This window comes from Empedobacter sp. UBA7252 (genome assembly GCF_002472765.1).
GTDB classification, from domain to species: domain Bacteria; phylum Bacteroidota; class Bacteroidia; order Flavobacteriales; family Weeksellaceae; genus Empedobacter; species Empedobacter falsenii_B.
On record NZ_DKSQ01000011.1, the window covers coordinates 1 to 108,247 of the forward strand.

Annotated in this window: 95 protein-coding genes, 9 tRNA genes and 1 riboswitch; of the genes, 53 read left to right on the forward strand and 51 right to left on the reverse strand. The window is 32.1% G+C overall.

Going from position 1 to position 108,247, the window contains the following annotated elements:
* Positions 1–53: 53 nt before the first annotated feature.
* A complete protein-coding gene (locus B2X73_RS02340) occupies positions 54–380 on the reverse strand; it encodes a Spy/CpxP family protein refolding chaperone (protein ID WP_038332782.1) in 327 nt (108 codons plus the stop codon).
* Positions 381–616: 236 nt separating this feature from the next.
* Here B2X73_RS02340 and B2X73_RS02345 point away from each other — a divergent pair, with 236 nt between their 5' ends.
* A complete protein-coding gene (locus B2X73_RS02345) occupies positions 617–3,145 on the forward strand; it encodes an outer membrane beta-barrel family protein (protein ID WP_291095631.1) in 2,529 nt (842 codons plus the stop codon).
* Between the two features lie 74 nt (positions 3,146–3,219).
* Here the strand turns inward: B2X73_RS02345 and mscL are convergent, their stop codons facing one another.
* From mscL to B2X73_RS02370, 5 genes are all read right to left on the reverse strand, one after another.
* Positions 3,220–3,603, reverse strand: coding sequence for a large conductance mechanosensitive channel protein MscL (mscL, locus tag B2X73_RS02350; protein ID WP_291060640.1), 384 nt, complete (start codon positions 3,601–3,603; stop codon positions 3,220–3,222).
* A gap of 34 nt (positions 3,604–3,637) precedes the next feature.
* On the reverse strand, positions 3,638–4,531 hold the full coding sequence (lgt, locus tag B2X73_RS02355; RefSeq protein WP_219034371.1) for a prolipoprotein diacylglyceryl transferase: 894 nt from the start codon (positions 4,529–4,531) through the stop codon (positions 3,638–3,640).
* Entirely contained in the window at positions 4,531–4,764 is a 234-nt protein-coding gene (gene yidD, locus B2X73_RS02360) for a membrane protein insertion efficiency factor YidD (RefSeq protein WP_125349653.1), read from the reverse strand. The genes lgt and yidD overlap by 1 nt, the downstream gene beginning before the upstream one ends.
* 98 nt (positions 4,765–4,862) lie before the next feature.
* Entirely contained in the window at positions 4,863–5,354 is a 492-nt protein-coding gene (locus tag B2X73_RS02365; protein ID WP_260392498.1) for a thioredoxin family protein, read from the reverse strand.
* Positions 5,355–5,427: 73 nt separating this feature from the next.
* Positions 5,428–5,832, reverse strand: coding sequence for a hypothetical protein (locus B2X73_RS02370; protein ID WP_115001760.1), 405 nt, complete (start codon positions 5,830–5,832; stop codon positions 5,428–5,430).
* Between the two features lie 113 nt (positions 5,833–5,945).
* Here B2X73_RS02370 and B2X73_RS02375 point away from each other — a divergent pair, with 113 nt between their 5' ends.
* From B2X73_RS02375 to B2X73_RS02385, 3 genes are all read left to right on the forward strand, one after another.
* Entirely contained in the window at positions 5,946–7,226 is a 1,281-nt protein-coding gene (locus B2X73_RS02375; protein ID WP_291095657.1) for a replication-associated recombination protein A, read from the forward strand.
* Positions 7,227–7,439: 213 nt separating this feature from the next.
* The gene (locus B2X73_RS02380) at positions 7,440–7,862 is read left to right on the forward strand and encodes a type II 3-dehydroquinate dehydratase (protein ID WP_115001756.1); all 423 of its coding nucleotides are present in this window, start codon (positions 7,440–7,442) and stop codon (positions 7,860–7,862) included.
* A 40-nt stretch (positions 7,863–7,902) separates the two neighbouring features.
* Positions 7,903–8,226: a hypothetical protein gene (locus B2X73_RS02385; RefSeq protein ID WP_286494797.1), complete on the forward strand. Its 324-nt coding sequence runs from the start codon at positions 7,903–7,905 to the stop codon at positions 8,224–8,226.
* A gap of 34 nt (positions 8,227–8,260) precedes the next feature.
* On the opposite strand, the gene yihA is transcribed toward B2X73_RS02385, so the two are convergent.
* Complete coding sequence (gene yihA, locus B2X73_RS02390) at positions 8,261–8,893, reverse strand: ribosome biogenesis GTP-binding protein YihA/YsxC (protein ID WP_084106860.1); 633 nt, start codon at positions 8,891–8,893, stop codon at positions 8,261–8,263.
* 2 nt (positions 8,894–8,895) lie between these two features.
* Entirely contained in the window at positions 8,896–9,678 is a 783-nt protein-coding gene (locus B2X73_RS02395; RefSeq protein WP_038332809.1) for an alpha/beta fold hydrolase, read from the reverse strand.
* A 262-nt stretch (positions 9,679–9,940) separates the two neighbouring features.
* Here B2X73_RS02395 and mraZ point away from each other — a divergent pair, with 262 nt between their 5' ends.
* From mraZ to B2X73_RS02470, 15 genes are all read left to right on the forward strand, one after another.
* On the forward strand, positions 9,941–10,402 hold the full coding sequence (gene mraZ, locus B2X73_RS02400; protein WP_038332815.1) for a division/cell wall cluster transcriptional repressor MraZ: 462 nt from the start codon (positions 9,941–9,943) through the stop codon (positions 10,400–10,402).
* Positions 10,395–11,300, forward strand: coding sequence for a 16S rRNA (cytosine(1402)-N(4))-methyltransferase RsmH (gene rsmH, locus B2X73_RS02405; RefSeq protein ID WP_125349647.1), 906 nt, complete (start codon positions 10,395–10,397; stop codon positions 11,298–11,300). Before mraZ ends, rsmH begins: the two co-directional genes overlap by 8 nt.
* Before the next feature lie 9 nt (positions 11,301–11,309).
* On the forward strand, positions 11,310–11,669 hold the full coding sequence (locus B2X73_RS02410; protein ID WP_052217625.1) for an FtsL-like putative cell division protein: 360 nt from the start codon (positions 11,310–11,312) through the stop codon (positions 11,667–11,669).
* Positions 11,647–13,629 (forward strand): penicillin-binding protein, encoded by a 1,983-nt coding sequence (locus B2X73_RS02415; RefSeq protein ID WP_221855357.1) that lies wholly within the window; start codon positions 11,647–11,649, stop codon positions 13,627–13,629. Before B2X73_RS02410 ends, B2X73_RS02415 begins: the two co-directional genes overlap by 23 nt.
* Positions 13,626–15,089: a UDP-N-acetylmuramoyl-L-alanyl-D-glutamate--2,6-diaminopimelate ligase gene (locus B2X73_RS02420; protein ID WP_286494794.1), complete on the forward strand. Its 1,464-nt coding sequence runs from the start codon at positions 13,626–13,628 to the stop codon at positions 15,087–15,089. The genes B2X73_RS02415 and B2X73_RS02420 overlap by 4 nt, the downstream gene beginning before the upstream one ends.
* A gap of 3 nt (positions 15,090–15,092) precedes the next feature.
* On the forward strand, positions 15,093–16,334 hold the full coding sequence (gene mraY, locus B2X73_RS02425; RefSeq protein WP_221855353.1) for a phospho-N-acetylmuramoyl-pentapeptide-transferase: 1,242 nt from the start codon (positions 15,093–15,095) through the stop codon (positions 16,332–16,334).
* A 3-nt stretch (positions 16,335–16,337) separates the two neighbouring features.
* The gene (gene murD / locus B2X73_RS02430) at positions 16,338–17,672 is read left to right on the forward strand and encodes a UDP-N-acetylmuramoyl-L-alanine--D-glutamate ligase (protein ID WP_286494791.1); all 1,335 of its coding nucleotides are present in this window, start codon (positions 16,338–16,340) and stop codon (positions 17,670–17,672) included.
* A gap of 15 nt (positions 17,673–17,687) precedes the next feature.
* Positions 17,688–18,887 (forward strand): FtsW/RodA/SpoVE family cell cycle protein, encoded by a 1,200-nt coding sequence (locus B2X73_RS02435; protein ID WP_180905153.1) that lies wholly within the window; start codon positions 17,688–17,690, stop codon positions 18,885–18,887.
* A complete protein-coding gene (gene murG, locus B2X73_RS02440; RefSeq protein ID WP_286494790.1) occupies positions 18,859–19,965 on the forward strand; it encodes an undecaprenyldiphospho-muramoylpentapeptide beta-N-acetylglucosaminyltransferase in 1,107 nt (368 codons plus the stop codon). The genes B2X73_RS02435 and murG overlap by 29 nt, the downstream gene beginning before the upstream one ends.
* Positions 19,965–21,305 (forward strand): UDP-N-acetylmuramate--L-alanine ligase, encoded by a 1,341-nt coding sequence (gene murC, locus B2X73_RS02445; protein ID WP_221855345.1) that lies wholly within the window; start codon positions 19,965–19,967, stop codon positions 21,303–21,305. The genes murG and murC overlap by 1 nt, the downstream gene beginning before the upstream one ends.
* A 1-nt stretch (position 21,306) precedes the next feature.
* Complete coding sequence (locus B2X73_RS02450; protein ID WP_236688178.1) at positions 21,307–22,038, forward strand: cell division protein FtsQ/DivIB; 732 nt, start codon at positions 21,307–21,309, stop codon at positions 22,036–22,038.
* Positions 22,025–23,476 (forward strand): cell division protein FtsA, encoded by a 1,452-nt coding sequence (ftsA, locus tag B2X73_RS02455; protein WP_291047152.1) that lies wholly within the window; start codon positions 22,025–22,027, stop codon positions 23,474–23,476. Before B2X73_RS02450 ends, ftsA begins: the two co-directional genes overlap by 14 nt.
* 55 nt (positions 23,477–23,531) lie before the next feature.
* Positions 23,532–25,376, forward strand: coding sequence for a cell division protein FtsZ (gene ftsZ / locus B2X73_RS02460; protein WP_286494801.1), 1,845 nt, complete (start codon positions 23,532–23,534; stop codon positions 25,374–25,376).
* A 101-nt stretch (positions 25,377–25,477) separates the two neighbouring features.
* On the forward strand, positions 25,478–25,930 hold the full coding sequence (locus B2X73_RS02465) for a GatB/YqeY domain-containing protein (RefSeq protein WP_125349638.1): 453 nt from the start codon (positions 25,478–25,480) through the stop codon (positions 25,928–25,930).
* 323 nt (positions 25,931–26,253) lie between these two features.
* Positions 26,254–26,784 (forward strand): septal ring lytic transglycosylase RlpA family protein, encoded by a 531-nt coding sequence (locus B2X73_RS02470; RefSeq protein ID WP_125349637.1) that lies wholly within the window; start codon positions 26,254–26,256, stop codon positions 26,782–26,784.
* Positions 26,785–26,912: 128 nt separating this feature from the next.
* On the opposite strand, the gene mqo is transcribed toward B2X73_RS02470, so the two are convergent.
* The 3 genes from mqo to B2X73_RS02485 form a co-directional block, all read right to left on the reverse strand.
* Entirely contained in the window at positions 26,913–28,388 is a 1,476-nt protein-coding gene (mqo, locus tag B2X73_RS02475) for a malate dehydrogenase (quinone) (protein WP_125349636.1), read from the reverse strand.
* A 135-nt stretch (positions 28,389–28,523) separates the two neighbouring features.
* Positions 28,524–29,024: an RDD family protein gene (locus tag B2X73_RS02480; RefSeq protein ID WP_038332867.1), complete on the reverse strand. Its 501-nt coding sequence runs from the start codon at positions 29,022–29,024 to the stop codon at positions 28,524–28,526.
* Between the two features lie 79 nt (positions 29,025–29,103).
* On the reverse strand, positions 29,104–30,585 hold the full coding sequence (locus B2X73_RS02485; RefSeq protein ID WP_038332873.1) for a hypothetical protein: 1,482 nt from the start codon (positions 30,583–30,585) through the stop codon (positions 29,104–29,106).
* A gap of 148 nt (positions 30,586–30,733) precedes the next feature.
* Between B2X73_RS02485 and B2X73_RS02490 the strand changes: the two genes are divergently transcribed.
* The 4 genes from B2X73_RS02490 to leuB are packed head-to-tail and all read left to right on the forward strand — an operon-like array spanning position 30,734 to position 35,017.
* Positions 30,734–31,909: a 2-isopropylmalate synthase gene (locus B2X73_RS02490; protein ID WP_221855341.1), complete on the forward strand. Its 1,176-nt coding sequence runs from the start codon at positions 30,734–30,736 to the stop codon at positions 31,907–31,909.
* Positions 31,906–33,291 carry a 3-isopropylmalate dehydratase large subunit gene (gene leuC / locus B2X73_RS02495; RefSeq protein ID WP_221855339.1) on the forward strand — a complete coding sequence of 462 codons (1,386 nt, stop codon included), beginning with the start codon at positions 31,906–31,908 and terminating at the stop codon, positions 33,289–33,291. Before B2X73_RS02490 ends, leuC begins: the two co-directional genes overlap by 4 nt.
* Positions 33,292–33,303: 12 nt before the next feature.
* Positions 33,304–33,906: a 3-isopropylmalate dehydratase small subunit gene (gene leuD / locus B2X73_RS02500; protein ID WP_219034380.1), complete on the forward strand. Its 603-nt coding sequence runs from the start codon at positions 33,304–33,306 to the stop codon at positions 33,904–33,906.
* Positions 33,893–35,017: a 3-isopropylmalate dehydrogenase gene (gene leuB / locus B2X73_RS02505; RefSeq protein ID WP_286494786.1), complete on the forward strand. Its 1,125-nt coding sequence runs from the start codon at positions 33,893–33,895 to the stop codon at positions 35,015–35,017. The genes leuD and leuB overlap by 14 nt, the downstream gene beginning before the upstream one ends.
* Positions 35,018–35,099: 82 nt before the next feature.
* On the opposite strand, the gene groL is transcribed toward leuB, so the two are convergent.
* The 9 genes from groL to miaB all read right to left on the reverse strand — a co-directional run bounded on the left by groL (position 35,100) and on the right by miaB (position 45,014).
* Positions 35,100–36,725 carry a chaperonin GroEL gene (gene groL / locus B2X73_RS02510; protein ID WP_125349630.1) on the reverse strand — a complete coding sequence of 542 codons (1,626 nt, stop codon included), beginning with the start codon at positions 36,723–36,725 and terminating at the stop codon, positions 35,100–35,102.
* Between the two features lie 103 nt (positions 36,726–36,828).
* On the reverse strand, positions 36,829–37,107 hold the full coding sequence (locus B2X73_RS02515) for a co-chaperone GroES (RefSeq protein ID WP_125349629.1): 279 nt from the start codon (positions 37,105–37,107) through the stop codon (positions 36,829–36,831).
* A 155-nt stretch (positions 37,108–37,262) separates the two neighbouring features.
* Positions 37,263–39,584, reverse strand: coding sequence for a zinc-dependent metalloprotease (locus tag B2X73_RS02520; RefSeq protein WP_125349628.1), 2,322 nt, complete (start codon positions 39,582–39,584; stop codon positions 37,263–37,265).
* A 2-nt stretch (positions 39,585–39,586) separates the two neighbouring features.
* Positions 39,587–40,012 carry a hypothetical protein gene (locus tag B2X73_RS02525; RefSeq protein ID WP_125349627.1) on the reverse strand — a complete coding sequence of 142 codons (426 nt, stop codon included), beginning with the start codon at positions 40,010–40,012 and terminating at the stop codon, positions 39,587–39,589.
* 91 nt (positions 40,013–40,103) lie between these two features.
* On the reverse strand, positions 40,104–40,454 hold the full coding sequence (gene secG, locus B2X73_RS02530; protein ID WP_038332909.1) for a preprotein translocase subunit SecG: 351 nt from the start codon (positions 40,452–40,454) through the stop codon (positions 40,104–40,106).
* 4 nt (positions 40,455–40,458) lie between these two features.
* Positions 40,459–41,661: a tetratricopeptide repeat protein gene (locus B2X73_RS02535; protein WP_291064631.1), complete on the reverse strand. Its 1,203-nt coding sequence runs from the start codon at positions 41,659–41,661 to the stop codon at positions 40,459–40,461.
* Between the two features lie 23 nt (positions 41,662–41,684).
* Complete coding sequence (locus B2X73_RS02540; protein ID WP_115001709.1) at positions 41,685–42,194, reverse strand: LptE family protein; 510 nt, start codon at positions 42,192–42,194, stop codon at positions 41,685–41,687.
* 1 nt (position 42,195) lies between these two features.
* The gene (locus tag B2X73_RS02545; RefSeq protein WP_125349624.1) at positions 42,196–43,467 is read right to left on the reverse strand and encodes a sigma-54 interaction domain-containing protein; all 1,272 of its coding nucleotides are present in this window, start codon (positions 43,465–43,467) and stop codon (positions 42,196–42,198) included.
* Between the two features lie 101 nt (positions 43,468–43,568).
* Entirely contained in the window at positions 43,569–45,014 is a 1,446-nt protein-coding gene (miaB, locus tag B2X73_RS02550; protein WP_291064629.1) for a tRNA (N6-isopentenyl adenosine(37)-C2)-methylthiotransferase MiaB, read from the reverse strand.
* Between the two features lie 122 nt (positions 45,015–45,136).
* On the opposite strand from miaB, the gene B2X73_RS02555 reads away from it, so the two are divergent.
* The 8 genes from B2X73_RS02555 (at position 45,137) to B2X73_RS02590 (ending at position 54,964) form a co-directional block, all read left to right on the forward strand.
* Entirely contained in the window at positions 45,137–45,931 is a 795-nt protein-coding gene (locus tag B2X73_RS02555; protein ID WP_125349622.1) for a hypothetical protein, read from the forward strand.
* Positions 45,932–46,016: 85 nt separating this feature from the next.
* Positions 46,017–48,551 carry a type I DNA topoisomerase gene (gene topA, locus B2X73_RS02560; protein WP_291095634.1) on the forward strand — a complete coding sequence of 845 codons (2,535 nt, stop codon included), beginning with the start codon at positions 46,017–46,019 and terminating at the stop codon, positions 48,549–48,551.
* Between the two features lie 2 nt (positions 48,552–48,553).
* Positions 48,554–49,705: an arginase family protein gene (locus B2X73_RS02565; protein WP_125349620.1), complete on the forward strand. Its 1,152-nt coding sequence runs from the start codon at positions 48,554–48,556 to the stop codon at positions 49,703–49,705.
* Between the two features lie 108 nt (positions 49,706–49,813).
* Positions 49,814–51,253, forward strand: a complete 1,440-nt coding sequence (gene gldK, locus B2X73_RS02570; RefSeq protein WP_409410973.1) for a gliding motility lipoprotein GldK — start codon at positions 49,814–49,816, stop codon at positions 51,251–51,253.
* 35 nt (positions 51,254–51,288) lie between these two features.
* Positions 51,289–51,960, forward strand: a complete 672-nt coding sequence (gene gldL / locus B2X73_RS02575) for a gliding motility protein GldL (protein WP_221856103.1) — start codon at positions 51,289–51,291, stop codon at positions 51,958–51,960.
* Between the two features lie 49 nt (positions 51,961–52,009).
* Complete coding sequence (locus B2X73_RS02580) at positions 52,010–53,578, forward strand: GldM family protein (protein ID WP_221856101.1); 1,569 nt, start codon at positions 52,010–52,012, stop codon at positions 53,576–53,578.
* 23 nt (positions 53,579–53,601) lie between these two features.
* Entirely contained in the window at positions 53,602–54,504 is a 903-nt protein-coding gene (gldN, locus tag B2X73_RS02585; RefSeq protein WP_286494777.1) for a gliding motility protein GldN, read from the forward strand.
* 76 nt (positions 54,505–54,580) lie between these two features.
* Complete coding sequence (locus B2X73_RS02590; protein ID WP_286494776.1) at positions 54,581–54,964, forward strand: hypothetical protein; 384 nt, start codon at positions 54,581–54,583, stop codon at positions 54,962–54,964.
* Between the two features lie 114 nt (positions 54,965–55,078).
* Here B2X73_RS02590 and B2X73_RS02595 read toward each other — a convergent pair whose 3' ends face one another.
* A complete protein-coding gene (locus B2X73_RS02595) occupies positions 55,079–56,131 on the reverse strand; it encodes an endonuclease/exonuclease/phosphatase family protein (protein ID WP_286494775.1) in 1,053 nt (350 codons plus the stop codon).
* A 73-nt stretch (positions 56,132–56,204) separates the two neighbouring features.
* On the opposite strand from B2X73_RS02595, the gene B2X73_RS02600 reads away from it, so the two are divergent.
* Together B2X73_RS02600 and B2X73_RS02605 are read left to right on the forward strand one after the other, a co-directional pair.
* A complete protein-coding gene (locus B2X73_RS02600) occupies positions 56,205–57,263 on the forward strand; it encodes an NAD(P)/FAD-dependent oxidoreductase (protein WP_291095638.1) in 1,059 nt (352 codons plus the stop codon).
* A gap of 11 nt (positions 57,264–57,274) precedes the next feature.
* Entirely contained in the window at positions 57,275–57,736 is a 462-nt protein-coding gene (locus B2X73_RS02605; RefSeq protein ID WP_115001691.1) for a hypothetical protein, read from the forward strand.
* A gap of 6 nt (positions 57,737–57,742) precedes the next feature.
* Here B2X73_RS02605 and B2X73_RS02610 read toward each other — a convergent pair whose 3' ends face one another.
* Positions 57,743–57,964, reverse strand: a complete 222-nt coding sequence (locus B2X73_RS02610) for a hypothetical protein (protein WP_115001689.1) — start codon at positions 57,962–57,964, stop codon at positions 57,743–57,745.
* Positions 57,965–57,982: 18 nt separating this feature from the next.
* Positions 57,983–58,303 carry a hypothetical protein gene (locus B2X73_RS02615; protein WP_115002126.1) on the reverse strand — a complete coding sequence of 107 codons (321 nt, stop codon included), beginning with the start codon at positions 58,301–58,303 and terminating at the stop codon, positions 57,983–57,985.
* Positions 58,304–58,410: 107 nt separating this feature from the next.
* Between B2X73_RS02615 and B2X73_RS02620 the strand changes: the two genes are divergently transcribed.
* From B2X73_RS02620 to B2X73_RS02635, 4 genes are all read left to right on the forward strand, one after another.
* Positions 58,411–60,327, forward strand: a complete 1,917-nt coding sequence (locus tag B2X73_RS02620; RefSeq protein WP_180905128.1) for an ABC-F family ATP-binding cassette domain-containing protein — start codon at positions 58,411–58,413, stop codon at positions 60,325–60,327.
* 74 nt (positions 60,328–60,401) lie between these two features.
* Positions 60,402–60,881 carry a DNA-deoxyinosine glycosylase gene (locus B2X73_RS02625; RefSeq protein WP_115001685.1) on the forward strand — a complete coding sequence of 160 codons (480 nt, stop codon included), beginning with the start codon at positions 60,402–60,404 and terminating at the stop codon, positions 60,879–60,881.
* Between the two features lie 169 nt (positions 60,882–61,050).
* Positions 61,051–61,123: transfer RNA gene (locus tag B2X73_RS02630), tRNA-Gly, on the forward strand.
* A 24-nt stretch (positions 61,124–61,147) separates the two neighbouring features.
* A tRNA-Leu gene (locus tag B2X73_RS02635) sits at positions 61,148–61,231 on the forward strand.
* Between the two features lie 123 nt (positions 61,232–61,354).
* Here B2X73_RS02635 and rho read toward each other — a convergent pair.
* Positions 61,355–62,992 carry a transcription termination factor Rho gene (gene rho, locus B2X73_RS02640; protein ID WP_115001683.1) on the reverse strand — a complete coding sequence of 546 codons (1,638 nt, stop codon included), beginning with the start codon at positions 62,990–62,992 and terminating at the stop codon, positions 61,355–61,357.
* Between the two features lie 175 nt (positions 62,993–63,167).
* Here rho and B2X73_RS02645 point away from each other — a divergent pair, with 175 nt between their 5' ends.
* The 4 genes from B2X73_RS02645 to B2X73_RS02660 all read left to right on the forward strand — a co-directional run bounded on the left by B2X73_RS02645 (position 63,168) and on the right by B2X73_RS02660 (position 68,152).
* The gene (locus tag B2X73_RS02645) at positions 63,168–63,581 is read left to right on the forward strand and encodes a DUF4293 domain-containing protein (protein WP_038332961.1); all 414 of its coding nucleotides are present in this window, start codon (positions 63,168–63,170) and stop codon (positions 63,579–63,581) included.
* Positions 63,582–63,843: 262 nt separating this feature from the next.
* A complete protein-coding gene (locus B2X73_RS02650) occupies positions 63,844–66,030 on the forward strand; it encodes a glutamine synthetase III (protein ID WP_291047146.1) in 2,187 nt (728 codons plus the stop codon).
* Between the two features lie 106 nt (positions 66,031–66,136).
* Entirely contained in the window at positions 66,137–67,228 is a 1,092-nt protein-coding gene (gene prfA, locus B2X73_RS02655) for a peptide chain release factor 1 (protein WP_115001678.1), read from the forward strand.
* Positions 67,229–67,498: 270 nt separating this feature from the next.
* Positions 67,499–68,152, forward strand: a complete 654-nt coding sequence (locus B2X73_RS02660) for a phosphoribosylanthranilate isomerase (protein WP_291064623.1) — start codon at positions 67,499–67,501, stop codon at positions 68,150–68,152.
* Between the two features lie 49 nt (positions 68,153–68,201).
* Here B2X73_RS02660 and B2X73_RS02665 read toward each other — a convergent pair whose 3' ends face one another.
* Both B2X73_RS02665 and B2X73_RS02670 read right to left on the reverse strand, forming a co-directional pair.
* The gene (locus B2X73_RS02665) at positions 68,202–68,612 is read right to left on the reverse strand and encodes a hypothetical protein (protein ID WP_286494769.1); all 411 of its coding nucleotides are present in this window, start codon (positions 68,610–68,612) and stop codon (positions 68,202–68,204) included.
* Between the two features lie 29 nt (positions 68,613–68,641).
* Positions 68,642–69,121, reverse strand: a complete 480-nt coding sequence (locus B2X73_RS02670) for a WapI family immunity protein (protein WP_286494768.1) — start codon at positions 69,119–69,121, stop codon at positions 68,642–68,644.
* Between the two features lie 352 nt (positions 69,122–69,473).
* Here B2X73_RS02670 and B2X73_RS02675 point away from each other — a divergent pair, with 352 nt between their 5' ends.
* Together B2X73_RS02675 and B2X73_RS02680 are read left to right on the forward strand one after the other, a co-directional pair.
* Positions 69,474–70,157: a DUF6261 family protein gene (locus B2X73_RS02675; RefSeq protein WP_286494767.1), complete on the forward strand. Its 684-nt coding sequence runs from the start codon at positions 69,474–69,476 to the stop codon at positions 70,155–70,157.
* 149 nt (positions 70,158–70,306) lie between these two features.
* Complete coding sequence (locus B2X73_RS02680) at positions 70,307–71,413, forward strand: TlpA disulfide reductase family protein (RefSeq protein WP_180905119.1); 1,107 nt, start codon at positions 70,307–70,309, stop codon at positions 71,411–71,413.
* A 74-nt stretch (positions 71,414–71,487) separates the two neighbouring features.
* Here B2X73_RS02680 and B2X73_RS02685 read toward each other — a convergent pair whose 3' ends face one another.
* From B2X73_RS02685 to B2X73_RS02700, 4 genes are read right to left on the reverse strand one after another with little or no spacing between them, the layout of a single operon-like run.
* The gene (locus B2X73_RS02685) at positions 71,488–73,059 is read right to left on the reverse strand and encodes a DHA2 family efflux MFS transporter permease subunit (RefSeq protein WP_291095641.1); all 1,572 of its coding nucleotides are present in this window, start codon (positions 73,057–73,059) and stop codon (positions 71,488–71,490) included.
* Positions 73,060–73,080: 21 nt separating this feature from the next.
* A complete protein-coding gene (locus B2X73_RS02690; RefSeq protein WP_038332984.1) occupies positions 73,081–74,274 on the reverse strand; it encodes an HlyD family secretion protein in 1,194 nt (397 codons plus the stop codon).
* An 11-nt stretch (positions 74,275–74,285) separates the two neighbouring features.
* Positions 74,286–75,581, reverse strand: coding sequence for a TolC family protein (locus B2X73_RS02695; RefSeq protein ID WP_286494765.1), 1,296 nt, complete (start codon positions 75,579–75,581; stop codon positions 74,286–74,288).
* Entirely contained in the window at positions 75,571–76,200 is a 630-nt protein-coding gene (locus B2X73_RS02700) for a TetR/AcrR family transcriptional regulator (RefSeq protein WP_280062831.1), read from the reverse strand. The genes B2X73_RS02695 and B2X73_RS02700 overlap by 11 nt, the downstream gene beginning before the upstream one ends.
* A gap of 105 nt (positions 76,201–76,305) precedes the next feature.
* Here B2X73_RS02700 and B2X73_RS02705 point away from each other — a divergent pair, with 105 nt between their 5' ends.
* The 3 genes from B2X73_RS02705 (at position 76,306) to B2X73_RS02715 (ending at position 79,132) form a co-directional block, all read left to right on the forward strand.
* On the forward strand, positions 76,306–77,577 hold the full coding sequence (locus B2X73_RS02705) for a DUF2851 family protein (protein ID WP_125349609.1): 1,272 nt from the start codon (positions 76,306–76,308) through the stop codon (positions 77,575–77,577).
* Complete coding sequence (locus B2X73_RS02710) at positions 77,578–77,799, forward strand: PspC family transcriptional regulator (RefSeq protein ID WP_125349608.1); 222 nt, start codon at positions 77,578–77,580, stop codon at positions 77,797–77,799.
* Between the two features lie 133 nt (positions 77,800–77,932).
* Positions 77,933–79,132, forward strand: a complete 1,200-nt coding sequence (locus B2X73_RS02715; protein WP_286494764.1) for a helix-hairpin-helix domain-containing protein — start codon at positions 77,933–77,935, stop codon at positions 79,130–79,132.
* An 85-nt stretch (positions 79,133–79,217) separates the two neighbouring features.
* On the opposite strand, the gene B2X73_RS02720 is transcribed toward B2X73_RS02715, so the two are convergent.
* The 6 genes from B2X73_RS02720 to B2X73_RS02745 all read right to left on the reverse strand — a co-directional run bounded on the left by B2X73_RS02720 (position 79,218) and on the right by B2X73_RS02745 (position 87,564).
* Positions 79,218–82,130 carry a M16 family metallopeptidase gene (locus B2X73_RS02720; RefSeq protein WP_291047143.1) on the reverse strand — a complete coding sequence of 971 codons (2,913 nt, stop codon included), beginning with the start codon at positions 82,128–82,130 and terminating at the stop codon, positions 79,218–79,220.
* A gap of 71 nt (positions 82,131–82,201) precedes the next feature.
* Positions 82,202–82,579 carry a fluoride efflux transporter CrcB gene (crcB, locus tag B2X73_RS02725; protein WP_125349605.1) on the reverse strand — a complete coding sequence of 126 codons (378 nt, stop codon included), beginning with the start codon at positions 82,577–82,579 and terminating at the stop codon, positions 82,202–82,204.
* A complete protein-coding gene (locus B2X73_RS02730) occupies positions 82,579–82,785 on the reverse strand; it encodes a hypothetical protein (protein ID WP_125349604.1) in 207 nt (68 codons plus the stop codon). The genes crcB and B2X73_RS02730 overlap by 1 nt, the downstream gene beginning before the upstream one ends.
* A gap of 70 nt (positions 82,786–82,855) precedes the next feature.
* The gene (locus tag B2X73_RS02735) at positions 82,856–84,424 is read right to left on the reverse strand and encodes an NAD(P)/FAD-dependent oxidoreductase (protein WP_219033725.1); all 1,569 of its coding nucleotides are present in this window, start codon (positions 84,422–84,424) and stop codon (positions 82,856–82,858) included.
* Positions 84,425–84,537: 113 nt separating this feature from the next.
* Positions 84,538–85,731: an aminopeptidase C gene (locus B2X73_RS02740; RefSeq protein ID WP_221854144.1), complete on the reverse strand. Its 1,194-nt coding sequence runs from the start codon at positions 85,729–85,731 to the stop codon at positions 84,538–84,540.
* A gap of 234 nt (positions 85,732–85,965) precedes the next feature.
* Complete coding sequence (locus B2X73_RS02745) at positions 85,966–87,564, reverse strand: hypothetical protein (protein WP_257467997.1); 1,599 nt, start codon at positions 87,562–87,564, stop codon at positions 85,966–85,968.
* Between the two features lie 138 nt (positions 87,565–87,702).
* On the opposite strand from B2X73_RS02745, the gene B2X73_RS02750 reads away from it, so the two are divergent.
* Positions 87,703–88,014, forward strand: a complete 312-nt coding sequence (locus tag B2X73_RS02750) for a DUF3817 domain-containing protein (RefSeq protein ID WP_219033722.1) — start codon at positions 87,703–87,705, stop codon at positions 88,012–88,014.
* A gap of 118 nt (positions 88,015–88,132) precedes the next feature.
* Here B2X73_RS02750 and B2X73_RS02755 read toward each other — a convergent pair.
* The 3 genes from B2X73_RS02755 to B2X73_RS02765 form a co-directional block, all read right to left on the reverse strand.
* A tRNA-Gly gene (locus B2X73_RS02755) sits at positions 88,133–88,205 on the reverse strand.
* A 26-nt stretch (positions 88,206–88,231) separates the two neighbouring features.
* Positions 88,232–88,315 (reverse strand) — tRNA-Leu (locus B2X73_RS02760).
* Between the two features lie 32 nt (positions 88,316–88,347).
* Positions 88,348–88,420 (reverse strand) — tRNA-Gly (locus B2X73_RS02765).
* A 142-nt stretch (positions 88,421–88,562) separates the two neighbouring features.
* On the opposite strand from B2X73_RS02765, the gene B2X73_RS02770 reads away from it, so the two are divergent.
* Positions 88,563–88,877, forward strand: a complete 315-nt coding sequence (locus tag B2X73_RS02770) for a hypothetical protein (RefSeq protein WP_291095643.1) — start codon at positions 88,563–88,565, stop codon at positions 88,875–88,877.
* A gap of 63 nt (positions 88,878–88,940) precedes the next feature.
* Complete coding sequence (locus B2X73_RS02775) at positions 88,941–89,657, forward strand: DUF2071 domain-containing protein (RefSeq protein WP_280036699.1); 717 nt, start codon at positions 88,941–88,943, stop codon at positions 89,655–89,657.
* A gap of 1 nt (position 89,658) precedes the next feature.
* Here the strand turns inward: B2X73_RS02775 and cobC are convergent, their stop codons facing one another.
* From cobC to B2X73_RS02795, 4 genes are all read right to left on the reverse strand, one after another.
* Positions 89,659–90,219 (reverse strand): alpha-ribazole phosphatase, encoded by a 561-nt coding sequence (cobC, locus tag B2X73_RS02780; RefSeq protein ID WP_221854147.1) that lies wholly within the window; start codon positions 90,217–90,219, stop codon positions 89,659–89,661.
* Positions 90,204–90,980 (reverse strand): adenosylcobinamide-GDP ribazoletransferase, encoded by a 777-nt coding sequence (locus B2X73_RS02785; RefSeq protein WP_221854148.1) that lies wholly within the window; start codon positions 90,978–90,980, stop codon positions 90,204–90,206. The genes cobC and B2X73_RS02785 overlap by 16 nt, the downstream gene beginning before the upstream one ends.
* A complete protein-coding gene (gene cobT, locus B2X73_RS02790; RefSeq protein WP_291047138.1) occupies positions 90,974–91,993 on the reverse strand; it encodes a nicotinate-nucleotide--dimethylbenzimidazole phosphoribosyltransferase in 1,020 nt (339 codons plus the stop codon). The genes B2X73_RS02785 and cobT overlap by 7 nt, the downstream gene beginning before the upstream one ends.
* A gap of 102 nt (positions 91,994–92,095) precedes the next feature.
* Positions 92,096–92,209: riboswitch (cobalamin riboswitch) on the reverse strand.
* Complete coding sequence (locus B2X73_RS02795; RefSeq protein WP_291052891.1) at positions 92,205–92,828, reverse strand: hypothetical protein; 624 nt, start codon at positions 92,826–92,828, stop codon at positions 92,205–92,207. (Overlaps the previous riboswitch by 5 nt.)
* Positions 92,829–92,974: 146 nt before the next feature.
* Between B2X73_RS02795 and B2X73_RS02800 the strand changes: the two genes are divergently transcribed.
* The 4 genes from B2X73_RS02800 to B2X73_RS02815 are packed head-to-tail and all read left to right on the forward strand — an operon-like array spanning position 92,975 to position 101,766.
* Positions 92,975–96,898, forward strand: coding sequence for a response regulator (locus B2X73_RS02800; RefSeq protein WP_291060581.1), 3,924 nt, complete (start codon positions 92,975–92,977; stop codon positions 96,896–96,898).
* Positions 96,899–96,909: 11 nt separating this feature from the next.
* On the forward strand, positions 96,910–97,266 hold the full coding sequence (locus B2X73_RS02805; RefSeq protein ID WP_221854151.1) for a response regulator transcription factor: 357 nt from the start codon (positions 96,910–96,912) through the stop codon (positions 97,264–97,266).
* 4 nt (positions 97,267–97,270) lie between these two features.
* Positions 97,271–98,335 carry a HEAT repeat domain-containing protein gene (locus B2X73_RS02810; RefSeq protein WP_291052899.1) on the forward strand — a complete coding sequence of 355 codons (1,065 nt, stop codon included), beginning with the start codon at positions 97,271–97,273 and terminating at the stop codon, positions 98,333–98,335.
* A 2-nt stretch (positions 98,336–98,337) separates the two neighbouring features.
* A complete protein-coding gene (locus B2X73_RS02815; protein ID WP_291095645.1) occupies positions 98,338–101,766 on the forward strand; it encodes a sulfatase-like hydrolase/transferase in 3,429 nt (1,142 codons plus the stop codon).
* Here B2X73_RS02815 and B2X73_RS02820 read toward each other — a convergent pair.
* From B2X73_RS02820 to B2X73_RS02855, 8 genes are all read right to left on the reverse strand, one after another.
* Positions 101,763–103,010: a YaiO family outer membrane beta-barrel protein gene (locus B2X73_RS02820; RefSeq protein ID WP_291052905.1), complete on the reverse strand. Its 1,248-nt coding sequence runs from the start codon at positions 103,008–103,010 to the stop codon at positions 101,763–101,765. The genes B2X73_RS02815 and B2X73_RS02820 overlap by 4 nt on opposite strands.
* A gap of 90 nt (positions 103,011–103,100) precedes the next feature.
* Positions 103,101–103,184: transfer RNA gene (locus B2X73_RS02825), tRNA-Leu, on the reverse strand.
* A gap of 23 nt (positions 103,185–103,207) precedes the next feature.
* Positions 103,208–103,280 (reverse strand) — tRNA-Gly (locus B2X73_RS02830).
* Positions 103,281–103,309: 29 nt separating this feature from the next.
* Positions 103,310–103,393, reverse strand: a tRNA-Leu gene (locus tag B2X73_RS02835).
* A gap of 35 nt (positions 103,394–103,428) precedes the next feature.
* Positions 103,429–103,501: transfer RNA gene (locus tag B2X73_RS02840), tRNA-Gly, on the reverse strand.
* An 88-nt stretch (positions 103,502–103,589) separates the two neighbouring features.
* The gene (gene accD, locus B2X73_RS02845; RefSeq protein WP_038333055.1) at positions 103,590–104,438 is read right to left on the reverse strand and encodes an acetyl-CoA carboxylase, carboxyltransferase subunit beta; all 849 of its coding nucleotides are present in this window, start codon (positions 104,436–104,438) and stop codon (positions 103,590–103,592) included.
* A gap of 43 nt (positions 104,439–104,481) precedes the next feature.
* A complete protein-coding gene (fbaA, locus tag B2X73_RS02850) occupies positions 104,482–105,549 on the reverse strand; it encodes a class II fructose-bisphosphate aldolase (protein ID WP_115001650.1) in 1,068 nt (355 codons plus the stop codon).
* 37 nt (positions 105,550–105,586) lie between these two features.
* Entirely contained in the window at positions 105,587–108,190 is a 2,604-nt protein-coding gene (locus B2X73_RS02855; RefSeq protein ID WP_286494748.1) for a BamA/TamA family outer membrane protein, read from the reverse strand.
* Between the last annotated feature and the right edge of the window lie 57 nt (positions 108,191–108,247).

Here is a 108,247-nt window from a genome sequence, read left to right on the forward strand (position 1 = left end):
ACAAAATTTTGGACAGTGTCTTGTAATAATTGTATTAAATAAAAAAGGAGCTATTAATTAGCTCCTTTTTTATTTTGATGTTTTTTGGCGTGCAATTCCTTCAATGTTGCTTTTTGTTCTGGCGTAAAAACAGCATTGATTTCATTAAACTCCTTTTGACGAACTTCTTTCATTTTCTTTTTCAATTCAATTTTTTCGTCTTTGTAGCTGTCCTCAATTTGTTTGATTTTGATGACTTGCGCATCTGTCAAGTTCAAATCTTTTTTTAATTGTTGTAATTTCTGCTCTCTCGATCCTTCATTTCTGTCTTGCGCTGAAGCAGTTGTTAAAGTGAAAGCAATTAATCCTAATCCTACATATTTATAAAATGCTGTTCTCATAATTATCAACTTTTTTTGTTTTATTTATTCTTAAGACTTCAAAAAATTAAAAAGGTTTAAAACGATAAATGTTAAAATTTTTCGGTTATGATGAAATCTTTTAAAAGATGTAACATTTGTGATGAATAATCGACCAATATTTTTTAAATTATTTTTGAAATCGATTAAACCTTTTCCAAAAAGGATTGTCAAACAAGTTGTAAAATTATAAAACTACAAAACGAAAAATTAAACAAATGAGGTTAAGAAGTTTATTTGCTTTGATTTTTATTTGTGTTTGTGCAGGATTGAATGCGCAAGAGCTTTTAAAAATTAAAGGGAAAGTCTTATCAAGTGAAAACAAACCTGTAGAATACACTACAATATCGCTTGAAAGCTCGGAAGATGGAGTTGTGGCAGAAGCGGCAACGGATGCAAAAGGAGAATTTACAGTAGAAGCAAAGGCTGGGCAATATGTTCTTGTGATTGAGCCATTGGGATACGATGTAATAGAAAAACAGATTAATTTAGAATCTGCATTAGATCTAGGTACTTTTACTGTAAAAACGACGCAAACAGTTTCGTTAGGAGCAGCAGTTGTAACAGCGGAAAAGCCAATTTATAAAGTAGAATTGGACAAAAAAGTGTATGATATGGCGAATGATCCAATGTCGCAAGGTCAAACATTGTCTGATGCTTTAGCAAATGTACCATCGGTTTCTGTTGATGCAGAAGGAAATGTTTCGTTGAGAGGAAATGATAATGTAAAATTCTTGATTGATGGAAAACCTTCGGGAATGTTGGGTGTTTCTGATGTAGCGGAAGCTTTAAAAAATATTCCAGCCGAAAATGTAGAACGTATTGAATTGGTAACAAACCCTTCTGCTCGTTACGAAGCTTCAGGTTCTGCGGGGATCATCAATATTGTATTGAAAAAAGGTTCTAATACAGGTTTTAATGGTTCTGTAACCTTGAATGGAGGAATTCCTAAAATGGTTGGAGGAAATGTAAACTTGAATTATAAAACAAAAAAATATAACATTTTTACAACTTTAGGTTCTCGTTATATGGATAGAGAAGGTGAAGGTTCTGCTTTTATGACAAGTTATAATGAAGGAACAGATGTTGTAAAACAATATAGATCTACAAACCGAGATAATAATAGAATTCGTAGAAATTACAACATTCGTTTGGGTGGAGAATATTATTTAGATGATAAAAATACAATGGGTTTATCTGCAGGTTATCGTTACAATAATGGAAATAACAATTCTTTAGTTGATTATAATTACTTTGATAATGCAATGACTTTCTTGAAGAATGAATATAATCTTCAGAATGAGAAAGAAATTGAAAATAACTTTGATTTAGATTTTAATTATAAACACGAGTTTGATAAAAAAGGTCATGAATTTGCATTCACAGGACGTTTTTCGTCTCAAAAAGAAGACGAAGATGGTTTTGTTAATGGTTTAACAAAAGTATTAGACAAAACTACAGGTAACTATGTAGATGAAATTACAAATCGTATTACTGATAATTTAGAAGATCAGAAAAATGTAGTGTTGACAGCAGATTATGTTCGTCCAATTGGAGAAAAAGGAAAATTTGAATTAGGTGCTCGTGCAGATTTTAGCGATACGAAAACTAATAACAGAACATTCTTTTTAACTGACGCTGGAGATTATGAAGAAGATAGTAGATTCTTTGCAAATGTAGATAATCAACAAAATGTATTTGCAGCTTATACACAATATGGAAACGCAATTGGAGAAAAATTTCAATACTTCGCAGGTTTACGTTTAGAGAGTTCTGATATGAAAATCAAAAACTACACAAGCGGAGAAAATATTTCAAAAAAATATACAGATTTATTCCCAACATTAACATTGAATTATAAGTTTACTGAGAAAAACGAATTACAATTAAGTTATTCTCGTCGTGTTCGTCGTCCAATGGGATTCATGTTAATGCCTTTCTTTTCTGCAACAGATGATAGAAATGTAAGAAATGGTAATCCAGATCTTAATCCTACTTATACAAATTCATACGAGTTAGCTTATATCACAACTGTAGGAAAGTTGATGGTAACGCCAAGTTTATTTTACCAAAGAACAACTGATATGATTAATCAGTTTCAACGTAAAAATTATAACGATAACGGAGATGAAGTATTTATTACAAAACCAATCAACATTGGTGATGAAGATCGTTATGGTTTAGATTTAACAGCGACTTACAAACCAGCTAAATGGTGGAGTTTGATGTTCAATGTAAATTTATTTGGATACAATAGAACAGGTTTCTACGAAGAAACAAACGTTGTAAAAGATCCTGTAACAGGAGTAGAAAGTACAAAAGTAGATACGCAAGATTTCTCTGGAGACGGATTTAGTTCTCGTGGACGTTTGTCTTCTAACTTTATATTACCTGCAGATTTCAAAATTCAGGTTGCTGGAAATTATATGGGAAGCATGAAAACCGCTCAACAAAAAATTGAAGATAATTTGTCAATGGATTTCTCTTTATCAAAAGATTTGTTCAAGAAACAAGCTACATTATCTTTAAATATTCGTGACGTGTTCAACTCAAGAAAAAGAGAGTCTACTACTTATGGAGCAGATTACACTAATTACGAAAGTATGCGTTGGATGAAACGTTCAATTAACTTATCGTTTACATATCGTTTTAAGAAAACAAACGAAAGAGAAAAGAATAAAGAACAACGCCCAGATGGAGAAGAAATGGGAGGTGGAGAAGAAATGCAAATGCAAGCAGCTTCTTAAGAGTTTGAAAATAATCGATAAAAAAATGGATCGCAATTGCGATCCATTTTTTTATCATTTTGAATGAAAACGAATTATTTGTTTTTTAACAAATCACGAATTTCAGCCAATAATTCTTCTTGTGTTGGTCCAGCAGGAGCAGCTTCTTCAGCAGGAGCTTCTTTTTTCAATTTGTTAATTCCTTTAATCATTACGAATAAAGCAAATGCAACAACTATAAAAGAAATAGCAGCAGCTAAAAAGCTACCATATTTAATGGCTGTTCCTGGAATTACTAATGCAGCTAAATTTTCAGCGTCAATAGCTTTCAAGGCTGGATTTAAAATGGCTGGCGTAATGATATCTTCAACTAAAGAAGTAACAATTTTACCAAAGGCACCACCGATAACTACACCGACAGCTAAATCTACTACGTTACCTTTTACTGCAAACTCTTTAAATTCTTTAAAAAATCCCATAAGTCTATAATTTATTTCTAAGTTTATAATAATTCTAAGGTTGATTGATATCTAATCTATTTTTAGAAGAGATAAATAAGTATAAACCGATTAACATAAAAGGAATACTTAAGATTTGACCATTGTTTAATCCTATATTCAACATTTGAGCAACTGCTTCTTCTCCTTGATTTTCTTTATAGAACTCAACAACAAATCGTATTAAAAATAATAAAAATAAGAATATGCCTAACAAAGCTCCCAAATATTTTGTCTTATCTGTTTTGTTGTACATATAAAGCATAATAATTCCTAAGATAACATATCCAATCGCTTCATAAATTTGAGCTGGATGACGAGGAATTACTTCTCCATATCCCAAACTTTGTTGATGAAATTTTACTGCCCAAGGTAATTCTGATGCTTTTCCTACAATTTCTGAGTTGTAAAAATTTCCAATTCGAACCGCAGCTCCACCAAAAGGAACAACAACAGCAATACGGTCTAACAACCACAATACATTACGATGCAAATATTTTCTACTAAATAAATAGGAAGTTAAAATTACACCTAATGCAGCTCCGTGACTTGCAAGTCCACTAAATCCTACAAATTCGTAATCTTGTAATAATCCAAAGAAAGCACTTTGTCCTGGTGAGTGTTGTACAGGTAAGAAAACTTCGATTGGTCGTTCAATAAACGCAGCAGGATCATAAAAAATATATTCTCCGAGTCTTGCACCTACAATTGCTCCAATAAATGTGTAAAGGAATAAAGGGTCAAGTAATTCTTTTTTCTGATTTTCTTTCTTGAAAATATTTGACATCAAATACCAGCCTACTACAAAGGCAACTATCCAACATAAACTGTAAATATGTACTTTGAATCCTGCTATTTCAAATAAATAAGGTTTTGGATTCCAATCGATAAACGAAATTAAGTTAATCATTAATTTTTCTTTTTAGGTACAGGGTCGTATCCATGTCCTCCCCAAGGATGACAGCGACCAATTCTTTTTGTTCCGAGCCACAAACCTTTTAGCAAACCATGTTCTTTTAGCGCCTCTATCATATAAGAAGAGCAAGTTGGTTGATATCTACAATTGCTTCCCATCCAAGGAGAAATCGCTAATTGATAAAATCTTACCAACAGAATAAATGGTGTAACCAAAATTTTGTTCATCTCACAAAGTTAATCAATAACCGAAATAAAAAAGAATCAATCTAAAAAGTTTATGCTTTTGCTGATTGATTCTCTATACGATACGTGCTTAACGCATATTATTTTTTAGTATAACTCGCTGGATCTAATGCTTTGTAAGACCAGTTTTGTAAAAACTCTAACACAACTTTCGGATCATGTCCTTTCACTTCTTTGCTTTCAAGATAAGCTGAGTTTTGTGTGTGAATTAAATTTCCTTTCTCATCTAAAATTACAAAAACAGGAAATCCAAAACGCTCTGGATGTTTCAATGCAGCTAATGTTTCTTCGTTTTTATTTTTTTGAGAATAATTTACATGAACCACTTCATAATTATTCGCAATATAATCTTTTACTTCTTGATTTTCTTTTATCAATTTATCAAACATCACACACCAAGCGCACCAATTACCACCAATTTGCAATAAAACGTGTTTCTTTTCTGCAGAAGCTTTTTGTACCGCATTCGCAATATCTACTTTCGGATTTGCTTCTTCGCTATAAATTTTTGGTTTTTCAGTTTGTTGACCAAATGCAAAACTTAATGATAAAATCATTAAGCTAAAAAACATAGTTAATTTTTTCATTTCAAATTCTAAATATTAAGTCGAATTTACAATAAAAAATTATGCCGAAAACGTTTTTCTACGAATTAATAATCGTGTAGTATAAATTTAGTTTTTCTTGAACAGAATTTATTTCATTATTTTTTTCGTTTTGATTAAATTGATTAATCATATTGATTGAGAATTTTGATTCAAATTCTAAACGGTCCAATTCTATTTCATAAAAATTAATTTGATGATGAATTTGTGTGAAATAATAATTCACCAATTCAACATACATCAATCTAAGTTCTTGATTTACTCTGATAAATTCTACAAATTCTTGCAATTCGACCAAAAACTCAATCATTTGTTTATTGATTTCTGATTGTTTATCTTTTAGTTCAATCTTTTTCAAATAATCAGTTGATAAAGCAATTTTATCACCCAAAAGTTGGTGCTTTCTTGTTAAAATTAAAGCACATTCTAACGCTTTCTTCATCATTTTAATTTTTATTCTAACACAAAGAAAATAAATCTAAATGCCAAAATATGTCGCCCAAAAAATCATTCATTTTGACAAAACATTCCCTAACTTTGAAATCTAAACAAGATTTTATGAATGCGCCTTTAGCTGAAAGAATGCGTCCAAAAACGCTTGAAGAATACATTAATCAAAAGCATTTGGTGGGCGAAAACGGACCAATAAAAATGATGTTGCAACATGATATGATTGCTTCGATGATTTTTTGGGGACCGCCAGGGACAGGAAAAACGACACTAGCTCAATTGATTTCCGAATTAACTGATCGACCATTTTATACGTTGAGCGCCATAAATTCTGGTGTGAAAGAAGTGCGTGAAGTAATTGAAAAAGCAAAGAATCAAAATTTGTTTTCGGGAACGAAAAATCCGATTTTATTTATAGATGAAATTCATCGTTTCAATAAATCGCAGCAAGATAGTTTGTTGGGTGCGGTAGAAACTGGTTTGGTCACGTTGATTGGAGCAACAACCGAAAATCCTAGTTTCGAAGTTGTTCCAGCTTTGCTTTCGCGTGCACAAGTTTATGTGTTAAAACATCTTGAAAAAGAAGATTTAGTTGATTTAATTGAACGAGCTATAAAAAAAGATGCAATTTTATCTAAATTAAATATTGAATTAGTTGAAACAAATGCATTATTAAGATATTCGGGCGGTGATGCAAGAAAATTATTGAATGGTTTGGAGTTGGTAATTAATAGTTTTTCTCCAACTGATAAAATCATCATCAACGATGAAATTGTGCATGAACGTATTCAGCAAAATTTAGCGCGTTATGATAAAACGGGTGAACAACATTATGATATTATTTCAGCTTTTATCAAATCGATTCGTGGTTCAGATCCAAATGGAGCGGTTTATTGGTTAGCTCGAATGATTGAAGGTGGTGAAGATTTGAAATTTATTGCGCGAAGAATGTTGATTTCAGCTTCCGAAGATGTGGGAAATGCAAATCCAACAGCGATGATTTTGGCGAATAATACATTTCAAGCTGTTTCGGTGATTGGTTATCCAGAATCTCGTATTTTATTGAGTCAATGTGCGGTTTATTTGGCGAATTCTCCAAAAAGTAATGCAACCTATTTAGCGATTGGTAAAGCGCAACAAGTTGTGAAACAAACAGGGGATTTACCTGTTCCGTTGCATTTACGAAATGCACCAACTAAGCTGATGAAAGATTTGGATTATGGAAAAGAGTATAAATATTCGCACGATTTTCCAGGGAATTTTACTGAACAAGAATTTCTGCCTGATGAAATTTCTGGAATTACATTTTATGAACCAGGAAATAATAAACGTGAGCAAGTAGATAAACAATCGCTTAATCAAAAGTGGAAAGGTAAGTATGGGTATTAAAAATAAAAATCTCAGTTAATCTTGATTAACTGAGATTTTAAGGTTTGGTTGATTTTTTTGGTTTAGATTGGTTTTATATGATAATAGGTTGGTGATTGTATATACACAAGGTTTGTGCCAAAACTTAATAAAAAGTAAAAAATTGATTAAAAAAAAGAAAAAATTAAGCTTTTTCGATCTAAAAAAGGAATTTATATTTATAAAATAAAGAGAATGAAACAAATACAAATTATAAACGGACCTAATTTAAATTTACTTGGTGTTCGCGAACCAGAGATTTATGGAACTCAAACTTTCGAAGATTTTTTTGAACATGAATTGAGAAAGCAATTTCCAGAAGTTTCGTTGCATTATTTTCAATCAAATCACGAAGGAGATATTATTGATAAATTGCACGAAATTGGTTTTAAATATGACGGAATTATCTTGAATGCTGGTGCGTATACGCATTATTCGTATGCGATTGCAGATGCGATAAAAGCGATTACGACTAAAGTGATAGAAGTTCATATTTCGGATATTTATGCGCGCGAAGATTTCAGAAAAAATAGTGTAACAGGTGAAAGTTGTCTAAAAATTATTTCAGGAAAAGGTTTACCAGGTTATGTTGAAGCTGTGAATAATTTTGTGAAATAATTAATAATCATTATCTTAACAAGATTAAAATCTATTACCTATGGATAAAATTATTTTAGGATTAATCTTTGGATTAACCATTATTAGCTGTAATTTGAAAGCTGATAAAAACAATACAGAGCAAAAAGCTCAGGCAATGACGGCTTGTGAACAAGCGGCAATAACACCAGGGATATCTGCGGCTAAAAAAGAGCTGATTACAAAATATTGTGACTGTTCGACAGATAAAATGATGGATGAATTTACATATACAGAAATGATGCAAATGAATAATCCAACACCTGAATTACAAGAACGATTAATGAAATTAATAGAACCTTGTATCAATGATTTGAAAACAAAATCTGCTGAATTAGGAGAGTAATAAACAAAAAAGTCGGAACTATGTTCCGACTTTTTTAATATTCTTTTTTGTATTGTTCTTTCTTAAACTCGTCTACAAGATGTTCGTTCAAACTATCAATGTAGCCTAAGATTTCTAATTTACCAATTTTACTCGAAGCCGAACTTGTAAATATTTTTGGTAATTCTTCCCAAGTTTTTAATAACTCGTTTTTGTAGTGATTCAAGTTTTTTTGCATTTGTGTACTCGTTAGTTTGTCTAATTTTGTAAACACAATCGCAAACGGAATTTGTTTGTTTCCTAACCATTCCATAAACTGTAAATCTATTTTTTGAGGCGTGTGTCGAGAATCAATCAATAAAAAAACATTGACCAAGTTTTTACGAAACTCAATGTAATCATAAATCATTTTATTGAAACCACCACGAACACCTTTTGGTGCTTTAGCAAAACCATAACCTGGTAAATCGGCTAAATACCAAGTATCGTCCATTTCGAATGTATTAATCAATTGAGTTTTACCTGGAGTTGCAGAAGTTTTAGCTAATGCTTTTTTATCTGCTAACATATTGATTAATGATGATTTTCCAACATTAGAACGCCCAATAAATGCGTATTCTGGTTTGAAAGGATCTGGACAATCTGTATATTTTTGCGAACTTTTTACGAATTCAGCTTTTTTAATCATAATTATGCTTTAGTGGCTGGATCTAATTGTTTTTCGATTAGCCATTTGTATAAAATTTCGTTGAATAATTCAGGGTGTTCCATCATTGGAGCGTGCCCACATTTATCAATCCAAAATAAAGAAGCGTCTGGTAATTCTTCTTCAAATTCTATTGCAACTTCTGGTGGAGTTACATTATCTTGTTTTCCCCAAATCAAACAAACAGGCATTTTGATGTCTTTTAAATCATCTTTCATGTTAGATTTGATCGCGTCTCTTGCGATATATAAAGTTTTGATAGCTTTATTTCTGTCATTTACAGTGTCAAAAACATCATCTACAATTTCTTTTGTCGCGATAGCAGGATCGTAAAAAACTTCGCGCGTTTTACGTTCTACATATTCGTAATTACCACGTTTTGGATAAGTTTCTCCAAAAGATTTTTCGTACAAACCAGAACTTCCTGTTAAACAAAGTGCTTTTACATATTCTGGATGTCTGTGACAAACCATCAAACCAATATGTCCTCCTAAAGAATTTCCAACTAAAATAGCTGGTTCTTTAACGACTTCTTCAATAAAATTTGCAACATGTTTTGCAATATTTTTGATATTAGTATTGATGACAGATAAAGAATATAATGGCAATTCTGGTGCGAAAACCTTATATCCTCTTTGTGCATAATAATTTGTAAGTGAGCTGAAATTGCTAAGTTCACCCATTAATCCATGAAGCAAAACAATTGGTTGTCCTTCTCCTTCTTCTATGTAAGAGAACTTATCTTTTTTCTTTAAGCTAAAAAACATTTACTCGATATTAAGTCGACAAATTTAATTAATTATATTTTTTTTTTCGTGGTTTATATGAAAAACTTTAACAATCCATATTAATCACTTATCAAAACAAGGTCTATATAAACATTATTTCTCATTTTATACATGGGGTTAGCGTTAGAAAAAACATAACTATCTGATACTAAATTTTAAATTGTTGATAACTATTTCAATAAAAGTGGTAAAAAATGGTAATTTGTGGTAATATTTTATTTATTTTTGGAAAAATTCTATCATGAATTCATTAATTGGAACATATGAGTGTAAGGTAGATACAAAGGGTAGGCTCCCAATACCAGCGGGTTTGAAGAAACAACTTGCTGAATGTTTGGAAGATGGCTTTGTGTTGAAAAGATCTGTGTTTCAAAATTGTTTAGAACTGCACCCTATGAAAGAATGGGAAAAAGTGATGAATGATTTGAATAAATTGAATCGATTTGTGAAGAAAAACAATGATTTTATTAGAATTTTTACGGCTGGATTAAAAATTGTCGAAGTTGATGCGAATGGAAGGCTACAGATTTCAAAAGATTTAGTGAAATTTGCAGAAATTAATAAAGAAGTAGTTCTTAATTCTTCTGTAAACATGATCGAGATTTGGGATAAAGACAAATATGAAGAGTCGATTAATGTAGATGATTTAGATTTTGCTTCTTTGGCAGAAGATGTAATGGGAAATTTAGGAGAAGATGAGTGAATATCATAATCCAGTATTATTAAAAGATAGTGTTGATGCGTTAATTATTAACGAATCAGGTATATATGTAGATTGTACGTTCGGGGGTGGAGGTCACTCACGTGAAATATTAAGTCGTTTGGATCAAAATGGAAAATTATTTTCATTTGATCAAGATGTGGATGCGGTTCGCAATAAAATTGATGATAATCGATTTGAGTTAGTTGAGCAAAATTTTAGATTCTTGAAAAATAATTTAAGATTTCGTGGAATAAAACAAGTGGATGGTGTTTTGGGTGATTTGGGAGTTTCTTCTCATCAGTTTGATACGCCAGAACGTGGTTTTTCAACTCGCTTTGATGGAGAATTGGATATGCGAATGAATCAGAATGCAAAACTTTCTGCCAAAACAATTATTAATGAATACGAAGAAGAAGATCTTGCTCGTGTTTTTTATGATTTTGGAGAATTGCAAGGTTCGTATCGTTTGGCGAGAGAAGTTGTGAAAGCAAGAGCAGATAAACAAATTAATACAATTGATGAGTTGAAGCAAATTTTTTCATTCATTCCAAAAATGAAAGAAAATAAATTTTTCGCTCAAATGTTTCAGGCATTACGAATCGAAGCAAATGATGAAATGGCTGCATTGAAAGAGATGTTAACGCAATGTGGAGAAGTGATAAAACCAGGTGGTCGTTTGGTGATTATTTCGTATCATTCGTTAGAAGATCGTTTAACAAAACGCTACATGAAAAACGGAATGTTTGAAGGTGAACCTGAACGTGATGTTTTTGGAAATTGGTCGGCACCTTTCAAACCTTTACAATCAAAGGTGATTGTGCCAACGCAAGAAGAAATTAATGAAAATCCAAGAGCGCGTAGTGCGAAAATGCGTATTGCGGTTCGTAATGAGGATTAAGAAATAGGAATGGCAAAAAAGAAAAAAATATTACCAGAGAAAAAAACTTTTACAGGTTTGTTGAGAGGTGAGTTTTTAATCAAAACTGGCTCAGAACAAAACTGGAAGTTCATGTTGTATCTGGTAGGTTTGGCTTTTTTGAGTATTTCGAGTTCGCATTTAGTTGATCGTAAAGTGGTTCGAATCGCTGAATTACAAGATAAAGTAGAAGATTTAAAATCTCAATATACAGATAAGCATCGCGATTTGATGCGTATGCAATTAGAAACGGAAATTTTGGAGCGTACAGCAGTGTATGGTTTGAAAATTCCAGATAAACAACCTTATTATATAGTAGACAAAGTTTATGACGAAGTCAGCGAAAAATAAAAACAATATTGTCATCAAAGGATGGGTATTTGCCGGCGCGCTAGCGATTTGGGCCATCTTTATTATTGTTTTTATGTTTCGAATTAATATTGTAGAAGGGGTTGAATTAGAGCGTTTTGCTGAAAAGAATAATTTTAGATTAGATACCGTTACGGCGGAGCGTGGTAATTTATATGCTTCTAATGGCGCATTAATGGCTACAACTGTTACAAAACACAATGTTTATGTGGATTTGACGGTGATCAAAGATGAATTATTTAAAACAGAAATGCACAATCTTGCCGATTCTTTAGGTAAGATGTTTACAAAATCACCTTCTTATTTTTACGACAAATTTTCGACAGAACGTAAAAAGAAGAATCGCTACATGATGTTAGTAAAAGATTTGGATTATGAGCAATATCAACGCATCAAAAAATTTCCAATCTTCAACAAAGGTCAAAACAAAGGTGGATTTATTCATGAAACTGAGTCAAAACGAGAATTAATTGTTCAAGACATTGGTGTTCGTACAATTGGTTACGATGATCAACGCGGAAAAGTTGGGTTAGAAGGAGCTTATTCTGACTTATTAAGCGGTATTGAAGGTCGTCGTTGGGAGCAATTTATGGGACGTGGAAAATGGAAACCAATGAAAAGTTGGGAGCAAGAGCCCCAAGCGGGTTCATCAGTTTACACAACAATAGATGCCGATTTACAAATGGTTGCTTACGATGCTTTGTACAAACAACTTTCTGAATTTGAGGCGCAACACGGAAGTGTAGTCGTGATGGAAGTTCAGACAGGGAAAGTTCGTGCAATTGTGAATTTATCTCGTAAAAAAGATGGAACATATATAGACGATTATAATTATGCGGTTGGTGAAGCTGCAGAACCAGGATCTACTTTCAAAACAGTTTCGTTGCTTGCAGCAATGGATGATGGTTTTATTAATAAAAACTCGACAGTAGAAACGGGAGGTGGAAGTTATAAATTCTATGGTCGTACGATTACAGATACACACGGATACGGAACATTGACTGTAGATGGCGTGATGAAAAAATCGTCTAACATTGGTACAGCTAAAATTATAAATAAATATTACGGAGAAAATCCAAAAGCTTTCTTCAAAAAAATGGATAAATGGCATATGACTTCGCCTCTTGGAGTTGATATTCTTGGAGAAGGAAGTCCAATTATGCACCGTCCAGATAGTAAATCTTGGAGTAATATTACGTTACCTGTAATGGGTTATGGATATGGTTTACAGTTAACTCCAATTCAAATTGTGACTTTCTACAACGCAGTGGCAAATAATGGTAAAATGTTGAAACCATTATTTATGGATAAAATCACACGTAAAGGTGAACCTGATAAAATTTTCGAACCAGTTGTTTTGGTTGATCAATTAACTTCTTTGGAAAATGTAAAACAAATGCAAGAAATGCTTCGAGGAGCAGTAGAACAAGGAACGGGACGTATTATTAGTAATAGTAATTACGATATTGCTGGTAAAACAGGTACTGCTCGTGTTGATTATTGGAAGCGAGACGGTAAAGGAATGCAATATCGTGCATCATTCGCAGGATATTTTCCAGCAGAAAAACCAAAGTATTCTTGTATTGTTGTTGTGCACAAGCCAAATACAGCCAAAGGGTTTTATGGAGGTAGTGTAACTGCTCCGGTTTTTAAGAAAATTGCCGATTGGGTATATTCAAAAACTCCCATACCTTTGCCACGCGATTTAGTAAAAAAGAACGCGGTGAAAGAGTTTAAAAAAGGAGATGATATTAATGTTAGTAATTCTAAAAATATAGTGCCAAATGTGACTGGTCATACAGGATCTAAAGCAATTCCGGTATTAGAAAATTTAGGGTTAGATGTACAATATTCAGGGTTTGGAAAAGTAACAAATCAATCCATTCCTGCGGGAACAAGATTTAAGAAGGGTGAGACAATTTATTTAATGTTGGAAGGATGAGAAATTTAGTTGATGTATTATATAAAGTTTCCATCTCAGAAACGATTGGTTCAACAAAAGTTGAAGTCAATAATATTCAATTTGATTCAAGAAAAGTATCAAACGATGATGTTTTTGTTGCTGTAAATGGAGTTACAGTTGACGGTCATCAGTATATAGAAAAAGCGATTGGTTTAGGTGCTAAAGCAATTGTTTGCGAAGTTTTGCCAGAAAATTTAGTTGATGGAATAACGTATGTGAAAGTTGAAAATTCAACGATTGCATTAGGAATTTTAGCTTCTAACTTTTATGGAAATCCAACAAAAGATTTAAAACTTGTTGGAGTTACAGGTACGAATGGAAAAACAACAACGACAACTTTGTTGTACGAATTGTTTACAAAATTAGGTTATGCTTGTGCATTAATTTCGACGATTAAAATTGTGATTGATGGTGAAGTGATTCCGTCTACCCATACAACGCCAGATATTTTGACATTGAACAAAATGTTTCGCGAAGCGGTAGATAGAGGATGCGAATTTGCTTTTATGGAAGTTTCTTCGCACGGAATTCATCAAAATAGAATTGCTGGTTTGCATTTTGAAGTGGCTGGATTTACGAATATCACACACGATCATTTAGATTATCACAAAACGTTTGCAAATTATCTTGCAGCAAAAAAGAAATTCTTCGACGATTTGCCAAAAACGTCTACGGCAATTTCGAATGCAGATGATAAAAACGGAAAAGTAATGCTTCAGAATACAGTTGCTACGAAAAAATTGTATGCGCTAAAAACTGATGCAGATTTTAAAGGAAAAATTATTGAACACCAATTTGATGGAATGCAATTAGAATTCAATGGAAAAGAATTCTGGACATCATTAATTGGTCAATTCAATGCATATAATTTATTATTAGTTTTTGGTGTAGCGTCAATTTTAGGACAAGATGAATTAGAAGTTCTAAAAGCGTTGAGCACACTTGGAAATGTTGATGGTCGTTTTCAAACATTCAAAACAGAATCAGGAATTATCGTAATCGTAGATTATGCACATACGCCTGATGCGTTAGAAAATGTATTGGATACAATAGAAGGAATTCGTACCAAAAATGAAAAATTAATAACAGTTGTAGGTTGCGGTGGAGATCGTGATAAAACAAAACGTCCTGAAATGGCGGATATCGCGAGCGAAAAATCTAATCTTGCCATTTTTACATCAGATAATCCAAGAACAGAAGATCCAGAAGAAATTCTTCGTGAGATGGAAGTTGGTGTAAAAGCACAATTTTATAATCGCACCTTGAAGATTACAGATCGAAAAGAAGCTATAAAAACAGCACTTAAAATGGCCGAACCAAAAGATATTATTTTAATAGCGGGAAAAGGTCACGAGACGTATCAAGAAATTAACGGAGTAAGAACACATTTTTCTGATGTAGAAGTTGCATCAGAATTGAGTAAAATATTGAACAAATAAAGAATGTTATACTATTTATTTGATTATTTAGAAGGTATCCATTTTCCAGGAGCGCGTATGTTTCAATACACGTCTTTCCGCGCGGGAATGGCAATTTTATTGGCAATGTTCATCAGTTTGTTTTACGGAAAACGAATCATCAGTTATTTACGTAAAGAACAAATGGGCGAAATTGTTCGTGATTTAGGTTTAAAAGGACAAATCGAAAAAGCAGGAACGCCAACAATGGGTGGTTTAATCATCATTTTGGCGACATTAATTCCGACTTTACTTTTTGCGAGATTAGATAATATTTACATTATTATTTTGTTGGTTTCAACAATTTGGTTAGGTGTGATTGGTTTTTTAGACGATTACATCAAAGTTTTTAGAAAAAACAAAGAAGGTTTACAAGGTAAATTTAAAATTTTAGGACAAGTTGGTCTTGGAGTTGTAGTTGGATTAATGCTTTATTTCAGTCCAACAGTGACTGTAAAACATCAAGAAAATAGAGTAAAAACGCCTGTAGGAACAGAACAAACAGAATACAGCCGACAAATAAAATTTGGTTCAGAAGAAAAAACGTTAGAAACAACAATGCCTTTCGTGAAAGGAAATGAATTTAACTATTCTGATATTTTATTTTGGATGGATGCGCAAGATCGACCAACATGGGCGGTTGCAGCGATTTTTATTTTTGCAGTAATTTTTATCATTACAGCAGTTTCGAATGGAGCAAATTTAACAGATGGAATCGACGGTTTAGCAGCAGGTAGTTCGGCTGTGATTATGGCGGCAATCTCGATGTTTGTTTTCGTTTCCGGAAATTTAATGTTCGCCGATTATTTGAACATTATGTTTATTCCGCGTTCAGAAGAAGTCTTGATTTTCTGTGGAGCTTTCCTTGGAGGTTTGATAGGATTTATTTGGTATAATACCTATCCAGCTCAAGTGTTCATGGGAGATACAGGAAGTTTAACAATCGGAGGAATTATTGCTGTTTTAGCAATTATCGTTCGTAAAGAATTATTATTACCAATTTTGTGTGGAATATTTTTCGCAGAAAGTTTATCAGTAATGTTACAGGTGTCTTATTTCAAGTACACGAAAAAGAAATTTGGTGAAGGTCGTAGAATCTTTTTGATGTCTCCTCTACATCACCATTTTCAGAAGTTAGGTTATCACGAAAGTAAAATCGTGGTGCGTGCAATTATCATCGGAATCATTTTAGCGGTAATTAGTATTATTACCTTAAAGATTAGATAAAAAATGAAAAGATTTGTCGTTTTAGGAGGAGGAGAAAGTGGCGTAGGAACAGCTATTCTAGCGAAGAAAGAAAACTTTGATGTTTTTCTTTCGGACATGGGACAAATAAAAGACAAGTATAAACAACTTTTGGAGGAGCACGGAATTGCTTATGAAGAAGGTCAGCACACAGAAGAATTAATTCTGAATGCCGATGAAGTAATGAAAAGTCCAGGTATTCCAAAAAAATCAGCGCTAATTCAGAAATTAGAAGCGAAAGGAATTTCAATTATTTCTGAAATTGAATTTGCGTCTCGTTATACAGATGCAAAAATTATTGCGATTACAGGATCTAATGGAAAAACAACAACAACAAGTTTGATGTTCCATATCCTAAAGCAAGCTGGATTAAATGTAGGATTAGGTGGCAACATCGGAAAAAGTTTTGCAAAATCTGTAGCTGAAGATAACTTCGATTATTATGTACTAGAAGTAAGTAGTTTTCAGTTAGATGATATCAAAATAGATTTCAAACCGTATGTTGCAATTTTACTGAACATTACACCAGATCATTTAGACCAATACAATTATCAGTTTGATTTGTATGCAAAGGCTAAATTCAGAATTACTGAAAACCAAGATGAAAACGATTATTTTATCTACAATTTGGATGATCCAAAAACAATGGAGATGATTGATAAGATTGATATTCGAGCTCATCGCAAACCGTTCACAATGATGGATGCAACAAATGAAGCATACGCAAACAATGAATTGTTCCGTGTGAACGATTCGAATGGTGATTTTACAATGTTAGTGAATGATTTAGGATTAATTGGTAAACACAATGTTTCTAATTCATTGGCTGCGGCTGTAGCTGCAAAAATTATTGATATCAATAATGAGGAACTAAAAAAGAGTTTGTCTGATTTTAAATCGGTTGAACATCGTTTAGAGCCTGTTTTGACAATTGGAGGAATAGATTTTATCAACGATTCTAAAGCAACAAATGTGAATGCAACATATTTTGCTTTGGAAAGTATGACGAAACCAGTTGTTTGGATTGTTGGAGGAACTGATAAAGGAAACGATTACAACGAAGTTTTACCTTTCGTGAAAAAGAAAGTGAAAGCAATTGTTTGTTTAGGTGTTGATAACGCAAAAATTGTTGATTTTTTCAGTCCATATATCGATACAATTGTTGAAACAAATACAATGAAAGATTGTGTAGAACAATCATATAAATTAGCAACAAAAGGAGAAACGGTTCTTCTGTCACCAGCTTGTGCAAGTTTCGATTTGTTCAAAGGTTACGAAGATCGTGGAGATCAATTTAAAGAAAACGTACGCAAATTATAATAACATAACCAACCAATGTCTAACATCGTACAAAAATATTTTAAAGGCGATAAACCGCTTTGGGCTTTCATTTTATTGTTAGCACTATTTTCGTTCTTACCTGTTTATTCTGCAAGTTCTAACTTGGTGTATACGGTAGGATCGGGAACTATTTTTGGGCATTTAGGTAAGCACGCTGTGATTTTATTAATTGGTTTATTTATCATTTATGGATTACAACGTATTGATTATCGTTGGTTTGGTTTGTTTGCTTTAACAGCGGTTGTTATACTTTCTGGAGTTTTGGCAATAACACTCGTACAAGGACAAACCATTGGAGGTGCAAATGCTGCGCGTTGGTTAACTATTCCAGGGACTGGAATTGGTATTCAGCCTTCGATGATTGCTTCGCAAGCGTTGTTGATTTATATAGCTCGTTATTTAACAAAAAATAGAGACAAAGAATATACATGGAAAAATACAGCAGTTCCATTATTCTTACCAATTATTGTAATTGTAGGATTAATCTTTCCTTCTAATGGTTCAACAGCGTTGATGTTAGCTGGAATGTGCGGAATATTGTTGATTATTGGTGGATTTCCATTCAAATATTTATTTACAATTGCCGGAGTAGGTTTAATACTCGGTGGCGGATTCGTGTGGATGGCTTTATCTCGACCAGATTTAGTAACAAATTCTCGTGTGCACACATGGATGTCACGTATCGAGAAATTTAATGACGATTCTGGATTAGAAAGTTATCAAGTTTTACACGCAAAAGCTGCAATTGCGAGAGGATTGAATGAAATGGCTGGACCAGGAAAAAGTGTTTTCAAACAAACTTTACCGCAGTCATCATCCGATTTTATCTTCGCGATTATTGTAGAAGAATATGGTGCAATTGGTGCAATTCTATTAATCGGAATTTTCCTTCTGATTTTAATACGGATTTGTATCATCGCATCTAAAATTCATACCGTTTTTGGTACGCTACTTGTATTTGCAGTGGGCTTACCAATTATTATACAAGCGATGGTAAACATGGCGGTAGCGGTTAATTTAATTCCTGTAACAGGGCAACCATTGCCAATGATTAGTTACGGAGGAACATCCATTTGGATGACATGTATTTCGTTCGGAATAATTTTGAGTGTAAGTACTCAGATTAAATCGCAAGAAGAATTAGAACAAGATAGAAAAGTATTAAGTGAAGAATACATCGAAGACATCGCCTAAAGTTTTAATAAGCGGCGGAGGAACAGGTGGACATATTTATCCAGCCATTGCAATTGCAGACGAAATAAAACGTCGTTTGCCAGATGCACAAATTTTGTTCGTTGGAGCAGAAGGAAGAATGGAAATGGAAAAAGTGCCAAAAGTTGGGTATGACATAAAAGGTTTACCAATTTCTGGATTTGATAGAAGTAACATGAAAGCGAATTTAAAGTTCCCTTTCAAATTGATAAAAAGTTTAAATCTTGCAAAGAAAATCTACAAAGATTTTCAGCCAGATTTAGCTGTTGGTACAGGAGGTTATGCAAGTGGACCAATGTTGTGGGTAGCGGGAAGTAAAAATGTTCCGATTTTATTACAAGAACAGAATTCGTTTCCAGGAGTTACCAACAAAATTTTGAAAAATAAAGCTAGTGCTATTTGTACAGCTTACGAAGGAATTTCTCAGTTTCCGCAAGAAAAAGTGCATTACACAGGAAATCCTATTCGTGCCGAAATTTTTCAAAATTTACCTTCAAAAGCAGAAGCAATTTCAGCTTTTGGATTAGATCCAGAAAAACCAACTATTTTATCAGTTGGTGGTTCACAAGGATCAAGAGCAATGAACAATGCTTGGTTAGAAAACCTTGACGAATTTGTTGCAAGTGGCGTTCAATTGATTTGGCAAACAGGAAAGTTAGATTATCAAAAAATCAAAAATTTGGTTGGCGATAAATATCCAACGATTCATGTAACCGAATTTATTTTCAACATGAAAGATGCTTATGCAGCTTCGGATATGATTGTTTCTCGTGCAGGAGCAATGGCGATTTCGGAATTGTGTATTGTAGGAAAAGCAACTATTTTGCTTCCATTGCCAACAGCGGCAGAAGATCATCAAACCAAAAATGCACAAGCATTGGTTGAAAAGGATGCAGCGATCATGGTGAAAGATGCAGATGCAAAACAAATTTTAGTCAAAGAAGTAATTGCTTTGGCGAATAATGAAGAATTAAAAAATAAATTATCTCAAAACATTAAGCAATTAGGGAAACCGTACGCAACAAAAAAGATTGTAGATATATTATTGAATTTATTATAATGAATATTTTAGATAAAACATATTATTATTTCATCGGTGCAGGAGGAATCGGAATGAGTGCTTTGGAACGTTTCTTCAAGTCAATCGGAAAAGAAGTTGTAGGTTATGACAAAACACAAACCGAGTTAACAACTGAATTGATTGCTGAAGGAATTGATATTCATTTTGAAGATAACATCGAGTTAATTCCAGCAGGAATTAATCCAAAAAATACGTTGGTAATTTATACGCCAGCAGTACCAAAAGATCATTCAGAACTAAATTATTTTTTAGTGAATGATTTTAAAGTCATGAAACGTTCAGAAGTGTTAGGTGAAATTACCAAACATACATACAATATTGGTGTTGCGGGAACACATGGAAAAACAACGACTTCATCTATTTTAGGACATATCCTAAAAGTTGCGAATGTAGAATGTACAGCTTTTTTAGGTGGTATTGCAGAAAATTACGATTCGAATATCATCTTAAATGGATCTAAATATACAGTTGCAGAAGCCGATGAGTTTGACCGTTCTTTCTTACGTCTTTCTCCAAAATTAGCGATTATCACAAGTGATGATGCAGATCATTTGGATATTTATGGTGAGCGTGATGAAGTGAAAAAATCGTTTCAAGAATTTGCGGCAATTGTGGAAGAAAAATTATTTGTTCACAAAGGTTTGCCTTTCGAAGGAGCTTTTACGTATGGAGTAGATTTGGACGCAGATTATGATGGACACAATGTAAGAATTATTGATGGACATTATGTGTTTGATGTAAAAACGCCAAACGGTTCATTGACAGACGTTGGAATTTTATTACCAGGCCATCACAATATGGAAAATGCGGTTGCGGCTTTGGCTGTTGCAGATTATATGGGTGTTCCTCATGATAAAATTAAAGAAGCTTTATCAACTTTTGTTGGAGTTAAAAGACGTTTTAATCGTTTCGAAGCAAATGGAAAAATTTACATCGACGATTATGCACATCATCCAACAGAATTGAATGCAGCAATTCGTTCAGTTCGTGAACTTTATCCGGGTAAAAAAGTGTTGGGAGTATTTCAGCCTCACTTATTTACACGTACAAGAGATTTCGCAGAAGAGTTTGGACAAAGTTTATCGCAGTTAGATAGTTTGATTTTATTAGACATTTATCCTGCCAGAGAGTTACCAATCGAAGGAATTACTTCAAATTGGTTGCTAGAAAAGGTGAATTTAAATGAAAAAATAGTATCTTCATTAGAAGATAGTTTAGCAAACATCAAAAAACAAGATTTTGATGTATTATTGACTGTTGGAGCAGGAAATATTGATACAATTGTTAAACCAATAAAAGAGTGGTTAAGTGAAGCGTAAATTGAAAATCATAAAAGTGATTTTTGGAGTTGCCTTGCTAATCGGTTTGATTAGTTTTACGGTAATTAAGAATGCTTCGCGTACTGTGAAAAAAATTGACGTGGCGTTTGTTCAGCCAGTTGATAATTATTTTATTAATGATGAATCGATAAGAGAAATTATCAACAAAGATGGAAAAGACATTCTGAAACAATCTCTACGAGAGGTGAATGTAAAAGAAATCGAACAAAAAGTAAGTGAGAGTCCTTTTGTGGATTCTGTACAAGTCAGTAAAGATATCAACGGACATTTACGACTTGACATAAAAGCAAACTCAGCAGTAGCAAGAATAAAGACGCTGAAAAATGAATTTTATTTGACAACAAAAGGCGGAAAAATGCCTTTATCTAAATTAAATTCAGCGGATGTAATTTTAGTTTCTGGTGATGTAAAACCGAATGAATATGAAGATTTGAGTAAATTTGTTCAAGCTTTGAAAGCTGACGATTTATTAAAAAATCACATCATAGCCATTCAAAAAGTGGGACAACGTTCTTTTAATTTAATTGTAAACACAGGAAACTATTATATAGAATTAGGAACTTTAAACAACTTTGAACAGAAGTTACATAATCTAAAATTATTCTATAATCAATACATTGATTTTATAGGAACTGAAGATTATGAAAAATTGAGCTTGAAATTTGTAAACCAAGTTGTAGCAACCAAACGAATAAAAAATGGAGAACAATAGTAAGATTGCAGTTGGCTTAGACATAGGGACTACAAAGATTGTAGCGCTTGTCGGACGAAAAAATGAGAACGGAAAAATCGAAATTCTTGGACACGGACAAGCAAAAAGCTTAGGTGTACACAGAGGTGTTGTAAATAATATTACACAAACCATTAACTCGATAAAAGAGGCAATTGATAAGGCTGAAAGATCATCTGGTGTCAAAATTACTGATGTTACTGTTGGTATTGCCGGACAACATATTCGTAGTTTACAACATAGCGATTACATTACTCGTACCAATTCAGAAGACGTGATTGATGATAATGATTTAAAGTTATTAACAAATCAAGTTTACAAATTGGTCATGTTACCTGGAGAAGAAATTATCCATGTTCTTCCTCAAGAATTTAAGGTTGATAACGAAGGTGAAATCCGCGAACCAATCGGTATGTACGGAAGCCGTTTAGAGGCTAATTTCCATGTGGTTGTAGGACAAGTTTCATCCATCCGAAATATTGCACGTTGTGTAAAAGCTGCTGGTTTACGTTTGGCAAGTATTACTTTAGAACCAATTGCATCATCTAGTGCTGCGCTTAGCGAAGAAGAGAAAGAAGCTGGTGTTGCATTGATTGATATAGGTGGTGGAACAACGGATATTGCAATTTTTAAGGATAATATTATTCGTCACACATCTGTTATTCCGTTTGGAGGAAATGTGATTACAGAAGACATTAAAGTTGGATGTTCTATTATTGGAAAGCAAGCCGAAGCTTTAAAAGAAAAATTTGGTTCTGCTTGGCCAGGAGAAAATAAAGAAACTGAAATTGTATCGATTCCTGGTTTAAAAGGACGCGAAGCAAAAGAAATATCATTAAAAAGATTGTCACAAATTATTCATGCACGTGTGCAGGAAATTTTGGAACAAGTATATTTGGAATTGAAAAACTACGGTTGCGAAGATCAAAACAAAAAATTGATTGCAGGAATCGTTTTAACAGGTGGTGGATCTAAATTGAAACACATTCGTCAACTTACAGAATATGTAACAGGAATGGATGTAAGAATTGGATACTCTAACGAACATATTGTTGGTGCAAAAGCTGAGGAAATTAGCGGACCAGAATATGCAACATCTGTTGGATTATTAATGAAAGGTTTAGAAGAATTAGCGGCGAATTATCAGCACGAAATTTATGAAAAACCAGTTATTAATAATTTAAATAACCAAGAAGAATTAGAAATTGGAATTCAACCAACACAACAAACTAAGACTGTGAAAGCTGAAATTGTTGTTGAGGAAGAAATTATCCAAAAACCAAAAAGAGAAGAAGTAGTAGACGAATTCTTGGATCAAGAAATTGGTGAAAAGAAAGAAGCTAAATCTAAACCAGAAAAGAAAAATTTCTTTTCGAAATGGACGGATAAATTTATCCAAATGATCAACGAAACTGAATAATAAGAATAAACTAGAATAAATTACGAATCAATTTAATAAGAAGAATATGAGTGATATGTTAACAGGAGATATTGTGTTCAACTTACCAAAGAGCCGATCTCAAGCTATCAAAGTAATCGGAGTAGGTGGTGGAGGTAGTAATGCCGTAAACTACATGTTTGAACAAGGAATTGCAGGTGTAGAATTTGTAATTTGTAATACGGACTCTCAAGCATTAGCAAATAGTCCAGTACCAACAAGAATTCAATTAGGACAAGCAATAACAGAAGGTTTAGGAGCTGGAGCAAATCCTGAGGTAGGAGAGCAATCTGCTATCGAAAGTATGGATGATGTAAAAGCTGTTTTAGACGAGGGTACTAAAATGGTATTTATTACTGCCGGAATGGGTGGTGGTACAGGAACCGGAGCAGCACCAGTAATTGCTGGTATTGCAAAAGAAATGGATATCTTAACAGTTGGGATTGTTACAGCGCCATTCTTTTTCGAAGGAAGAATGAGGTTGGAACAAGCCGAAAAAGGTATCGAAAAATTAAGACAAAATGTCGATTCATTAATTGTTATCAACAATGATAAATTACGTGAATTATACGGAAACTTAGGTTTCAAAAATGGTTTCTCGAAAGCTGATGAGGTTTTAACAACAGCAGCTAAAGGAATTGCAGAAGTTATTACTCAACACTATGCAATGAACATCGATTTACGTGATGCGCGTACAGTACTTAAAAATTCTGGTACAGCAATCATGGGATCTGCGCAAGGTTCTGGTGAAAACAAAGCGAAAGACGCAATTTCTTCTGCTTTAGATTCTCCATTGTTAAACAACAACAAAATTACGGGTGCACGTAACGTATTGTTATTGATTTTGTCTGGTAATAACGAAATTACAATGGATGAAATCGGTATCATCAATGATTACATTCAACAAGAAGCTGGTAATAGTGCAAATATTATCATGGGTATTGGTGAAGACTTAGATTTAGGAGATTCTATCTCTGTAACTGTTGTAGCAACTGGTTTTCCTACAGAAGATCAGGCGTATACAGGAAAAGAGGAACAAAAAATTGTACATACATTAGAGGAAGAACAACCAATTAATAAAACGTTATCAGTTGAGCAACCTTTTGTGAATCGTGTAAAACCAATGACGTTAGATTTTGGTCGTTCTAATGCTTCTCAGCAAGCACCACAAACGCCTCAACAAAATCAAACGCCAGAGGCTCCTCAAAATAATTATCGTCAAGCAGATATTAACCAAAGTTTTCAACAACAAACTTATCACAATACGCCAGAAGAATCTTTCGAAGAAAATAATTCTCCAAAGCGTTATGTTTTAGATGATATTGATGATGAGCCAGTGCAAGAGAGACGTTCTTATGATGATTTCGAACCACGTTTGAAATCAGATTTTAATCGTCCGCAAGAACCAACGAATAATGTAAATAATAATCAAACATATAATTCATATTCTAATCCTGTAGCTTCAGAACAGTCAAATTATCCTCAAAATAATTATGCTGGATATCAAGCTCCAAAGAACGAAGGATATGGAAATGTAGAGCCAGTTCAATCTAATGTAGCTCATTCTGTTGCTCCACAAGCTGAAGAAGTACAAGTTGCTATAGATCCATTTAGTCAACCAATTGAGCAATCAAATGATCCTGAATTGAATAGTATGATTGAAGAAAGAAGAAATCGTTTGAAACAATTTAATTTTAAATTCAACAACACGATGACAAATTCTCAAGTAGACGAATACGAAGCAATTCCTGCTTATAAACGTCAAGGATTGAATTTATCTGATCGTAATGATAATCAATCTTCTGATTTTTCTGTAGGAACTAATCGTAACAACGAAACGCAAATTCGTCCAAACAATTTTCTACATGATAACGTAGATTAATAAACGATCACTCGTAAAAAATATTCTTATTATAGAAAAGGTTCATTGCTTTTGCGATGAGCCTTTTTTTGTCTTAAATTTGTAGTCTAAAAGCAAAACAAATGAATTTAGAAACTCAAATAATGGCACAGTTAAAAGAAGCGATGAAAGCTAAAAATACTGTTGCTTTAGAAGCTTTAAGAGCTGTAAAATCTGAATTATTATTAGCAAAAACATCAGGTGCTAACGGAGAATTATCAGAAGATCAAGAAATTGCTTTATTACAAAAATTAGTAAAACAACGTAAAGAAGCTGCTGAACAATTCGAAGCAAATGGACGTGCTGAATTAGCTGAAAAAGAATTGGCACAAGCAGAAGTTATTCAACAATTTTTACCTGCTCAATTATCAGACGAAGAATTAACAGCTGCAATTACAGAAATTGTTGCAGAGGTTGGCGCTACTTCTCCAAAAGATATGGGAAAAGTAATGGGAGCTGCTTCATCTAAATTAGCTGGTAAAGCGGAAGGAAAATTAATTTCAGCTAAAGTAAAAGATATTTTAGCTAGTTTATAATTGATTTTTAAATCTTTAAAAATTAAGAAAAGGTAAAGTTTATAACACTTTACCTTTTTTATTTCTTTATTAGATAAATTTCTTCAAATTATATAAAATTATTATTTATTGATAATCAATAGTATATCCGATTTAAATAAATAATTCCCAAAAAAATTAGGATTATAGTTTTATTTTAACATTAAATTAACAAATCGCTGTAAGCATCTAAATTCGCAAAGCACAAGAGATTTTAGAATTAAAAATCAATTGATTAGAATAATTCTAAATAAGAAGCTGTTTATACCCTTAAATTTGCAAAGTAAATCAGAAAAATCTAAAGGATGACGAAAAGCATTACAGCGTTTATAGCAATGTTAATGATTTTTCCAATAGCAAATGCTGATGGTAAAATTTTTAAGGATTCTGGTAATAATGACACAATTATTATGCCAGCTTCTGAGAAAAGATTTAGTAACGATATTGATAATGATACCATCAAAAAAGATACATTATCAGTTGAAGATGAAAAGTTGGTTGGAGAACTTATCGAGAATAGTGCTCGAAAAATCTCGACAGGAGTTGTTTCTTGGTATGGAGACAAATTCCACGGACGCAAGACAGCTAGTGGTGAAACGTATGACAAACACGAACTAACAGCTGCCCATAAGTCTTTACCATTTGGTACGAAAGTAAAAGTTACGAATATCAGAAATGGTAAATCTGTAGTTGTAGAAATCAACGACAGAGGTCCATACGCTAAATCTAGAGTTTTAGACTTAAGTCAAGCTGCATTCAGCGAAATTGGTCACACCAATACAGGAGTGATGCAAGTTGAATACGAAATTATCAAAAGCGAAGACAAGAAAGACTAAGATGTTCAGAAAAAATTAAAAGGTTTGAGAATTTATTCTCAAACCTTTTTTTATGCTCTTAAGTTTCGTGCAAAAAAAATCCTGACAAATGAATATCAGGATTTATAATTATATGATGTAAGAAAATCTTAATCTAAAATTTTAAGCACTTTAGTTGTACGGGCTCTTGATGCTTCAACTAATTCAGCTTGTGCTAAATCTTCACCGTAAGAAGGGATCATTTCTTTGATTGCTTCGTTCCAGTTGTTTTTCATCAAGTCTGGGAAACATTGTTTCATTAAGTTCAACATTGCACTAACAGATGTAGATGCTCCTGGAGAAGCTCCTAATAAGGCAGACATTGTTCCATCTTGAGATGTTACGATTTCTGTACCAAATTTTAAAACTCCTTTTCCATCTTGTTTTTCGATTACTTGAACACGTTGTCCTGCAGTTTGTTCGAACCAATCTTCTAGTTTAGCTTCAGGAAAATATTCTTGTAATTCTTCTACTTTTTTCGCTTTAGATAACATCACTTGTTCTACCAGGTATTTTGTTAAATCGATATTGTTTAATCCACAATTCATCAAAAATCCTACGTTTCCTAAGTTTACAGATTTGAATAAATCGCAATTAGATCCGTATTTTAAGAATTTTGTTGAGAATGTTGCAAATGGACCAAATAATAGAGATTGTTTTCCATCAATAACACGTGTATCTAAGTGAGGAACAGACATTGGTGGTGCACCAATTTTTGCTTTTCCATATACTTTTGCATGATGTTTTTTGATTACTTCTTCGTTTTGACAAATTAACCATTGTCCACCAACTGGGAAGCCACCAAATTTTTTCGATTCTGGAATTCCAGATTTTTGTAACAATAAAATTGCTCCTCCACCTGCACCAATAAATACGAAATCAGCATTAAGTGCTTTGTTATTTCCAGATTTTAAATCTTTTACTTTAACTGCCCATTTTCCGTTGCTAAGACGAGTTAAGTCTTTTACTTCGTGTTCAGTTTCTAACGTGATTTCTTTTTTGTCTTGTAAACCTTTGAAAATTTGACGCGTTAATTCACCAAAATTCACATCAGTTCCCAAGTTCATATGCGTTGCCGCAACTTTTTCATTACCTTTTCTACCGTCAACAATTAATGGAGCCCATTCTCTGATTTTAGAAACATCATCCGAATATTCCATATCCTTAAATAAAGGATGCTGAGATAATTTTTCGTAACGTTTTTTCAAGAAATTTACATCGTCATCGCCCCAAACAAAAGACATATGTGGAGTAGGACGTAAGAATTTTTCTGGAGAAGAAACGTAATTATTTTCGACTAAGTAAGACCAAAACTCTTTCGAAGTTTCAAATTGTTTTGCAATATTAATTGCTTTATCAATATTAACCACTCCATTTTTGTCCATTGGTGTATAATTCAATTCACAAAAAGCAGAGTGACCAGTACCTGCATTATTGAAAGCATCAGAGCTTTCAAATCCAATCTTATCTAATTTTTCGAAAACAGAAATCTTAATAGCCGGATTTATTTTTTTAAGAAGTATGCTTAAAGTAGCACTCATGATACCAGCACCAACTAACACTACCTCTTGAGGTTGTTTTTCCATTTCTCAAAAATATATTTACGTTGCAAAGGTATTAATAAATAGCCTTTTTTGCGAAATAATACGCAGAAAAAACAATGATTTTTTACATAAATTATTGTTTTGAGATAATTTGAATAGATTTTATTTTATAGAAAATTATTCAAACTCAGTTTTTCCAATACTTTCGATGTTGTCTGCTTGTGATAAATCTGCTTCAAAAGCTTTTTTGTTCACAATTGTAGTTTTTGAAATTTTATCGTGCCAACCATTTTCTCCTAAAAAAGTAAGAACATCAAATGGAATTATTCTACAAATACTTCTTGTAAAATAATCTTTCGTTGTAGGTGTAGAACCGTCAATCATCACAACTTTTGTTCCTGTAATAAATTTACCTAATGAACGTCCTTTGGTTAAAAACTCTGATAAAAAAATTAGTAAAACATAAAAAAAGGCTGTGATAACTCTATCAATCAAAGGATTTATATTTTCTAATTGATAAATAATGTCGCTTTCTGGATTAATGATCACAATAACAATTGCTATAAAACCGAAAAATAGCATCGTCAATAAAATGATTGATACATAATCTATAATAAAATTTAAAAAGCGCAATCCTTTGTTCGCTTTATGTTCGCCAACTTTGTAATCTTGGTACATAGTGTTTATGTGTTAATTTAGATGTAAATATATGATAAACACTAAATTTTTAAAATTATTTTATGCAGATAATTTAAGTCTAAATTTTATCCTCCATCCAACGTCTAAGATTAATGTAATTGGTATTTCTTCGCAACAAATTTTGATTGTCCGAATCTTTCAAAAAATCATCTAATTCTCTGAAAGCTTTTACTTTTTCATGTGGGTACAAATCATTCAATTCAATAAAAAATAAACTAATTTTTCGTGTAATAATATTACTATTTTTCATCTTTTTGCAGAATTGATGCGTTTTGTACGAATATGTATCCAATTCTTGATCATTCCCAGAATCATACAAATTCATCATAATCAAAACCAAGGTGTAAAAATGTAAATCTTCTTGAATTGACGCTTCACTATTGATTATTTTTTGACAATACTCGAACGAATTATCCCAATCTTTGTTTAAGAAATAATAGGCAGCAATTTTTAGATAAAGCACCAAAATATGATGATTATCGATTTTATGATGATGCGATTTAATTTCGCGTAAAATATCTTTAATCAAAAATGGACTAATATTTTCTTTCGGATTAATGAAAAAATAATTCAGTTTGCTATTAAATTTATTGATAAACCAAAGCGCTTCCACATTATCATTTTGAGGCAAAATCTCGTAAACAGATTCTAATTTATCAAACCAAAATTTAAATTCTTCAGAATTTTTTTTCAGGTATAAGATCTTTAATAAATAGCTATTTCCTTTAATAAACCAAACTGGATGACTAAGAATTCGTTCTTTTTTCTCGTAAAATAATTCAACCCATTTTTTCGAAAATTCATAGGCAGAGTGTAGGTTTTGCGTTAACATCGACAACCAAACATTTGCTTTGTAAAACCACAGTTTCTCTTTGAATTTTAATTTCTTAAAATCGATATTTTTTGTTTCCGAATCAAAGAAATTCTGAATTTTTTGAATTTCATCATCATCTTTTGCGTATCCATTCTCGAGCAAAATACTATACAATTTTAGCGATAAATTAGACAATTTACTTGCTTGTAAATTCTGTAAACTCAATTCCTCCGATTGTTCAATCAACTGATCTGCACGACCAGAAATACTTCGTGTAATGAATTGTGATTCGATAATTTTTTCGAGTTCTAAAATATCATAAGCAATGGCTTTTTCGTCAAAATCTAAGGCTTGAGTTTTGGCTTTGTCCAACATTTTTAGACTTTGTTTGTGTAAGCCTTTTTGATACAAAATCGTAGCAAAATCAAACTGTTCACGTATTTGCATACGCGAATTTTGTTGCGAAGGATTCATTCTCAAGCTAAACAAAATTTGTTTGTACAAATGCGCTTTTAGATTAGATAATTGTTGTTTCGTGGTAATTTTTTTCTTCAAAATAGCCGTTTCATCATATTCTTCCAACTTATCCAATGCTTCAAATAATAACAAAAATTTTGCATCTGCATTAATTTGCAGACGATTTACATAAAGTTTGAATTGACGTTTTTCGGAACGATTAAGTGACTTTATTAAACTAAATAGTGCGTCTTTGTTATGATTTGACATTGTAATTAAATTATATATAATGTATTGAAAATAAAATGATTATGATAAATATTTTAGCTTTAAGAATTGTAAAACACTTTTCAATTTGAAAATTTAAAGTTAGTACAATTTTAATTTTACATCACAATAACAAACAAAACTAATTGCAATGAGTGCTGAGAAGATTCAAATTTTTGATACGACACTGAGAGATGGAGAGCAAGTGCCGGGGTGTAAGTTAAACAAAAAACAGAAGTTAGAAATTGCGGCTCGATTGGACGAATTAGGCGTTGATATTATCGAGGCTGGTTTTCCAATTTCAAGTCCTGGAGATTTCGAAGCCGTAAATGCAATTTCAAAATTAGTGAAAAATGCCACAGTTTGTGGTTTAACTCGTGCAAACAAAAAAGATATAGAATCTGCAGCTAAAGCTTTACAATATGCCGTAAAACCAAGAATTCATACCGGAATTGGAACTTCGGATTCTCATATTATTCACAAATTTAATTCGAATCGTGAAGCGATTATCGAACGTGCAGTTGAAGCGGTTGCATATGCAAAAACATTTGTAGATGATGTTGAGTTTTATGCTGAAGATGCAGGAAGAACGGATAATGCTTTTCTTGCTCAAGTTTGTGAAGAAGTGATAAAAGCTGGTGCGACGGTTCTTAATATTCCAGACACAACGGGTTATTGTTTGCCTTTTGAGTATGGAAATAAAATTAAATATTTAAAAGATCATGTTCAAGGAATTGATAATGTGATTATTTCTTGCCACAATCATAACGATTTAGGTTTAGCGACAGCGAATGCAGTTGCAGGAGCTATAAATGGAGCACGCCAAATAGAATGTACAATTAATGGAATTGGTGAGCGTGCTGGTAATACGGCCTTGGAAGAAATCGTGATGATTTTTAGACAACACAAAGAATTGAATTTTTATACAGATATCAATGCTCAAATGTTAACAGAATTAAGTCAATTAACTTCTGAAACAATGGGAATGATGGTTCAACCAAACAAAGCAATTGTAGGATCGAATGCTTTTGCGCACAGTTCTGGAATTCATCAAGATGGTGTGATTAAAAACCGTGAAACATACGAAATTATCAATCCAGCAGATGTTGGAGTTAATGAATCCTCTATTATTTTGACAGCTCGTAGCGGGCGTTCGGCGTTAGCTTATCGTCTAAAAGATATCGGTTTCGATACATCTAAAAATGAATTAGATATTTTATATGAACAATTTTTAGAAATTGCAGATTTGAAGAAAGAAGTTGTTCGTGAAGATTTACTTGGATTAATGCATCAGTTTAATCAAACATCACAGAGAAAATTCGCATGAGAACATTATTCGATAAAGTGTGGGATGCCCATGTTGTCAGCCAAGTAGAAAATGGACCACAAGTGATTTATATTGATAAACATTTAATTCACGAAGTAACAAGTCCACAAGCTTTTGCAGAATTAGAAGCGAGAAATATTCCAATTTTTCGACCAAATCAAATTGTTGCAACTGCGGATCACAATGTACCAACGATTAATCAAGATAAGCCAGTTCGAGATCCATTATCAAAACAACAATTAGAGCAATTAGCGATTAATTGCGAAAAAAATAATATTACTTTTTATGGTTTAGGTCATCCGTATCAAGGAATTGTTCACATTATTGCGCCAGAATTGGGTGTTACGCAACCAGGAATGAGCATGGTTTGTGGCGATAGTCACACATCTACGCATGGAGCTTTTGGAGCAATTGCTTTCGGAATTGGAACAAGTCAAGTTGCACAGGTTTTTGCTAGTCAATGTTTGTTGATGAATAAACCAAAATCGATGCGAATTACAGTTAATGGAAAACTGAATCCAAATGTTCAACCAAAAGATGTGATTTTGTATATCATTTCTAAAGTTGGAACAAATGCAGGAACAGGTTTTTTCTGTGAATATGCAGGAGATGTTTTCGAGAATATGTCGATGGAAGGTCGAATGACAGTTTGTAATATGTCGATAGAAATGGGCGCTCGTGGCGGAATGATTGCACCAGATGAAACAACTTTTGCTTATTTAAAAGATAAACCATTTGCACCGAAAGGAGAAGATTGGGAGCAAAAAGTAGCATATTGGAAAACTTTACCAAGTGATGCTGATGCAATTTTTGATGAAGAAATAGAATTTGACGCTGCGGATATTTATCCAATGATTACGTTTGGTACGAATCCAGGAATGGGAATTTCGGTGAAAGACAGTATTCCTTCTAAAGATTCGTTAAGCGATAATGAAAAAGAATCGTTTGAAAAAGCGTTGAAATATATGGGATTCCAAGATAATCAATCAATCATCAATCATCCAATTGATTATGTGTTTATCGGAAGTTGTACAAATGCAAGAATCGAAGATTTGCGTGAAGTAGCAAATTATGTGAAAGGAAAACAGCGCAATGAAAATGTAACTGCGTGGATTGTTCCGGGATCGAAACAAGTAGAAAAGCAAGCGATAGAAGAAGGTTTGGACAAAATTTTTGAAGCCTCTGGATTCAGATTGCGCGAACCAGGTTGTTCGGCTTGTTTGGCGATGAACGACGATAAAGTTCCAGAAGGAAAATATTGTGTTTCGACTTCGAATAGAAATTTTGAAGGACGTCAAGGTCCAAATTCTCGTACATTATTAGCAAGTCCTTTGATTGCTGCTGCTGCTGCAATTCACGGAAAAATTGTTGATATCAATTAAAATTTACTCAAAATGGATTCAATCAATCAATTAAAATCATCGGCTGTTCCGATTAAAATAGAAAATATAGATACCGATCAAATTATTCCAGCTCGTTTTTTGAAAGCGATTAGTAGAGAAGGTTTTGGAGATAATTTATTCAGAGATTGGCGATTTAATCAAGATAATCAATCAATTGATAATTTCCCGCTGAATGATTCAAAATATGCTGGAAAAATATTAGTTGCAGGTAAAAATTTTGGTTGTGGAAGTAGCCGAGAACACGCTGCTTGGGCAATCAAAGATTACGGATTTGATGTGGTAATTAGTAGTTATTTTGCAGATATTTTCAAAGGAAATGCATTGAATAACGGAATTTTACCAATCGTTGTTTCAGATGAAATTTTAAATCAAATCTTTGAGATCATCGATCAAAATCCTTCAACAGAATTTGAAGTTAATTTAGAAAATCAAACCTTAAAAATTCAAGATCAAACCATCAACTTTGATGTTGATTCTTATAAAAAAATCTGTTTATTAAATGGATATGATGACATTGATTTTTTAATCAGTCAAAAAGATAAAATAGAAACTTACGAACAAAACCATAAATCTTTACAACATGAAAACGCATAAAATTGCAGTACTTTCTGGCGATGGAATAGGACCAGAAGTCGTTTCGGAAACAATAAAAGTTCTGAAAGTCGTTGAACAAATTTTTAAATATAATTTCGAATTTGAGGAAGCTTTGATTGGTGCAATTGCGATTGACGAAACGGGAAATCCTTTGCCTGATGCGACATTGCAATTATGTAAAGATGCAGATGCGGTTTTGTTTGGTTCTATTGGTGATCCAAAATATGACAATAATCCGAACGCTAAAGTTCGTCCCGAACAAGGTTTGTTAAAGCTAAGAAAGGAACTTGGTTTATTTGCAAATATCCGTCCAATCAAGGCTTACGAATCTTTGTTGGGGAAAAGTCCATTGAAACGTTCGCACATCGAAGGAACAGATATGGTTATTTTTCGTGAATTGATTAATGGAATTTATTTCGGAGAAAAATTTACAGCACAAGATGGTTCTCATGCGTATGATACGTGTTCGTACAACAGAAAAGACATTGAGCAAATTACACATTTAGCTTTTCAGGAAGCAATGAAGCGTCGCAAAAAAGTAACGTTGGTAGACAAGGCAAATGTGTTGGATACCTCTCGTTTATGGCGAAAAGTTGCGATGGATATTAGCCAAAAATATCCTGAAGTTGAATTAGATTTCTTGTTTGTTGATAACGCAGCGATGCAATTAATTATCAATCCAAAACAATTTGATGTGATTTTGACAGAGAATATGTTTGGTGATATTATTTCGGACGAAGGAAGTGTAATTGGAGGAAGTATAGGTTTGTTGCCTTCGGCTTCTATTGGTACAGAAAATGCATTGTTCGAGCCTATTCATGGTTCGTATCCACAAGCAAAAGGAAAAGGAATTGCAAATCCGATGGCTTCTATTTTGAGTGCCGCAATGATGTTGCGTTATTTGGGATTGGAAGAAGGAGCAAAAGCAATAGAAAATGCGGTGGGAAATGCGATTAATAATTTGATTGTAACTTCAGATTTAGATGAAACGAGCGATTATTCGACGTCTGTTGTAGCAAATTATATTGCGAAGATATTATTGAGCGATCATGATCATCATTCATATTTTAATTTTGAAAATGTATTGATGGGGAAATCGACGATTATATAGTTTTTATTATTTATGACTTAATGAAAAAGCCATTCAGAGTTCTGAATGGCTTTTTCTATTGTATATTTTTATGAGTTGATGATTACATCATTCCTGGCATTCCACCTCCCATTGGTGGCATAGCTGGCTCATCTTTTTTAATTTCTGTAACAACCGCCTCAGTAGTAATTAACATACCTGCAACAGAAGCAGCGTTTTCTAATGCAACACGAGCGACTTTAGTTGGATCAATAACTCCAGCCTCGATCATGTTTACATATTCGTCAGTTTTTGCATTGTATCCGAAATCTCCATTTCCTTCTTTTACTTTTGCAACAACTACAGAACCTTCACCACCAGCGTTGTGAACGATTTGGCGTAATGGTTCTTCAACTGCACGCGTTACTATTTTAACACCTGTAGCTTCGTCAGCATTTGTAGTATCGATTGTTAAGTTAGATAAAGCTCTAACAAAAGCAACACCACCACCAGCAACGATACCTTCTTCTACAGCAGCACGAGTTGCGTGTAAAGCATCATCAACACGGTCTTTAATTTCTTTCATTTCAACCTCTGAAGCAGCACCAACGTATAATACAGCAACACCTCCAGCTAATTTAGCTAAACGCTCTTGTAATTTTTCGCGGTCATAGTCAGAAGTAGTTGTTTCTACTTGTGCTTTAATTTGGTTAACACGAGATTTGATTTGCTCTGCATCACCAGCACCATTAACAATAGTTGTATTGTCTTTGTCGATAACTACTCTTTCAGCAGTACCTAACATTTCTAAAGTAGCAGTTTCTAACGTAATTCCTTGCTCTTCAGAAATAACTGTACCTCCTGTTAAGATTGCTATATCTTGTAACATCGCTTTTCTACGATCTCCAAATCCTGGTGCTTTAACAGCAGCAATTTTTAAAGAACCTCTTAAACGGTTCACTACTAAAGTAGCTAAAGCTTGACCTTCAACTTCTTCAGAAATAATTAAGAATGGACGTCCTGATTGAGCAACTGGTTCTAATAAAGGTAAGATTTCTTGTAAGTTAGAGATTTTTTTCTCACATAATAAGATGTAAGGATTCTCTAATTCAGCAATCATTTTATCTGCGTTTGTAACGAAGTAAGGAGATTGATATCCACGATCGAATTGCATTCCCTCTACAACGTCAACGTAAGTTTCTGTTCCTTTTGCTTCTTCAACAGTAATTACTCCTTCTTTTCCAACTTTAGAAAAAGCTTCTGCGATTAATGATCCAATAGTATCATCGTTATTTGCAGAGATAGAAGCAACTTGTTTAATTTTTTCTGATGAATCACCAACTTCTTGAGATTGCTCTCTTAAGTTAGCAACGATTCCAGAAACAGCTTTATCAATACCACGTTTTAAGTCCATTGGGTTCGCACCTGCAGCAACGTTTTTCAAACCTTCGCGAACGATAGCTTGAGCTAAAACTGTAGCAGTTGTAGTACCATCACCTGCAACGTCGTTTGTTTTAGAAGCAACTTCTTTTACCATTTGAGCACCTAAGTTTTCGATTGGATCTTCCAATTCGATTTCTTTTGCTACAGAAACTCCGTCTTTTGTTACATGTGGAGCACCGAAAGATTTTTCTAAAACTACGTTACGACCTTTTGGTCCTAATGTTACTTTAACTGCATTTGCTAATGCATCAACACCTCTTTTTAAAGCGTCTCTTGATTCAATGTCGAATTTAATATCTTTTGCCATTTTTTTTATAAGTTTTGTTGTCTTAAGTCTTAAGTCGAATATAATTAAAAATAAAAAAATAAGTTACTTTGTACTTAATACATTTTACTAATTACAACTAAATTTAGATGATTGCCAAAATATCAGCTTCACGCATGATTAAATAGTCCTTTCCTTCTAATTTTAATTCAGTTCCTGAATATTTTCCGTAAAGAACTTTGTCTCCAATTGCAACAGTTATTGGTTCATCTTTTTTACCATTACCAACTGCTACAACGATTCCTTCTTGAGGTTTCTCTTTTGCTGAATCTGGGATAATAATTCCTGATGCTGTTTTAGTTTCTGCAGGAGCAGGCTCAATAACCACTCGATCTGCTAATGGTTTAATGTTTAATTGTGACATATTTGTATTTTTATTTTAATAATTGATGGTTTTAAATAAACGAAAAACGTGCCAACACACAATTTCTGCCATTATGGATAAGTTAATTTCACTCCTTAAAACAAAAATGCCAAGTTGTATGACAACTTGGCATTTAAAGTGATTTTTATGAATAATTATTTTTTGATAATCACTTTTTTCGTGAATTGTTCGTTACCTGCTTCAATCGAAACAATGTAAACACCATTTGATAAACTAGATAAATTAACTTGTTGAGATTTCGAAGAATTCAATTTGTTTGAGTAAACTGTTCTTCCTGCTAAATCTGTCACCGTAATTTTACCTGTTGTAAATGAGTTTGTAAAATCTAAATTGATTATTCCATTTGAAGGATTTGGAGAAATCGTACCTAAATCTTTTCCTTTTATATCATTTGTAGTTAAAGAACTTTCTATAGAAAAATCAGTAGAGTTAACAGCTAAGAAAACGTTATCAATAGCTTTAATCATAATTCTCGCTTTATTAGTAATTCCTAATCCTGCAGGAACTGTGAATGTATAAGAACCGTTGTTCGGAACTGATTCAGCTAAAACATAATCAAATGTTTTTCCTCCATCAACCGATAATAAAATTTTTACATTTTGTGTGTCAATACCGTTTGCATCAGTTCCTGCAACATTCCAAGTAATTGTAGCAGTGTTATCTTGTTTCCAATTTTCTGCAATTGATTGCGAAGTCACTTTGAATGGACCAAAATTTAGAAAGTTTAACTGAACATTTTGTCGAGCGGTTAATCCAACTTCAGAATTATTGTCACGAACTGTTACAGAGAAATTCATTGTACGAGGAACTGAAGGAATGACTTCCCAATTGTTTTTATCGTAATTTGAAACGTTTGACAGATATAGATTTGTTTGAAATACTAATTCATTTGAAATAATTTTTTCTAAACGAGGAAAATAGCGAATTCCAACTTTTTGTGGAGAGAATGATCTGAAATTTGGGCCTTGAGAATTAGAGGAAATAGGAGGAAGTGATTTAATAGAAGTTTCAGAAACTTCAGGATTCATCTGCTCCCAAGAATATGTTAATTGATCATTATTTGAGTCAGTGGCTAATGTTTCTAAAGCAAATGCAGTTGAAATTGGAATGTTATATTTTGTTTTCAAGTTAGAAGCTATAATAGGTGCAGCATTAGTTGTTGTAACGAATTGTCCACAATTCACATAATTTAGCACTTTTGCCATTTCTTCTAAACTTTTTGTATGGAAATATGCATCACTTTGATTTTGTACGTTTGGTGAACAGATACCAGTGTAAGCCATAATTGTAGAACCACTTCCAGGTTCAACAGAACTGTTAAGTGTACGATTACAATTGTTGTTTTGTGTATGGTAGGCACCTAATTGATGACCAATTTCGTGGGCAGTATAATCAATATCAAAAGCATCCCCAATAGGAACTATTGTACCAGTCACTCCTCCTGCTTTTGCTCTATCATTACAAACTGCTGGCGTATTGGCTAATCCATTTGAATTATTATCATCATTCACTTGAAAAAATAAATGACCAATATCGTAGTTAGCAACTCCAATAACATTATTTGTAACAGTAATATTTTCCTCAAGATTGTAATTTGCTGCAGAATTAGAATTAATATTAGGGTCTTGGAAAGAATCAGAATCAATAAAAAATAATTGATCAGTATTTGGAATTAATTCTAAAAAAACACCAACATCATTTTTTAAAACGCCATTAATTCGTGTGAGTGATAAATTGACTGCAGCTAATATTGACGCTTTCTTTTGAGCTTCTGTACCAGATGATAAATTAGCTTGTTTGATTACAAAATCTGAATACTCAGTCGTTGTTGTAATGGCTAATCTAAATTTTCTTAAACTTCCATTTTGAGTTGCTGTTCGAGAAGATTGTTTAATAGTTTCAAAATTCAAATTATCTATCCCAAGAGCACTTTCAGAAGGTTCTGTAGCACATTTGAAAGAATTTGTATTAACTAAATCTTTTTTATCATACACAATATATGACGCTTTATTTTTGGTGTAAGCGTCTATTAACACTGTTTTATTGCCGTTTGAAACTAAACCATACAAACCAAATTGAGGAGATAAACTAAAATTGATTTTCTCTGTCAAATCATTTGTATTGTATCCAGAAAAAGATTTTATATCTGGGTATTTAGTTTGTAATTCAGGAGATAAATTTGAGGTTTCTACAATACGATATGTATTAAACTTTCCGTTCTCAGTTGGAAATTTTAATAAAAAATTTTGTTGATTCGTATTGTTTAAATAGTTCACCAAATTATCATAAGCTAAGTCTAATTTAACCGATTTAGTTGGTATATGTGCTCTTGGATTTAATTGCTCTTTAGAAATATTTCCTTTCGCATTGGTAGTTTTCCAAAAGTTTTGTTGAGCAAATAAGTTTGTGCTAAATGCAAGACAAATAAGTAAATATTTAGATGTATATTTTTCCATTTTTATTTAGTTTTTACTAAAATCTTCTCTACAGATTTAGGTACAATCATCATCAATAAATTTGAAGAATCTTGTGTTTGATTAATTCCTTTTATAGGTGTTAAATGTAAATTATAAATCTTTTCATTACCAGTAATAGAATCAATATTATATGAATTAATATGTTTTTGAGGAATCAAAATTATTTGATTTTGTTCATAATCAATAACGAAACGAGGTAATGATTTATTGTAATCTTTTGGTAATGTGGCATACATGTTGTTTAATTCAGTTTCATTTTTGAAGAAATGTGTTCCTGATAATTCATATTGCGCAGAAAAAGTTGTGAGTAATTGATAATTTTCTTTTGGAATTTTCTGATATACTTTTTGACCAACACAGCTTATAAAAGTAAGTAAGATGGTTATAAATGAAACGAATGTTTTCATAATTTAGGTTTTGATAAATTTAAAGATAATATTAATCAATCAACAAAAAAAGCCTCACAATTTGTGAGGCTTGTATATTTTCTTATCAAAATTACTTCGCTGGTTGAGCTGGTAATTGATTTTGACTTGCTCCGTTTGCAGCAGGTTGCGTTGGTAAATTATTAGCTGGTGCCGTAACATTTGGCTTAATTGGTTTTATCGCATTTGGATTTTCATGCGAAGCACTTGCTCCAATAATCAATACGATTACAGCGATAAATAATCCCCAAGTTGTGTTGTCTAAGAATTTATTCGTTCTTTGAACTCCAAACATTTGGCTTCCTCCGCCACCTCCGAAAGTAGAAGATAATCCTCCTCCTTTAGGGTTTTGAGATAATACGATTAGTACTAATAATACACATAAAATCATGATAATAATCATGAAAAACTGAAATAGTCCCATTTTATTATTTAGAGTTTTTTAAATTTTCAATTTCTTTAATTCGATTTGCAAATAAACTATTTTTTTCTGGATATTTCAAAATTAATATCTTATAAGCTTTAATTGCCTTATCATATTTTTTTTGCTCAATATAAATTTGAGCCAAAGTTTCGGTCATCAAATCCGAATATTCTTCCGTATTCTGAACGAAATTTGATGGTGTGTTAACTGGTGTAATATCCGTTTTTTTCATCGGAACGATTTTCGGATTTTTTTCCAAAAAGTCATCAATCAACTTATATTTTATTTCTCTTTCAGCAGTTTCTTGCTCTTCCTCAATCTCTTGTTGAGTTTTTGATTGAGAAGGAACTTTCTTCAACCAATCCGAAAAAGAGAACGTCGAATCATCCGAATTATTTTCAATGATCTCTACTTTTTCTTCAACCATTTCAGGTTCAGATTCTTCAATTACTTCAGCATTTTCAGACAATCCTTCTACAATTTCTTCTTCCTGATTATCTTCAATTATTTCAATTACCTGCTGAGGTTCAGATTCAATAATTTCAATTCCAGAAGTTTGTTGAACAGCATTTTCGATATCATTCTCAGAAGTTAAATTTTCTTCTTTCGAATTATTTTCTACCACAACTTTATTCGTGATTTCAGCAACTTCGTTCAATTCTTCATCCGAAATAATATCAACAACATGATCCGTTCTCAATTCAGATTCCTCTGTATCATTTTCGATCATTCCGTCTACAATATCTTCATTGATTTCTTCTGAATTAGTTTCAGAAATAACTTCAATTTCTTTGTTTAATTCTTCTTCTATTATCTCATCAATAACTTCAATTGTTTCGTTATTGTTTTCGATGATTTCTGAAGTAGAATTTTCTAAAATAGGTTCAGAAATAAATTTGTTTTCAGCTAATTCTTCCACTTTTTCTTCTACCATTTCAGGAGAAATAGTTTCAGTTTTTGTTTGAATTTCTTTCTGAATTGGTTCCGAATTGATGTAATGATACAAATCGACACGATTGCTGCTGTGAATTGACGTTTTGTTCAAATAATCCTCAAAAGAAGGATGATTTTCCTTTTTCAAACCATAAAGTAACAATGCACGCAATGTGTAGAAATACGGATATTTTTCTACTTCTTTTTTAAGAAGTGGAATGTCCGATTTCTCGACTTCGTACGGATGTGCTACTAAATATTCAATTCTGGTCATTGCTCAAATATAAGGTTATTTTTTTACCAATCCATCGCAATAGACGCAAAAACTTGGTCGCGAATATCATCAATAATTAATGGAACAATTGACGATTCTACAGCGCTTAACATAGCATTTCCGTCATATAATTGGAAAGCAGAAAATGTTCTGTCATAACTTTTTGATTCGTCTTTATTGTTGATATATCGAACTTTTACATAAATTGTCAAACGGTTTTTTGCTGCAATATCATTCGATTGAATTGCTTCTGGAACAACGTCGTATCCCGTAATTTCACCTTCGATAATTAAGTCAGAATTTTCGTTTGAGTTTAACTTCAACTTCGTTCTACTTCTAAAAATATCTTGAATGGCAATCGTTAAATCTTGACTTAAAGTAGGATTTTGTTGAGGTGCGTAATTCGGGAAAGTTGCCACATAAATTGTGTTCCAATCTGGTTGAATTGCAGCTCCCGAAAGTGAATATTTTATACATCCTGTTAAACTAAAAATAGCAAAAATACTAAGGATGAATAGTTTTATTTTGTTCATATTACAAATGATATTGTTTGATTTTTCGGTACAATGTTCGCTCAGAAATTCCCAATTCGTCAGCCGCCATTTTACGTTTTCCTTTGTGTTTTTCTAACGCCAATTTTATCATTTCCTTTTCGTTATCCTGTAATGAAAGCGATTCTGGTTCTTCGATTGGACTTACATCATATACATCGTTCGAATAATCGTATTGCGATTGTTGATAATTTGGTGTAATTGGAGCAGATTTCGTTGGAACCAAATTATATTGACTTGGCACAAAATCTTCTTCTGGTTCGTTTTGATCTTGATAAACGCGCTGAATCAATTCTTGCGTGTTGCCATTAAAATCTTCAACATCTTTGTGTTTGATCAAATCTAATGTTAAAGCACGTAAATCGTTCAAATCTTTTTTCATGTCCAATAAAACCTTGAACAATAATTCTCGTTCCATAAAATCAGAAGAACTTCCATCTTTTGATTTGTTTGTAACCGTTAACATTGTTGAATTATTGGGTAATAATTCCATGATTTTTTCTAACGAAATCACGCGGTCTTTTTCAACAACAGAAACTTGTTCAGCAAAATTTCTCAATTGACGCACATTTCCCGGCCAAGGATAATTCGCAATATAATTTTGGGCTTCTGGAGAAAGCTCGATATGAGGCATTCTGTATTTATTTGCAAAATCTGAAGCAAATTTTCTGAACAATAAATTAATATCTTCTTTTCGCTCGCGCAAAGCTGGAATATCAATTTGAACTGTATTTAATCGATAATATAAATCTTCTCGAAATTTACCTTTTTCTACCGCTTCTTTCAGTTTTACATTGGTTGCTGCAACTACACGAACATTCGTTTTTTGAAGTTCCGAAGAACCAACTTTCATAAATTCGCCTGATTCTAAAATACGTAATAAACGTACTTGTGTAGCTAAAGGTAATTCTCCAACTTCATCTAAAAAAATAGTTCCGCCATCTGCTACTTCAAAATAACCTTTACGTGTTTGTGTTGCACCTGTAAAAGCTCCTTTTTCGTGTCCAAATAATTCAGAATCTATTGTTCCTTCTGGAATCGCACCACAGTTCACTGCAATATAATTGTTGTGTTTGCGCGCCGATTGATTGTGAATGATTTTCGGAATAAATTCTTTACCAACACCACTTTCTCCGATAACAAGAACAGAAATGTCGGTAGGTGCAACCTGAATCGCCTTTTCTAAAGCACGATTCAAGGCTATATTATTTCCAATGATTCCAAAACGTTGTTTGATAGTTTGTAAAGAATCCATTTTTTTATTTTTTAGGTTTTCGAAATTGAAATTTTCAATCTCATCAGTTTTTTGATTTGAAAAATGATACTGAAAAAGTTCAGTATAACAAGTTGAAAAAATTAATCTTCAATCATCTCACCAATCAAAGTAGCCGTTGTACAGCTATTTGCTTTTACGTTTACAAAATCTCCTATTTTAGTTCCTTCTACTTTAGGGAAAACTAAAACCGCGTTTTGTGTATTACGTCCGTACCAGAAATTTTCGTCACGTTTAGAGTTTCCTTCAATCAAAACTTCATGAGTTTTTCCAACATAACTATTCATACGCTCTGCAGAGTGTTTTTGTTGCATTTCGATGATTTCTTGTAAACGACGTTTTTTATCTTCTGGTAAAACATCATCAGGCATTTTTTTGTGCGCTGGCGTTCCTGGACGCTCAGAATAAGCGAACATATAACCGAAATCATATTTCACATATTCCATTAACGATAATGTATCTTGATGTTCTTCTTCTGTTTCGCCACAGAAACCTGCAATCATATCGTGAGATAAAGCACAATCTGGAACGATACGTCGAATTTTATCAATCAATTCGAAATATTCTTCACGAGTATGTTGACGATTCATACGTGCTAAGACAGTAGTAGAACCCGATTGAACAGGTAAGTGAATGTATTTACAAATATTTTTGTGTTTCGCCATCATTTGCAATACGCCTTCTTCCATATCTTGTGGATTAGAAGTTGAAAAACGTAAACGAATGTTAGGAAACTGCGTAGCAACCATGTCTAATAATTGAGCAAAATCTACAGCAGTCGCTTTCTGAATATCAGTTGCATTTTTGAAATCTTTTTTTGGTCCTCCACCATACCATAAATATGAATCGACATTTTGACCTAAAAGTGTAATTTCTTTGTAACCAGATTCTGCTAATTCTTTACATTCATTCAAGATTGAGTGAGGATCACGAGAACGCTCACGACCACGCGTAAAAGGAACAACACAGAATGTACACATGTTATCACAGCCACGAGTAATCGTAACAAAGGCTGTAACGCCATTTCCACCTAAACGAACAGGAGAAATTTCGGCATATGTTTCTTCTTTTGATAATTGTACGTTTACCGCATCACGACCATCTTCTACATCGTTGATTAAGTTTGGTAAATCGCGGTAAGCATCTGGTCCTACAACGATATCTACTAAATGTTCTTCTTCTAAGAATTTATGTTTCAAACGTTCCGCCATACAACCTAAAACTCCAATTTTAAGACTTGGATTTTGTTTTTTGATTGCGTTTAAAGTTCCTAAACGTTTACGAACTGTTTGTTCCGCTTTTTCACGAATAGAACAAGTGTTTAAAAGAATTAAATCTGCTTCGTCAACTTTTTGAGTGGTTTGATAACCTTCGTTATTTAGAATAGATGCAACAATTTCACTATCCGAGAAATTCATTTGACATCCGTAACTTTCTAAGAATAATTTCTTTGTTGCATTACGAGTAGGAGCAGTCATCAAAGCCTCTCCTTGTCTTGCTTCATCTATATGTTTTTCTTCTGTATGCATTCTAAAATGGATATTTTATCGTGCAAAAATAATAAATCTATGTGACATATTGGCAGTAAAATTTTCTTTTGCATTTTATTAACATTTTGTAGATTTGAGGAAATCTAAAAAAATATAAAACTATGGATGATAGAATTAGACAAAGAATAGAAGAAATTAAACAACGAGGAGTAAATATAAACGTTGGCGATATTTTTTCAAAATCATGGGAAATTTTTTCAGGAATCGCTTTATATGCAATTCTTGCAATTGTAATAACATTCGCAATTAGTTTCATGATTAATTTCTTCTTAGGATTAATCATTTCAGCACCAACTATGGTTATTAATGATCCATCTGATTTAAATGAAGTGTTTGCAGAAGCATCATCTCCTTTAGCGTGGGTGAGTAATATTGTTAGTATTGTAGTTGCAGCAGCTTTAGCACCGATTACAGTAAGTATTTTGACAATGGCTAAAAAATTTAATAAACATCAAAATCCTGATTTTTCAGATTTGTTTGTTCATTATAAAGATGGAAAATTTGGTGTGATTTTTACAACATATTTAGCTGTTCAATTTTTAGGATTCATAGGTATTTTATTATGTATTGTACCTGGATTTATTTTCTATGTTACATCAATACTAGCAATTCCTTTTGTATTGTTTACAAGTTTTACTACAACGGAAGCTATAAAATCAAGTGTAAGTATTTTATTTAAAAACTTCGGATCAGCATTTGTTTTTTGTTTGGCTTGTTTTGGAGTTGCAATTTTAGGCGTACTTGCTTGTGGAGTTGGATTATTAGTAGCAATGCCTCTAATTTATATTGCTACATATGTTTTATATGAAACAGTTATAGGAACAGAAGACAATGAACAATCAGAAATAGACCAAATAGGAACAGATATTTACAAGGATAATCCTTACATGAAATAGACAAAATTATGAAGCAGTTGAAAATCATTTTTGGCTGCTTCATTTTTTTGTTATTAATTTTGCAGAAATTTTTTAAGAAAACAATATGTCTAAAAATCTCGTTATTGTTGAGTCCCCAGCAAAAGCTAAAACCATTCAAGTTTTTTTAGGTGATGATTTTATCGTGGAATCAAGTTTTGGTCACGTGGTCGATTTACCAAAGAAAGGAATGGGAATCGAAATCGAGAATCATTATAAGCCAATATACGAAGTAACACCTGATAAAAAGGAGGTTGTAAGTAAACTGAAAAAATTGTCTTCGAAAGCCCAAACAATTTGGTTAGCATCCGATGAGGACCGCGAAGGAGAAGCAATTTCTTGGCATTTGTATCACGTTCTTGGATTAGAAAAGAAAGATACAAAACGTATTGTTTTTAATGAAATTACAAAAAAAGCGATTCAACGTGCGGTAGAAAATCCACGTCAAATTGATGAGAATTTGGTTGATGCACAACAAGCTCGTCGTGTTTTGGACAGATTAGTTGGTTTCGAAATGTCGCCAATTTTATGGAAAAAAATCAAACCAGGCTTATCTGCAGGTCGTGTTCAATCAGTTTCTGTTCGATTAATTGTTGAACGTGAAAAAGAAATTCAAAATTTTGTTCCAGTTTCGTCATATAAATTCATTGCAATTTTCGAAACAAATGAGGGAAGAACATTAAAAGCAGTTTTAACAAAAGAATTTTCTACGTTAAAAGAAGCCGAAGATTTCTTAGAAACATGTGTTGGAGCAGATTTTAAAGTAAATGATTTACAAAAGAAACCAGCAAAGCGTACACCTTCAGCACCATTTACAACATCAACTTTGCAACAAGAAGCATCTCGTAAATTAGGTTTTTCAGTTTCAAGAACGATGCGTGTCGCACAACAATTATACGAATCTGGACATATCACATATATGAGAACAGATAGTGTGAATTTGTCTGATGATGCATTAACAGCAGTAAAAGCTGAGATAGAATCTGCTTACGGAAACAAATATGTTGAGATAAGAAAATATAAAAACAAAAATTCATCTGCACAAGAAGCGCACGAAGCGATTCGTCCAACGCATTTCGAAAATCATTCAATAAATGCAGACGATTCTATGCGAAAATTGTACGAATTAATTTGGAAACGTACAGTTGCTTCTCAAATGGCAAATGCAGAATTGGAACGAACTATTATTGATATTGATAACAACAAAAACAACTTTATTTTCCAAGCGAAAGGAGAAGTAATTGTGTTTGATGGTTTCTTAAAAGTATATCAAGAATCGTTTGACGACGAAGATGCTGATGATGATAAAGTATTATTACCAAGTGTAAAAGTAAATGAGCAATTGAAAGCAGATGAAATAAACGGTACTGAACGTTTTTCTCGTCCTTCGGCTCGTTATACAGAAGCATCTTTGGTAAAAAAATTAGAAGAATTAGGAATTGGTCGTCCATCAACTTATGCGCCAACGATTTCTACAATCCAGAATAGAGGCTATGTGGAAGTTGGGGAATTGGATGGTCAAGAACGAAAATATAATACCTTAACGCTAATCGATAATCAAATCAAAAAAGTTCAACAAAAAGAAATTTTTGGAGCTGATCGTCGCAAATTAATGCCAACTGATATCGGAATTGTGGTAAATGATTTCTTGGTTGATTATTTTACGAATGTGATGGATTACGATTTTACAGCGCGTGTCGAAAATAGTTTTGATGATATTGCGGAAGGTAAATTGAATTGGACAAAAATGATTGATGAATTTTATACGAAATTTCATCATGTTGTAGAAGATGTTCAAGAAAATGCTGATCGTGCAACTGGAGAACGCGAATTAGGAATTGATCCTGTATCGGGTAAAAAAGTGCATGCACGTATTGGACGTTTTGGGCCAATGATTCAGATTGGTGAAGCAGAAGATGAAGAAAAACCTCGCTTTGCAAGTCTTCAAAAACATCAATCTATTCATAATATTACCTTAGAAGAGGCAATGAAATTGTTCGAATTACCAAAAACTTTAGGTGAGTATAAAGCGCACGAAGTAGAAGTGAATATTGGACGTTTTGGACCTTATGTGAAATTTGATGATAAATATATTTCGATTCCGAAAGAGGAAGATCCAATGGATTTATCATTTGATCGTGCAGTAGAATTAATCGAAGAAAAATTAAAAGCTGATGCACCGATTGCACAATACGAAGGGTATGATGTAACAAAAGGAAAAGGACGTTTTGGACCATTTATCAAATGGAATGAATGGTTTATTAATGTTCCGAAAAAATACGATTTCGATCATTTATCTCAAGCTGATATTATCGAATTGATTGAAGATAAAAAACGTAAAGAATCTGAACGTGTTGTTCGCGAATGGTCAGAACAGGAAATTCGATTAGAGAAAGCGCGTTGGGGACGTTATAATTTGATTCAAGGAAAAATAAAAGTTGAGTTATCGAAAGAGACGAATCCAGAAGCGTTGACTTTGGCTGAGGTTGAAAAATTAATAGAAGCTGCGAAACCTAAAAAGAAAGCAGTGACTAAAAAAGCGCCTGCAAAAAAGACAACTGCGAAGAAAACGACAACTAAAAAAACAACGACTAAAAAGTAATAATGTACAACGACTTTTTAAAACCCGTTTCTGAAGAATTACAAGATTTTGCTAAATCTTGTAATTCTTTTGCGTTAGGACAAGCTATAAAATTTCGCGAAGATGTTATCGAAAGCGATGAAAAATCGAACGATAAAATTGCGATTATTGGTGTGACAGAATCTCGTTCGAAACAAAAAGATTTGATCGAAGATGTAGATTTTAGCCTTGTTCGTACACAATTGTACGAATTGCAAATGGGAAATTGGTCGATAGATTTGTACGATTTTGGCGATGTTGTTTATTATGATGATAAAGCCGAAACCGAAAAAGTTTTTAGAGAAGTTACCAACGGATTAATTCGTGATGGATATGTTGTTGTTATTTTGGGTGGAAACCCAAGTTTAGGTTATCAACAATATCGTGCTTATGACGAAATTGTTGATAAAGTTTATTACTTAACAATCGATCATAAATTACGATTAGGAAAAGATGAAGCACAAACAACAGAAAATAATTATTTAACAAAAATTATTTCGAATGAGCCTTTCAATTTATTGGATTATACGAATATCGGTTTTCAAACGTATTTTGTTGCTCAAGAAAAATTAGATTTGTTAGATCAGTTAAATTTTGATGCTGTTCGTTTGGGTGTGATTTCTGAAAATGTAAAAGAAATAGAACCTTATTCGAGAGATGCAAATGCGGCTTTGCTTAATTTATCGAGTTTACAAGGTTCGGATTTCTCTTCTTCAAAAAATATGACGCCAAATGGATTTACTTCACGCGAAATTTGTGCTTTAACAAGATATTTAGGTTTCAGCAATAAATTGACTTCACTTTACGTTTGTGATTATATCGAAAATTATAAAAAATTAGATCATCTATTAATTTCGCAGATGATTTGGTATTTTATTGATGGAAAAAATCACCGTCCAGAGATAAAAAGTTTTGAGGATACACAATATTTTGAGAAAATTTTTGTTCCTACAGAAGGATACAATTATATTTTTTACCGAAATATATTAACCAATCAATTGTGGATAGAAGTTGATAACACTGTTGATGGAGAGCGAAAATTTGAAATTATTCCGTGTTCAGAAAAAGATTATGAGCAAGCCTTGAATGGAGAAATACCGAATAGGTGGTGGAAATATTTCAAAAAATTTTATTAAAAAATAAAGAACAATTTTAAAAATCAATTAATAAATTGCCTTAATTTGTAGCCTTATTAATTGAGAACTAAAAGTATAAAACCTGTATAAAAATAAATCTATAACAGAATGAATAGAATTTTGGTAAGTGCATTGTTGCTATCTCTTTCTTTATCATCATGTAAAATGTTGAAGAACAGAGGGAGTAGTGATAGAAATGATGGACAAATAGTTTCGAAAACATCTTCGGCTTGGACGCCAGTTCGTCCAAAAGGAATGGTTCCGATTCCGAGTGGATCGTTTGTTTTAGGACAAACCGATTACGATTTTACAAAAACAAATGATGCTCCAGTAAAAACGGTTACTGTTACAGGTTTCTTTATGGATGATACAGAGATTACAAACTCTGAGTATCAGTATTTTGTAAATTATGTAAAAGATTCTATCGCTCGTACTGCTTTGGCAAACAAGGCAGAAACTTTAGGTTTTGACCCTATGAATCCAAATAATGGAGCAGGAGGTATTGGTGATTATGCATATATTTCTGGTTCACAAGATGGACAAGGGACGCCATATGATGAATATATTAAAAACAGTAATACAGGTCGTGATGGTCAATCTTTAGATGGTAAGAAATTAAATTGGAAACAGCGTTTGGAGTGGGATAAATACAAATATCCAGATGTAGATTATGCTGAGGTTATAGAAGGATTATATTATCCTCCAGAAGAGCGTATGAATGGAGAAAGACGTATTGATACGCGTAAATTAAACTATTCTTATGTGACAGTTGATCAAACTGCTGCAGCAAAAAAACGTGGTACTTTCCGTGTAGATTTTCGTAAAGAATTTAGTTTAAACATTTATCCTGATACAACAGTTTGGGTAAGAGATTTCAACTATTCGTACAATGATCCAATGCACCAAGACTATTTTTGGCATAAAGCTTATGCAAATTATCCTGTTGTAGGTGTTAACTGGAATCAAGCAACAGCTTTTTGTGATTTCCGCACAAGATATCATAACACAGCATTGAATAATAAAAAGAAAAGAGGAAGTCAAGTAAAAGTTATTAGTTACCGTTTACCAACAGAAATTGAGTGGGAATACGCAGCGAAAGGTGGTTTAGAAAATGCACCTTATCCTTGGGGAGGTCCTTATTTAACAGATGATAGAGGTTGTTATCTAGCGAACTTCAAACCAAAACGTGGAGATTATTTAGAAATCAACGATGGTAAGAAAACAGGTTATATGTATACAGCTCCTGTAAAAACATTCAAAGCGAATGGATACGGATTGTATGATATGGCTGGTAACGTAGCTGAGTGGACAAGTTCTCCTTACAACAGATCATCTTACACAATGTCTTCATCACTTAATCCGTCAATTACAATGTCTGGAGAAGTAAACAGAAGTGTTAGAGGAGGATCTTGGAAAGATGTTGGATACTTATTGATGGTATCATCTCGCGATTGGGAACACAAAGATTCTGCAAGAAGTTTCATCGGATTCCGTACAGTACAATCTTTCCCAGAAGGATCAAAAGTAAATTTTAGAAAAACCAAATAACCTATTAATAAAATAATTTAATAAAAAGCACTCTTATGGCAGTACAAGCTTCAAAACAAGAACGTCTTACAAATTTTTTGTATAATTTCTTTGCCGCAGTAGTAATTATCGGGGCATTATGTAAAATTACACATACGAATATAGGACCAATATCAGCCAATTTAATCTTAACAGTAGGTTTAGTAGCTGAAGCAATCGTCTTCTTATATTCAGCATTCTTCGATAAACCAGAAGGAAGCTACGAATGGGAAAAAGCTTATCCAGAATTATTAACTGGAGAGCCAGTACAAAGAAAAACTGCTGCTGTTGCAACTGCAGGAAATAATTTAACTGCAGAATTAGACAAAGTATTAGCAGATGCTAAATTAGATAAAGAAGTTTTCGAAAGATTACGTGGTTCTTTAGATAAATTTGGTTCAGCTGTTAACGAATTAAACACAACAACATCTGCTGTCGCTTCAACAGAACAATATAGCAACGAAATTGCAAAAGCATCAACTAACATCAGCCAATTAAACGCTGTTTATGCTGAGCAAATTGTTAATAGCCAAAAACAAGTAGAATTAAATAAACAATTTATCGAAGAAATGCAAAAATCTTCAGGTAGTTCAGAGCAATTCTTGAAAGAAATGCAAGAGCTTTCTGCAAACATTAATGCATTAAACAAAGTATACGGAGGTATGCTTTCTGCAATGAAAAATAACTAATCGTTGTACGATAAATTAAACTAATTATTCATTAATTCTATAAATTATTATGGCAGGAGGTGGTAGACTAACCGGACGTCAGAAGATGATCAACCTGATGTATCTCGTGTTCATTGCAATGATGGCTTTGAACGTGGATCGTGAGGTGTTGAGATCTTTCGAAACGATAAATACATCTTTAGAGTCAACAACGACTTTAACGAAAACAAATAACGATACCTTCTATGGTCAAATTGATCTAAAAGCGAAGGATGATCCAACTTATGCAAAAACTCAAGCAGATGCTGCAGAAGTTAAAAAACAAACAAATGATTTTGTTGCTTATATCGATGGATTGAAAAAAGAATTAGCTGGTGCTGATTTTGTTTCAGGATCAGAAGATACAGATTACAATGCATTGTCTAATACAGAGCCTGTAGTTTCTTTATTCTTTAAAGGAAAAGGAGGAGACAAAGGAAATGAGAAAGCACAAGAGTTTACAAATAAAATTGATGGGTTCAGAAATTTCTTAATGACTTTTGCTAAACAAAGTCCAGATGCTAAAAATGCTGAAGCGCGTATCAATGAATTTTTTGGAACAACTCCAAAAACGAAAAATCAAAGCTGGATGCAAGAGAAATTCTATGACCAACCAATGGTTGCGTCATTAACGAATTTATCTAAAATGCAAATGGATGCACGTACAGAAGAAGGTAACTTAGTAAGAGCATTATTATCTGGTAAATTAGAAGAAAAAATTGAGTTGGATGCATTCCAAGGTTTATTCTTATCGCCAGGTGTTGTGAAAGTCGGAGATGAAGCTGTTCTTAATGTAGTTTTAGGAGCTTACGATAATTCAATCAAAGGTTCTGTTTCTACAAGTGTTGGTTCTGCTACTGTTGTTGATGGTAAAGCATCTATTAAGTTGAATACATCTGCAGTTGGTATGCATCAATTAACAGGTAACATTACATACGTATCGAATGGAAAAACGAAAACGGTAGCCATAGCACCTTCAACTTATCAAGTTGTAGCCCAAACATCAGATGTTAAATTTAAAGAGGTTATTCAAAAAGACCCAACAGGAGGGTCTATTGTTGCAGATAATTTACGTGTAGTTTATCGTGGAGTATCTAATCCAATTTCAGCAACAATTAACGGTGCAAACGGACCTGTTAGTTTAAGTGCTTCTTCTGGAAGTCCTTCTGGAGCGGGAGCTAACAAATGGAATTATACGCCTGGAGGAGGAAACGAAGTGGTGTTTACGGCATCTGCAAGAGCAAGTTCTGGTAAAACATTATCGGTTCGCGAAACATTCCGTATCAAACCAGTTCCACCGGCACGTGGTGTTATTTTAGGAAATACAAGTCCAGCTATTCCAGATAATGGAATCGCAGCACAAACAATTCGTGTAGATTGGCCAGATTTCTTATTCCCAATTTCGGGTGAAGTAACATCTTTCAATGTAAGAGTACCAGGTCAAGCAACAGTACGTGTTTCTGGAAATAAAATGTCAGGAGCAGCTGGAGCAATTTCTAAAGCGAAAAAAGGTGATGTAATTGGTGTTTTCGATATTAAATATCGTACAAATTCAGGAGCAACTGGAGAAGCATCATCTATCGCAATTCAAGTACAATAATTTAAAAAGTAAAAATTTAAAATATGAAGTATCTTTTGTTTGGTTTAATGAGTTTTTTCTCAACTCTTACAATGGCGCAAAATGTTCTTAACGCTGTTTCGCCAGAACAGTTAAGAAAAGACCGCGAAAATAAAACAAGAGTTGATGAAGCTGGAGATACAGTAAGTACGGCTCAAGATCCTTTGAAATATGGCTTTATCGAAGATAAAGATGTTTTATGGTCGAAAGTTGTATGGGAAGTAATTGATTTGAATGAGCGTCTAAATCAACCTTATTATAGATCTGGTGATGAGTTAGTGCAAAATTCAAAATCATTATATGATGTATTGGTTGACGGAGTTCGTAGCAAAAAGATTAGAGAAGTTTACGACGATGAGTACTTTCAAACTAAAATGAGTTATGAGCAAATTATGGCTCGTAATGAGAAGAAAGATACACAACAGTATTACTACGATATGAAAGCTGCTGGAGAAACTCCTGACGAAGCTGCTATTTTTAATTATAAAATTAAATCTGACGATATCAAAATGGTAAAAACGAAAGGTCTATGGTACATCGACCGTCGTTTAGGAGAATTAAAATATCGTTTGTTAGGTTTAGCAATTATGGGACCTGATGCGCAATCGTTAGGAACTGAGTTTGCTGACGGAGCTTTCGTAGATTTATTCTGGATTTGGTATCCAGATGCTCGTAATGTTTTGGTGAATGCAACGGTATTCAATCCAAGTAATTCAAATTCGGCAATTACATATGATGAGATGTTAAATGCACGTAGATTTAGTTCTATTATTTACAAAGCTCAAACAATGTATGGAACGAAAATGATTGATGATTACATTCCAAATGATGCGAAAGGTCAATTAGAAGAACATCACAAAATTAGAAATTCTATCATTCAGTCAGAAGCTGATATGTGGAATTACTAATCAGAATACAAAACAAAAAATCCAGTCATTTGACTAGATTTTTTGTTATAACTTTAGTTCAAATTAAATAAAAGCCATGAAAAATATTTTATTATTATCATTACTAATAATATCAATTAATAGTTTTGGACAACAAGAAGTTTTAACGAACTCTATTAAAAAAACAACAACAAAATTAGACAAAAGCTCAGATAGAAAAACTTTAAAAGAGTTTGTAGAGAGTATTTACATTAATTCATTAAATACTTTTGAAGGAGAGAAACTATTGATAAACACTGATGAGCTTAGTGTACAAGTAAAAAGAAACTCAGGTAAATTTGAATCGATGAAATTGAAAGATTTGAATGATATTTCTGTAGGTCAATTAAAATCTTTTGAGTATAAAAAAGATAAAACAATCGAAGCTCTTTACGGAAGAAGAGGCGAATTATTTGGAATGGTTATGATAGAATTAAAATAGAAAAAATCCAGTCATCGACTGGATTTTATTGTTTATGTATTTATAAGAATTTAACTTTCTAAAATCTAAAATCTAAAATCTAAAATCTAAAATCTAAAATCTAAAATCTAAAATCTAATTCGCATCTCCTTTTTCAATTCCTTCCTCTATTTTTTCTTCAACTTCTGCCTTTTCTTCATGGTCCAATTTCATTTCTCCCGAATCATCATCACTACGTAAAACAACTTGAATACTGATAGGAAAATGATCTGAGCCAATATTTGGTTCTCGTATCATATCAATTAATCGAAATTGAGAACTCAAAAAATAATGATCCAAAGGCCAACGTAAGAACCAATGATGCGCATGAAAAGTATTGAACATTCCACGACCACGACGAGGATCTAAAAGTTGCGAAGTTTTCAAAAATAAACGTGTTGTTCTGCTCCACGCAACATCATTCAAATCTCCAAAAACAATGCACGCTTTTCTATATTCTTTCGCTTGTTTTCCTATAATCAAAATCTCAGCATCGCGTTCAGCACTTTCTTCATTTTCTTGCGGAACTGGCGGAGTTGGATGTAAACCATACAAACGCACAATTTGATTATTATATTCGATATCAGCAATAATTGAAGGGATTTCTGTGCTGATTAAATAATTAATTTTTTGGTATTTTATAGGTAATTTAGAGTAAAACAATAATCCATAAGTATTTTCTAACGGAACTTCTATTTTGTACTCAAAATCGTTTGTAGCTTCTTTTATTTGTTCCATCCATTCGTTGTTCGTTTCTAATAAAAAAACGATATCAGGATTTCTTTTCTTAATTAATTCAACCAAATTTTGATATTTCGTATTGTCTTGCAAAACATTATAAACAAGTAAATCAAGCGGTTTTTCATTTGGTTTTAAGGATACTTGTTCAATCATTTTTTTACCAAATGGAGAATAAGGAATAATGACCCAAAGCAAATAAATCGCAGTAAAAATTAAACAAATAAATAAACTTATTGTAATTGAAGTTTTAGGCACAACAATGAATAAAATACAAGTAGCAATTACCAAAACAAATTTCTGAAATCGTGGATAATCAAAAACTCTAACCGTCCAATGTGTATGTTTGATGAAAGGAATAATGACTGAAAGGATAATGAGGCAAGAAATTATGGTATAGAATATTTGCATAAAATGGTTGATTTTAAGAATAAAGATAAGTAAAACCGAAACATTATTTACCTTTGTAATCAAATTTTAGAAATTGAAAAAAGTAGAATATATCATCGTTGGTCAAGGTGTTGCAGGGAGTTGTATGGCGATGAAATTGTTGAAAGAAAAAAAATCTTTTGTGATAATTGATAATCATTTTCATAAAGCATCGGCGATTGCTGCTGGAATTTTTAATCCTGTTGTGCTAAAACGTTTTTCAATTGTTTGGAATGCGACAAAACAAATTGAAAGATTGCGCGAAGTTTTTGGTGATTTCGAACAATTATTAAACAAAAAATATATCTACAATTTTCCAGTTTATAGAATTTTTAATGACGAACAAGAGAAAAAAACGTGGTTGAAAAAAGCGACAACTCATCCAGATTTGATTGATTATTTAGCAACTGATACAGAACAATTGAATGATTTTTCTTCAATAAATTCTCCGATAGGTTCTGGCGAAGTTTTGCATACAGGCCGTGTTGATTTGACAAATCTTTTGGCTGATTTTAAAAATTATTTAGTCAAAAATGATTTGTTTCTTGATGAAACTTTTGATTTTAATGAATTAAAATTAGAGGATAATCAAACGAGCTATAAAAAAATCGAAGCAACTAAAATAATTTTTGCCGAAGGTTATAATATTTTGAACAATCCTTATTTCAAAAATTTACCTATAATTGGTGTAAAAGGCGAAGTGTTGAGAATTAAAACAGAAGCTAATTTACCTGAAGCAGTTGTGAAAGGAAAAGAATTTTTGATGCCTTTAGAAAATAATCAATATTTTGTAGGCGCAACTTACGATCGTGATCATGTGAATTATGAAAATACTGAGGATGCAAAACAATATTTGGTTGAAGGTGTTCAGAATTTTTTTAAAGATGATTTTGAAGTTGTGGAACAACATGCGTCAATTCGTCCAACGGTTGTGGATCGTCGTCCAATTATAGGAGCGCATCCAACGCATCAACAATTGATTTGTCTAAATGGAATGGGAACGCGTGGGACAATGTTAGCGCCTGTGATGGTGGATGATTTGTACGATTTTTTAGAAAATAATCAACTAATTGACAAAGAAGCGAACATTGCACGTTTCTATGATCGATTTTAAACCTATTTTGAATGAAAAAATTTGACATAAAAATATTTGCAATTCAACTTGTAGCAAGCGTTTTGTTATTTTTAGGAATTCAACAATTTTACGTCTTGGCTGAATTAGATTTGATTGAATTAATTCATTCAATGGGAAAAGATAATTTTGCCTTTTTGGTTAGAAAAAGTGACGAATTCGGAATCAGCGAAAAACTGAAACATTTAGCTACAATGAAAACAATTTTGAGTTTTGTAGGTATTGTTTTGGCGTATATTTTATGTTCAGTAATTAATCATAAACGCAATTACGATTGGAAAATGTCTGTAATTATAGTAGTATTGTGTTTTTTAGTTTTTCAATTCAGATTAATGAACCTTCCAATTAATTTTATTGCAACCAAAAATCTCGCATTGGCTTATTTTGTGCCAGCAACTTTTTCGATTTTAATCAGTTTTGTATTGTATTTTTTGAGTTATCGTTTAAAACCTTAAAAAAAATCAATGCAAAATTCTACAATTAGCATTAATATTTTTAGCTTCTTTTATAAAAGTTAAAGCTAATTGTTCATCGTTAACATCAATTGTTATTGAATGTCCATCTAATAATTTGTCAACATTACTTTTAGCAACTTTTAATGATATTTTTAGTAAGTCAATTTGTAGATGTGTTAAAGTGACTTTTTGAAATCCTTCATTCCAGCCATCAAATATTATCTTCATAAGTGATTTTAAATATTGTTAAAAATAGAAATGAATACTTGTTTTAAGTTCTAATGCTTTATGAAATATATTAATAATATTTTCACATTCAGGATATGTTTTCTTCAATTGATTATAAGTGTTTTCAATTAAAACTAAATTATTAATTTTTTCGTCTTCATAATCGTCAATTATTGAATTACAAGTTTGATTAATTAAATCAAAAACACCTTTCTTCCATAAAATATTAAATTCTGATTCATTTAACCTAATTTCGATTAATTCGTTTGGAGAAGCTGTATCATAATCTAATTTTAATTCAGCTTCTTTATTAATAGGAACAATAATAATTTTACTCATAATCATTAATTGAAAGGTGATTGTTATTTTTAAAACACTTTCACAATATACTACTTATAGTTTTGAGATAAGTTTTCATCTAACAAAAAACATTGTATTTTTGCAAAATGTTATTAGTACAAAATTTAGGAGTTTATTTTGCGGGTAGATATTTATTCGAAAACGTTTCGTTCCGCATCAACAAAGGAAACCGTGTTGGTTTGGTAGGGAAAAATGGAGCAGGAAAATCTACTTTGCTTAAAATTTTAGCCAAAAGTCAGCAATCTTCAGAAGGTGAAGTTGTTTACGAAGGCGACGTTACAATCGGATATTTATCGCAAGATATTGATTTTGTACAAGGAAGAACGGTTTGGCAAGAAGCGGATTCTGCTTTTGAGCAATTGGTTGAAATTCAAGAACGTATTGATTTTGTAAACAAAGAATTAGCTGAAAGAACAGATTACGAATCGGACGAATATGGAAAATTAATTGAAGATATTTCTCATTTAACAGAACGTTTCGGACTTTTAGGTGGTTACACAAAAGATGCTGAAATCGAACAAATTTTAATTGGTTTAGGATTCAAAAATTCAGATTTTCATCGCCCAACAGAAGAATTTTCTGGAGGTTGGAGAATGCGAATTGAATTGGCAAAACTATTGTTGCAAAAACATGATGTAATGCTTTTAGATGAGCCTACCAACCATTTGGATATCGATTCGATTGTTTGGTTAGAAGATTTCTTGAAAGATTATCCTGGAGCTGTTGTGTTGGTTTCGCACGACCGTCAATTTTTGGATAACGTAACTAATCGTACAATCGAAATTGCAAATCGCCACATTTCTGATTTTAAAGCGAATTATACGCGTTATTTAGAATTGCGTGAAGATCGTCGCGAAAAATTAGAGCAAGCACAGAAGAATCAAGAGCAAATGATTAAGCACACGGAAGATTTAATTTCAAAATTCCGTGCAAAAGCTAATAAAGCTTCGATGGCGCAATCATTAATCAAAAAATTAGATAAAATAGAACGCATCGAAATTGAAAATGATGATGTAACGAAAATGAATATCCGTTTTGTGGATGCTGTTCAGCCAGGTAAAATTATTTTCGAGTTAGATGATGTAGGTGTTGCTTTTGGTGATCATCAAGTTTTTGATCATGTTTCTTTTTATGTTAATCGAGGAGAAAAAGTAGCTTTTGTTGGTCAAAATGGTCAAGGAAAAACGACTTTATCGCGTGCGATTATCAACGAACAAGAGCATTCAGGCAAAATAAAACATGGACATAATGTAGAAATCGGATATTTTGCCCAAAATCAAGCACATGTTTTGAATGATAAATTAACGGTTTTAGAAGAAGCAGAAAATTCTGCAACAGAAGAAACACGTAAACATGTTCGCGATTATTTAGGTGCATTTATGTTTGGTGGTGATGCTGTTGAGAAAAAAGTTTCGGTTCTTTCGGGAGGTGAGCGAAATCGTTTGGCGTTGTGTAAATTATTGTTACGTCCATTCAATGTATTAATCATGGATGAGCCAACGAACCACTTGGATATTGTATCAAAAGAATTGTTGAAAAAAGCTTTACAAAAATATTCTGGAACTTTGATTTTAGTATCTCATGACCGTGAATTTTTAGAAGGTTTAGTAGATAAAGTGTTCGATTTCCGTAATGGTCAAGTGAAAGAATATCTTTCTGGAATTGATGATTATTTGGCGCAAATAAAAGCGGGAAGTTTCCGTGAAGTGGAGAAAGGAAATAGTTTGGCTGCACGAAAAGAAGAGAAACCGATTGAGGTTAAAATAGAACAAGCGAAAAGAGTTTTATCTTTTGAGGAAGAGAAAGAGCAAAAACGTCTTAAAAATAGATTGTCAAGAATAGAAACGGAGATTTCTGATTTAGAGACGAAGATTGCCGATTTAGAAAATAAGTTGCATGCAGGTTCGCAAACGCAACAAGAATTAGATAAATACTCGAATCTGAAAAATGATTTAGACAAAAAAATGTTAGAGTGGGAGGAGGTTTCTGAACAAATTATCTAATGATAGAAATAGAAAAAAAAGTGCTACAAACTGTAGCACTTTTTTTGTACATTATATTTTTAGAATAAAACAAAATGCATAAACAATCATTTGCTGCAATTATATCAGAACTACCAAAAACATTAATTCTTGGCTCTTTACCTGGTGATTTATCGTTAGAAGTCAATCAATATTATGGACATCCGCGTAATCGATTTTGGAAAATGATGTTTGAGATTTTTGAGACAGAATTTTCAGAAGATTATGAAATAAGAAAACAACTTATTTTACAGAATAAGTTTGCGCTTTGGGATGTTGCACATTCTGCTGACAGAAAGGGAAGCATGGATGTGGATATGAAAAATGTTTTGCCAAATCAGATTGATGAATTGTTGAATGAATATCCTACAATTGATAAAATAATTTTCAATGGAAAGAAATCAGAACAATTATTTTGGAAATATTTTGATGAAAAAACATCTATTGAGTATATTTCTTTGCCAAGTACAAGTCCAGCTAATGCTCAATTTTCTTACGAACGATTGCTTAAAATCTGGAAAAATGCAATTATTTAAGATGAATTTTTAATGTTCAAAATAATTTAATCAAAAAAAAGTAAAATTATTTTAGTACTTAAAAATATTATGATGAGAAACTTAGCTTTTAATGTAAAATAATTATGAAAAAAATGTTTCCTAAAAGTTTTGTAATTAAAAAAGCTGTTCTATATTTGCACTCACAATCGCGGGAATAGCTCAATTGGTAGAGCGTCAGCCTTCCAAGCTGAATGTTGCGGGTTCGAGTCCCGTTTCCCGCTCTAACTTCTTTCTTAGAAGTGGATGCCTTGGTGGTGGAATTGGTAGACACGCAGGACTTAAAATCCTGTGTCCATTAGGACGTGCGGGTTCAAGTCCCGCCTGAGGTACAACAAAGCTCAAGAATTTATTTTCTTGAGCTTTTTTTGTTATATATTTTTTTCATAAAATAGATTTAAAAAAAACCACCTAAACAACTTTAGATGGTTTTTAAAATTATAAGTTGTAATAAATTACTTATTCATTGAGATTAAAAACTCTTCGTTAGAGCGTGTATGTTTGATACGATCGTGTAAGAATTCCATCGCTTCTACAGGATTCATATCCGATAAATGGTTGCGAAGAACCCACATTAATTGTTGTGTTTTGTCGTCTAATAACAAATCGTCTTTACGCGTAGAAGAACTTACTAAGTCAATTGCAGGGAAAATACGTTTGTTCGAAATCTTACGATCCAATTGTAACTCCATATTACCTGTTCCTTTAAATTCTTCGAAAATAACTTCATCCATTTTAGAACCTGTATCAATCAATGCAGTTGCAATAATTGTTAAAGAACCTCCATTTTCGATGTTACGAGCAGCTCCAAAGAAACGTTTTGGTTTGTGTAATGCATTTGCATCAACACCACCCGATAACACTTTACCAGAAGCTGGCGAAACTGTATTGTAAGCACGAGCCAAACGCGTAATAGAATCTAAAAGAATCACAACATCGTGTCCACATTCTACCATACGTTTTGCCTTCTCTAAAACGATATTTGCAACTTTTACATGGCGATTTGCTTCCTCATCAAACGTAGATGCAATAACCTCTCCGTTTACCGAACGTTTCATATCTGTTACCTCTTCCGGACGCTCATCGATTAATAAAACAATCAAATAAACTTCTGGATGATTTTGCGCAATTCCATTCGCAATATCTTTCAATAACGTTGTTTTACCCGTTTTTGGTGGCGCCACAATCATCCCACGTTGACCTTTACCTATTGGTGTAAATAAGTCAATTACGCGATTTGATAAAGATTTAGAATTACTTAAATTGAATTTCTCGTTAGGGAAAAGTGGAGTTAAATGCTCAAAAGCGATACGATCACGTACATAATCTGGCGTACGACCGTTGATTTCTTTAATTTTGATTAAAGGAAAATATTTTTCACCTTCTTTTGGAGGACGAACCTCTCCTGTAATTGTATCTCCCGTTTTTAATCCAAATAATCTAATTTGAGATTGAGAAACATACACATCATCAGGCGAAGACAAATAATTAAAATCAGAAGAACGTAAAAAACCATAATTATTATCTGGTAAAATCTCTAAAACACCTTCAGTTTCAATAATTCCGTCAAATTCATAATTCGCAGCGCGATATTTATTTTTTTGATTTTGATTATTGTGGTGATTATTTTGTTGAGATTGATCGTTTTGATTACGATTATCAGATTGATTATTTTTCTTCTGATTATTTTGATTATTCTTTTTCAGATCTTGGCTTTTGTTCGCTCGTTCCTGAAATTTATTAACGCGAGGATTATTTTCTTCCTTTTTTTCTGTTTCGGTAGAAGTATTTTCAACTTTTTCAGTTTTTACTTCTTCTGCAACAGCCTCTTTTTGTTGAACTTCTCCTTCCGAATTTTGAACTCGTTTGCGTTTCGGTTTCTTATCTTCTGTAGGTAGATTTTCAGCTTTATCTTTTTTAGCAGGTTTTGTTTCAGCTTTTTCTTCAACCTTTGGTTGGCTGTTGATAAAACCTAAAACTGCGTCTAACAATTCGCCTTTTTTTAATTTCTTATACCCATCGATTTTCAGTTGCTCTGCAACTTGTTGTAAATCTGGTAATTTGAATGATTTTAATTCTTCGATATCAAACATAATCCTATAATGAAGGTATTAATGTGTTTATATTTTTTTTATTCAATAAAGTAATTGGGAATCATAACAATAGAATTGTTATAAAGCGTATAAATTTGAGATTTATTAATGCAATAGTACGAATAATTATAAAAACTCAAAAAGTTTTTTTACATTTGTATTCGAAATTTAAGAAATGATTCAAAGAAAGCAAAGTATATATTTATTCTTAAGTGGAATAATTTCGAGTATATTCGCCATGAATTTTGATAAGCTGTTTGATATTCCATTAAATTGGTTACAAAATCCGGAGAAAGGAGATTACATTTTTTCGTTAGCCTTTTTCTCATCAGCTTTAATTTCATTTTTAACCATTATGTTTTTCAAAAAACGTAAGTTACAGATTAGCTTAGGATGGTTAAACATTATTTTGAATGTTTTATTAATTGGTTCTTTTGTATATTGTCTATTAACATTACCTGGAGAAGGAAATTCTGAGAAAGGTATTTGGGCATTAGTTCCTTTAGCTTCGATTGTGCTTCTGTCAATTGCCAATCGTTTGATTAAGAAGGATGATGATCTTGTAAAATCAGTAGACCGTTTCAGATAGACCAAAAACTTTTTATATTATGAGTGTCTAAAAGCAGTTTCAAGCAATTGAAACTGCTTTTTTCGTTTAAATAAGTTTATTCGAATGTTAAATAAAAATTAATTTTACACTGATGTTTTGAAAATCTAAACTAAAATAAAGGGGTATTGAATTTATTTGTAATGAAATTATAATTTAACCCCTAAAAAAATAGGGGTGTTTTTATTTTATGTTTAATTTTTATTTATTTTTGCATCATAAAACAACACAAAGTAATTTTCTTATGACATCATTTCGTTTTGAAGCACTAAAAGCCGCAAGCAATCGCAAACCGGTAGCTGTTCCTGAATTAGGGAAAAAATCAGAAATTTTTGGAAGCAATGTTTTCAATGACAAAGCAATGCGTCAACATTTAACTTCAGAAGCTTATAAAGCCGTTCGTTCTGCAATGGATTATGGTACTAAAATCGACCGTAAAATGGCAGATTTTGTTGCTTTAGGAATGAAAGAATGGGCGATGAGCAAAGGTGTAACACATTATACACACTGGTTTCAGCCATTAACAGGAACAACAGCAGAAAAACATGATGCTTTTTTCGAAACTTCATTTGATGGAGCAGATCCTGTAGAAAAATTTAGTGGATCATTATTAGTTCAACAAGAGCCAGATGCATCTTCTTTTCCAAATGGAGGAATTCGTAATACATTCGAAGCACGTGGATATACAGCTTGGGATCCAACCTCACCAGCATTTATTTTTGGAACAACTTTATGCATTCCGACAGTATTTGTTTCGTACACAGGAGAAGCTCTAGATAATAAAACACCTTTGTTAAGAGCGCTTTTATCAATTGATGAAGCAGCTACAGAAGTAGCGAAGTTCTTCGATAAAAATGTGAAGAAAGTAACTCCGACTTTAGGTTGGGAACAAGAATATTTTTTAATTGATGATGCTTTAGCGGCTTCTCGTCCAGATATTTTACAAACTGGTAGAACGTTGTTAGGACATGTTTCTGCAAAAGGTCAACAATTAGAAGATCATTATTTTGGTTCGATTCCTACGCGTGTTTTAAATTATATGCGCGATTTAGAAAACGAATGTATGTTGTTGGGAATTCCTGTAAAAACTCGTCACAACGAAGTAGCACCTAATCAATTTGAGTTAGCGCCAATTTTCGAGGAAACGAATTTAGCAGTTGACCACAACTCATTGTTAATGGATGTGATGCAAAAAGTTGGTGAGCGTCATCATTTTAAAGTATTATTCCACGAAAAACCATTCAAAGGAGTTAACGGATCTGGAAAACACAATAACTGGTCGTTAGCAACAGATACTGGAGTTAATTTATTAGCGCCAGGAAAAACACCAAACAGCAATTTACAGTTTTTAACGTTCTTTATTAATACCATCAAAGCAGTTTCAATTTATGAGGAATTGTTACGTGCTTCTATCGCTTCTGCTTCTAATGACCACCGTTTAGGAGCGAATGAAGCGCCACCAGCAATTATTTCGATCTTTATTGGTCAACAATTGACAAAAGTATTGGAAGAATTAGAAGGTGTTTCGACAGGGAAATTATCTCCTGAAGAAAAAACTGATTTAAAATTAAACGTTGTTGGAAAAATTCCAGATGTTTTATTAGACAATACAGATAGAAACAGAACTTCTCCATTTGCTTTTACAGGAAATAAATTCGAGTTCCGTGCTGTAGGATCGACTGCAAACTGTGCAAATGCAATGACAACGTTGAATGCAATTGTAGCAAAACAATTGATCGATTTCAAAAAAGAAGTTGATGCGTTGATTGAAACAGGTTTGAAAAAAGATGAAGCAATTTTCAATGTTTTACGTGAATATATTAAAGAAACAAAGAATATATTATTCGAAGGTGACGGATACAGCAAAGAATGGGAAGAAGAAGCGGCTCGTAGAGGATTGTCAAATCACAAAACAACTCCATCTGCTTTAAAAGCAAAAGTTTCTCAAAAATCATTGGATTTATTCTCGGAACTTAATGTAATGAACAACACAGAAGTTGAAGCGCGTTACGAAATCGAATTAGAAGATTACATCAAGAAAATTCAGATTGAAGGTCGTGTTTTAGGTGATATTGTGAGAAATCATATTATTCCGACAGCTTTCAAATATCAAAACATATTGATCAAAAACATTAAAGGATTCAAAGATATTTTTGGAGATGATTATGAAGAATATGCAGGCGAGCAATTAATTATTTTGAAGAAAATTTCGATGCATGTAAACGAATTAAACGCAAAATTGCACTTAATGATGGATGCACGTAAAGAAGCAAATGTGGTTGAATCTTTAGAAGAAAGAGCACATGCTTATTGTAACAAAGTAAAACCATATTATGATGAAATTCGTTACCATGCTGATAAGTTAGAATTAATGGTCGATAACGAATTCTGGGTTTTAACAAAATACAGAGAATTATTATTTACGAGATAATATTTTTAACAATAAATTACAAAACCGATGAGAAATCATCGGTTTTTTTTATTCAAATTTTCTGAATCCCTTGAGTTATTGTATCTTTGCAATCCAATAAAAGTATATGGCAGATTTAGGTCTATTAGATAAATTAAGAGCAATCAAACAACGTTTCGATGAGGTGGCAGATTTAATCATCCAACCAGATATCGTAACAGATCAAACTCGTTATGCGAAATTAAACAAAGAATATTCTGATTTGAAAGACTTTGTTGAAATGCAAAAACAATACGAAAACTTAATCAATGTAATTGAGGAAGCAGACGAAATTATTCAAGATGGTTCTGATGCTGAAATGGTTGAGTTAGCTAAAATAGAAAAAGACGAAGCAATCAATGCGATTCCACCTTTAGAGGAAGAAATCAAAATGATGTTGATTCCAAAAGATCCAGAAGATGAGAAAAACATCATTGTCGAGTTACGTTCTGGAACAGGAGGAGATGAGGCAGCGATTTTCGTAGAAGATATTTACCGTATGTATTCGATGTATTTCAAAGAAAAAGGATGGAAACACGAAGTATTAAATACTTCTGAAGCATCTGGAAAAGGATACAAAGAGTTGGTAATGCAAGTAGAAGGAAATGCAGTGTACGGAACAATGAAATACGAATCAGGTGTTCACCGTGTACAACGTGTTCCTGAAACAGAATCGCAAGGACGTGTGCATACATCGGCGATTACGGTTGCGGTTTTACCAGAAGCAGAGGAGGTTGATGTAGTGATTAATCCAGCAGATTTGGAGTATCAAACAGCTCGTTCATCTGGTGCGGGAGGACAAAATGTAAATAAAGTTGAAACGAAAGTTCAATTAACGCACAAACCTTCTGGAATTGTAATTGTTTGTCAAGAAGCGCGTTCTCAACATAAGAACCGTGAAAAAGCCTTACAATTATTACGTACAAAATTGTATGAAATCGAGTTCGAGAAAAAACATTCAGAACGTTCTGCTCAACGTAAATCATTAGTTTCGACTGGTGACCGTTCTGCTAAAATTCGTACATACAACTATCCGCAAGGACGTGTAACAGATCACCGTATCAACAAATCAATTTATAATTTGGATAACTTTATGAATGGAGATATTCAAGAAATGATTGATGCATTGAAAATGGCAGAAAATGCAGAAAAATTAAAAGGTTCGGAAGAAGATTTCTAAAATCAATTCTAAATCTTAGATCATACAAAACACTTCAAGAAATTGAGGTGTTTTTTTATATTTAATTCGTTGTTCATTTTGATAATTTTATCAAAAAAAAACGTCTGTTCGAGTGGAATTCTGTAAGAATTTTGTATCGAGAATAGTTTTTTAATGATAAAATTCTATTCTCGATACAATTTTTATTCACTCTGTTTCTAAAAATCACTCGAATTGACGAATTTTTAATTAAAATGAATAATAGGTATATTTAAAAGTAAAATCAATAATATGATGAAAACAAGAGTTAAGATTTGTTGTATTAGTAGCAAAGAAGAAGCACAACAAGCAATAAAATATGGAGCAAATGGATTGGGTTTGGTGGGTAATATGCCAAGCGGACCTGGAGTAATTGGTGATGATTTAATCAAAGATATTACTAAAATTATTCCACCAACATTAGCTTCGTTTTTATTAACAAGTGAAACAACAGCAGAAACAATTATTCACCATTATAAAAAAGTTTATACAAATACAATTCAGTTAGTAGATGAGCTGAAAAACGAAGAATATCAAATTTTGAGAAACGAATTACCTTGGGTAAAGTTGGTACAAGTGATTCATGTGATTGATGAAAATTCGGTAACGGAAGCGGTAGAGAAATCTCAGTTTGTAGACGCTATTTTGTTGGATAGCGGAAATCCTAACTTACAAGTAAAAGAACTGGGAGGGACAGGGCGCACGCACAATTGGGCGATTAGCAAAAAAATTAGAGAAGAAATTAACATTCCTCTATTTTTGGCTGGCGGTCTTCATCCTGATAATATTCGTGAAGCGATTGATGTTGTTCAGCCTTTTGGCGTAGATATTTGTAGCGGTGTAAGAACTGATGGAAAATTAGACGAAAAGAAATTAGACGCTTTTTTTAGAGCGGTTAATGGTTAGAAAAATAAAATCCTTGTCAAAGTTTTGAATCTTGACAAGGATTTTTTTTCTAATTTTCTTTGTCGCTTGAGTCTAAAAGGAATTTGTAAACCGTTTTATCTCCATTACTAGTTATTCTTATAATATTGATAGTATCTTTTCTTTTTTTACTATGGAATTTAATATCTCCAATTCTCAAATTGTAAAATCTCATTGAATCGGATAAATCATTATGATTTAATAATTTTCTTTCATTTAATTTTTTTAAGCTCGATGATTGAATATAAATTGAATCATTTGGATTTACATTTCCTATTTTAATCTGTTTGATTAAGTACGTACAAAATACATTTAATTTTAAATCATTTTTGTCAGAAATTTCTTTATATGAGTGAGAATGTGGAGCTCCTGTAATTGCTAAAAAGCAAGAGTTTAAAGTTAAAATAATTAAAATAAAGAAAAGAAAATTGAATATTTTCATATTAGAATACTGTTTAGTCTTATTTTTTATTATAATACATCGTATTTATTAGATATATTAAAATCACCAATTATTGGAAATGCTTTGGTAATTTGATTGAGTTGGTTAATTATATCTTTAAGAAAAGTTTGGTCAAAATCAATATCAAAAGTTAGATTCGCAGAATATATACCCGATTTATCATTACACTCAATACTTGCTCTTAATTTACCAGAACCATCTCCTGAAATATCAATTTTACAATATTTTTCTAAATCAGAAAATATTACTTTTCCATCTAATTTATTATATAAAATTGCGAGCTTTTGTTTAAAATCTTCAAAAGTTATTGTTAGAATTTCAGCTGAATATTTACCTTGAAATGCTCCTCCTTTAACCTCAATATAACAATTAATCCAATTATTATCATAATCAATTTCTGAGTTATAGTTTATTAGATTTTTTGTCGAAATTCTTATAAAATTTCCTTGACTTTTTATTTCAAAAAATAGATTTTCTGTTGAGTTCATTCAGTGTAATGTTTGGAAAGCTTGTATATAACTAATTTCTTGTAAATATAATTGTTTCTAAAATTACATTCGTCTAAAACAAGTCTGTTTGTAATAAACGTAAGATTACATTCATCTAAAACAAGTCTGTTTATAATAAATGTAAGGTTACATTCATCTAAAACAAGTCTGTTTGTAATAAATGTAAGGTTACATTCATCTAAAACAAGTCTGTTTGTAATAAATGTAAGATTACATTCATCTAAAACAAGTTTGTTTGTAATATCTGTAAGGTTATATTGATTAATAATATATTGACTATATTTATAAAACATTAAAAATAAATGAATTATAAACACTTAATTAACCTGTTATGAAAATTAATTTACAAAAATTATCGACAAAAAATCTGGCGACATTAGCGCAGCGAACTATCAACTCTTCTCAAGCCGGAAATTACACCATTGTAGAGAACCACCCTTTGTTGCTGTCGCTTATTGCGAGTTATCAAAACTACGACACGGTATACACAAAGTTGACCTATAGCGGAAAAGGAAAAGAGGTGGCGACAGCGGATAAAGAGAGAGATGTTGCATTTAGTAACATGAAGGCTTTCTTGAATGGTTATCGTAAATTGACTTCTGTCGCGAACTATCAAGATGCGGAAGCTTTGTACAAAGTTTTCCAAATGTTTGGACTGGATTTAGACAGATTGAGTTATTCTGCCGAAACAGCTCAATTGAAGAAGCTTATCGAAGAATTAGAAAAGCCAGATAATACATTGCGTATTATTAACTTATCGCTTGTATCAGCTTTTGATGATTTGAAAACAAAACATACCGATTTTGAGATATTATTTGCGCAACAAGCAGAGGCTAATGCAGATCTTCGTCAAATATCGAGTGCGTCATCTTCTCGAAAAGAATTGGAACAAGTACTGCGATCTTACCTCAATCTAATTACAGCAATGAAAGATGTACCGGATTGGTCTAATTTGTACCACGATTTGAATGAGATTGTGAAAGCAGCAAGAAATAGTGTGTTGCCTGCAAGTTGAACAAGTAAACAAACGAGCCGAAATTGTAAAAATACTAAACGTTAATTATTGAATAATAAAACCTCCACCCAAATTGCTTGGGTGGAGGTTTTTTTGAGATGATTTTTCGAAATATTTAATTAGATTTATAAATAATTAACTACATAATAATGACTAAACTATTAACACTAATTATCTTATTTGTTTTTACAAACTTATTTGCTCAAAAACAATTTACTATTTCTGGAAAACTTGATGGATTTGATGAAAATGCATTGGTCAAAATAAGTATTAATAATGCTCCTATTGATAGTGTCGTATTAGTTAAAGGGGGTTATAAATTAGAAGGAAAATTAAAAGAGGTTCCATCTTCGGTTTATATTACAGTCAAAAATGGAAAAGATTATCATTCTGCACTTCTTTTTATTGGTAATGAAAAAATTACACTAAATGCCACAAAAAAAGATTTTCCTTATGATGTAAAAACTTCTGGATCTGAGTATGACGAGATGAGGTATAAATATGCTCAGTTTGATAAAGATTATACGATAAAACGACGAGAATTTTTAACTGATATGATGTCGCTTCGTGAACAAAATAAATGGAATGATAGTTTACAAAAAGCATACTGGGGTAAAGTAGAACCTTATGGTAAAATAACTGCATTAGATAATGAATTTGCAAAGAATAGTCTTCAATTTTATCAAGATAATATAAATTCATACTATACACTTTCATTAGTTAATTCATACAAGACAGAATTGTCAAAAGAAGTTTTAATTGATTTGATGAATAAGTTAGAATCTAAATATAAAAAATCAGCCTATTACAAATCTATCATGACAGATATTAATACAGAAAAGTTAAATATTGGCGACAGTTATATAGATTTTATGGCGTATAATCAATCAAATAAAAAAGTTAATTTTTCAGATTATTTCAAAGGAAAATATGTGTTATTAGATTTTACAACTTTTTATTGTGGATTCTCTTTAGAATCTATTCCTGTTTTAGATCAAATAAAGACTAATAATCTTGATAAGTTAGAAATTGTAAGTTTCTATGTAGATAAAGAAGAAATTGGTTATAAAAACTTTCTTTTAAAACATGCAGAAGATTGGATTTCGCTTTGGGATAAAGAAGGTAGAACAGGAGGTACTTATACAAAATACAAGATTATCGGTACACCAACTTTTTATCTTTTTAATCCAGAAGGAAAACTTATTCTAGCAGATTTTGGATTAGATGAAAAGAAAATTACAGAATCAATCAAATAAAAAAAATCCATCCCAATAAATTGAGATAGATTTTACATTTATAAAAAACTGAAAATTAAAATAATTATTCTTTTTTAATGTCCTGCACTGATTACTTTACCTGCTCCTTTTTTGATAAAGAACAGAATAAATGGAATACAGATTAGGAAAACTACACCCAAATACAAGAAAACATCCATATAAGTTAACACAGTTGCTTGTTTGGTAACTTGTAAATCGAGTAGGTTATAGGCTTTATTTAATGCTTCATTTGGGGCAAAACCTTTACTAATGAAGCTCATTTGTAAATTCTGAATATGTTTTTGTACATCAAAATCGGATGTATCAAGATGCGAAACTAAATTTGTTCGGTGTCCAACTGTCCAACGAGAAATAAATGTTGTAATAATCGCGATACCAAAAGATCCTCCTAACTGACGCATCATTCCTGTAAAGGCAGCTCCTTCACCAATTTGTTGCCCTCTCAAACTTGAAAGTGAAAGTGTGGTAACAGGTACAAATAATAATCCCAATCCAACTCCACGAACAATTAATGGCCAAAAGAAATGCTCGGAACCTGTGTCTGGTGTTAAGATTTTGTATGACCAAAAACTGTAACAGAAAAAGATAAAGAATCCTCCTGCAACCATGTATTTTGGTGGTACACCTTTTTGTAACATTGTTGCGATGATTGGCATCATGAATGCAGTCATCAACGACGAAGGAATTAATAATAAACCTGCATCAGTTGCAGTCCATCCTAAGATTGATTGTGTATAAATTGGAATAATGAATGTCGATCCATATAATCCAAATCCTAAGATGAAGGATAAAATAGTACCAACTGCTAAGTTGCTATCTTTCAGTACACGTAAATTTACAATTGGATGTTTGAAAACTAATTCTCGCCAAACAAATAAAATGAATCCGAAGAAACTTGCGATACACAAGGTTACAATTGTCGAATCTGAGAACCAGTCGTCTTGTTGTCCGTGTTCTAATACATATTGTAACGATCCAACTGCAATGGCTAACAAAATAATTCCCAAGAAATCGACTTGACTTAGTTTTGATTTCTCTGCATATTTTGGGCTACGAACAAATGATATCGTTAACAATACGGCAATAATCCCGATCGGAATATTGATGTAAAATATATATGGCCAAGACCAATTATCAATAATATAACCTCCTAAAGGCGGACCAAGCGTAGGACCAACAATAACTCCCATTCCATAAATTGCCTGCGCTAAACCACGCTTTTCGGGTGGATAACTTTCGGTAATGATGGTTTGCGAAGTTACCAACAGTGCTCCACCACCAAGTCCTTGAATAAATCGGAACAAGATAATTTCCCACAACGTTGTTGCATTTCCACAAAGAAATGAGGCAACTGTAAAAATGATAATCGAAGCCGCAAAATAATTGCGTCGTCCAAATTGTTGCGACAACCAGCTGGTCATCGGTACTACAATTACATTGGCAATTGCGTAAGCGGTAACCACCCACGCAATATCAGTTAAAGAGACACCCAAACTACCTTTCATGTCATTCATCGCAACGTTAACAATTGTTGTGTCAACAATCTCTAACAATGCACACATGATGGCGGTAATGGTGATGATTACACGTCTTGCACCATATTCAACTAAATTATTTTCTTCCATAATTTTTCTGAATAGGTGTTATTACTTTGCAGAAGTATTCGATTTTAAAAGAATATCAGCTTCCACGTTCATACCTGGACGAATCATTTTCAACATTTCGTCTTTTTGATCGATAAATTCGATTTTAATAGGAAGACGTTGAACTGTTTTTACGAAGTTACCAGACGCATTATCTGGAGGTAATAACGCAAATTTAGCACCAGTTGCAGGAGATAAAGACGTTACTTTCGCTTTGAATTCGTGGTTTGGATATGCATCTACTTTGATGATGGCTTCTTGTCCAACTCTAATTTTTTCTAATTGAGTTTCTTTGTAATTTGCCACAACCCAAATATTATTTGTAGTCACAATATTAAACAAAGATTGACCAGCTTGAACCAATTGTCCTGGTTGTAAATTAATTTTAGAAACTTGTCCATCTTCAGCTGCAATTACATACGTATAAGACAAATATAATTTTGCATTATCGATGTTTGTTTTGCTTTGACCTATTGCTGCTTCCGCTACTTTTATTTGTGCTTTTGAAGCATCAGCTTGCGCTTTCGAAGTGTTCACTTGTTTTGCTGTAGCTTGCGCTTGTTTTGCTGTAGAAGCTAATTGAGCACGAGAAACACCTAATTGTTCTTGTACAATTCGCAATTGCTTTTCAGCTGTTTCTTTTGCTGCTAAAGCTTGCTCGTATTGTTGTTTTGTGATCGATTGATTTTGGTATAATTTATTGTAACGATCAAAATCATTTTTCGTTCTCCAAACTTGTACTTTTGCTGCTTCTACATTTGCTTGAGCTGTATTAACACTTGCTTGAGCTGTTTCGATTGTTGTATTTGCTGCAACAGCACCAGCTTCTGTCACTCCAATTGCTGCACCAGCTTGAGAAACACCTGCGTGAGCAACTCCTAATTGACCTTCTGCTTGTAATAGAGCATCTTGCGATTGTTGCAATTTCAAGGCAAATTCAGATCCGTCCAAAACAACTAATGTATCACCTTTGTGAACCATTTGGTTATCTTCTACTAAAATCTTCTGAATGTATCCTGAAACTTTAGGTATAACAGGTGTTATTTTTGATTCAATTTGTGCATCATCAGTAATTTCGTGCGCTTGTCCGTGTAAATATTTATAAACTCCATATCCACCTCCAAGGATGATTAATGCTCCTAAAACGATGATAAATTTTGAATTTATTTTTTTCTTTTCTTGATTATTTTCTTCCATATCGAGAGGTGTTATTGTACGTTTTCTAATAAAATTCCTGTAGTATAGTAATATTCGTAGATCGCTAATTGTTCGTCAGCATCTCCGACAACTTGATTGATTTTTGCTTGCAATTGTTGTACATCTGCTTCTAATAAATCGTCTGTATCAGCCAATCCGTTGTCATTTTTATCTTTTACAATTCTGTAGTTTTCGTTCGCTTGTTCTACAGCTTCTTTGTAAACATTATTTTTCTTTTTTGCTAAATCATACTTTTGAAAAGCTTCGTTCATTTCAACTTTAGCTTTATCAATTGTCGTTTCTTTTTGCATCTCATTTTCTAATTTCTGAGCTTTTGCAATTTCAACTTCTGCTTTATTTTTATACAAAGAAGATAAATCATATTTCAATCCAACACCAACATTTGTTGCATTTGTAACCGAAGCAACTTTATCAATATCCATCGCAATATATCCAGCTGAAACCGCTAATTGAGGGTAATAAGCTGCTTTCGCAATTTTGATTTGACTATCAGCAATCTGATTTTTTACATCATATGATTTAACATCTGTACGATTGACGTAATCTTGAGAATTTTGATTGATGGTTTTCAAGGTTTCTACATTATCAACATGAACGATTTTACTTTCGTCTTGTCCAGTCAATAAATTCAATCGGTAATTAATGTTTTTGTATTGCGTTTCGGCTTCATCAATTGCAACTTGCACATTCGATGCTTGTAATTTTGCTCTCAACAAATCATTTCTCGCGATGATTCCGTTATCCAAAAAGTTTTGAAAATCTTTCACACGTTGATTTGCTCTCACTAAGTTTTCATTCAAAACATCGATAGAACGTTGCGTTTTGTACAATCCAAAATATAAATTAATAGCTTGCCAAACCACATTTTCTTTTGTTGCTTCGATTTGTAAGTTTGATAAATCAACCATCAATTCACTGCTTTTGATTGCATTTTTAATTTTAAATCCAGCAAAAACAGGGACAGAAGCACTTGCTTGTCCTAATAATAATTGGCTCGGTTCAACTCCCATTCCTCCACCAGAAGATTGCATCGGAAGTTTGATGTCTACATTTGTTGTCGTAAACAAATGCATGTATTGTCCACTCAACGAAATGTCTGGTAAACGATTGTTTTTCGCGCTTTGTACTTTATACTCACTTGTATTTTTAGCAGCTTCGGCAACTTTCACAGATTTGTTGTTCTGCAAACTTTGTTGAATAACTTCCTGCAAAGAAACGTTGGTTTCCTGCGCATGAGCGAAAGTAGCAACAACTAAACAAATCGGTAAGAAAATTTTATTTTTCATCGTATAGTAAAATTGCTTTTAAAGAATCTATTAAATAAGGGTAATATTCTTCGTGAATATGTTCTGTAAACTCTTCATGAGAAGATAATCCCCATTGTTTCATATATGTTTTTTCGTTCAAAATCAAATAAGATGTTCCACCAATAACTACCATTACAACAGCTTCGGCAGGAGCTTTTCTTTTAAAAACGCCTTCAGAATATCCTTCACTAATAATATTTGTGATATATTCTAAATTTTTTGTTTTTAAGTCATTGACTTTACAATCAATTTCTAAAATTGAATCTCTTTTCGAATATTCTCTTGCCATAATTCGATGAAATTCAGGTTTATCCAAAATTCTATTCAAATAAGCTTTTAGGATTGACTGTAACTTTTCAAATGGAGAAAGTGTAGAATTTTGTGAAATTGAGGCCAATGATTCATTGAAAGTTGTGATACGCCAACTAAATAAATTCTCGACCAATTTATCTTTTGATCCAAAATAATAGCTAATCATCGCAATATTAATGTTTGCTTCTTTTGCAATTTCTCGAACACTTGCAGCATCAATTCCTCGTCTTCCAAAAACTCGTTCAGCCGCGCCCAAAATTTCTATTTGCTTCTCACTTAATTTCATCTTATAAAAATTGAACGCGCAAAGTTAAACAAACGTTTAATTAATTTAAAAAAAATAAGTATTTATTTTAATGATTTTTTATAATTCATTGATTAACTTTTGTCTATGAAAGAAATTTTTCTACATCATATTTGGAAATTGAATCAATTTTCACATCAAAGCTTACAAACTTTTCATGGAGATTTCATTGAAATTGTGAAAGTTGGAAAGTTAAACCATCATGCTGGGCCAGATTTTTTGGAAGCAGAAATCATCATTGGCGATAAATTGTGGATTGGAAGTGTCGAAATGCATGTCAATTCTTCGGATTGGAATTTTCATCAACATTCGAATGATTTATCGTATCAAAATGTGATTTTGCATGTTGTATGGAATCACGATTGTGAAGTTGATATTTTGCGTCAACGTAATGTACAAACTTTGATTTTACAAGATTTTGTAAAACCGGAAATTGTTTTTAATTATCAAAATATTATTAATTCTAAGTTGGATAAAATTTATTGTGAAGAATTTTTAGATTCAATTGATTTGAAGCAATTTTCTTTTTGGTTTGAACGAATTTTAATCGAACGTTTCGAAGAAAAAACAAACGATATTGTACAAATTTTAGAACACAATAATTCCAATTGGGAAGAAACATTGTTCAAAAGTTTGGCAAAGAATTTTGGATTAAAAGTTAATGTAGAAACTTTTGAGATTTGGGCAAATTCTTTTCCGTTCAAAGTTTTGCAAAAAATACAATTTAATGCCCAAAAAGTTGAAGCCTTGTTTTTTGGACAAGCCAGTTTTTTAGAAGAAAACTATGAGAATGATTATTCTAAGCAATTAAAAAACGAATATCAATTCCTGAAAAATAAATATCAATTAGAATCAATTGAAAATAGTTTGTTCCGATTTTCGAAAATGCGACCAATTGGTTTTCCGACGATTCGTTTGGCGCAATTAGCATCGATTTATGTGAATTATCAAAGTTTGTTTTCTGAAATTATTCAGCCAAAAAATTTGAAAGAATTTTATAAAATCTTCGAAAATTTGGAATTAAATTCTTTTTGGGAAACGCATTATACATTTAAGAACGAATCAAAATTTCAACTCAAAAATCTTTCAAAAGATAAAATAAATAATTTGCTCATCAATTCTATTATTCCGATTCGTTATGCTTTTGAGCGACAAAAAGATGAGGTAGAAATTGATTTTTATTTGGATTTATTAAATGAAATGGAAGCGGAAAATAACTCGATTTTAGATGAATTTGAACGAATTGGTTTTGAAAATAAAACCGCAAAAGATTCTCAACAATTAATTCAACTTAAAAAAAGATATTGCTCCGAAAAAAAATGTTTAAATTGCGCTATCGGACAACAAATTTTACGTTAAATGAAAGATCAAATTAGGAATTTTACTGAAACAGAATGGTTTAATGTGATTTCGCGATTTGCAGACAAATTGGGAATTCGCGTTGCAAAATTACGTTTGATTTTCATTTATTTAACCTTTGCAACTTTCGGTTTAACCTTTATTGGTTATTTTATTATGTTATTCTTTTTTTGGGTAAAAGATTGTTTTGTTATCAAACGAAAATCGGTTTTTGATTTGTAAAAAATATTTACAAATACTTAAAACCTTTTATTAATTTTAGATTTCTTAATTTGTTAAATATTTGATGGTTATGTCGTTTTCGATATCGTGAGTGTTTGATAAGGATATTATTTTCACTTCTTTTCCAACCAAGATGAAATATTTAAAAAAATCTACTTTTTACCTGAATAAATCGCAAAGATTTGGCTTGTATTTATTATTTGTTTTGATTTTGTTATTTGAGATTTTTCAACATATTTCAGTTGAAAAAGAAACATATCAATTATCAGAAGCAGATAAAGCTTTGCTAGCAAATTATCAAAAAACTCCGAAAAATTATACATTTAATTCTACTTCAAATAAACAAGTAAAAGATTCAATCAAACCCTTTAACCCAAACGAATTATCTTTAGAAGATTGGATGAATTTAGGGTTTTCGGAACGTCAAGCCGAAGTCATTTTGAAATATAAAGGAATTGTTGGCGGAGAATTTACATCGAAAGAACAGCTTAAGAAATGTTATGTTATCGATGAAGGAAAGTATAATGAATTAGCTCCTTTTGTTCTTTTACCAGAACAATCTAAATCGAGTTTTATAGATTATTCATCACCAAAAACTAAAATAGTTTACAAAAATTTCAATCCAAATGATTTGCCACAACAAGGCTGGGAAAAACTTGGTTTTTCGCCAAAACAGGCAGAAATAATCATGAAATATAAACAGATTGTTGGAGGAAAGTTTACCTCGAAAGAGCAATTGAGGAAATGTTTTGTGATTGATGATGCGAAATATGCAGAGATGAAAACGTATATTTTGTTACCAGAAAAATCAAAGGAAGATGAAAAAAATGAGAAAAAACAAAGTGGCAAAAAGATTCAATATGTAAAATTTAATCCAAATAGTTATTCTGAAAATGATTGGCAAAAAATAGGTTTTTCGTCTAAACAAGCTGCTTCAATTATGAAATATAAAAATATTTTGGGAGGTCAGTTTAAATCGAAAGAACAATTGAAAAAATGTTATATGATTTCGGATGAAAAATATGCAGAAATGGAATCTTATATTGATTTACCTGAAAATGTAATTTATAAAGCTGAGCAGCCAAAAGTTGAACAGTCAAAAAGTGAAGATAAAGTAGCAGAAAAAATAGAAATAAAAGGTAAGTTTAATCCAAATAATTTGAGTCATGAGGATTGGATAAAACTCGGTTTCACAGAGAAACAAGTAAATACGATTCTTAATTTTAAACGTTCGTTAGGTGGGAGTTTTAAAGATGCAAAAACATTGAAAAGATGTTATGCGATAAGTGAAGAAAAGTTTAGGGAAATTGAGCCTTATTTGGTTTTTGAGTGATTATTCATTCATAGGTTAGTTTTAAAAAATAAACGCGTTATAGGATTTCCTAAACGCGTTTATTGGTTTTTATAATTTCTGATTATTAGTAGTTAAACAGCTCTTCTAACGTTAATTCTTTTACTTGTCCAAGTTTTTCAACAGATGGCCAATCTAAGTTTTCTTTCTTACCAATTAAACCAACATTGAAGTTTTGACCTTTGATATGTTTTTGGAAAAATTGATCCAATTGTTCTAATGTTAATTTAGATGTTTGATCGTAAATATCTTTATTGATATCATAATTTAGACCTTTATCTTGTAATGATAACCAATAAAAGAACACATTTGCTTTTGTATAACGACTTGTAGCGATTTGCTTAAGTGCTGCTTGTTTAGAATTATTGAATTGATTTTCTGCTTTTGGCATATTATTCATTAATTCTTTCATTGCGTCAACAGCTTGTGGCAATTTGTTTGCTTGTGTTCCAATTACAGCTCTTACATAATTGTAATTATCTTTTTTATTTGCATTAATGTAATAAGAACCAGCAGAATAAGCCAATGATTTAGACTCGCGAATTTCTTGGAAAACGATAGATGACAAACCTCCACCAAAATACTCATTGAAAATTCCTGTAGATGTCAACAAAGTTGGATCATATTTAGTATCACGAGCAAAGAAATTAATTTCCGCTTGTACCATATCGTAAGGAGCAAAATATACTTTGCCATCTGTAGCTGGTTGTGGATATTCTTTTTTCTTAGGATAATCTAAATTTTTCCCGAAATTATGATTTTGTTCAATTGCTTTTTTCGTTTCCGCTTCATTATTTCCGTAATAGAAAATTTGGTGCTTGTAATTAAAGAAATCTTTGATGATTTGCGTTAATTCTTTTGGATCAATAGCTTTCAAATCAGCTTCAGAAATAATATCTCTCGAGCGATTATTTGGTCCATATTGCGCATAAGTGTTCAACAAAGAAGAAATCACGTTTTTGTTCTTTTTTGAATTTTCTCTTGATTTCAAGATTGTTTTCACATATTCTTGGTAAGATTCATTATTTGCAACGGCATCACTTAAAAGATGTTCAAATAATTTGATTCCGCTTGTTAAGTTCTTTTGTAAACCTGTGATATAAACAGAAGTTCTTTCTGTACCAGGATTAACTCCATAATCAACACCAATTTTATAAAACTCTTTTTTCAAGTTTTCTGGCGAATATTTGGACGTTCCTAAATAATTTAAGTAATTAATCGCTAAACCAAGCTTTTTGTTATTGTCTGATCCCATATCCGCGATATAGTAAACAGAGCTAATATCGTTTGTCTTGTTCTGAATCGAAGTGAATTTTGCATTCTTGATTTTACTTTCGTTCAATTCTTTTTTGAAGTCAACAAAAACTGGTTTAATCTCACTTGATTTAATCTTCATGAAATCTTTGTACCAAGTAGATTCAGCATCACGATTCAATTGAATTGGCGTAATTCCAGGATTCGAAACACGTACCAAATCCTTGTTTTCACCTTGACGTTTGTAAACAATTACATAATTATTCGTATAATTATTCTTTGCAAAGTCCATTAGTTCTTGCTTTGTTACACGACCCATATCATCGTATTGATCGACAACTTCTGCCCAAGGAACATCATTGATATATGATTTGTACAAACTTGCTGCTAAAGAACGAGTATTTTCCCAGCTTTTCATACGAGATTTTCTTAAATCATTTACAACTGCTTCTATCATCCAATCATCAAATTCCCCTTTTTTGATTTTTTCAATCTGAGCAATTAATAAATCACGTACTTCTTCTAAACTTTGTCCCTGTTTTGGAGATCCAGAAAAAGAATGCATACCATAATCTCTAAAGAAAGAAGAAGAGCTTCCTGCTCCTAATGTTTTTTGCTGTTGATTGATATTTAAGTCGATTAATCCAGCTGTAGAATTACTTAAAATATAATCAATTAATGTTACATATTTTGCATCAGAACTTTTTGCTCCGTTAAAACGGTAAGCAAACTGAACACGTTCCGAAGATGGACTAAAAACTTCGCTTGTTACAATTGTTTTAATCGGCTCTTCTTTTGCAACATATTGTGCAGGAGCTGCTTTTGTAGCATAATTTCCAAAATATTTGTCAATCATTGGAACAGCCGTATCAAAATCGAAATCACCAATCAACATCACAGCCATATTGCTCGCTACATAATATTTATCGAAATAATTATGAATTGCAACCATTGATGGATTTTTTAAATGTTCTGAAGTTCCAATAGTTGTTTGTGTTCCGTAATGCGATTTTGGAAACAATGTTTCCATCATTTTATAAAAAACTAAACGTCCATCATTGTCTTGTGAACGATTAAATTCTTCGTAAACGGCTTCTAATTCAGTATGAAAAAGACGTAAAGTTAATTCACTAAAGCGCTCAGATTCTACTGTTAACCATTTCTCTAATTCATTATTCGGAATATTATTATGATAAATTGTTTCTTCTAAAGATGTATGTGCATTAGTTCCTGATGCTCCCAAAGATGAAATTAATTTATCGTATTCGTTTGCCACAGCATATTTGGATGCTTCTTGCGAAACTTGATCAATTTTTTTATAGATTTCTACTTTTTTTGCAGGATCTTTTTCTGCTTTGTGCTGTTCGTATAAATCTGAAATTTGTTGGATCAAAGGTTTTTCAACAGCCCAATTTTGTGTTCCAATTTTAGAAGTTCCTTTAAAAACCATATGCTCTAAGTAGTGAGCCAAACCAGTATTGTCTTCTGGATCGTTGTTAGAACCTGTTTTTACAGCTATATGAGTTTGGATTCTTGGTTCGTCTTTTATTTGAGCCAAATAGATTTTCAAACCATTTTTTAGCGTATAAATTCTTGTATTCGAAGGATCATTTTCTACCATTTCGTAGGTATATCCTTTATTGTCAGTTTTTTTCACTGTTTTTAATTGTGCGTGAGTAAATACAGAACCAAAAATGATTCCGCAGATCAAAATAGATTTCCTCATGTATTAATTTTTTAAGTTGCTTAAAAGTAATACATTAAAACGAATAAGAGAAAACTATTTTCGATATAGAGTTATTTTGTTAATCTAAAACCAATCATTGTAAAGAGTAAACCAATGAGTACACTCAAAAAAATATAAATAATTGGTGTGATGTAATTTTGTTGTTGAATTAAGTTGAAATTTTCATACGAAAAACTTGAAAATGTCGTGAAACCTCCACAAAATCCAGTTATCAGTAAAAAATTGAAATAGGTATTTCCTAAACCATTTTTGATTGAATATCCATATAAAGTGCCAATCAAAAAACAACCGATAATATTTGTCAAAAACGTAGCAAATGGAAAAGGTTGTGAATAATATTTTCCGATTCCGTACGAAATTAAAAATCTTGCAACACTACCAAAAGCGCCACCTAAACCGACAAATAGTATAGATTTTAAGAGATTCATTAAATTCTATTAACAATTTTAATTAAAGCTAAAAATAGTAAAATGATGAATGAAATAATTCCTAAAAAGAATAAACCTAATCCAAAATAAGCAATTGTAATTGTTCCAATATTCCAACCGATTAAGTTGATTGAATAACCTATCAAAATCAGTACTACTGAAATCAATAAAAATTTGAAATTATTTACTTTTTCTAAATTCATCATTCCTAAAGATGTGAAGCTAAAACAAGTTCAGCTTGACATCTGTATTTTATTTTGAGTATTAAATATAAAACTATTTTCCGATAAAATTCTTCACAGCAATTGCAACTTTTGCTCCGTCCATTGCGGCAGAAATAATTCCACCAGCGTAACCAGCTCCTTCAGCGCAAGGAAATAAACCAGCAACTTGCGTATGTTCTAAGGTTTCTTCATTTCTCGGAATACGAACAGGCGAAGAAGTTCTTGATTCTGTTGCCACAATATTTGCATTTTCGGTATAGTAACCATTCATTTTTTTACCAAATGTTTGGAAACCTAATTTCAAAGATTGATGAACTTCTTTTGGTAAAACTTCGCTCAATAAACCTGATGTTAAACCTGGTAAATACGAGCAATCATTTAATGAATTGGATAATTTCCCTGAAACAAAATCAGTCATTCGTTGTGCGGGAGCTTTTAATTTACCTTCACCAACTTGCCACGCTTTTTGCTCGACCATTTGTTGAAACTTCATTCCACCCAAAGGTCCAGTAAAACCATATTTAGCAAAATCTTTTTCATCAACTGTTACAACCATTCCCGAGTTTGCAAAGAATCCGTCACGTTTAGAAGGTGACCAACCATTTACTACCAATTCTCCTTCGTCTGTAGATGCGGGCGCGATAATTCCACCGGGACACATACAAAAAGAGAAAACGCCGCGACCTGCTTCTTGAGAAACTAATGAATACGAGGCTGGCGGAAGAAATTCGTTGCGTTCTGTTCCGATTGGACAATGATATTGAGCAGAATCAATCAAACTTTGGTGATGTTCTACACGAACGCCTAATGCAAAAGGTTTTGCTTCGATTAAAACTTTCTTTTCATCTAACATTCTGAAAATATCACGAGCCGAATGTCCCGTTGCTAAGATCAAAGAAGAAGTTTTAATTTTTTTATCATGATTAATTTCAATTCCTTTGATTTGATTATTCTCGATGATAATATCCGTTAGTTTTGTATCAAACCAAACTTCACCACCACATTCGATAATTGCTTCGCGCATGTTGGCGATAATCCCAGGTAACTTATTTGTTCCGATATGTGGATGCGCTTCTTGTAAAATACGCTCTGTTGCACCGAAATGGACAAACCATTGCAATGATTTCAGAATGTTTCCACGTTTTGTAGAACGCGTATATAATTTTCCGTCCGAATAAGTTCCAGCGCCACCTTCGCCATAACAATAGTTTGATTCAGGATTTACTTTTCCTTCTTTATTCATTGCTGCTAAATCACGACGACGATCACGAACATTTTTACCACGCTCGATGATAATTGGTTTTAGACCTTGTTCTATTAATTCTAACGCAGCAAATAATCCAGCAGGACCAGCACCAGCAATATAAACTTCGTGTTTGTTTTCTACATTTTGAAGATTTGGATGAAACTCGAAAGCATCAGAGAATTCTTCATTTACAAAAACATTGACTTGTAATTGGGAAATAATATTTCGGCTTCGTGCATCTAAAGAGCGACGAATAATTTGGTAAGCATTGATATTCTCTGGTTTTGTTTTAACAGCAGATGCTAAACGTTGTTTCAGAAGTTTCTCGTTTGCAGCTTCTGTAGGAGATATGCGTATTGTTACATTTTGAGGCATATTTATTGACTAAAAATTAGACTGCAAAAGTACATCAAACCATTTGAAATATTCGTTTTTAAACAAAAAAAGCTGTCTCATAAGACAGCTTTTCATTATTATATAAATTAAGATTATAATCCTAATTTTTTCAACGTTTGTTTTTGAACACCGTTTTTATGAACTAAAATATTTGTTGTTTTGTACTGAACAAAAGCTTTTGTTACATAAAGATATCCTTCGTAATCGTTAGTTAAACCCCAAGAGTTTTTCACGATGTAGTAATCTTTTCCGTTTTGATCTTTTGCAATACCAACAATGTGCATTCCGTGGTCATCAGTCGTTTGGTAATCATCAAAAGCAGCCTGACGCATATCTTCTGTAATTACTTTTTCTGGTTTTGGACCTTTGAACATATCTGCTTTTTGTTGCGCATTCATATCTGCAAAATCAACTTCTGGTACATACGCTACACCATTTTTCCAGCTAAATCCTTTTTCAGAAACGTCTGTTGCCCAAGCAACTGTAAATCCGTTTTTCAAAGCATAATCAATGTTATCAGTCATCTCTGTCATCGGAACATTGTAGAAAGATTCGTACGCCCAGTTATCAGGAATCGCTAATACAAACGGTTTGTAATAGTCGTGATCTTTAAAAGATGTAATCGCAACATAATCGTTTGGATTAATTCCTACCACTTGATCAGCAAATGTACGTGGTGTGTATTTTTTTCCGTTGTATGTGAATTCTTTTGGATATTCTCCTAAATAGCTATCCAAAACAGCTGTATAGGCTTTCTCCCAGTTTGGAGTTAATTTACCATTTGGATTTGCAACAACCGCTTTCAAAACTCCTTCTTGAATTGCAGCCATTTCACCAAATTGATTTGTTTTTGTTCCGTAATTCAAACCTGTGTAAGTTTCAGTTGGAACAGCTCCGTATTTTTTGATTGTATTCAAAACATCATAGAAAGAACCTCCGTCACCTAAAGTTGTTGCACCGTGCATGCGAACATATTGTTTTCCTTTCTCAACATATGTATTTCTCGCATTGAAAATTGGAGACAATTGAATAGGTTGTTTTCCCATTCTTAACATTTCTGATTCGAAGAAAGAATTTCCTGAATATGACCAACAAGTTCCTGATGAACCTTGGTTTTCTACTGGAGTTTTAGCTAAATTGATAACGTCAGTAAATTTGAAAGCTTCTTTACTATTTTCACTAACATTTTTGTTCAAAGAATTAACTAAATTGTCTTGTGCAGACACCAATTGAGCTGAAGCTAAAAATAAAGCTGAAGCTAAAACTGGATAAAAAATTTTACGCATTTTTAAATTTATTTTGTGTGAGTATTTTATAAGTAGCTAATTTCACGAAAATGTTAACAATAAACCTATAAAAATTTAAAGTTTTTTTAATAAAAATTCTTAGTATTCATTCACACAGTACGTTTGGTAAATTAAAACAGACTTGTTTGTGATAAAAGTTTCTTTACGGACATTACAAACAGATATGATTTAAATAAATGTAGGTTACAGATAAATAAACTTTGTAATGTTTTTTTAAAACTGGCTTAATATCCCAAAGTGGATTTTAGATTCTTTAAAATCGAATGAAGTTTCGTCTGTTTTACCAACTGCATAACTCAAATTGAAAATTCCCATTTTAGTTAAAAAAGAAATTCCAGTTCCTAAACTTAACAAAGACGTATTCAGATTTGCGCGTTTGTTATCTATAAAACCATAATCGGCGAAAAGTCCAATATAGAATGCTTCGCTTGGAACAAAACGATAATCTGCACTCAAAAATCCGTACATATTTGTTGTAATACTTTCTTCGTTAAAACCTCTAAAACTTCCGAAACCACCAATTCTGTACAATTCGTTTTCGGAGAAATCATCGTCTTTCGTGAGCAAACCTCTAAATTCTGCACCAGCTTTTAAGAAATGTTTTTTGGACAATTCGAATAAACGAAATGTTTTTAGACCAACTTCAATTTGATTGACGGTTTTATTTTCCAAATCTTCTGTCCACGAAAAATTCTTTTCCTTTTTACGAATCGAATTTACCACAACATTCAACATAGATTTTCCTTCCATCAAACGAAAAGGATGTTTCAGGAAATAGTGATAACTCAAACCAAAACCAATTTTCGAATAATCGTCGTAGCTCGATTTTAGATAGGAATCATCTTCCAACAAAAAGTTAGACGATTGTATAATTCCGCTTACACCAATATTCGAGTTGAGGTTGAGTTGATAAAATAATCGCTCCGAAAAATCTAAATTCACAAAAACAGAATCTTGTTTGAAAAGCTTGAAATTCGTTTCCGAACCAATCGCAGATTTGAACAAATAAGGTACTTTAACACCAATATTCAACGACGTATTTTTATTTGCTGTTCCAATCCAATTTAACCTGATTTCTTCCAAACTATTGAACACGTTGTTCAACGAAAGTTGTACATTTCCGTTCAATCTAAAATCGCCGTTATCATCTGTTCCAAAACCTAAAACACCATCAAAATAATTTGAATTTACTTTGCGAGGATACAAATATAAAATCGTAGAATCAGGCTTAAATAAAGTTTGTGGTAATTGCGCTTCTGCAATATAATTGGTTTGTTGCATTAATGTCGAAATTGTTGCCAACTTCTGTTCATTGTATACTTCGCCAGTTTTTATATTGAGTCCATGACGCAAATAACCTTTGGATAATTTTTCGTAACCAACCAATTTTACACCATCTATTGTTCGCAGATTTCCTTTGTCTAAAACCAATTCAATTTTCTGTTCATTTTGTTCAAAACCATTTGGAACAAGTTTTATTTGCGCAAACGGATAACCTTGATTAGTGTTGGTTGTTGCTATTTTATTTAGAATAGAATCTAAATTATTTGTTGGGAAATAATTATTTTTATTTTCGAACAATTCATTGTTTTTCACCCAAATTGTTTGGTACAATTTTCCTTTATTTAGATAAACTTTTTCATTTTTTATCGAATCAATCGTCAAAGTATAATAACCTGTTTTTTGAAGCGAATCTAAAGATGAATCAAGATTTTTGCTTTCGAAATCTTTTGTATACGATTTTGTATCATCATTATATCGTAAAAAATGATATGTTTTTTCTTGTCCAAAAAGTAAAATAGTTTGGATCAAAAAGAAGAATATGTAGCCTAAAAATCGCATTGTTGCTTATAATAACGTATAAAATAGATGTTAAGTATTTGTTTTACTGATATCTATTAGTGTTCATGTGGAAATTAAAAATTATTTTTGACTTCAAATTTAAGATGAATGTTGAAATTATTTAAAATTACTGGATATTTAGAAGCTATTTCTGCGATAGTTTTGTTTTTTATCGCAATGCCAATGAAATATATTTGGGAAGATCCGACATGGGTAACATACGCAGGACGCGTACACGGAGGATTGTTTATAGCTTATATTATATTGGTTTATTTATTGAAAGAAAAATACAATTGGTCTTGGAAAATTTTTATGATCTTTTTTATCGCAGCAGTTATTCCTGGAGGAACAATTTGGGCAGAAAAAAGATTAATCGAAGGCAAAAAATATAAACAAATGTTGGCTGAAGAAGCGAAATAAGACAACGATTAGATAAAAAAGTAAAACCTTAAACGTGATTGTTTGAGGTTTTTTTATGTTTTAGGAATCAAATTTTTCTAAATAAAAAAAGCCGAAGATTAATCTTCGGCTTTTACAGAGCGGGAAACGAGACTCGAACTCGCAACATTCAGCTTGGAAGGCTGACGCTCTACCAATTGAGCTATTCCCGCGTAAATTTTCAAATCAAATTAAAAAGTACCTCAGGCGGGACTTGAACCCGCACGTCCTAATGGACACAGGATTTTAAGTCCTGCGTGTCTACCAATTCCACCACCAAGGCAAAATTTGATTTTTGAATTTAATATTTCAAAGAGCGGGAAACGAGACTCGAACTCGCAACATTCAGCTTGGAAGGCTGACGCTCTACCAATTGAGCTATTCCCGCGTTGTGAGTGCAAATATAAGGTCATTAATATTACTTTTGCAAGTGTTTTTCGAATAAATTTTACAACTTTTTTCTAATAAATTAATTTTGAAATATTTGACTTGTTGATTTTTTTTGAGAAATTAGGGAATTGAATTATTTTATGGAGAAATTATTTATTTTTTGTGGTGTTTTTCTTCTTGTGATGAGTTGTAATTCTAAGAAAAAGTTTGAATCAGATAAATGGATTCCTTTTGAGGAAGGAGTTTACGGACAAAATTATCGTTATAAGATGTTGGATGATTTGGTTAATAATGTTTTAAAATTTGATTCATATAATTCAAATGGAACTTCAAAAAATGAGGTTTATAAATTGATTGGTAAGCCTGATGAAATTTTAGATAAAATGGAGGTTTATTTAATTCAAGAAAAAATTGGTAAAATTGATCAAAATGGAGAAATTAAACTTTATTTATAATATAGTGATAATTTGACGTTGAATTATTGGAAAATACAAGAAACAACTTACAAAGAATAAATTATGAAAATCCCTACAATTTATGGTATTATAGAACGTAGAATGTTAATCAATTTTTGTGTAGAATCACACTATATTGAGACGATTTTACCTCAACCTTTTCGTCCAAAATTGTACAAAGGAAAAGCAATTGCTGGAATCTGTTTGATTCGATTAAAAGATATAAAACCAAAAGGTTTACCTGATTTTGTAGGAGTGAATTCTGAAAATGCAGCGCATCGAATCGCGGTTGAATGGGAAGAAAATGGTGTGACAAAAGAAGGTGTATATATCCCGATGAGAGATACTTCTCTAAAATTGAATACGCTTGTTGGTGGTCGAGTTTTTCCTGGGAAACATTATTTTGCGAAGTTTAATGTTATAGAAGAAAACGATAATTATCATTTAGATTTCACGAGTTCTGACGATACACGAATTGAAATTGATGCAAAAAAATCTGTTGAATTTAATTCGAATTCGATTTTCGAAACGTTGAATGAAGTTTCAAAATTCTTCGAGAATGGTTCTGTCGGTTATTCTCCAAATGGAAATAATTTTGAAGGTCTAAAACTCGAAACCTATAATTGGGGAGTAGAACCTTTGGAAGTTTTACATGTGAAATCAAGTTTTTTTGAAAATGAAACAATCTTTCTAAAAGGTTCTGTTCAGTTTGATAACGCAATTCTGATGACCAATATCGAACATGAATGGAAGTCGTTAGAAAAGATAAAATGTTTGTAGTTTATTCTTTGCTCAAAATAAAATCTTCCTCATTTGTTTTTCCTAAATTAAACTGAAACATTTCACCATAATTTATAGGTATTTTGAATGCATTTTTGATTGGTATTTGCAACAAATAACACCACATCAAACGGATGATTCCACCATGTGCAACAATCAGCACTTTTTCGTGTTGAGCATTTCGTAACTCGTCCATAAAATCAAAAAGTCGCGTAGAAATATCTTGCATTGATTCGCCGTTTGGTGTTTTAGTTTCGACAAAATCGGCGTACCAAGGTTCTATTTCTTCCGAAGGAATTTCGTTCCACGATTTCATTTCCCAATCTCCAAAATTGAATTCTTTTAATCGTTCATCAAAAATAATTTCATTCGAGAAAGTTTCTGCTAATCGTTGACAGCGACTCAGTGGACTTGAAAAAATTATCTCAAAGTCGTTTTCGATCTTAGTATGAATTTGTACTACTTCTTGATGAAAAGTATCAGCTAATTCCACATCAGTTTGTCCGTAACAAACCGATGAAGGAACATTAACTTTTGTATGTCGAATTACAGAAACTTGCATAGAATTAAAACGCCAAGATAAAACAAAACTTCGGTAACTTGTTGCACAGTTCCCAAGCAATCGCCTGTATATCCACCAATATATTTTTTGAAATACCAGCCCAAATAAACTTTTCCTATGTAACAAAGTGGTAATATCAACAAGAATTTCCATTCGCCAAAAACAATAAAAGGCACAAGACAGAAAAGAAAACTAATGATAAGATTTTTTATTGGAAGTGCTTTATTTGCCATCGGTTTTGATTTACTTTTGTCGATATCTGTCACATATTCGTGTGTATAAATCATCATTCCAGAAAAAAAGCGACTAACCGAATGTGCTGCAATCAAGCTGAAAATTATCAACCAAAAATTATTTTCTGCAATATGTTGAAGTGATGTGAATTTCAATAACAACAATAAGATAACACCAATTACACCATAAGCTCCAATTCGGCTATCTTTCATAATTGTCAAGATTTTTTCTTTGCCATAACCACCTCCAAAACTATCGCAAACATCGGTGAAACCATCTTCGTGAAAGGCTCCAGTCAACAAAACGCTTGTAATCATTGTGATAATAATGGCGATATCAATAGGTAAAATAAATTGACAAATCATATAAATCAATGCATTAAAAGCGCCAACCAATAAACCAATCGCTGCATAGTATTTCTGTGATTGATTCATGATTTCGTTGCTATATGGAATTTTGAACGGAATCGGAATTCGCGTAAAAAACATCAATGCGGTTAAAAAATAAGTGATTTCTTTTTTTAGCATTTCACTTTAGTTTCTTTGTTACTCACGCCTGCAGAGTCGAAACTCGCCATATCATTGTAGAAATTTACCGCACTTTTGATAATTGGATAAGCCAACGCACACCCCGTTCCTTCACCAACTCGCAAATTGATGTTCAGAATTGGTTCTTCGTTGAAATAATTTAATAAATATTGATGTCCAGATTCATCACTTTGATGACAGAAAATTGTATTGTTTAAAATTTCTGGATTTAATTTAGACGCAACCAAAATCGCAGACGAAGCAATATATCCATCAATCATCAACAACATATTATGTTCATAAGCAGATAACATTGCAGCTGTCATTTGAGCAACTTCAAAACCTCCAAAAGTGGCTAAAATTTCTTTTGGATCAGTAATTTTCCCATGTGTATTCTTCGCTTCATTTAGAATATTGATTTTATTTTGTAATTGCTCATCATTCAAACCTGTTCCACGTCCTACACATTGTTCAAGCGGTAAATCGGTTAAATAGTGTACAAGCATCGATGCAGAAGAAGTGTTCCCAATTCCCATTTCGCCAAAACCAATAATATTTGTTCCATTTTGAGCGATTTCGTTCACAATTGTCTTCGAATAATCAAAACATTGTTCCAATTGATCTAAGGTCATTGCAGGTTCGTGCAAGAAATTTTTGGTTGATTTGGCTACTTTACAATTTTTCAAAACCGAATAATCCTCGAAATCATAATTTACACCAGCGTCAACAATCGTTAAATTAATCTCATTTTGATTACAAAAAACATTAATAGCTGCTCCATTATTTAGGAAATTTAAAACCATTTGAGGCGTAACTTCTGCTGGATACGCACTAACACCAGATTGTGCAATTCCGTGATCGCTTGCGAAAACGATTAGATGAGGTTTTATTAATTCTAAATGATTTTTTTGCTGAACCAAACCAATTTTAAGTGCGATTTTTTCTAATAAACCTAAAGCTCCAAGCGGTTTTGTTTTAAGATCAATAATGTGTTGAATTTCTTCTTTTTGCATTTTATACTAAACTAAATTTTAATAAAAAAATGCTTTCGAAATCAAGTGCAATCAATTCAACAAATAATAAAAATATATGTAGTTTTGATTGAGCTTCAATCGCGAAAGCATCATCTAAAAAGTGGTCTGGCTTATAGTTTTTCTCTACTTACAGTTGCGCGACAGCTCGAGATTTGCACTCGATTCCCTTTTGTGCAAGCAAGGTAATAAATTATTTTTCTGGGACAAAATTTTCATCAATCACTATATCTCCCATCAAAACGACTTGCTCTTCAAAATCAGAAGTGTTTAAATTAACTTTATTCGGAAAATTTTTAAATGAATAAGATTTATAAACTTCTGAATTTATTTCATTTGAAGCTAATCTTAGGTTAAGTTCAGTATTTTTTAAAGTCTCAAATTGTATTGTATATTCCTCGCCAACGTTTAATTTACTTTCTACTAATTCATCATTAATTAACAAACGATATGTTTTGATTTCTAAGTTAGAATTTCCAAAATTAACTTTTATTTTGAATTTTATTTTTTCTTTTTGAATCGAATCATTTTTTGCAACTAAAGGTTCTGTACAATTTGGTTTATCCTGTCCATTTGTACATGAATTTAATAACCCAAAAGCAGAAAAAATCATGACATTAGAAATCGTTTTCTTAAAAAGATTTTGACCTAATTGACTTGGATGAAAAATACCACAATGAACGTTGCTTTTCTGAAATTCATTCGAAATTTCGTCATTTGTCAAATTAGAAAAGTCAGTGATTTTATGTTGACATTTTGCATAGAAATTTTCGTTTGTTAATTTCTCTTTGCAAGGAATTGGAATTGTGATTTTCATATTTTTTAAAGTTTAGATTTATAATAGAGATGATTTTATGAATAAAAAGGTTGGTTTTATTTTTAGAAATAATTGATTTAGAATATTTGGATTTATGTAATATCTTTAACCACCTCTACTTTCCTATTAAATAAGATCAATTTTTAATGAAAAATTTTCCCATCCCAACGAACGAAAAGCAAAGATTGCAAGCGGTTTACGATTATAATTTACAAGAACATGATAAAGACGAAGAATTAGAGGTTTTTGCAAATGCTGCGAGTTTGATTTGTAATGCGCCAATTGCGTTAGTTTCTATTTTTGATGAAAACTATCAAGTGATTAAAGCCAATTGCGGAATCGAGGTAGATATTGTTCCACGTCAACAAACTATTTGTCAATTTTCTTTAATGGAAGAAGAAATTTTGGTGATTGATGATGTGACGAAATTTGAACCTGCAAAAAATATTGCTGGAGTAAAAGCTGCAAATATTCAGTTTTATGCTGGTGTTCCGTTGATTGATGACAATGGAAATGTGTTGGGGACATTATGTGTAAACGATCATTATCCAAGAACGTTGGACGAAAAACAACGCAATTTATTGATTCAACTTGGGAAAAATATTACCAAATTATTGGTTAGTAAAAAGCGAAAAAAAGACGCTTCTTACTTTCAAAATATCTATAAAATATCGAATAACCTGATTGGAGTTGCCGATATTAATGGTGTTCTAAAATCTATAAATCCTGCTTTTAAAGAGGTTTTAGGAATAAAAGATAAAAAGACAATTATTACAGAAAATTTTTTAGATTTTGTTTCGGAAAAAGATAAAAAGAAAGTTAATACGTATTTATCAAATCTTAAAAATAATACAGATTCAATCAATTTCAAATGTTTGATGTATTCTCCCGAATCTCAAGAAGAGAAGTTAGTGGAATGGTATACAAGATCAAACTTAAAAATTGACAACGAAATCTTCTTCTTTGGTCGAGATATTACGCTTGAAAATTCGAAAAAAGTAGAATTAGAAAACAGTGAACGTAAGTTTAGAAACTTCTTCAATTCTTCGCTTGGTTTAATGACAATTCATGATTTAGATGGAAATATTTTGTCGATAAATAAGAAAGGATTAGAATCTATGGGCTATTCAGAAAATGAGGCAAAAGATTTGAATCTGAAAAAAATAATTCCAAAATCTAATCAAAAAGAATATCAAACCTATATAGAAACGATTTTGAGTAAAAAGCAAGATTCTGGTTTGATGAGCTTGATTAAGAAAGATGGTTCACTAACATATTGGTTATACAGTAATATTTTGGACAAAGATAACGAAGGAAATCCTGTTGTAATGAGTACTGCTGTGGATATGACACAAAGGACGTTGTTGGAAAGAGATCTTAATCGTGTTCGTCAGTTACTAGATCATACGTACGAAGTTGCGAATGTTGGAGGTTGGAAATATGATTTAGTTAAGCAAAAATTAATTTGGGCTGATATAACGAAAAAGATCCATGAAGTTGAACCAGATTATGAACCAAATGTAGAAACTGCACTCAATTTTTATGAAGCAAAAAGTAGTTATCCAAAAATAAAGAAAGCTTTTAAAGATGCGGTAGAAAAAGGAATCGGATATGATATGGAGTTGCAGATTGTTACCCAAAAAGGAAAAACAATTTGGGTAAGATGTAAAGGAATTCCAGAATTTGTAAATGGAGAATGTGTTAGCGTTTTTGGAATTTTTCAGGATATTGATGAGAGAAAACGTTATACGTTAGAGTTGGCTCGACAAAAAGCTATTTTCGAAACATTTATTAATCATGTACCTGCATCTGTTGCAATGTTTGATAAGGATATGAATTATCTGACTTTGAGTAATCAATGGTGTGATGAATTTGTGATAAAAAAGAAAAATGTGATCGGAAAATCTCATTACGAAATGTACAATGTTCCAGCAGAAAGAAAAGCGATTTATGAAGCTTGTTTGCAAGGCGAAAATTATTCGAATGAAGATATGATTTATCGTACACCAAAATATGATACAGATCAACACTATTCGTGGGCGATTCATCCGTGGTATATCAACAAAAAACAGATTGGTGGTCTGATTATGTTTTCGCAAAATATAACAGAATCTGTCAAGAAAAATAAAGAACTTAAAAAAGCCAAAAAGAATGCGGATATCGCTAGTAAGGCAAAGTCTGAGTTTTTAGCAAATATGAGTCACGAGATTCGAACACCTTTAAATGGTGTGATTGGTTTCTCTGATTTATTGTTGAAAACGCCACTTAATCCGACTCAAAAACAATATTTGAATTTTATTAATGATTCTGCAAATTCATTGTTGTCAATAATAAATGATATTTTAGATTTTTCTAAAATTGAATCGGGTCGAATGGATGTTTCGATAGAAAAAAATAATTTGTTCGAGTTAGGAAATCAAGTAATCAATGTGATTCTTTATCAAGCCGAAAACAAAAAAATAGAATTATTGTTGAATATAGATAATAATTTACCTCAATTTATTTGGATTGATGAAGCTCGATTGAAACAAGTGCTAATTAATCTACTTGGAAACGCTGTGAAATTTACGGATAGTGGAGAAATAGAACTAAAAATTAGTCAAGTTGAACCAATTGTGAAAGGAGAAAAAGCAAAATTGAGATTCTCTGTTCGTGATACAGGAATTGGTATAAAACCAGAAAAACAAGTCAAGATTTTTGATGCATTTACTCAAGAGGATAGTACTGTTAGTAAACGTTTCGGAGGAACTGGTTTAGGTTTAACAATTTCGAATAAGTTGCTAAATTATTTCGGAAGCCATCTAGAATTGCAAAGCGAAATAGATAAAGGTTCTACATTTTTCTTTGATTTAGAAGTTGATTACGAATATAATATTGAGCAACAATTTGATCATTTGGAAGAAATAAATCATGTGTTGATTGTAGATGATAATCAAAGTAATCAAATGATTTTGCAACATATGTTACAGTTCAAAAATATAACATCTGATATTGCAAATAATGGAATGGAAGCGCTACAGAAAGTTTTGAATGGCGATGTTTACGATGTTATTTTGATGGATTATCATATGCCGGTTTTGAATGGTTTGGAAACAATTCAGAAAATAAAAGAGTATTTCGTAACAAAGGATACAAAAACTCCTTTAGTGTTATTGCATAGTTCTTCTGAGGATGAATATCTAATTCAGAAAGCAAAAGAATTAGGAATTACTTCGCGTTTATTGAAACCAATTAAGTCGGAAGAATTGTTTGATACGTTGCGTAAAACAATTATTGATTCGAAAGAAATTCAAACCATAGAAATTGAAAATCAAGAAGAAATTTCGCAAGATTTTTCGAAACAATTTCACATTTTAATTGCAGATGATAATTTAGTAAATATGGCTCTGAATCAGCAAATTATCAAAAATATTGCACCAAATTCTATTTTGTATACAGCTGCGAATGGAGCGGAAGCCGTATCAATTTGTCAAGAAAATAAGATCGATTTAATCTTGATGGATATTCAAATGCCAGAAATGAATGGGATTGAAGCAACTAGGGTTATTCGTTTGTTAAATAATTTTCAAGAAACTCCGATTATAGCAGTGACAGCGGGAAATGTAAAAGGCGAAAAGGAAAAATGTCTTGATGCTGGATTGAATGATTTCTTAGCAAAACCAATTCGAGAAAAAGATATTTTTGATGTCCTAGAAAAATGGTTAGATTTTTCTAAAAAAGAAAAGAATGAAACCAACGATTTTGGAAATCACCTTGATCTTTCTATGATAAATAATTATACGAAAGACGACGAATCGTTTAGAAAAATGTTTATAGAAATAATTATTAATGAGTTAGAAAAATCTGTACAAGAATTTGAAACTTATTTCAACAAACAAAATTTAGAAGGATTAAATCAATTAGGTCATAAAGTAAAAGGAACAGCAAAAACTGCAGGACTTACAATTTTGGCTGATTTAACCGAACAAATAGAAAAATCAACTTCGATCAATTACCTACAAGAAAACCAGCTGATTATTAAAGTAAAAACCGAAATAGAATTAGTTATTAACTATTTAAAAAATATTTAAAAACCAATATTATGCAGATTTTAATTGCCGAAGACGATGAATTGATTTTAAAAACAATTGAACACAAACTGAAAAAAGAAGGTTACAAAGTTGTTTTAACACGAAATGGAAAAGAAGCAATCAGTAAGATTGAGAATGAAGATATTGATTTGATTATTACAGATATTATGATGCCTTTTGCGTCTGGTTTGGAGATTATTAGTGCTGTTAGAAAAAGTAAAAATTCCGAAACACCAATGATTATTTTGTCTTCTTTAGGGCAAGAAGATGTAGTGGTGGAAGCATTTAATTTGGGTGCAAATGATTTTATGGTGAAACCATTTAGCCCTATTGAATTGTCTGTTCGCGTGAAGAAATTATTAAAATAAAAGCATGATTATCCTACAAATTATAACCTATACCGAGTTAATCGTAGGAATTTATATTCTACTTATTTTACTTTTTTTGACAATTATTTATACGTTATTGACAAGTATAATTGAATATAAAATCATTACAAAGAAAAATAAGTGGAATGCGATTATTGATAAAGAAATTTATGAAACAATTTTGGATGATCAATCCAATTCGAATACTGACTTTAATGATTATTTGAAATCAAGTTCATTCAAACATTATTTTATTAAAAAATTACTAAAAGCGGAACAAAATTTTTCTGGAAATTCAAAAGAAAGTATTCAAAATTTATTTGACCATTATGAATTAAAAAAAATATCCTTACAGAAATTAAATAGTCAAAAAAATCATGAAATAGCCGAGGCAATACAAGAAGTTACGACGATGAATCATGTTGAAACTTTACCAAAAATCAAAAGTATGTTACAACATAAAAATGATTTAGTACGATCTGAAGCGCAATATGGTTTAACGAAATTTGCTGGTTTCGAAGGTTTATATTTTTTGGATAATTTACAAGAGCAATTGACGGATTGGCAACAGTTGAAATTGTTGGATGCAATTACAATTTTACCAAATCTTGATGAGGTTGATAAGATAATTTCAAATTGGTTAAAATCACCTAATCAAAGTGTGAAAATTCTAACAATGAAATTAATTCGCAAGTTTCAATTGTTGCAAATGCACGATTTGGTTGCAGATAATTTGCACGATTCTGATGAAAAAGTTGTGGAAGAAACGATTAAAACATTAGTCAGAATCGAAGATGACTCAACCTCAAAGCTATTGATTGAGCAATATGAAACGTGTAACGAAAAGTTTCAAATTCAAATTTTAAAAGCTTTAGAAAAAATCTCAAATCCAGAAAATAACACATTCTTAGAAACTCAAGCAAAGGAAAATCCTTCATTTTCTGTCAAAAAAGCAAGTGTAAAAGCCTTAAATAATTGTTGTTCAAAAACCGATTTACAAAAACTTGCACACCAATCAAACTCTCCTGAATTAAAACAAATTATTAATCAAATTATCCAAGAAAACTAATCATGAATTGGCTAGAAACGGCTTTCGATTTTTTTATTTACGGCTTCCTTTTTTATTCAATCCTATTAATTTTAGTCTACGGATGGATAGGTTTTTATGCAAAAGGAGCGATAAAAATGTATATCCGAAAAAACAGTTTTACGGATTATTCGCTTATTGCAACATCGCCAAATGCGCCTACTTTTAGCCTTATTGCGCCCGCTTATAACGAAGGTGCAACGATTGTGGAGAATGTGCGTTCGTTGTTGTCGTTGTATTACAATCAGCTCGAAATTATTATTGTAAATGATGGTTCCAAAGATGATTCGTTGCAACGATTAATTGAAGCGTATGATTTGATTAAAATTGATTATTTCGTTGAAGGAAACATCGAAACGAAACCAATTAATGCAATTTATAAAAGTACCAATCCAGTTTTCAAAAAATTAATTATTGTTGACAAAGTAAATGGAGGAAAATCGGATGCGTTAAATGTCGGAATTAATATTGCAACAAACGATTATATTGTTTGTATTGATGTCGATTGTATTTTAGAACAAGATGCGATTCTGAAGCTTGCGAAACCTTTTATGGATGAAGCAAAAGCAAAAGTAATTGCATGTGGAGGCGTAATTCGTTTGGCGAATAATTGTACCATTGTTGACGGAAAAATTGTCGATGTTAATTTGCCTAAAACTCGTTTAGGAAGAGCACAAGCGTTAGAATATATTCGTGCATTTCTTTTGGGAAGAATGGCGTGGTCGCGCGCCAATGGTTTGATGCTGATTTCGGGTGCTTTTGGTGCTTTTGATCGTGAAATTGTACTCCAGTGTGGCGGTTACGATCACGATACAGTTGGTGAAGATATGGAGCTTGTTGTGCGAATGCGACGTTATATGCACGAGCAAAAATTGGCCTATAAAGTAGTAAATATTCCCGATCCGCTTTGTTGGACAGAAGTACCAGAAAATAAAGAAATTTTAACCAAACAGCGTAATCGTTGGATGCGTGGAACGATAGAAACATTGTGGAAGCATCGTATTTTATTTTTCAATCCGAAATATGGAAAACTTGGAATGATGAGTTATCCGTATTGGTTTTTCTTCGAATTTTTAGGACCGATTATCGAATATATTGGTTGGATCATTTTCGTAGTTTTATTCTTTTTAGGATTTATTAATTGGCATATTTTCTTTCCTTTGATGGCTTTTGTATTGCTTTATGGAATTTTATATTCGATTTATGCTATTCTGATTGATTTGATGACGTACAATGTTTATCACAAAAAAGGGGATATTCCGAAATTATTTTTTACGGCGTTTATAGAGCCGTTTACATTTCATCCGTTTGTTGTGATGGCAGGCGTGAAAGGGGTGAAGGATTTCTTTCTCAAAAATAATTCGTGGGGAGAAATGACGCGACAAGGTTTTGGAGGAAATCAAGCGAAAGAATTATCTATTTGGCAAAAACTGAAACTTGGATTTATTAATTTAGTTCAGCAAACTACGTTTATTTCACTGATATATTTTTTAATTTTTGGATTGTCATCAATTCTTGAATTTTATCTTTATCAAGAAAATCTTACAACAACTTCTAATCAAACTTTATTTTTTGATTTATTCGTACATAATATCGATTTTGCTTTAGATAGTATTTTTGTGGTAAGTTTTGCATATTTTTTACTGCAATTTTATTCGATAAGTTGGGCAAAAAAATGGATCATTTTTGCGTATTCTTTTTTAATCATTTCAAATATTTTATTGATTAAATATTTTGAAACAACACTCAATTTATTAGGTTCAGATTTGTTTTCTTATACGTTCGAAGAATTGAAATTAATTATTGGAGCATCAGGTGTTGTCAATACAATAAGTATCCTTTTATCAATTGCTGTAATTGCTATTTTAACAACGATATTTATTTACAGTTATAGATTAAAAATTAACCAAAAAATTCTTCAATTACCATTAATAATTTTGAGTTTTTTATCGATTATTGTTCCAATTAATTTGGATTTAAAAAGTTCTCAAAATGATGAGTTTTCATCTAATCTAATTTTGAGTAAATCGTCTTATTTTTTCTCAAACTCGATTGAACAATATGCAGAAGATAAACTTTCGGAAATTGATTTTTTAAATTCAAATTCGAGTTCAAATAATGAAGATAATCGACATTATTTTGATAAAATTAATTATCCATTTTTGTATCAAGATGAGAACAAAAATTTCTTCGCGGATCAATTTAATTTAACAACAGAAAAACCGAATGTTGTTTTTATTGTGATTGAAGGTTTGGGACGAGCTTTTAATAACGAAAGTGCATATTTAGGTTCTTTTACACCATATATTGATAAGCTTTCGAAAAAGAGTTTGTATTGGGAAAATGGATTAAGTACGACGGGAAGAACATATGGAGTTTTACCTGGATTGACGGGGTCTTTGCCATTTGCTGAAAATGGTTTTATGGAACAAAAGAGTTTACCTCAACATTACAATTTGTATAATTTGTTGAAAAGTAATGGTTATAAAACGGGGTATTTTTACGGTGGCGATGTTGATTTCGATTTTATGTCAAAATACTTGAATTATTCGGGTGTTGAAACAATTATTGATGAAAATGATTACGAAAATAATTATGCAAAAATTCCGTCGAATAATGGATTTTCTTGGGGATTTGACGATCATTCAGTGTTTAAAAAATATTTAGCAACGCAAAAAGAAAATAATCAACCATATTTTAATGTTTTGATGACGTTAGCGACGCATAGTCCTTTCTTAATAAACAATGTTGAGAAATATAATAAACAGTTTGAAACGTTGATTAAATCTCGAAATTATGATGCGACAACTTTGACGACAGTAAAAAAATATAAACAACAATTGGTGACTTTTTTGAGTGTTGATGAAGCTGTAAAAAACTTTTTCGAAGCTTATCAAAAACGTTCAGATTTTAATCAAACTATTTTTGTGATTACTGGAGATCATCGAATGCCAGAAGTACCGATGGAAACAAAGATTGATCGTTTTCATGTTCCGATTATTGTTTATTCTCCTTTGTTAAAGTCACCGAAAAAGATGTCAAATATTGTGACGCATTTTGATGTTGCACCAACTTTTGTGACATATTTTAGAGATTCATATAAACTGAAATTACCGAATTATGTGACTTGGATGGGACAGAATTTAGAAAACGGTAAAGCGAATTTCAGAAAACAAGGCGTTCCGTTAATGCAGAATAAAAATATTTTAGATGATTATGTTTTTCAAAATTATCATTTGTCAGGAGGGAAGTTATATCGAATTGAAAAGAATTTAACCGAAGATGTTGAACAAAATTCGAAGATGGAAACAGAGTTGAAAAATCGATTGAAAAGCTTTAAAACAAAAAACCATTCTTTGAAAAATACTCAAAAAATGGTTCCTGATTCTATATTTAATCGTTATATCAATTAGAATTTTCGGCTGTACGAAACGCTTACATCAAATTGATTTCCTTTTTGATTTGGACGATATTCTTGATTGTAATAATTCGCACCAATTGAAATTAAGTTTAATTCATTGATCGAAAAATTATAATCTGCTCCAATTTTGAAGGACTTCAGTTTGTAAGTTGTATCTTCTAAAAGATTGTTGTTAAAATCTTCTGGTGAAATTCCTGTACCAATAGCTAAGCTTAAATAATTGTTTGCATCGCCAGTATAATAACGAGTTGTGAATGTATACGAATGCGAAATATTGTTGTTGCTTGGCGTTACAAATGCACGTAAATTGAACCAATAATTTTTATAATATTTACCGATAGATCCTGTGAACATCCAAACATCATCCGAAAAATGAAGTTGACGATAACCTAATTCAGCTTCGAAACTTTTAGGTAAATTAGCGTAAAGAGAGGCTCCTGTGCGATATTTAGGAAAAATTCCATCACTATCCGAATATCCACCGCCAACATACATATAAAATGTCTTAGAAAGTCTTGGATAAGCTTCTACTTCGTATTGAACTCCGTTATCTTTAAATTTGTTTGCGTAATTTACTTTAAAAATCAACGAACCAAGTGAAGTTTGTCTTTTATAACTAACCGAAACTTGATGCCAATCATCTGCAAATTGCTTGTCAAAATGTGAGTAATTATAATTTACACTAATCGCATTTTTAGTATTATTTATTTCGATTCGATTTGCTAATTCGCGCGCTTCCGTATTTTTAGGGTTAATTGCTAATAATTCTTTGATTGTTTTCGAAGCTTCTTCATAAGCATTGTTTGAATTAAGAACTTTAGCTTTTAACAACAATAATTCTTCATTTTTAGGATATTTAATTAATCCACGATCAATGATAGAAACGGCTTCTGTATAATTATCATTCCAATATTCAAGTGACGTGTAAGCTAAATAAAAATCGGTAGAAGGATCCATGTTTTTTTCAACATTCTGAAAAACTTTTCTCGCTTCTTCGGTTTCATCATTCCATGTATATATTCGTCCCAAAAAAACAGCGATATCTGTATATTCCGGAGATTGATCTAAAGCTTGTAATGCAAGTTTCTTGGCAGTTGCATAATCTTTTTCTTCGAAAGCTTTGTGACGTGCTTCTTGAAATAAATCATCCGAACTTTTCGATTCTTGACTATACGAAAATAAAGGTAAAAAGGTAAGAGTAAAGAGTGTCTTTCTTAGAAATGATTTTTGAATCATGTGATAAAAACGTACTTTATTATGAGGATAAAGATATAATTATTTAGAGCATAAAAAAAGCTCAAGAAAATAAATTCTTGAGCTTTATTGTACCTCAGGCGGGACTTGAACCCGCACGTCCTAATGGACACAGGATTTTAAGTCCTGCGTGTCTACCAATTCCACCACCAAGGCATCCACTTCTAAGAAAGAAGTTGAGCGGGAAACGGGACTCGAACCCGCAACATTCAGCTTGGAAGGCTGACGCTCTACCAATTGAGCTATTCCCGCGTGCAAATTGTAAAAATCAAATTAAAAAGTACCTCAGGCGGGACTTGAACCCGCACGTCCTAATGGACACAGGATTTTAAGTCCTGCGTGTCTACCAATTCCACCACCAAGGCAAAATTTGATTTTTATGAATTTTTATATTTCAAAGAGCGGGAAACGGGGCTCGAACCCGCGACCTCAACCTTGGCAAGGTTGCGCTCTACCAGCTGAGCTATTCTCGCGATTGGAGTGCAAATATATAAAATCAATTTCTAATAATCCAAATCAAATTTGAATAAAATTTTAAAAATATATTTGCACTTATTTTAATTAGTTGATAGGCATTAACATATCAGCTACTTCTTTTATTTTATCTTTCATCTTTTTACGGTGAACGATCATATCAACGAAGCCTTTTTCTAATAAAAACTCAGAAGTTTGGAATCCTTCTGGTAAATCTCTACCAATAGTTTCTTTGATAACACGTGGTCCAGCGAATCCAATTAATGCTCCTGGCTCTGCCATAATAATGTCACCAATTGATCCGAAAGATGCTGTAATTCCTCCGAAAGATGGATTTGTTAAGATTGTAATGTAAGGAATGTTGTTGTCTGCTAATTGAATTAATTTAGCTTCTACTTTTGCTAATTGCATCAACGAAATTGCAGCTTCCATCATACGCGCACCACCAGATTGTGTAATGATAATGTAAGGTGTTTTGTGTTTGATAGAATAATCAATTGCACGAGCAATTTTTTCTCCCATTACAGATCCTAAAGAACCTCCAATAAATTTGAAATCCATACAAGAAATTGTAATGTCACGTCCATGAATTTTTCCTGTCGCATTGCGAATAGAATCTGTCATTCCCGTTTTCTTTTTAATTTCTTTCAAACGATCTTTATAAGGTTTTGTATCTGTCCAATTTAATGGGTCTTTACTTTCTACTTTTGTATCTAATTCTGTGAATTTACTATCATCAAACAAGATATCAAAGTATTCTTGAGAACCAATTTGTACGTGATGATCATCCTCTGGACTTACATACGCATTTGCTTTCAGTTCTTCAGTTTCAATAATTTTTCCTGATGGTGTTTTATACCATAAGCCTTTCTTAACGTCTTTTTTAGACTCTGTAGGCGTTGTAATATTTTTCTTGCTTCTAATAAACCAAGGCATATTCTCTGTTTTTATTTGGGTAAGAATAATCTTAGTGAAAAGATTATCCTAAAGTATTAACATTATTTAAATCGTGGAAAGCTTGGATTAATCTATCTTTGAAAGTAACTTCTCCAGCTCTTAACCACACGCGTGGATCATAATATTTTTTGTTAGGAGATTCTGGACCTTCTGGGTTTCCAATTTGCCCTTGTAAATAAGCTGCATTTTCGTCAAAATATTTACGAATTCCTTCCATAAATGCATATTGTAAATCTGTATCAATATTCATTTTGATAACTCCGTAGCTAATTGCTTCTCTAATTTCTTCTAAAGTAGAACCAGAACCTCCGTGGAATACGAAGTTAACAGCGTTGTCTACACCATATTTTTCGTTGATGTATTTTTGCGAGTTATCTAAAATTTTAGGAGTCAAGACAACATTTCCTGGTTTGTAAACACCGTGTACATTACCAAATGCTGCAGCAATCCAGAAATTATCAGAAATAGATTTTAAGTTTTCGTAAACGTAAGCAACTTCTTCTGGTTGAGTGTATAATAATGAATTATCAACATTAGAATTGTCAACACCATCTTCTTCACCACCTGTGATACCTAATTCCATCTCCAAAGTCATTCCAACTTTAGACATTCTTTCTAAGTATCTTTTGCACGTTTCTACGTTTTCTTCTAAAGGCTCTTCAGATAAATCTAACATGTGAGAACTAAATAAAGTCTTTCCAAATTTATTAAAATGTTCTTCGTTAGCGTCCATAATTCCATCAATCCAAGGCAATAATTTTTTTGCACAATGGTCTGTATGTAAAATTACAGTAGCTCCGTAAGACTCAGCTAAAGTGTGAATATGTTTTGCTCCCGCAATAGCACCTTTGATAGCAGAAAGTTGATTTTCTCCTTTTAATCCTTTTCCGGCATTAAAAGCAGCACCTCCGTTAGAAAATTGAATAATAACTGGAGAGTTTACTTCAACTGCAGCTTCCATTGCAGCGTTAATAGTATCTGAACCGATGACATTACACGCTGGTAAAGCGTATTGATTTGCTTTTGCATCATTGATAATATCTTGAACTAATGAACCGGTAGCAACACCGGCAGGAAATTTTCTGCTCATTATGTTAGTATTTTGTGAAACAAATATAGATGTTTTTTTAGAAAGGATAATTAATTCCGAAGTGGATTCTTGGTTTAAGCAAGTTAAAATTGTCAAATTGCCAGCGATCACCCAATTCGTAAGAAGGGTCATAAATTTTGTAACCCAAATCAAATCTTACAATTGCAAACGTACCAATGTGATAACGGAAACCTAATCCAGAACCAATTCCGAATTCTTTGTAAAAATCTTTGAACTTAAATAATGTTTCTGGACGATTTTTATTAACACCCCAAATATTACCAGCATCAAGAAAATATGCACCTTCCAAACTTCCAAAAAGATTGAAGCGATATTCAGCATTGAATAATAATTTCATGCTTTCAAATTCTAAACTTTGATTTTTAGAATCGATACGTGGTTTACTTCCAGGACCTAAAGTTAACGGTGCCCAACCACGAACATCATTTGCTCCTCCAGCCGAATAACTTCTTACGAAGGGTGCAACATCTGAGTTTCCATATGGTTGAATGATTCCGAATAAGAAACGTCCCGCTACGCTAGAATTTGAATTTAATTTGAATTTTCGTCTAACATCCACATCAAATTTTACGAATTGAGAATAAGGAATTCCAAAGATCAAACCTGCTTGATTTCCGTCTCGATCAGGTTCAGCTTTATTAAAGCCAAAAGCTTTGTCTAAACCTCTTAATACATTTCCGGCTAATTCAATTCTCGCTTGAATAAACCAAGGATTACTTTTTGGTCGAAATGAATTTTCTTGATTAAATGTAAATTGATAGATAAAAGAGTTGATTAATACATTTTGGGAAATATTAGCTTTTCTATATAACATATTCTCAAAATCAACATACAACTTTGCGTTTTCTCCAGTTAATGAACTTTGGAATCCTTTGTCAGCCTCGATTGCGTCTGTTAATTCATCGTCCGTTAGATAAATTGGTGCATTAGGATTGTATGCGTAGTATAAATCTTTTACTTCGTTTTTTGTATTATTATCTTTTGTAAACACTTCATAATAGCGATCTTTTTTTCGGTTACTAATAAATTCTGTGTTAAACAAAGAAACTTTGTGTTGAAACTCCGAACTCGAAATATCCATATCAAAACCAAAACCATAAGTCGTTTTGTCTAAACCTACATTTTTCTGCGTACTTGCATTCATTCGAATAGCAGATTCGGCAGTAAAACGTTTTGGTAAAATATTATCAAGATTAATTGGTGTTAATAAATAAGGAAATTTCAACTTTGTTTCGATAGCGATTTCGTAAGCATTTAAGAATGCTTTATTCATTGAGAAATCTTTGTTGACAGAACCTAAAGTTCCTTTCAAAGTTGTTTCTAAATTTTCTCCTCCTCCAAATAGATTTCTCGAAGTTAAAGTCATTCCGGGAGAAATTGCAAAGTTCATATAGCGAGAAGCATAACTTTCGACAAAGAGATTCAAGTCATATTTCTTTTTTGGTGTAAAGAAAACGTCTACATTTAGGATAGAATCTTGTTTATTAATTCTGAATCCATGTAAGTTAATGTTTTCTTTCTTGAAAATATTACGTTTTGTCTGAATTTCTTGTCGTTGACGATATAGTTGACCAGGACGAATTACAAATGCATCTGTAAAATATTTTGGTCGATATTCTGGTTCTTTTGTATATAAAACGTTATAATCTTTATATTCTTCTTTGATTAATTTACTTTCATCATCAACAAAACTGCGAGAATCTGCATAAATATTTATCTTCCCAAAACGGTATTGCGTAAAAGGTGTAATACTATCCGTTTTCAAAGAATCTTGAATATATTTATCAATAAACATCGTTACATCAAGGCGTTTGTTACTTTTTAATGTATCCGCTTCAAAATATAAATCTTCGCCCGAATCATTAAAATCATAGTAACCTCTATTCTTTAACAAATCGATGATACGATCGCGTTCTTCCTCAAATTTGTCAAAATTATATTGATCTCCAGCATGCAAAACAGTTTGTTTTCCAATAGAAGAATTAAGATATTCTTCTATTTTTTGATCAGATATTTTTTGATCATATGTTTCGATATAAGAAGGTTCCCCTAACTTAATATCATAAATAGTTTCTGCTTTTTTCGCAACAGAATCTTTATTATAGGAAACAGCTACTTTCGAATCGAAATAACCTTTGTCATGAAATAATCTATTTAAGTTCTTTGCCGAAAATTCTGATTGTTGTTCATCCAACAAAACTGGAGCCTCACCTTGACTATAATAAAGACGTTCTTTCCATAAACTGTGCCCAACATATTCGCTAAGATTATTCTTCGTTAGTAAACTGTCCAATAATTTTTGGTTACGAACCGAAGCATCTTGTCGATAATATTCCTGAAAAGTTTCATCAAATTTTGCAGGAGACCAATTATAAACCCATTGCCAAAGAGGGAAAAAACCAAGGAACTTACCAGCTGGTTTTTGTTTCACATAATCACTTAAATCTTTGTTGATTATAGTTTTTTTCTTCTTAATATCGGGATCTTCTTTATCGTAGATAAATTTGTTCTTTACAAACAAATATTCTCCTTCAGGTACTTTTTTAGTTGTACTACAGCTATAAAAAAGTAAACCTAAACAAGAGATAAGTGTTATATTTGTTGTAATTTTTTTTTGCATAAATATGTTATCAAATAACGTTATTAAGATAATAACTTCTCTGGGTTCTAAAAAATA

Excerpts from the sequence above, each read along its gene's own strand:
- B2X73_RS02340 (WP_038332782.1), bottom strand. The coding sequence starts at position 380 with ATGAGAACAGCATTTTATAAATATGTAGGATTAGGATTAATTGCTTTC.
- B2X73_RS02345 (WP_291095631.1), top strand. The coding sequence starts at position 617 with ATGAGGTTAAGAAGTTTATTTGCTTTGATTTTTATTTGTGTTTGTGCA.
- mscL (WP_291060640.1), bottom strand. The coding sequence starts at position 3,603 with ATGGGATTTTTTAAAGAATTTAAAGAGTTTGCAGTAAAAGGTAACGTA.
- lgt (WP_219034371.1), bottom strand. The coding sequence starts at position 4,531 with ATGATTAACTTAATTTCGTTTATCGATTGGAATCCAAAACCTTATTTA.
- yidD (WP_125349653.1), bottom strand. The coding sequence starts at position 4,764 with ATGAACAAAATTTTGGTTACACCATTTATTCTGTTGGTAAGATTTTAT.
- B2X73_RS02365 (WP_260392498.1), bottom strand. The coding sequence starts at position 5,354 with ATGTTTTTTAGCTTAATGATTTTATCATTAAGTTTTGCATTTGGTCAA.
- B2X73_RS02370 (WP_115001760.1), bottom strand. The coding sequence starts at position 5,832 with ATGATGAAGAAAGCGTTAGAATGTGCTTTAATTTTAACAAGAAAGCAC.
- B2X73_RS02375 (WP_291095657.1), top strand. The coding sequence starts at position 5,946 with ATGAATGCGCCTTTAGCTGAAAGAATGCGTCCAAAAACGCTTGAAGAA.
- B2X73_RS02380 (WP_115001756.1), top strand. The coding sequence starts at position 7,440 with ATGAAACAAATACAAATTATAAACGGACCTAATTTAAATTTACTTGGT.
- B2X73_RS02385 (WP_286494797.1), top strand. The coding sequence starts at position 7,903 with ATGGATAAAATTATTTTAGGATTAATCTTTGGATTAACCATTATTAGC.
- yihA (WP_084106860.1), bottom strand. The coding sequence starts at position 8,893 with ATGATTAAAAAAGCTGAATTCGTAAAAAGTTCGCAAAAATATACAGAT.
- B2X73_RS02395 (WP_038332809.1), bottom strand. The coding sequence starts at position 9,678 with ATGTTTTTTAGCTTAAAGAAAAAAGATAAGTTCTCTTACATAGAAGAA.
- mraZ (WP_038332815.1), top strand. The coding sequence starts at position 9,941 with ATGAATTCATTAATTGGAACATATGAGTGTAAGGTAGATACAAAGGGT.
- rsmH (WP_125349647.1), top strand. The coding sequence starts at position 10,395 with ATGAGTGAATATCATAATCCAGTATTATTAAAAGATAGTGTTGATGCG.
- B2X73_RS02410 (WP_052217625.1), top strand. The coding sequence starts at position 11,310 with ATGGCAAAAAAGAAAAAAATATTACCAGAGAAAAAAACTTTTACAGGT.
- B2X73_RS02415 (WP_221855357.1), top strand. The coding sequence starts at position 11,647 with ATGACGAAGTCAGCGAAAAATAAAAACAATATTGTCATCAAAGGATGG.
- B2X73_RS02420 (WP_286494794.1), top strand. The coding sequence starts at position 13,626 with ATGAGAAATTTAGTTGATGTATTATATAAAGTTTCCATCTCAGAAACG.
- mraY (WP_221855353.1), top strand. The coding sequence starts at position 15,093 with ATGTTATACTATTTATTTGATTATTTAGAAGGTATCCATTTTCCAGGA.
- murD (WP_286494791.1), top strand. The coding sequence starts at position 16,338 with ATGAAAAGATTTGTCGTTTTAGGAGGAGGAGAAAGTGGCGTAGGAACA.
- B2X73_RS02435 (WP_180905153.1), top strand. The coding sequence starts at position 17,688 with ATGTCTAACATCGTACAAAAATATTTTAAAGGCGATAAACCGCTTTGG.
- murC (WP_221855345.1), top strand. The coding sequence starts at position 19,965 with ATGAATATTTTAGATAAAACATATTATTATTTCATCGGTGCAGGAGGA.
- ftsA (WP_291047152.1), top strand. The coding sequence starts at position 22,025 with ATGGAGAACAATAGTAAGATTGCAGTTGGCTTAGACATAGGGACTACA.
- ftsZ (WP_286494801.1), top strand. The coding sequence starts at position 23,532 with ATGTTAACAGGAGATATTGTGTTCAACTTACCAAAGAGCCGATCTCAA.
- B2X73_RS02465 (WP_125349638.1), top strand. The coding sequence starts at position 25,478 with ATGAATTTAGAAACTCAAATAATGGCACAGTTAAAAGAAGCGATGAAA.
- B2X73_RS02470 (WP_125349637.1), top strand. The coding sequence starts at position 26,254 with ATGACGAAAAGCATTACAGCGTTTATAGCAATGTTAATGATTTTTCCA.
- mqo (WP_125349636.1), bottom strand. The coding sequence starts at position 28,388 with ATGGAAAAACAACCTCAAGAGGTAGTGTTAGTTGGTGCTGGTATCATG.
- B2X73_RS02480 (WP_038332867.1), bottom strand. The coding sequence starts at position 29,024 with ATGTACCAAGATTACAAAGTTGGCGAACATAAAGCGAACAAAGGATTG.
- B2X73_RS02485 (WP_038332873.1), bottom strand. The coding sequence starts at position 30,585 with ATGTCAAATCATAACAAAGACGCACTATTTAGTTTAATAAAGTCACTT.
- B2X73_RS02490 (WP_221855341.1), top strand. The coding sequence starts at position 30,734 with ATGAGTGCTGAGAAGATTCAAATTTTTGATACGACACTGAGAGATGGA.
- leuC (WP_221855339.1), top strand. The coding sequence starts at position 31,906 with ATGAGAACATTATTCGATAAAGTGTGGGATGCCCATGTTGTCAGCCAA.
- leuD (WP_219034380.1), top strand. The coding sequence starts at position 33,304 with ATGGATTCAATCAATCAATTAAAATCATCGGCTGTTCCGATTAAAATA.
- leuB (WP_286494786.1), top strand. The coding sequence starts at position 33,893 with ATGAAAACGCATAAAATTGCAGTACTTTCTGGCGATGGAATAGGACCA.
- groL (WP_125349630.1), bottom strand. The coding sequence starts at position 36,725 with ATGGCAAAAGATATTAAATTCGACATTGAATCAAGAGACGCTTTAAAA.
- B2X73_RS02515 (WP_125349629.1), bottom strand. The coding sequence starts at position 37,107 with ATGTCACAATTAAACATTAAACCATTAGCAGATCGAGTGGTTATTGAG.
- B2X73_RS02520 (WP_125349628.1), bottom strand. The coding sequence starts at position 39,584 with ATGGAAAAATATACATCTAAATATTTACTTATTTGTCTTGCATTTAGC.
- B2X73_RS02525 (WP_125349627.1), bottom strand. The coding sequence starts at position 40,012 with ATGAAAACATTCGTTTCATTTATAACCATCTTACTTACTTTTATAAGC.
- secG (WP_038332909.1), bottom strand. The coding sequence starts at position 40,454 with ATGGGACTATTTCAGTTTTTCATGATTATTATCATGATTTTATGTGTA.
- B2X73_RS02535 (WP_291064631.1), bottom strand. The coding sequence starts at position 41,661 with ATGACCAGAATTGAATATTTAGTAGCACATCCGTACGAAGTCGAGAAA.
- B2X73_RS02540 (WP_115001709.1), bottom strand. The coding sequence starts at position 42,194 with ATGAACAAAATAAAACTATTCATCCTTAGTATTTTTGCTATTTTTAGT.
- B2X73_RS02545 (WP_125349624.1), bottom strand. The coding sequence starts at position 43,467 with ATGGATTCTTTACAAACTATCAAACAACGTTTTGGAATCATTGGAAAT.
- miaB (WP_291064629.1), bottom strand. The coding sequence starts at position 45,014 with ATGCATACAGAAGAAAAACATATAGATGAAGCAAGACAAGGAGAGGCT.
- B2X73_RS02555 (WP_125349622.1), top strand. The coding sequence starts at position 45,137 with ATGGATGATAGAATTAGACAAAGAATAGAAGAAATTAAACAACGAGGA.
- topA (WP_291095634.1), top strand. The coding sequence starts at position 46,017 with ATGTCTAAAAATCTCGTTATTGTTGAGTCCCCAGCAAAAGCTAAAACC.
- B2X73_RS02565 (WP_125349620.1), top strand. The coding sequence starts at position 48,554 with ATGTACAACGACTTTTTAAAACCCGTTTCTGAAGAATTACAAGATTTT.
- gldK (WP_409410973.1), top strand. The coding sequence starts at position 49,814 with ATGAATAGAATTTTGGTAAGTGCATTGTTGCTATCTCTTTCTTTATCA.
- gldL (WP_221856103.1), top strand. The coding sequence starts at position 51,289 with ATGGCAGTACAAGCTTCAAAACAAGAACGTCTTACAAATTTTTTGTAT.
- B2X73_RS02580 (WP_221856101.1), top strand. The coding sequence starts at position 52,010 with ATGGCAGGAGGTGGTAGACTAACCGGACGTCAGAAGATGATCAACCTG.
- gldN (WP_286494777.1), top strand. The coding sequence starts at position 53,602 with ATGAAGTATCTTTTGTTTGGTTTAATGAGTTTTTTCTCAACTCTTACA.
- B2X73_RS02590 (WP_286494776.1), top strand. The coding sequence starts at position 54,581 with ATGAAAAATATTTTATTATTATCATTACTAATAATATCAATTAATAGT.
- B2X73_RS02595 (WP_286494775.1), bottom strand. The coding sequence starts at position 56,131 with ATGCAAATATTCTATACCATAATTTCTTGCCTCATTATCCTTTCAGTC.
- B2X73_RS02605 (WP_115001691.1), top strand. The coding sequence starts at position 57,275 with ATGAAAAAATTTGACATAAAAATATTTGCAATTCAACTTGTAGCAAGC.
- B2X73_RS02610 (WP_115001689.1), bottom strand. The coding sequence starts at position 57,964 with ATGAAGATAATATTTGATGGCTGGAATGAAGGATTTCAAAAAGTCACT.
- B2X73_RS02615 (WP_115002126.1), bottom strand. The coding sequence starts at position 58,303 with ATGAGTAAAATTATTATTGTTCCTATTAATAAAGAAGCTGAATTAAAA.
- B2X73_RS02620 (WP_180905128.1), top strand. The coding sequence starts at position 58,411 with ATGTTATTAGTACAAAATTTAGGAGTTTATTTTGCGGGTAGATATTTA.
- B2X73_RS02625 (WP_115001685.1), top strand. The coding sequence starts at position 60,402 with ATGCATAAACAATCATTTGCTGCAATTATATCAGAACTACCAAAAACA.
- rho (WP_115001683.1), bottom strand. The coding sequence starts at position 62,992 with ATGTTTGATATCGAAGAATTAAAATCATTCAAATTACCAGATTTACAA.
- B2X73_RS02645 (WP_038332961.1), top strand. The coding sequence starts at position 63,168 with ATGATTCAAAGAAAGCAAAGTATATATTTATTCTTAAGTGGAATAATT.
- B2X73_RS02650 (WP_291047146.1), top strand. The coding sequence starts at position 63,844 with ATGACATCATTTCGTTTTGAAGCACTAAAAGCCGCAAGCAATCGCAAA.
- prfA (WP_115001678.1), top strand. The coding sequence starts at position 66,137 with ATGGCAGATTTAGGTCTATTAGATAAATTAAGAGCAATCAAACAACGT.
- B2X73_RS02660 (WP_291064623.1), top strand. The coding sequence starts at position 67,499 with ATGATGAAAACAAGAGTTAAGATTTGTTGTATTAGTAGCAAAGAAGAA.
- B2X73_RS02665 (WP_286494769.1), bottom strand. The coding sequence starts at position 68,612 with ATGAAAATATTCAATTTTCTTTTCTTTATTTTAATTATTTTAACTTTA.
- B2X73_RS02670 (WP_286494768.1), bottom strand. The coding sequence starts at position 69,121 with ATGAACTCAACAGAAAATCTATTTTTTGAAATAAAAAGTCAAGGAAAT.
- B2X73_RS02675 (WP_286494767.1), top strand. The coding sequence starts at position 69,474 with ATGAAAATTAATTTACAAAAATTATCGACAAAAAATCTGGCGACATTA.
- B2X73_RS02680 (WP_180905119.1), top strand. The coding sequence starts at position 70,307 with ATGACTAAACTATTAACACTAATTATCTTATTTGTTTTTACAAACTTA.
- B2X73_RS02685 (WP_291095641.1), bottom strand. The coding sequence starts at position 73,059 with ATGGAAGAAAATAATTTAGTTGAATATGGTGCAAGACGTGTAATCATC.
- B2X73_RS02690 (WP_038332984.1), bottom strand. The coding sequence starts at position 74,274 with ATGGAAGAAAATAATCAAGAAAAGAAAAAAATAAATTCAAAATTTATC.
- B2X73_RS02695 (WP_286494765.1), bottom strand. The coding sequence starts at position 75,581 with ATGAAAAATAAAATTTTCTTACCGATTTGTTTAGTTGTTGCTACTTTC.
- B2X73_RS02700 (WP_280062831.1), bottom strand. The coding sequence starts at position 76,200 with ATGAAATTAAGTGAGAAGCAAATAGAAATTTTGGGCGCGGCTGAACGA.
- B2X73_RS02705 (WP_125349609.1), top strand. The coding sequence starts at position 76,306 with ATGAAAGAAATTTTTCTACATCATATTTGGAAATTGAATCAATTTTCA.
- B2X73_RS02710 (WP_125349608.1), top strand. The coding sequence starts at position 77,578 with ATGAAAGATCAAATTAGGAATTTTACTGAAACAGAATGGTTTAATGTG.
- B2X73_RS02715 (WP_286494764.1), top strand. The coding sequence starts at position 77,933 with ATGAAATATTTAAAAAAATCTACTTTTTACCTGAATAAATCGCAAAGA.
- B2X73_RS02720 (WP_291047143.1), bottom strand. The coding sequence starts at position 82,130 with ATGAGGAAATCTATTTTGATCTGCGGAATCATTTTTGGTTCTGTATTT.
- crcB (WP_125349605.1), bottom strand. The coding sequence starts at position 82,579 with ATGAATCTCTTAAAATCTATACTATTTGTCGGTTTAGGTGGCGCTTTT.
- B2X73_RS02730 (WP_125349604.1), bottom strand. The coding sequence starts at position 82,785 with ATGATGAATTTAGAAAAAGTAAATAATTTCAAATTTTTATTGATTTCA.
- B2X73_RS02735 (WP_219033725.1), bottom strand. The coding sequence starts at position 84,424 with ATGCCTCAAAATGTAACAATACGCATATCTCCTACAGAAGCTGCAAAC.
- B2X73_RS02740 (WP_221854144.1), bottom strand. The coding sequence starts at position 85,731 with ATGCGTAAAATTTTTTATCCAGTTTTAGCTTCAGCTTTATTTTTAGCT.
- B2X73_RS02750 (WP_219033722.1), top strand. The coding sequence starts at position 87,703 with ATGTTGAAATTATTTAAAATTACTGGATATTTAGAAGCTATTTCTGCG.
- B2X73_RS02770 (WP_291095643.1), top strand. The coding sequence starts at position 88,563 with ATGGAGAAATTATTTATTTTTTGTGGTGTTTTTCTTCTTGTGATGAGT.
- B2X73_RS02775 (WP_280036699.1), top strand. The coding sequence starts at position 88,941 with ATGAAAATCCCTACAATTTATGGTATTATAGAACGTAGAATGTTAATC.
- cobC (WP_221854147.1), bottom strand. The coding sequence starts at position 90,219 with ATGCAAGTTTCTGTAATTCGACATACAAAAGTTAATGTTCCTTCATCG.
- B2X73_RS02785 (WP_221854148.1), bottom strand. The coding sequence starts at position 90,980 with ATGCTAAAAAAAGAAATCACTTATTTTTTAACCGCATTGATGTTTTTT.
- cobT (WP_291047138.1), bottom strand. The coding sequence starts at position 91,993 with ATGCAAAAAGAAGAAATTCAACACATTATTGATCTTAAAACAAAACCG.
- B2X73_RS02795 (WP_291052891.1), bottom strand. The coding sequence starts at position 92,828 with ATGAAAATCACAATTCCAATTCCTTGCAAAGAGAAATTAACAAACGAA.
- B2X73_RS02800 (WP_291060581.1), top strand. The coding sequence starts at position 92,975 with ATGAAAAATTTTCCCATCCCAACGAACGAAAAGCAAAGATTGCAAGCG.
- B2X73_RS02805 (WP_221854151.1), top strand. The coding sequence starts at position 96,910 with ATGCAGATTTTAATTGCCGAAGACGATGAATTGATTTTAAAAACAATT.
- B2X73_RS02810 (WP_291052899.1), top strand. The coding sequence starts at position 97,271 with ATGATTATCCTACAAATTATAACCTATACCGAGTTAATCGTAGGAATT.
- B2X73_RS02815 (WP_291095645.1), top strand. The coding sequence starts at position 98,338 with ATGAATTGGCTAGAAACGGCTTTCGATTTTTTTATTTACGGCTTCCTT.
- B2X73_RS02820 (WP_291052905.1), bottom strand. The coding sequence starts at position 103,010 with ATGATTCAAAAATCATTTCTAAGAAAGACACTCTTTACTCTTACCTTT.
- accD (WP_038333055.1), bottom strand. The coding sequence starts at position 104,438 with ATGCCTTGGTTTATTAGAAGCAAGAAAAATATTACAACGCCTACAGAG.
- fbaA (WP_115001650.1), bottom strand. The coding sequence starts at position 105,549 with ATGAGCAGAAAATTTCCTGCCGGTGTTGCTACCGGTTCATTAGTTCAA.
- B2X73_RS02855 (WP_286494748.1), bottom strand. The coding sequence starts at position 108,190 with ATGCAAAAAAAAATTACAACAAATATAACACTTATCTCTTGTTTAGGT.